Source organism: Stappia sp. ICDLI1TA098 (genome assembly GCF_054880955.1).
This window is the reverse complement of the sequence record NZ_JBTZBT010000003.1, coordinates 221,983-333,004: the sequence shown is the minus strand read 5'-3', so window position 1 is coordinate 333,004 and position 111,022 is coordinate 221,983. Positions and strand designations below refer to the sequence as shown.

Genomic DNA, 111,022 nt, shown 5'->3' with positions numbered 1-111,022 from the left:
CTGGCGCTCCAGGAGGCGGTGCGCCGCGCGCTGGGGCTCGAGGCGCGGCCGAAACCGGCCGAGCTTGCCCGCATCGCCGCGCGCTGGGCGCCGGAGCGGGGCACCGCGGCGCGGCTCTTCTGGGCCTATTACCGCGCGGCCTGCGGACGGGGAGCGGGGATCGCGGTCTAGAGACGCCAGGGGCCGGCTGTTGCGGTCAGCTTCCGCGAGACAGCGGATGGTGGTCCTCGACCAGAGCGCGAAGCCGCTCGTCGAGCACATGGGTGTAGATCTGCGTCGTCGAGATGTCGGCATGGCCGAGAAGCTGCTGGACGACGCGCAGATCCGCGCCGTTCTGGAGCAGGTGCGAGGCGAAGGCGTGGCGCATGACATGCGGCGACAACGCTCCAGGGTCGATGCCGACGGCGACGCCAAGCGCCTTGAGATCGCGGGCGAAGGCCTGCCGAGTCAGGTGGCCGCTGTCGCCATGGGAGGGAAACAGCCAGCGGCTTTCGGTCCGCGCGCCCTGGGTCTTTCGCCGGGCGACATAGGCGCGCATGGCGGCGCGCGCGGCCTGGCTCAGGGGCACCAGGCGCTCCTTGTTGCCCTTGCCGGTGACTGCGATCAGGCGTTCCTCGCGCCTGGCGGCGGAAGCGGGAAGCGCCACCAGCTCCGAGACACGCAGGCCCGTCGCGTAGATCACCTCCAGCAGCGCGTGCATGCGCAGAGCGCGGATCGCCTTCGCTGGCGTGTCGTGCTCGGCCTCGGCGGCGGCGCGCGCGGCGTCCAGCAGCGCATCGACCTGGCCGACCGTGAGCACCTTGGGCAGGGGCGCGCGGGTCTTGGGACTGGCGACGGTGCGGGTCGGGTCGTCGGTGCGCAGGCCGTCGGAATAGAGGTGGCGGAAGAACTGGCGCAACGCGGAGAGATGACGCGCCTGCGTGGTGGCCGCGAAGCCGCGCGCGGCGAGGTCGGACAGGTAGCCGGTGACGTCGTCCTTGGTCGCCTCGACGGCGGTCCGGCCGGTGCAGCCGAGAAACTCGTGAAAGCCCTCGAGATCGCGCCGGTAGCTCTCCAGCGTGTTCGCCGCCGCGCCGCGTTCGGCCGACAGCATCTCCAGAAAGCTCTCGATCAGGTATCCGTCATTCGCCATGCGCTTCTTTCGCACATCATCGTTGCACCGCGCTTGCCGCGCTCGGGAGACCTAGCGGCCGAAGCCGTCCATCTTGAGGCGGACGGTGATCTCATGCGGCTCGGGAGTGACGAACGTGCCCAGGGCATAGACGCCGGCGACCGCCAGACCCGACAGCACGACAAGGGCAATGATCAGGCGCGACAGGGTTGGCATGGCGGCTTCGGTCTTCTCGAGGGCGAAAGCTTCGTCCGATTTTTTGAACAATCCGCGCCCTCAATGCAAGGGCGACCGGTCGGCGGGCTTGACGAGGCGGGCGCGACAAGGGCAAAGCCTTGGAGGAATACGGGGAGGTTGCCAGGTTCATGTGCGCAATGACGAGAACTGTCGCTCCGGCGCGGGCGCGCCGCATCGTCGATGCGCTCGGCGACCGGCCGCTTGTGCTGGTGGGCATCATGGGGTGCGGCAAGTCGAGCGTCGGCCGACGGCTGGCGCAGGCGCTGGAATTGCCCTTCGTCGACGCGGACACCGAGATCGAGATCGCCGCGAACCTGACGATCAAGGAGATCTTCGCCCAGCACGGCGAGCCCTATTTCCGCGCCGGCGAGCAGCGTGTGATCGCCCGGCTGCTGAAGAACGGCGCTCAGATCCTGGCGACCGGCGGTGGTGCCTACATGAACGCGGAGACGCGCGCGGCCGTTGGCGAGGCGGCGCTGTCGATCTGGCTCAAGGCCGAACTCGACATCGTCTTCGACCGGGTGCGCCGCAAGCCGACGCGGCCCCTGCTCGAAAACCCGGACCCCAAGGGCGCGCTCGCCGCGTTGCTGGCCGAGCGCGAGCCGGTCTATGCCGAGGCGGACCTGATGGTGCTGTCGCGGGACGTGCCGCATGAACAGGTCGTCCTCGACATTGTCGAGGCGCTCGAAGCCCATCTCGGCATCGTCCCGGACGCGGATGCCGATTCCGATTCCGAACTCGCGAGATCCCGATGACCCCTGCCCATGATGAAGCTTCCTGCGGTGATGCGCCCGTGCGGCGGGTCGCCGTCGAACTCGGGGCGCGCGGCTACGACATCCTGATCGGCCGGGGGCTGCTCGCCTCGGCGGGCCGACATGTCGCTTCGGCGTTGCCCGGTGCGAGGGTCGCCATCGTCAGCGACGAGACGGTCGCCGCGCTTCACCTGGAGCGGCTGCAGGCGGCGCTCGACGACGCCGGCGTTCGCCACTCGGCGATCCTGCTGCCGCCCGGCGAGGCGAGCAAGCGGTTCGATGTCTATGAGACCGTCTGCGACCGGGTGCTCGAGGCCCGCCTCGAGCGCGGAGACGCAATTGTCGCGCTGGGCGGCGGTGTCGTCGGCGATCTCGCCGGCTTCGTCGCGGCGAGCGTGCGCCGCGGCATGCCCTTCGTGCAGATGCCGACGAGCCTGCTTGCCCAGGTGGATTCCTCCGTCGGCGGCAAGACCGGCATCAATACCCGGCATGGCAAGAACCTGATCGGCGCATTCCATCAGCCGGCGCTGGTCATCGCCGACACGGCGCTGCTCGACACGCTGAGCGCGCGCGAGTTTCGTGCCGGCTATGCCGAGGTGGCGAAATACGGGCTTCTGGGGGACGCCGACTTCTTCGCCTGGCTGGAGGAAAACCACGGCGCGGTCTTCTCAGGCTCGGGCGAGCGCGAAGAGGCGATCGCGCGTTCCTGCGAGGCCAAGGCCCGGGTTGTCGCCGGCGACGAGTTCGAGGCGGGCGCCCGTGCGTTGCTCAATCTCGGCCACACCTTCGGCCATGCGCTGGAGGCGATTGTCGCCTATGATGGCGCGCGCCTCGTGCACGGAGAGGGCGTGGCGATCGGCATGCGGCTCGCCTTCTCCTTGTCGGTGCGCATGGGGCTCTGCCCGGCGGCAGCGGCGGAACGGGTGAGCGCCCATCTTGCGGCCGTCGGCCTTCCGACCCATATCGCGGATGTGCCCGGACAGATGCCGCCGGCCGAAACCTTCCTCGACATCATGGCGCAGGACAAGAAGGTGAGCCGCGGCGCGCTGACGCTGATCCTCGTCAGGGGGATTGGCGAGGCCTTCGTCGAGCGTGGGGTCGATCCGGACCTGCTGCGCGACTTCCTGCGGGACGAACTGGCCGACGCCTGAGCGCGGAACCGCCGCGGGCCCGTCGTCCTTGCGAATGGAGCTGAGACATGAGTGACGCAAGCCTGTGGTTGTCGGTTTTCGCCATCCTCGTCCTGCTGGCGCTGTCTGGCTTCTTCTCCGGTTCGGAGACGGCCCTGACGGCAGCCTCGCGCGCCCGGATGCTGCAATACGAGAAGAGCGGCGACAAGCGGGCGAGCGTCGTCTCGAGGCTGATCCTTGCCCGCGAACGGCTGATCGGCGCGCTGCTTCTCGGCAACAACCTGGTCAACATCCTGGCCTCGGCGCTTGCCACCAACGTGCTGCTGAACATTTTCGGCGATGCGGGCGTGGTCTATGCGACGCTGGTCATGACCGCGCTGGTGCTGATCTTCTCCGAGGTGCTGCCCAAGACCTGGGCGATCTCCAATCCGGATCGTTTCGCGCTTGCCGTCTCTCCGGTGGTGCGCCCCGTGGTGACGCTTTTCGCGCCGGTCGTCATGGGCGTCGAGGTCATTGTGCGCGCCATCCTGCGTCTCTTCGGCGTCGACGTCTCGACCAACGGCAACTTCATTTCCGCGCATGACGAGCTGCGCGGCACCGTCGATCTCCAGCATCTCGAGGGCGGCCTGGTCAAGGCGGAGCGTGACCGCATCGGCGGCCTGCTCGACCTGGCCGAGCTCGAGGTGTCCGATGTGATGGTTCACCGCACCAAGATGATCGCCCTCAACGCCGACGATGATCCGGCCAAGTTGATCGGTGATGCTCTGGAGAGCCCGCACACCCGCCTGCCGCTGTGGCGCGGGCAGACCGACAACTACATCGGCGTGCTGCACGCCAAGGACCTGTTGCGCGCGCTCGCCAAGGCGGGCAGCGACCCGGCGATGATCGACATCGAGCAGCTTTCATCGCCGCCGTGGTTCGTGCCGGAAACCACCAGCCTGCAGGATCAGCTCAACGCCTTCCTGAAGCGAAAGGCGCATTTCGCCCTTGTCGTCGACGAGTATGGCGAGGTGATGGGGCTGGTGACGCTGGAGGACATCCTGGAAGAGATTGTCGGCGAGATCTCCGACGAACACGACGTGGAGCTTGCCGGCGTCCGTCCGCAGCCCGACGGCTCGATCATCGTCGAGGGATCCGTGCCGATCCGCGATCTCAACCGCGCCGTCGACTGGCGCCTTCCCGACGACGAGGCCACGACCATCGCCGGTCTCGTCATTCACGAGGCGCGGATGATCCCCGACGAGCGGCAGGCCTTCACCTTTCACGGCTATCGGTTCACGGTGCTGAAGCGGGAAAAGAACCGGATCACGCGGCTGCGCATCCTGCCGCTGTCGAAGAGCGTGGCCGGCACCGTGCGCCAGATCAGCGCGGCGGTGCCCGTTGCCCCGCCCGTCGCGCCGTCGGCTCCGGTAGCCTGAGCGCATCAGTCAGCGCAAGCGCCCCGGCCGTTTCCGGCCGGGGTAATCCTTCGAAAAACCGCGCTTGTGCCTTGCGCGCCTACTCCGGGGAGTTGGCGCGTCCGCCGCCGCGTGGGTCCGGCTCGCCGGGCGCGCGCGCCTCGACGGCCAGCGCGTGCATGCCCTTGTCGAAGGCCGGGACCAGGCAATCGTTGACCGCGCGGTGGCGGGCGATGCGGGTCATGCCGGCGAAGCTCGGCGCGACGATGCGAACGCGGAAGTGGGTTTCCCCACCCTCGCGCCAGCCTGCGTGACCGCGATGTTTCTCCGACTCGTCAACCACTTCGAGGAGTTCCGGCTCGAAGGCGTCGGAGAGGCTTTTCTGGATTTCGTCTCGAATGCTCATGCCTATTCATTTGGCCGAGAATTCGCCGGCGTCAAGATCTTGCCGAACCGGGTGCGGCGGGCCTATCTATGCGCTTCGCCTTTCGGCCGGCCCGTGCTCGCGTAGCGCCGCCGCGCTTCATGGGCGTTCCTCCACTTTGCGCCGCGCGGCTTGCGCGGATATCCTGTTCGGCCGCTTTGCCGAGAGCCTCGAACGGGGCGCGACGGGATCGGGAATGGGAACCTGAAACGGATGATGGACACGAAGCGGTGACTTCCGACATTTTCGACCGGATACGCATCAAACCCAAGACCTCGCCCGGCGCACGGGCCGAGACGGTCGGGCGGACATGCGAGTGGGAGGGCTGCGACGCGGCGGGAACGCACCGTGCGCCGAAGGGGCGCAGCGCGGACGGTCAGTATTATCATTTCTGCCTCGACCACGTCCGTCTCTACAACAAGTCCTACAACTACTTTTCCGGCATGGACGACGACGAGACGCGCGCCTACCAGCGCGACGCGCTGACCGGTCACCGCCCGACCTGGAAGCTGGGCGTCAACGCCAAGGCCGCCAATGCGGCGGCGTGGTCGGACATCGATCCGCGCGCGGCGGCCAAGGCCCGGGCGGAGGCCCGCTCGCGCTCGCGCACGTCTGGCGGACGCGACGGGACTTCGGGGGCACGGCGGCCGAAGCTCAAGCCGCTGGAGGCGCGCGCCCTCGATACGCTGGGACTTACCCAGACGGCGCGGGATGCGGAAATCAAGGCGCGCTACAAGGAGCTGGTGAAGCGGTTGCATCCGGACGCCAACGGCGGCGACCGGTCGCTGGAGGACCGGCTTCGCGAGATCATCCAGGCCTATGCGCTGCTGAAGAAGGCCGGTTTGTGCTGAGCCCGACGGGCCGCGCGGCGCGTGGCTGCTGTCGCGGCTCAACCATTTTCACTTGGCCGGGCCGATCTCTAGGGCTAGTGTCCCGATGCCGGAGTTCGTCAGACCCTGCGGCATTCCCCGCACGAACTTCGGTCTCGATAAGGACGCCTGCAAATACTTGGGTCTAGTGCGATTTCGGATCGAAGGTTCGCTTTCGCGCGCGGCAATGGCCGTGTGGCGAACCGGAAGCCCGGCGCACTGGCAAGCCTGCCGAACTTCGTCCGCGCCAGCGGATGTGTTGCACCTGTCCCGGACCCGTTCTCCCACGGGCCAGCGGAGGATTCATGACTGACACGACCCTTGCCGCCGACAATCTTCCCGATACCACCGTTTCGGTGCGTAAGGTGTTCGGCATCGATACCGACCTGACGGTTCCCGCCTATTCCACGCCGAGCGAGCATGTTCCGGACCGCGACGAGGATTACCTCTTCGACCGGGAAACGACGCTGGCGATCCTGGCAGGCTTCGCGCGCAACCGCCGCGTGATGGTGACCGGCTATCACGGCACCGGCAAGTCGACCCACATCGAGCAGGTCGCCGCCCGCCTCAACTGGCCCTGCGTGCGCGTCAACCTGGACAGCCACATCAGCCGTATCGATCTCGTCGGCAAGGACGCGATCGTGCTGCGCGACGGCCTGCAGGTCACGGAATTCCGCGATGGCATCCTGCCCTGGGCGCTGCAGAACAACATCGCGCTGGTGTTTGACGAATACGACGCCGGCCGCCCGGACGTGATGTTCGTGATCCAGCGCGTGCTCGAGGTTTCCGGCCGCCTGACGCTGCTCGACCAGAACCGCGTCATCCGCCCGCATCCCGCCTTCCGCCTGTTCGCCACGACCAACACGGTCGGCCTCGGCGACACCTCGGGCCTCTATCACGGCACGCAGCAGATCAACCAGGGGCAGATGGACCGCTGGTCGATCGTCACGACGCTGAACTACCTGCCGCATGACAACGAAGTCGAGATCGTGCTGGCCAAGGCCAAGCACTACCAGAACGAGGAAGGCCGGAAGGTCGTGTCGCGCATGGTCCGCCTTGCCGACATGACGCGCAATGCCTTCATCAACGGCGACCTGTCGACGGTGATGAGCCCGCGCACGGTCATCACCTGGTCGGAAAACGCCGAGATCTTCGGAGACATCGGTTTCGCCTTCCGCGTCACCTTCCTCAACAAGTGCGACGAGATGGAGCGCACGCTGGTGGCCGAGTTCTATCAGCGCTGCTTCGGCGAGGAATTGCCGGAATCCGCCGCCAACGTGGTGATGAGCTAAGCCGCCGATATGCGAAATCCGCCATCCGACAAGTCGAAGCCGACCACCGAGCCGCTGAAGCGGGCGATCGGCGAGACCATGCGCGCAATTGCCGGCGATCCGGAACTCGAGGTGCTCTACACCTCGGACCGGCCGTCGCTTGCCGGCCACACGGCGCGCCTGCCGGACCCCTCGCGGCGTCCGACGGAGGCGGAGATCGCGATCACCCGGGGCCTGGCCGATTCCATGGCGCTGAAGATTGCCTGCCACGATCCGGCGCTGCACCGGCGCATGGTGCCGCAGGGCGACACCAGCCGTGCGATCTTCGACGCGGTCGAGCAGGCGCGTTGCGAGGCCGTGGGCGCGACCCGCATGCCTGGCGTCGCCGACAATCTCTCGGCGATGCTCGAGGACCGCTGCCGAAAGGCGGCCTATTCGGATGTGGCGAGCCGCGAGGACGCCCCGCTCGAGGAGGCGGTCGCCTACATGGTGCGCGAGCGCCTGACGGGCCGGCCGGCGCCTCGCAGCGCCCAGCCGATGATCGAGCAGTGGCGCGCCTGGATCGAGGAAAAGGCGGGCGACGCGCTCGACCGTCTGGCCGAGCGCATGGAAGACCAGCAGGACTTCGGCAAGCGCTTGCGCTCCGTGCTTTCCTCCCTCGACATGGACGATGACTTCGGCGAGCCGGGCGAGGACGAGGAAAACGAGGGCGAGGAGTCCGAGGGCGGCAACGACCGCGGCGAGACCTCGGCCGAGGGTGAGGAAAACAGCGGCGAGGACGAGGGCGCCCCGCAGGAGATGGAAGTCTCTGGGGACGAGATGGAAGCCGGCGAGACCGAGGGCCTCGACGGCGATCTCGACGAACTCGCCGACGACCAGAGCGCCGACCAGGCCGAGGAGCCAGGCGACAGCCCGCGCCGGGAGATGCCCTTCTCCAATCAGCCGGCGGGACCGGACTACAAGGTCTTCACCACCCGTTTCGACGAGATGGTGACGGCGGAAGAGCTGTGCGATACGGCCGAGCTCGACCGGTTGCGCGGTCATCTCGACAAGCAGCTCACCAATCTCCAGGGCGCGGTCGCGCGACTTGCCAACCGGCTGCAGCGCAAGCTGCTGGCGCAGCAGAACCGCTCGTGGATGTTCGATCTCGAGGAAGGTCTGCTCGACACGGCGCGGCTCATGCGCGTCGTCATCGACCCGCACCAGCCGCTGGCCTTCAAGCAGGAAAGCGACATCAACTTCCGCGACACGGTGGTGACGCTGCTGCTGGACAATTCCGGCTCCATGCGCGGCCGACCGATCACGGTCGCGGCCACCTGCGCCGACATTCTGGCGCGTACGCTGGAGCGCTGCGGCGTCAAGGTCGAGATCCTCGGCTTCACCACGCGGGCGTGGAAGGGCGGACAGTCGCGCGAGGCGTGGCTCGCCGCCGGCAAGCCGGCGCAGCCCGGCCGGCTCAACGACCTTCGCCACATCGTCTACAAGTCTGCCGATGCGCCCTGGCGGCGGGCCCGGCGCAACCTCGGCCTGATGATGCGCGAGGGGCTGCTGAAGGAAAACATCGACGGAGAGGCGCTCGACTGGGCGCACAAGCGCCTGCTTGGCCGGCCCGAGCAGCGCAAGATCCTGATGATGATCTCGGACGGCGCGCCGGTGGACGACTGCACGCTGTCGGTCAATCCGGGCAACTATCTGGAAAAGCACCTGCGCTATGTGATCGACGAGATCGAGACGCGCTCGCCGGTGGAGCTGATCGCCATCGGCATCGGCCATGACGTGACCCGCTACTACAGCCGTGCGGTGACCATCGTCGACGCAGAGGAACTCGCCGGGGCGATGACCGACCAGCTCGCCGATCTCTTCGACGAGCAGACCACGCGCCCGACGGGCCGGACGCGCCGCCGTGCGATGCGCTGAGGCGAGGGGCGGCCGGGCGCGAAACGCGGTCCGGCGGCTCGCCACAGGCCTTGTTGTCGCTTCTCTGGCGGTGGCGACAGGGCTCGGCTTTCTTGCGCCCGAGGCGCGCGCCGCGCGGATCGAGCCGCAGGCGGTGTCGCTGCGGGTGACACCGATCCCGTCCTTTGCCATTGGACGCGACGACGGCCGTTTCGGGCGGTTGACCTTTCTCGGTGGCCTCGAGCTCCAGTCGGGCAACCGCAACATGGGCGGCCTGTCCGGTCTTGTGGTGACACCCGATGGCGGCCGCATGATCGCCATCGCCGACAACGGGCTCTGGTTCGAGGCCGAGATCGTCGCCGATGCCTCGGGGCGTCCGACGGATGTGCGTGACGCGCGCATCGCGCCGATCATCGGCCCCGGAGGCCGGTCGCTTGCCGACGTGGGGCGCAACGACAGCGAGGCGGTGACGCTCCGGCGCGCGCCCGAGGGCGACGAGCTTTTCGTCTCCACCGAGCGCGATCCCCGGATCTACGCCTTTCCGTGGCCGCTGGATCCGGCAGCGCCGGGCCGCGAGATCGCGACGCCCGAGGGCATCAAGCACCTGCGCCACAACAAGGGCATGGAGGCGATGGCGGCCGCCAACAGCGGTCCGCTGGAAGGCGCGCTGGTGGTTATCGCCGAGCGCGGGCCGGACAATGAGGCCGACCTGCCGGGCTTCCTGATCGGCGGGCCGCGGCCGGGCACCTTCACCGTCGAGCGCCAGAACGCCTATGATGCAACGGATGCCGCCTTCCTGGCCGATGGCGATCTGCTGCTGCTCGAGCGGCGCTTCACGCTGCGCCACGGCATCGGCATGCGTATCCGCCTGTTGCCGGCAGCCGAACTGGTCCCCGGCGGCCACGTCCGGGGCAGCGTGCTGCTGGAGGCCGGCTACACCGACCAGATCGACAACATGGAAGGTCTGGCTGTCCATCGCAACGCCGCCGGCGAGACGATCCTGACGATCATTTCCGATGACAACCGTTCGATCCTGCAGCGTACGCTGCTTCTGCGCTTTCGTCTCGACCCTGCGTAATCCGCCGTTTGTCGCGGATTCGGGATGTGCGGACGCGTGGCGCGTGCCCGGGCGGCGGTTGACAATTTCCCCCGCTGACGGCATTTAAACGCCATCCGAGCCCGAGGCGCGCTTCCTTCGATGCGCGCCCGGCGGACTCGTCCGACCCGCCAGGATCACATGACCGATCGACGCGCCCCTGCTGCCCCGTTCCGTTTCGCGACGAAAGCCGCGAAAGCGAACGTGCGCGCGCTGGACAGCGCGGGCCAGGCATCTGCTGCCGGCCTCACGACGACGACGACCCGCAAAACGACGTTCTGAAGGCCCTCCCGTTCCGTGCTCCCCCGGTTCAGGGGGACCGGAGGACCCGAAGCCATGGCACTCGCCTTGGCTCCGGAAGCGGGGAGTGGCAGAAAGGGATCTAAATCAATGGCTTATAAGATTGCAATCGTTGGCGCCACCGGCAATGTCGGCCGCGAAATGCTTGATATCCTGGATGAGCGCGGCTTTCCGGCAAGCGAAGTGGTGGCGGTTGCCTCCCGCCGCTCGCAGGGCGTGGACGTCTCCTTCGGCGACAGGACGCTGACCTGTCAGGCGATCGATCATTTCGACTTTTCCGACGTCGACATCTGCCTGATGTCGGCCGGCGGTACCGTCGCCAAGGAATGGGCGCCGAAGATCGCCGCTCAGGGCTGCGTCGTCATCGACAATTCCTCCGCCTGGCGCTACGACGCCGACGTGCCGCTGATCGTGCCGGAGGTGAACGCCGACGCCATCGTCGGGTTCACCAAGAAGAACATCATCGCCAACCCGAACTGCTCGACCGCGCAGCTCGTCGTGGCGCTGAAGCCGCTGCATGACGCGGCCACCATCAAGCGTGTCGTCGTCTCGACCTACCAGTCCGTCTCCGGCGGCGGCAAGGACGCGATGGACGAGCTGTTCAACCAGACCCGCGCCGTCTTCGTGAACGATCCGATCACTCCGGAGAAGTTCACCAAGCGCATCGCCTTCAACGTCATTCCGCACATCGACGTCTTCATGGAGGACGGCTACACCAAGGAAGAGTGGAAGGTGCTGGCCGAGACCAAGAAGATGCTCGATCCGAAGATCAAGCTCACCTGCACCGCCGTGCGCGTGCCGGTCTTCATCGGCCACGCGGAATCCGTCAACATGGAGTTCGAGAAGCCGATCTCCGCCGAGGAGGCCCGCGACATCTTGCGCGAGGCGCCGGGCGTGCTCGTCATCGACAAGCATGAAGACGGTGGCTACATGACGCCTTATGAATCCGCCGGCGAGGATGCGACCTACGTCAGCCGAATCCGTGAGGACGCCACGGTCGAGAACGGCCTCAACATGTGGGTTGTCGCCGACAATCTGCGCAAGGGTGCCGCGCTCAACACGGTGCAGATCGCCGAAGTGCTGGTCAACCGCGGCCTGATCAAGCCGAAGAAGGCCGCTGCCTGAGCAGCCTGGCGGCCGTGATCCGGGGCCACCTTTTTCGATGATTTCGCAAACGCGGCCGGAGAAATCCGGCCGCGTTTTCTCGTTGTCTTCGCGCAGGACGCGAAGAGACTTCCTTCCGCACCCGATTGCCGACAGACTGGGGAGTAAGGTCCGGTTCGATACGCGCGCCGGCGGGAAACCCAAGGGGGAGGGCGGAAATGCGCCAAGACGAGAGGCATGTCGCGACGGGCGGCGTGTTGGGGAACTGGATGAGGGGGCTGGCCCTTGGCGGCGTCGCATTGGCCATCGCTCTTGGCACGGGCGGCGGCGTGCGTGCCGAACAGGCGGTACCTGGGGCGCAGGTGGCCGAGCCGCTGCCGATCCTGTCGGGCGACGACCGGTTCCACCCGGTTCTTGCCCGCAGCGGGATGGTCTCCAGCCAGGAAGCGCTGGCGACGCGGGTCGGGCGCGAGATCCTTGCCAAGGGCGGCAATGCGGTCGACGCTGCCGTGGCGACGGGCTTTGCGCTTGCCGTGACCCTGCCGCGCGCCGGTAATCTCGGCGGTGGCGGTTTCATGATGATCCACATGGCGGAGACGGGCGAGACCCATGCGCTCGACTACCGCGAACTGGCGCCGGCCGGGGCGACGCGCGATATGTTCCTCGACGGCGAGGGCAATGCCGACAGCACCAAGTCGCGCTACACCGGTCTGGCCATCGGCGTTCCGGGCACTGTCGCTGGGATGCATGCCGCGCACGGGCGTTTCGGCAGTGGAAAGTTCACCTTCGCCGAGCTGATCGCGCCGGCCATCGTGCTGGCGCGCGAGGGCTTCGTCGTTTCCGACGATCTCGCCGGCTCGCTGGAGCAGGTGCACGCGCGTCTCTCGAAGGACGCCGAGGCGGCGGCGATCTTCTACAAGGCCGACGGCAGCTTCTATCGGCCGGGCGAAATCCTGCGTCAGCCCCAGCTTGCCGCCTCGCTGAAGCGGATCGCCAGCGAAGGGCCGGCGGGTTTCTATCGTGGTTCGATCGCCGAGGCGATCGCCGCGCGCGTCAACGGAGCGGGCGGGTCGATGTCGGTGGAGGATCTGGCCGGCTATGAGGCCAAGTGGCGCACGCCCGTCACCGGCACCTACCGCGGCTACGAGATCGCCTCGATGCCGCCACCGTCCTCCGGCGGGGTGCACATCGTCGAGATTCTGAACATGCTGGAGCCCTTCGATCTCAAGGCCTCCGGCTTCGGGTCGGCGGCGACGATGCACGTCATGGCCGAGGCGATGAAGCGGGCCTATGCGGACCGCTCGGAGTATCTCGGCGACCCGGATTTCGTCGATGTGCCGGTCGCGGGCCTCACCGACAAGGCCTATGCGAAAAAGCGGATGGCGGATTTCGACCCCGCCCGGGCGGCGCCGGCGGAGAAGATCGCGCCGGGTCGGCCTGCTCCTTACGAGAGCAACGAGACGACGCATTATTCCGTCATCGACAAGGACGGCAATGCGGCGTCCAATACCTACACGCTGAACTTCTCCTACGGTGTCGGCATGGTGGCGCCGGGTACGGGCATCCTTCTCAACAACGAGCTCGACGATTTCTCGGCCAAGCCTGGTGTTCCGAACGCCTATGGGCTGGTCGGCGGTGATGCCAATGCGGTCGAGCCGCGCAAGCGGCCGCTCTCGTCGATGAGCCCGACGCTGGTGTTTCGCGACGGCAAGCCGGTGCTGGCGACCGGGTCGCCCGGCGGCAGCCGCATCATCACCACGGTGCTACAGATCGTGCTCAATGTGGTCGATCACGGCATGAACATCGCCGAGGCGAGCGCGGCGCCGCGCATGCACCATCAGTGGCTGCCCGACGAGATCCGCATCGAGGAGGGCTTCTCGCCCGACACGCTGGCGATCCTCAAGGAGAAGGGCCACACCATCGCGGAGAAGCCGACCATGGGCTCGACCCAGTCGGTTATGGTGCTTGAAGGTGGTCTCGCGGGAGCTGCCGATCCGCGCCGCCAGGGAGCCCTTGCCGCCGGCTATTGAGCCGGCGGGGCCGTCATCGACTCGCGCTCCGCCCGGTCTTGCCCGGCGGGGCGCATCAGCGTTGCGAGGAAGAGCGCCACATAGACCGCGCCGAGCAGCAGCGGAAAGCCGTGATTGCCGATGGTGTCGATGGCGAGCCCCGAAAGCGCCGGCCCGGCGAAGCCGCCGACGCCCCACATCAGCGCGAAGCCGGCGTTGCCGGCGATCAGCATGGCGCCGCAATAGCGCCGTCCGAGTTCCATCAGCGCGATGGTGTAGACGCCGTAGGCGGCCGATCCCCAGACGAAAAGCATTGCCCAGAGCGTCCAGGTGGTGGCGATCAGCAGGGGCAGGAGCGCCGCGCCGGCAATGGCCAGCGCGCAGAGCGTTGCCATCACCCGGCGCGGGCCGTAGCGGTCGGCGGCGATGCCGATGGGTACCTGAAAGAGGATGTTGCCGACGACCATGATCGCCAGCGCCAGGGTGATGGCGCGTGTATCTAGCCCGTTGGCGAGGCCGTAGACGGGCAGGATCGCCAGAATTGCCTGGTCGAAGGCGGCGGCTGTTGCCGTCACCGCCAGCAGGAACAGGATCTTCGGCACGATGGCGCGGATCGAGCCGACCTCGCCGGCGCTGAAGCGCGGCAGGCGCGCGTCGACTGCGACAATCAGCAGCGCGCAGGCGAGAGCGATCGCGGTGCACATGGCGAAGGGGGCGAGTGACAGGGTGCCGGTCACCGAGAGTGTCGCCGGGCCGGCGGCGAAGCCGGCCGCGAGCGCGGTGGCATAGAGGCCGAGCATGCGGCCGCGGATGCGGTCGGGGGAAAGCTGGTTCACCCAGGTCTCGCTGGCGATGTAGAGCGTGTTGACGGCAATCCCCATCAGGAAGCGGGCCGGAAACCACACCCACAACGACTGGAACAGGCCGATTGTGGCGAAGAGCGCGGCCAGCGCGAGGGCGGCGACAAGGGCGAGGCGGGCCGCGCCATGGCGTCGGGCAAGTCCGGGGATCAGCGGCGCCGAGACCAGAAGGCCGATGGCCATCATCGCCGCGTTGGTGCCGATCAGCCAGGCCGGCACGCCCTGGCGTTCGAGAATGAAGGAAAGCAGCGGGTAGCTCAGCCCCTGCGCCAGGCCGAAGACGGCGACGAGCAGCAGCACCACCGCCATGGCGGCGCGATCGAGGGTGCGCGGCGCGCCGGCCGCATCGCCGGCAACATCATCCGGCGTCGCGTGCCACGCGCTCGCCGGAGCGGTGGCGGGGGCCTCGCCGAGCGCGTCCTCGTTTCGCCTCATGCGTCTCCGGTTCCCCCCGCCACGTGCCGGGTCATCGGGGTCGAGCTCGTGAAACCGAAGATCGGCTCGAACAGGCCGAGCGCGCGAGGCGCGCCGGCGACGAACCCATGCCGTTCATAGAGCGCACGGGCGCGCGGGTTGGTGTCGATCACGTCGAGCCGCACGGTCTTCCTGCCCTTGCGGCGGGCGATGGCGACGACCGCCTCCAGCAGGGCGCTGCCGATGCCTGCGCCGCGCGCGGTCTCGTCAACGGCGATGCCGTCCATCGCCAGGCAGTCCGGCTCGTCCTGCTTTTCCAGAAGCGACAGGCCGGCAACGCGGATCGCCGCGCCGAAGGCGCCGAACTTCGAGCGGAAATCCCGCCAGCGCGGCTCGAACAGGCCCTTTCCGTCGAGGTTGAAGCCGGCGATGCCGACGATCCGCCCGTTGCGAATGGCGGTCACCGCCCGGTCGCGGCGCATATGGGGGCCGAGAAAACCGGCTGCTGCCTCCGCCGTGCCAAAGAACGGTCTGAGCTTCTGGATCAGCGCGTCGACATAGATCCGCGTGGCGGCGGCCTCGTCGCCGGGACGGACATGGGGAAGGATCGAGATGGCGGATGTGGTCATCGACAAGGCATCTCTTTCTCGCGGCGGAATGCCGCCGGACGTTGCGGAGACAGGCGGAGCACGATATCCGGTTGGCGTCTTCCGCGGGCCCGCACGGATCCACGTTTGATAGTCCGCTTCGCCCGGGTTGCAAGCAGAAACAAGCGCGGACAAATGCGTGTATCGCGGCGGCAACGCCGGGCGCAATGGCCGGACCGCGAAGAATCAGTCTATGTCGGGAGGGCAGGCTGGGAAATCCGGCCGCCGCCGCGCCACGCATCGGAACCCAGCGTCATGCAGGAGATTGCGCCCTTTCTCGACTATCTGGCGGACTCCGCCCCGGCCGCATGGCTTGCCGGCTCGGCCGATCTGCGTACGGCGGTCACGGCCGTCCATGCGCTTTCCGCCACCATCCTCGTCGGCGCGGTGGTGCCCTTCGACCTGCGCCTCATCGGCTTCTGGCGGAGCGTGCCGCTTGCCGATATTTCCCGTGTGCTCGGCCGCACGGTGCTCGTCGCCTTCGCCGTGGCCTTTGTCACGGGCTTTGCGCTTTTCAGCCAGCGGCCCTTCGCGCACAGCGCCGATCCGGCCTTTGTGGCGAAGATCGCGCTGATCGCGCTGGCGGGGCTCAACGGGCTGCTGCTGCGCTTCGTCACCGCCTGGCGGCTGCTTGACCAGGTGGATTCGCGCGGCACCATCTCGCGGTTCCGCACCGCCGGCTGCATCTCGCTGGCCGCCTGGCTGCTCGTGCTCGCCGTGATGCGCTGGCCGCAGCTTCTGTAGCGGCGCGCTTTCTGTCTACTGGGCGCGGCGGTAGACGCCGGTGTTGACCACGTCGCCCTGACCGGGGACGGAGACCGTCTGCTCGATCTCCAGCGTGCCGCCATCCTCCGACAGGGTGCGCCGGGCGCTCATCAGCACGATGCCCTTGCGCGAGGCCTGCGAGGTCAGCGTCATCTCATCCTCGAAGAACAGCGTCAGCCTGTCGGCAAGGCCGCTTTCCGACAGACGCTGGCCCGGACCGCCGGGAACGCCGGACAATTCGCCCTCGATGGTCTCGCCCTCGACCGAGACGATCGACGTGCGGATCGTCACCAGTCCGAACTCCTCCTCGATCCGGCATGTCGCCGCGCGCGGAAGGTCGCTCTGGTCGAATTCGCTCTCGTCGAGATCGAGGATCCAGGTGCCGAGAAAAGGGGAAATGGAAATGCTGGTCATGTGGCCGGCCGTTCGCGACTGGAGAGGGAAGGTGGCGGGTCGTTTCGGCCCTTGTACCCGGCATTGCCGGTCTTGTCATGGCCAGTGCGCGGGCGCGCAACTTCACCTATAGACGAAGGACGTTCTGGAAACCCCGGTCGCGGCGTACCATTATCCCGGACCGGGAGGACTGCGAAAATGACCCAGACTGTGCTCATCGTCGACGACGAGACGGACCTGACGGGCTTTCTGAGGGACGTGATCGAGGACGACGGATACTCGGTGCGAATGGCGGGAACGGTCGAGGCCGCGCGCCGTGCGATCGCCGACGCCGCCCCGGACCTGCTGCTCATCGATGCCGCCCTGCCGGATGGCAAGGGCTATGCGTTGTGCCAGGAGCTGCGCGCCGCCGAGGCGACGCGGAACATGCCGATGATCCTGATGAGCGCAGCCTCGCGGCCGGTGGATGAGGAAAAGGGGCTGGCGCTGGGGGCGGACGCCTTTCTTGGCAAGCCGTTTTCCGCGGACGCGCTGACCGGCACCGTCGGGCGGCTTCTGGGTGCGTGTCCGGCGGTGGCCGCCGGCCATGCCTGAGCGCGTCGCGCGCTGGAGCCTGAGGCTTCGCGTCTTTCTGTTTTTCGCGCTCATTGCCGGAGGGGCCGTGGCGGTGCTGGTCGCCGCCGGGCTCTATCTGGCGCGCGGTCCCAATGCGCCGGCGGTTGACCGCCTTGTTCTGGCTGGACTGGTCTCGGGCTTTGCCATCGCCGGCCTCGTCACATGGGTCTGGCTGAAGTTCGACGATCATGTCGTGCGCCCGCTCGACGCGCTGGGCGCGGAGCTGCGCGCCGCCGTCCATGCGGGCGGGCGCGGGCGCATGGAGGATGCGCGCGCCCGCTATCTCGGCGCGCTCGCCCCGGCCATGCGAGAGGCGAGCGAGGCGCTTTCTTCAGCGCGCCGCGAGGTCGATGCCCAGGTGGCGCGGGCGACGGCCGAGGCGGAGCACCAGAAGGGACGTCTGGAGGCGGTCCTGCGCGACCTGCAGCAGGGCGTCGTCATCTGCACCACCGATCATCGCATCCTGCTCTACAACCGCTTTGCCCGGAAACTGCTCGACCGGGGCACCCAGCAGGCCGCCTGCGGGCTCGGGCGGGCGCTGACGGATCTCGTCGTCGCCCAGCCGTTGCGCCATTCGCTGGAGCGGCTCGGCCGCCGTTTCGCCAGCGGTCGCCACGTCGGGCACAAGGACGGGCTTTCCGCCTCCTTCGTCAGCGCCACGAAGGGCGCGCACGACTCCCTGCGTGGCCGCATGTCGCTGGTGCTCGACGCCGGCGCGACCGTACCGATAGGCTATGTGGTGAGTTTCGACCGGGTGACGGACGAACTGGCCGCCGGTATCTGGCGCGACCGTCTGCTTCACGACGTGACGCAGGACATGCGCCAGCGCGTCGCCTCCCTGGCCATGGCGGCGGAGGTGCTGCTGCGCCGTTCCGGGCCGGCCGACGGACGCCTCGCGGCCATGAAGAAGACGGTGAACGACGAGACGCGGGTGCTTGGCGAGCGGCTCGACCGGCTCGACGAGGTTGCCGGCGACCTGCTGTCGGGGGCTTGGCCGATGAGCGAGGTCTACTCGACGACGCTGGTCGATTGCATTCTCGCCCGCCGCTCGGAGGGGCGGACCATCGAGGTCGAGACCTGGGGCGATCCGCTGTGGCTCTCCTGCGACAGCGCCTCGATGGTGGAACTGGTCGACCGGGTGCTGAACCGGATCGCGGTCGATGCGGGGACGCGCAGCTTCCGCCTTGCCGTGTCGCGCCACCGCAGCGGCGCCTGCCTCGAGCTGACCTGGAGCGGGGAAACCCTGCCGGTGGCGCGGATGGAGGAGTGGCTCGACGAGCCGCTCGACGAAAGCCTCGGTCTGATGACGGGGCACGATGTTCTCAGCCGGCACAAGACCGAGATGTGGCCCGACCGGGATCCGGACGGGCGGGCCCGCCTGCGCCTGCCGCTGGCGTTGGCCGCCGAGCGGGAACAGCCGGAACCACCTGTCGCGACGCTCTCGCCGGATGATGCGCGGCCGGAGTTCTACGATTTCGACCTCTTCGCCCGGGAGACCCCGGCGGAGATCGGCGAGACGCCGCTGCGCGCGCTCGCCTGCGTGGTCTTCGATACGGAGACGACGGGGCTTGAGCCCTCGCGTGGCGACGAGCTGGTGTCGCTCGCCGGCGTGCGCATCGTCAACGGCCGGGTGCTGCGCGGCGAGATCTTCGACACGCTGATCGACCCGGGCCGGAAGATCCCGGCCGCCTCGACGCGGGTGCACGGCATCACCGATGCGATGGTCGTCGGCGCGGAAACGGCCGGTGCGGTGCTTCCGGCCTTTCACCGTTTTGTCGGCGACAGCGTGCTCGTCGCGCACAATGCAGCCTTCGACATGAGTTTCCTGACCCGCAACCGGGACAAGGCGGGGGTGGTCTTCGACCAACCGGTGCTCGACACGGTGCTGTTGGCCGGTCATGTCTTCGGCGCGGGCGAGAGCCTGACGCTCGACGCGCTTGCCGCGCGCTTCAACATCGTCATTCCCGAGAAGGACCGGCACACGGCGCTCGGCGATGCGCTGGCGACGGCGGAGGTGCTGCTGCGGCTTGTCGGCCTGCTCGAGGTGCAGGGTATCGTCACGCTCGACCAGGCGATCGCCGCTTCGAACCGGCAGGTCTCCCTGCGCCGCCGACAGAAAGGCTATTGAGGACGGCTTGACCGGCAAGGGCGCGGCGGCGCACGCTGCGCCTCCCGCGACAGCTTTCCCTCAGGAGCTTCCCCATGCCCTCGACCATCGTTCTCACCGGTGCCAACCGCGGCATCGGCCTCGCGCTCGCGCGGCTCTTTCTCGAAGCGGGCGACTGGCGGGTGATCGCCGGCTGCCGTCGCCCGGAAACGGCCGCAGCGCTTGCCGCTCTTGGCGACGCCCATGCCGGGCGGCTTGTTGTGCGGCCGCTCGATGTCGCCGATCCGGCCTCCGTCGCGGTCTTCGCCAAGCGGCTCGAGCACGAGACGGTCGACCTTCTCCTCAACAATGCCGGTGTGCTGGGCGCGCATCAGTCGCTCGACGATCTCGATTTCGATGCCTGGGAGCAGGAGTTTCGCGTCAACACGCTGGCGCCGATGCGTCTTGCGCTGGCGCTGCGGCCTTGCCTGCGCAGGGCCGAGACCCCGCGCATCGTCACGGTTTCGAGCCAGATGGGTTCGTTCGCCCGTCCGCGCGGCGGAAGCTATGCGTATCGCTCCACCAAGGCCGCGCTCAACAAGGCGATGCAGGGGCTTGCGCTCGATCTTGCCGGCGAGGGTATTGCCGTCGCCGTGCTGCATCCGGGCTGGGTGCGCTCGGACATGGGCGGGCCGGAGGCGGAGCTCTCGGTCGAGGAGAGTGCTGCCGGCATTCGCAAGGTGGCGTGCGGCCTGACGATGGCCGACACCGGCCGCTTCCTGCAGTGGAACGGCAGCGAGCATCCCTGGTAGGGACGGGGGGGGGGGAGCGCACCGCAGCCCTGCGACGGCAGAAGAGCGATATCAGGGAGCCAGGGGCGCGCGGCCGGCTTCCGCCGGGTGGCCCCGGGCCACGGCCCGGCGCGCCGCCAGATGCTCCGGCAGCCGGTCGACGATAAGGTCGGTCAGCCCGGCTGCGCCCCACATGGCGAAGAGCGTTGCCCAGGCGGTGAGCGCGAAGATCGAGCCGCCGGTGACGCCGGCGCCCACCGCGCAACCGCCGGCGAGCATCCCGCCGAAGCCCATCAACACCGCGCCAAGGATGTAGCGGCGCATGGAATGGCCGTCGCGAAAGCCCTCCAGGTGCCATTCCCGGGCAATGAGCGCGGCGAGCGCCGAGCCGATGAAGACCCCCGGCACCAGCCCGACGTCGAAGTCGATGTTGCTGCCCGGCGGAGTCAGCACCACCATCAGCGTGTCGGCCGAGGGGCCGGTGAAGGTCATGCTCTTTACACTCATCGGGGTGAAGGCCTGGGTGGCGAGCTGATAGGTGAACCACCAGCCGACGGCGACGGTGGCGCCCGCGCCGGCCGCGCCGATCCATCCCCAGGGCCCGAGCCGGGCGCGCAGGGCAAGGACGACGGTGCCGAGCACGAAGGCGAGGCCGATGGCGATCCCGGCGCCCTCGGGGAGGTGCAGCGCCTGCAGCAGATCGAGGCTGTCGCGCCCGCCGATGGTCCACAGGCCGGCGAGACGGTCGCGCAGCGGCGACAGGATGCCGTGGATCGAGGCCTCGGCGGCAACCGCGAAGATCAGGCCGGAGAGCAGCGCGCGCAGGTTTCCAGTCGCCGACAGCACAAGCAGACGGCTGGCGCAGCCGCGCGCCAGCACCATGCCGCAGCCGAACAGCGCGCCGCCGATGATGGCGCCGGACAGCGAGCCTCGGGCGGCGAATTGCCGGGCCTCCGAAACATCGAGCAGATCCCGCGCGATCAGCGCCTGCGTGAGGAACACGGCCGAAGAGAAGGTGACGAGCCAGATGGCGACGCGGATGCCGATCTCGCCCCGGGCGAATTCGACGGCGGCGGCGCGCAGGCAGAAGCGGCTGCGCTGGGCGAAGGCACCGAAGGCGGCACCGATCAGCAGGCCGCCGAGCGCGGATGTCTCCGCCTCGCCGATTGCGTCCATCAGGCCGGTCAGGTCCATTGTCCGTCTCCCAGGCATGGGGTCTTCTCAAGATATTCCATATCATGAATACAAGAACCGCGGGCGTGCGTCCTTGATCCTGCTCAATTCGCGCAAGAGCGGTGCTGCGGCGCGTGGCTGGGCGAAGGACGCTTGTTCCGCCGGGCGTTGGCGACTAACAAGGGCTGAAGGCAAACCGCAGGGAATGACAGTCGCGTGACGAAGGAAGCAACGGGCAGCAAGGAAGCGATGGGCGATGTCGCGCCGGTCTGCATGCGCGTCTGGGGCGGGCTCGGGAACCAGATGTTCCAGTATGCCGCCGGCCACGCCGCCGCCCGCCGGCTCGGTGTTCCGCTGCTGATCGATCCGCTGGAGACGGAGCCGGCCCACGCCAGGCTGGCGCTCGACGTCTTCGGCATCGCGCCGCGCATCTGGCAGCCAGCGGAGCCGGGCGGCCTGTTCGGCAGGCTTTCTTCCGGACGCTCGCGGCGCGGCAAGAAGCGGTTTCGGCTCTGGAAGGGGCCGCGGTTCTTTCAGGACGGCATGTGCCATGCCGACGGGTATTTCGACATCGCGCCGGGCACCTATGTCGCCGGTTACTTCCAGTCGGAACAGTTCTTCGCCGATTGCGCCGGGGAGGTGCGGGCGCTGTTCGATCTGGAGCGCGTCGCGCCGACCATCGCACCGGATCTGCTGGCCCTGGCCGAGCGCGAGACGAGCGTCTCCGTCCATGTGCGCCGGGGCGACTATGTCGCCAACGCGGCGACGACGGCGGTGCATGGCGTGCTGGGTGTCGAGCACTACGACCGGGCGGCGGCGCTGATGGCGCGGCTGGTGCCGGGGGCGGAGTTCCTGGTGTTTTCGGACGACATCGCGGCGGCGGCGGAGCTGACCGCGCACTGGCCGAACAGGCGGCTTGTCGAAGGTCAGACCCGCGAGCAGGATCTTCACCTGATGAGCCGTTGCGCGCATCACGTCATCGCCAATTCCAGCTTCAGCTGGTGGGGAGCGTGGCTTGGCCGCAACCCGCAGCGACAGGTGATCGCGCCGCGCCAGTGGTTTGCGCGCGACGAGTTGCGCCGGGTCTATGTCGACGAGCTGTTTCCGCGCGGCTGGATCCTGGTCTAGCCCGCGATCAGGCCGCGGACCGTCGCGGCCTCCTGGGAAAACGGACGCCGGGACGGGCGTCGGGAAAGGACATGCCGGATGAATGGCCGGATGAAGCTATGTGTCGCGATCTGCACGCGTGAACGCCCCCGTCTGCTGCGGACCTGTCTGGACTCCGTCTGCGCGCAGGCCGTTCCCGACTGGGTGTCGGCCGAGATCGTCGTCGTCGAGAACCACGACCGGGAGACCTCGCGCGGCGTGTGCGAGGAGGTCGAGCGGGAAACGGGCTGGAAAGTCCACTATGTGCTTGAGACGGAACTGGGCATTCCCTTCGCCCGCGACCGCTGCGGCGTCTTTGCCGCCGATGCGGGGTTCGACCGTGTGCTCTACATCGACGACGACGAGGTGGCGCTGCCGAACTGGCTCGCCACCATGGTCGAGGCGACGAAGACCCATCCGGGCGAGGTGCATTACGGGCGCGTGATCTACACCTATCCGCCGGGCACGCCGGACTGGATGATCCCGAAGCAGATCAACAAGCGGCCTCACGGCACGGTGCTGGGCAAGGCGGAAGGCCACAACACGCTCGTCGACACCTGCGTCTTCAAGGAAAAGTCCGATGGCGGGCTGGCGCTGCATTTCGACATGGCGCTGCGGTTCACCGGCGGCAGCGACACGGATTTCTTCACCCGTGTCCATGATGTGGGCGGCAAGATCGTCTGGATCCCCGACGCGGTCGTCGAGGAACTGGTGCCGGAAAACCGCACCCGGCTGGGGTGGCAGCTTGTGCGCACGTTCCGCGTCGCCGGCAACATCTCGCGCCTGCACGAGAAGCGCGCCGGCAGAGCGAACGCGATGATGCGCAGTCTCGTGAAGGGGCTTGGCCGGGTTGCTGGCGGGGTGCTCTTCGAGACCCCGCTGGCGCTGGCGCTGATGGTGGTTCCGGCGAAGGGCAAGCGCCAGGCCTTCAAGGCGGCGAAGCAGGTCGCTTCGGGCCTCGGGTCGCTTGCCTATCTGACAGGCTACCAGTCCCAGCCCTATCGCAAGGTCGACGGCGACTGAGCCGGCGTGTTCGCCGCGCGCTTCAGTCGACGACGAGCTTCAGCGCCGTGCCGGCGGGGATCGCCTCGCCGGGGGTGACCTGGTTCAGGATCGAGAACAACTGCAGCCGCCGCTCGGGCTCGACGCCGCTCATGCCCACGGCAAGCCGTTCCGGCGTGTCGCCGGCGTCGGCGCGGATGACCTTGATGCGCAGCGGCCGAAGCCGTGCGACCTCGGTCGGCGTGAGCTGGCGGAAGCTTTCCAGTGTTGCCTGATAGTCGCGGTCGAAGCTGCTGCCGCCGCTGCGCGAGGCAAAGATGAAGCGGTAGCCGGTGCGCCCGATCCGCACCACCGCGATGCGGAACGACCAGCCGTCGGTGATCGCCGAGGCCGTGACCGCCGGCAGTCCGTTCACCGTTTCCTCGCGCACGCTGTCGGCGATGAGCCCGTTGATCCAGCCGCTGGTCATATAGGCGCGCAGCGAGCTGAAGTCGGTCAGGTCGGCGCCGTCGAAGCGCAGTGCCGTCCCGGAGGGGTTGCTGGCCAGCACCGCCTCGGGCGAATTCTCCATGATGTAGCCCTGGGGGGCGGAGAAGGTGATGCCAAGCGCCTTGTGCAGGAAGGTGCGGCCGCGAATGTAGCCCTCCAGCGGATCGTCGCCGTAGAGCATGCCGTCGATCTTGGTGAGATAGGCGTCGCGGTCGCGCTCGCCGAGCCCCGGCGCGCCGATCTGGCGCGCCGCGCGCACCGCCGTCTGCACGCGCTCCGGGGTGGTGGGATGCGAGGACAGGAAGTCCGGGGCGCCCTTGCCCGCGCCTTGTGCGCTCTGGTAGGCGGCGAAGTTGCCCATGGCGGTGAGGAAGCGGGCGGCGGCGAAGGGATCGTAGTGGGCACGCGCCAGTGTGCGCACGCCGACGGCGTCGGCCTCCAGCTCCTGGATCTGCGAGAAGCGGGCGAAGGAGAGCTGAGAGGAGATGATCGCCGCGCGCGCCTGGTCGGGATCGCGCACCACGTTGCCGAGCACGCGTCCGGCCAGTTCCGTCGCCTCGGCGCGCTGCTGGCGCTTGATCGCGTGGCTCGCGGTGACGTGGGCCATCTCGTGGGCGAGCACGGCCGCCACTTCCGAGGTGTCGGTCGCCAGCGCCAGCAGGCCGCGTGTCACATAGAGATAGCCGCCCGGCAGGGCGAAGGCGTTGACGGCGGGCGAGTTCAGGATGGTGATGCGGTAGGTCTGCGAGGGGTCGTCGGAGGCTTCCACCAGCCGGCCGACCACCTGGGCAACGGCGCGTTCAGCGCCACGGTCCTCGTAGACGCCGCCATAGGTGGCGACGACGCGCGGGTGCTCGCGCGCGCCGACGTCTGCCAGGCCCGGGCGCAGCGTGCCGGGGGCCGGGGTGCCGATGTCGATCGGCCCGGACCCGGAAAACTGGCAGCCGGAAAGGGCCAGCGCGGCCAGCGTCGCGACAACGGCAATGCGTCGCCGGCGCGGATGCGTGCCAGCCTTCGCCCGATCGTCCCTGGCGAAAAACCTGGTCATGTCGCGAAGGGAAAGCCTTGTCACCGGCGCGTGCCATCCTTGTCGAGCCGTTCGATCTGCGCGGGGTGAGAGACCGATATCGCGGGCCCTCCCGAATTGCGAACGCTCCCGCGTATGCGAATAGCTGCCCCTTCGAGACCCGCGACGTCAAGCCCGGCGGCAGCGAATTCATTCCTTTTGCGTGCCGGGATCGTCACTGTGAAGTCCGTGCTCCAGCGCCCACCGAAGTTCAGATAGAGCGTGCTGTCCGTTTCGCCAACCGAAAGAACCCGCCCGACAACCAGCGCGAAGTGCCCGGCACGCGCGGCGATGGCTGCGGTGTCGGAGGCCCGCAGGGCCTGTTCACGCGCCCAGCCGCCGCGGGCTTCCCGCCGGGCCGTCTCCTCGGCGCGCAGCAGCGGGGCCAGGCAATCCGGCGAGAGCAGCGCCGGCATCACCGCCGCCTCGCCGCGTTCGACGAGGTCCCGGGCAAGCCAGCCCCGGCCATCGGCGTTGCTCAGGTGGCCGCTTCGGCGTTGCCAGCGGTCGGGCCGCCCGGCGACATCGACGAAGCTCAGTTTGCGGAACGCGCCGGGACCCGGCTCCCTCCCGCTTGCGGCGGCGAGCGGCACGAGGTCGGCGCTGATGTAGATCCTCCCCCCTGCATCCTGGAAGTCGCCCCGCGCATCGGGGCCACGCAGGTCAAGCATCTCGACGGGAGCCTTGCTGTCGGCAAGGCAGGCCGGCGGTGGGCCGTCTCCGTCCTTGCTTCCGTTGCCCGCGTGCGCAGGCAGGGCGGTGGCAAGGGCAAGGACCGCGAGGCCCATCCGCCCGGTCGTGCGCGCGTTCGTCTGGGTCATGTTCGCCCGATTGCTCTGTGTCCCGGTCCGGGGCGCGGATGCGTTTCCATTGTCCTAGCTTGTCGAAAAAGACGGCAAGAGCTTGGCACGGCGCGTTTCAGCCCCGACTGGTCATCAGGATCCGGACGGCAAAGCCGCCGATGACACCGGCGAAGAGCCAGTCGATGGCGCGCATGAGCCGTGGCGACCGGCGCAGGCTTTTGGAGAAACCTTCCGCCGTCAGCACCATCGCCGCACAGATGGGCAGTTCCACCACGACCATGAACAGGCCGAGGAAGATCAGCTTGGCGGCCGCGTCGGGGTCGTCGGCGGCGACGAACTGGGGCAGGAAGGTGAGGAAGAACAGCACGATCTTGGGGTTGAGCAGGTTGACCAGCAAGCCGGTTGCGAAGACGCGCGAAAGCGGGCTGGGCGTGCGGTCCTGTCCCGGAGCGATGCTGAGGGCCGAGCCATGGCGCAGACTCTGGACGGCGAGCCAGAGCAGGTAGAGCGCGCCGACCAGCTTGACCGCGAGGAAGGCTTCCGCCGAGGCGGCGATCAGCGCCGAAAGGCCGAAGGCGACAAGCAGCGTGTGCACCACATTTCCGGCGGCGGCACCGAGCATGGAGACCATGCCCGCGGCGCGGCCCTGCGAAAGCGACCTGCCGATGAAGAGCGTCATGTCGGGACCCGGCGTCAGCACCAGAATGACGCAGGCAAGCGTGAAGGTGAGCATCGTCGGCACGTCGGGAATGAAGCTCATGCAGCAGGCTCCTGAAAGCGCGCGGGGCCGGCGGGGCATCCCTGCCCGGTCAGTCCGCTTTCATAGCCGGTTTCGCGCCTGCCCGCCATCGATGCGGTGCCGCGCGGCTCCGGAGCGGCTGCGTCGCCGCGCCGCGCTGTTGGACGTGACCGCCGCCCGCGTCTATAACCGGCGCGATCCGCCGCGCCCGCACGCCCTCGCGTGGCGCAGTTGTCACCTGTCCGGGGTTCCGCCATGCCGTCCGACACACCGACCCCGCCGGCCACCGGTCCTGAAGGACGCCGCGGTTTCCGGCGCGCGCTCGCCGCTGGCGAGACCTGGTCGCTTGCCTGTGTGGCATTTGGCTGGATCGCCGGTGTCAGTCTGCTGTTCCTGCTCTTTCCAGCGCTCGACCTGGCCGCCACGCGGCTCTTCTACGATCCGACGGCCGGCTTCTGGGTTTCCGCCCATCCCTTCTTCATGCGGCTGCGTGAGCTGGGGCCGTTTCTCGTCAAGCTGATCGCCGGGGCCTGCGTTGCGCTGGTGCTTGCCGCCGCCTTCCTGCCTGATCTCGGCCGGCGGATCGCGCTGCGCCCACAGCTGTTCCTGCTCTCGACACTGGCGCTCGGGCCCGGCCTGCTCGTCAATGCGGTGCTCAAGAACAACTGGGGCCGGCCGCGGCCTGTCATGGTCGAGGCGTTCGGCGGCGATGCGCCCTATGTTCCGGTCTGGCAGATCAGCACTTACTGCGACACCAATTGCTCCTTTGTCTCCGGCGAGGGCTCGTCGAGTTTCTGGCTGGTGTCGCTTGCCTTTCTCGTGCCGGTTGCCTGGCGGGCCGGGGTTCTGGCCGCCGTCTTGCCGCTCTGCCTGGCGCTGTCGCTGAACCGGGTCGCCTTTGGCGGCCACTTCCTCTCCGATACGCTGCTTGCCTGGGGGCTGACCTTCGCCGTCATCCTGGCCGTGCGTTTCGGTCTCTACGAAATGCCGGGGGCGGAAAGCCGCGCGCGGCGTTCCCGGGAGAGCTTCGACCGGCTGGCCGCGCGCCTGCGCAAGGCGATTTTGCGTGCGGCGGGCGCGGCTGCGGCTGCGGTTCGCCGCTTCTTCGCCATGTTTGCCTGACGGTCTTCCATTTTCCCGCCGCCATCGCATGCGATGGCGGCTCAGGCTCCCCGCGTCGGCTTGTGGAAATCCGCGTGGCGCTTGCCAACCGGTTCAATTTCGGCAGGGATGGGAGAAGACGGGATGATGTAGTCGCCCCGCTTGATCTCTCCAGGCGTCCTTTTCCAGCACGAAGGCATGATGACCCAGACTGACCCCCGGACGAAGGTGACGGAAGACGGAGCATCTCCGGCTGCCGCTCCTCTTGCGTCCGGTTCCGGCAGCGCGGACCCGGCCGTCGCACCGGGATCGCGGGGGAAGCGGCGGCGGGTCTGGCCGGTCGCGCTGCTCGTCGCGCTCGCGCTGTTGATCGGGTTCTATGTGGGCAGTTTCATCCGCTTTGCCGATGCGGTGGCGCGGCTGAGCGCCATTGATGCTCCGGAAGCCGCGCCCCAGGCGGACGCCATCGTCGTGCTGACCGGGGGCAGCGAGCGGGTCAAGATCGCGCTCGACCTCCTGGCCGAGGGGCGCGCCGAGCGCCTGCTCATCTCCGGCGTCCATCCGGACACGACGCCGCGCCAGATCGTCAGCCTGACCGAGAGCGACATGGCGCTTTTCGACTGCTGCGTCGATCTTGACCGCAATGCTAACAACACGCTGGAGAACGCCTCGGAGACGGCGAAATGGGCGCATGACGGCGGCTATACGAGCTTGCTCGTCGTCACCAGCGCCTATCACATGCCGCGCGCCCTGTTGGAGCTGCGCTCGGCCGCCGACGATGTGGACCTCATCCCGGTCGCGGTGCAGGCGAACGGCATGGAGTTTCGTCGCTGGTATCTCGATCCGCAGGTTTCGCTGCTTCTTCTGCGCGAGCAATTGAAGTATATGCTCTCCTGGCTCAGGATCGTCATGTCGACCGGCAGATTGCCGGGCTGAGGGCGCGCCGCGATGCCGCGGGTCCCGGCGACGGGACCTTGCATTCCAGATCCGAACCTCTTTGCCGGCCGGACCCACCATGATCCTCCTGCGTTCCCTCGTCTTCCAGTTCCTGTTCTACGTCTCGACGCTCGTGCTGATGGTCGTCTCGCTGCCGGTCTTCGCGCTGCCTCGCAGCACCGGCTGGCCGGTGGTGCCATTCTGGGCGCGGGTCAATCTGGCGCTGCTGCGCTGGATCGTCGGGCTTGGGGTCGAGTTTCGCGGCCTGGAGAACATTCCCGAGGGCGGCTTCATCGTCGCCGCCAAGCACCAGTCGGCCTGGGAGACCTTTGCGCTGCTGCCGCATTTTCCGGCGCCGGTCTATGTGCTGAAGCGGGAGCTGCAGTACATTCCGATCTTCGGCTGGTACACGATGAAGTTCAATCAGATCCCGGTTGATCGCGGCAAGCGCTCGGTGGCGCTCGCCGCTATGACCGAGCGCGCGCGCGAGGCGGTCGAGAAGGGGCGGCAGATCCTGATCTTTCCCGAAGGAACGCGGCGCGGCGCCGGCGAGGAGCCACGCTACAAGCATGGCGTTGCCTATCTCTACCGCCAGATCGGCTGCCCGGTGCTGCCGGTGGCGGTCAACTCCGGCCTCTACTGGCCGCGCCGGGGCTGGGCGCTCTTTCCAGGCAAGGTGATCGTCGAGTTCCTGCCGCCGATCCCTCCTGGCAAGGATATCGAGACCTTCTACGGGGAGATGGTGGAAGCCGTCGAGGAGGCTTCAGACCGGCTGATCGGCGAGGCTGCGGCCTCCGGCTGCCGCTCGCCGGTGATTGAGCGCGCCGCCGCCCGCATGGCGGCGCGGGGCAAGCCGCTGGACCTCTCCTGAGCGGGCTCTCCCGCCAGGGGCTGGACCGGGCGCGGCGAGCCGAACCCGGGGCGCTGCATTTGCTCTGGCGCCTGTTCCCTGTCCGTTCTATATTGTGGCCATGACCAAGGGTTGCGCTAAGGCGCAGCCGGTGGCTGGCGATGCGCCGGCCCCGCGCGCTGTGGAAGATCTCGGTCTTGGCGACCGATACCGGTATCTCGTCGGCGCCTCCGGGCGTCGCTATCTCTTTACGCGCGTTTCCTTCGACAGCCTCGAGGACTATCGCGGCGCCGTGGTCGTGCTTGAGCGGCCCGCGCCGCGGCGCAAGCGCGGCCTGGCCCAGCCCGAGCTGGAGATCGTCTGCGGGGAGACGGCCGGTGACGCGGAGGATGCCGTGGCCGCCGTCGGTGAGGATGACCCAGACGGGGCGCCGGCCGGTCCGGTCGTGCCGGTGTGGTTCGGCGAGGTCGACCGCGACGGCCGCCGCCGGGGGGCGCCGCTGCCGCGGGCGGGGCGGCGACCTTTTGTCGCGCTGGTGCACCTTCTGGCCGGCGATGCGGCCTCGCGGCGCGATGTGCTTGACGATCTCGAGGGCGGCATCGGCCAGAACGACTGAACCGCGGTCGGGCTGGGGACGCTGCGTCCGCCCGCGCTTTGGCGGCCGGGCGTCTACGGGTTCCTCCTCAACATACGAAAGAACGAAGCGGGTGAAGTGGACGCCCGCCGTGCGCGACACCATAATGCGCTGCGAAGACCGGGGCGCCTGACGCTCCGGCGTGCCGCGACATGCATTCGGGAGGATTATATGTCCGAGACCATCTATCCGGTTCCGGCGTCGGTTGCCGCCAACGCGCTCGTCGACAAGGACAAGTACCGGGAAATGTATGAGGCGTCGGTGTCCGATCCCTCGGCGTTCTGGGGAGAGCACGGCAAGCGCATCGACTGGATCAAGCCCTACACCAAGGTCAAGAACACCAGCTACGATCCGCATGACGTGTCGATCAAGTGGTTCGAGGACGGCACGCTCAACGTTTCGGCCAATTGCGTCGACCGGCATCTGGCGACGCGCGGCGACAAGCCGGCGATCATCTGGGAGGGCGACGATCCGTCCGAGCACAAGGTGATCACCTACAAGGAGCTTGCCCACGAGGTGAACCGCTTCGCCAACGTGCTCCACGCGATGGGGGTGAAGAAGGGCGACCGGGTCACGATCTACCTGCCGATGATCCCCGAGGCGGCCTATGCCATGCTCGCCTGCGCGCGCGTCGGCGCGGTGCATTCCGTGGTTTTCGGCGGCTTTTCCCCGGACAGCCTGGCGCAGCGCATTTCCGGCTGCGAAAGCAGGGTGGTGATCACCGCCGACGAAGGTCTGCGCGGCGGCCGCAAGGTGCCGCTGAAGGCCAATGTCGACAAGGCGGTCGAGAAGCTTTCCGTCGACAAGGTGGTGGTGGTGCGCCGCACCGGCAGCGACATCGCGATGCAGGCCGGGCGCGATGTCTGGTATCACGAGGAGGTCGAGCGGGTCTCCGACCATTGCGAGCCGGTCGAGGTGAACGCCGAGGATCCGCTGTTCATCCTCTACACCTCCGGCTCGACGGGCCAGCCCAAGGGCGTGCTGCACACCTCGGGCGGATATCTCGTCTATGCCTCGATGACGCATGAATATGTCTTCGACTGCAAGGACGAGGATATCTACTGGTGCACCGCGGACGTGGGCTGGGTCACCGGCCACTCCTACATCCTCTACGGTCCGCTCGCGAATGGCGCGACAACGCTGATGTTCGAGGGCATTCCGACCTATCCCTCGCCCGCCCGCTTCTGGGAGGTGGTCGACAAGCACAAGGTCTCGATCTTCTACACCGCGCCGACGGCGATCCGCTCGCTGATGGGCGCCGGTGTCGAGCATGTCGCCAAGACCGATCGCTCGTCGCTCAGGATCCTGGGCTCGGTTGGCGAGCCGATCAACCCGGAAGCCTGGCAGTGGTATTACGACCACGTCGGCGACGGACGCTGTCCCATTGTCGACACCTGGTGGCAGACGGAAACGGGCGGCATCCTGATCACGCCGCTTCCCGGGGCGACGGACCTGAAGCCGGGGTCGGCGACGCTGCCGTTCTTCGGCGTGCAACCGGCGCTGGTCGACGCGGAAGGCTCTATTCTTGAAGGGGCTACGGAAGGTAACCTGGTGCTGCTGGACAGCTGGCCGGGGCAGATGCGGACGGTCTACGGCGACCACGAGCGCTTCGTGCAGACCTACTTCTCGACCTACAAGGGCATGTATTTCACCGGCGACGGCTGCCGGCGCGACGCGGACGGGTATTACTGGATCACCGGCCGCGTCGACGACGTGATCAATGTCTCCGGCCACCGCATGGGCACGGCCGAGGTGGAGTCGGCGCTGGTCGCCCATCCGAAGGTGTCGGAAGCGGCGGTCGTCGGCTATCCGCACAACCTCAAGGGCCAGGGCATCTACGTCTATGTGACGCTGATGGAGGGCGAGGAGCCGAGCGACGCGCTCGCCAAGGAGCTGCGCGACTGGGTGCGCAAGGAGATCGGACCGATCGCCTCGCCGGATCTGATCCAGTTCGCGCCGGGCCTGCCGAAGACCCGTTCAGGCAAGATCATGCGCCGCATCCTGCGCAAGATCGCCGAGGACAGCTTCGACAACCTTGGCGACACCTCGACGCTGGCGGATCCGGCCGTGGTCGAGGATTTGATCGAGAACCGGCAGAACCGGCCGGCCTGATCGGCCTGCTGGGTCGCAAGGCCACGCGTCGAGACGCATGTGAAAAAGGGGCGGGCCGGGAAACCGGGCCGCCCTTTTTGCAGGGTGCCCTCAACCACGCCAAAGCGCGGCGTTTCCTGCAAGTTTGCAATGAAAACAACGCAAACTTGTCGCTTTCGAAGACGAGATTGTCACGCGGCTACGGGCGTCCTGGCGCGGAGGCGCCTGCAATGCGCACCCGGCCCTGGACGGGGATAGGGGCACGTCCCGCGGGTCGGCGCGAAGGCGGATCCGTCCCTCAGTTCGAACAGATCGCCTCGACGGCGGCGACGGCGCGCGGATCATCGGTCACAGGTGCCCAGGCCGCGTCTGCGACGGCGGCGGGGTCGGCGGTCTCGCCGGGCAGCAGGTCGATGCGGCGGCGGCTCTCGCAGTCGTAGATCTGGACGATGTGGCGCACCGGCTCGTAGCGGGTGAAGAGGCTGAGGCGGATCCGGCGGAAGCGCGGGTCCTTCGCATTGGGCTCGATCGTGTCGAGATCGACGGCGGCGAAACGGTTGATCTTCGGCCGCACCAGCGTCCAGGGCTGGAGCGGGTTGCTGGTCTCGTAGCTGCCGACGACCATCATCGACGGCGGCAGGCCGCCGGAGGTCATGTCGAACCAGCCGTAGTCCATCCAGACGGTGAAGCCGAACATGCCGATGCCGGCGACCGCCGGGGCGAGCCAGCGCGGCAGGCGGCCGCCGAGAAGGCGATTGGCGATCATGACGAGGCCGGCGAGGGCCGCGCCAAGGGCGACGGTGCTCATGAGCAGAAGAAACATCGTCGGTCTGGACTTTCCTGACTGGCGGGCCGGGCCGCGAGAGGCCGGCGCGTGAACGAAAGGGCGTAAAAGGGCCGTCGGCGCGACCGGCTGTTGCGGGCCGGCCCGCCGCGAGCCTAGACCATCTGGTTGCCGTGACCGATGGCCGATTGCAAGGTCTTGATGACGCCGAAGGCGTCCTTGAGGTGGTTGCGCTCGAGCGCCGAAAGGGTGCTCGGGGCCATGAAGTTGTCGGGCTTCCCGCCCTCGCGTACCTGGCGCGCCTGATGGGCGAGACGGATGTTGCAGATCAGGTCGTAGGCGTCGATCAGGTCGCTGCCGCCGGACTGGCTGAGCACGCCGGCGTCGCGGGCGGCGAACAGGCGCTCGCGGGTGTTGACCGGGCTGAGCGCGCCGGTGAGCGCGTAAAGGCGGGCCAGATCGACGACCGGCACGACGCCGGAATGCTTCAGGTCGAGCGTGTCCTTGTGCTCGCCGCCACGGATCAGGGCGAAGCCGCGAAACAGGCCGAGCGGCGGCGTGTGCTTGAGCGAATTGGCAGCCATATGGGCGCGGAAGATCGAGTTCCTGCGCGCCGCCTCCAGTGTCGTTGCCTGCATGCCGGCGAAAAGCGCCGTATCGCCGTGGATCGGACGCAGGTCGAACATGACGCTGGCCAGCATCTGCGCCATCGGATCGGGCCGGGCGATCCAGCCGGCGAAATAGTCGCGCCACACGGAAGCCGGCTGCCGCCAGCGCGGGTTGGTCGCCATCATGTCGCCGGGACAGAAGAAATAGCCGCAGGCGTCGAGCCCTTCGGAAACGAGGCGGGCGAACTCGGCGAACCAGCCGTCATGTCGCGCCGGATCGAAGGCGTCGTCGAGGATCAGGCAATTGTCCTGGTCGGAAACACCGGTCTGCTCGCGCCGCCCCTGCGAGCCGCAGGCAAGCCAGAGATAGGGAACCGGCGCCGCACCGAGGCGGGCCTCGGCGAGCGCGATCAGCCGCCGGGTCAGCGCGTCGGTGACGGAGGTGACGAGATGGCCGATGCGGTAGGCCTCGACGCCGAGGCCGACGAGCTGGGCGAGAAGCTGCGGCACGCGGCCGACGACGGCGGCGAGCGCGTCGATGTCGGTCAGCCGGGCAATGTCGGCAACCAGCGCGGCGGCGGAAAGCGACTGGCGGCTGACCAGATTGGTGCGCGTGACGATGCCGACGGGGCGGCCATCCTCGACGACGGGCAGATGGCCGATGCCGCGTCCGCTCATGACAAGCAGCGCGTCGAACATGGTCGCGCTCGGCGGCAGGGCGGCGGGATCCGGCGTCATCACGGCAGAGACGGGCACGAGCGGATCGCGGCCGGCGGCGAGGACGCGGGCGGTGAGGTCACCGGAGGTGAGAATTCCGGCAAGCCGCTCGGCGGTGCCGACCAGAACGCAGGAAATCGACTTCTCCGCCATGATGCCGGCGGCGGCGCGGGCGCTCATGTCGGTGGGGACGATCACCGGTGTCGTGGTCATCAGTTCCCGGAGGTCGACGGAGATCTCGGCCGCCGCCCCTTCCGCCTGGGCGGCGATGCGGCGATGACCGACGTCGCGCATCCGGTCGAAATAGGCCGCGAAGGCCGGGTAGCGGGCGGCAAGATCGTGAAAGCAGGCGGCCGGGATGACGAGGACGCGGGTCGGGGTCGTCGCCGTGGCGGTGAGCTGGGCGATGCCGTTGCGCATCAGGCTGCGGGCGCCGAAGCCCTCGCCCGACAGGCAGCGCGAGATCAGTGCGCCTTCCGCCGAGGTCAGGTCGACCTCGCCGGTTTCCACGGCATAGAGCGCCGTTACCGTCTCGCCGGCGGCGAAGAGCTGCGTGCCGGGGGGGATGTCGCGCGGTGTGGCGGCGGCGGCCAGCGCTTCCAGCTCGCGCATGGGCAGGAGGTCGAACGGATGGTGGCGCTCGAAAAAGCGGCACTTGTCGGGACTGCTGAACGTGGCTGTGTCGGACGTCATGACCCGCATCTCCTCCCGGGAACGGCGGCGGTGTTCCGATGCTACGGCAGGAAAGGCCGTCTGTCCCGGGCGAAGCGGGCAAAGACGAACCCCGCCCGGTGAGGGGCGGGGTTCGGGTTCGAGCGGCCCGGATCGCGGGATCCGGGCCGGGACATCAGTGGTCGGTGGCCGCGCCGGCGCCGCGCGGAACGCGCACGGACTCGACAAGCTCCTGGATCTCCAGCGGAGGCTCCGCCGTCTGCATCGAGACGATGTAGGCCGCCGCGAAGTTGAAGATCGCGCCGATCGTGCCGAAGGAGGCCGGCGAAATGCCGAAGAGCCAGTTTGCCGGCGTGTTCGGCAGCAGGTTCGTGCCCGGAATGAAGAACATGCCGAGGTAGGTGAACACATAGCCGACGGTCACGACCAGTCCGACGAGCATGCCGGTGATCGCGCCGGCCGAGTTGATGCGCTTCGAGAAGATGCCCATCATCAGGACTGGGAAGATCGAGGCGGCGGCGAGGCCGAAGGCGAGCGCCACGGTCTGGGCCGCGAAACCGGGGGGGTTGAGACCCAGGTAGGTGGCCAGAATGATCGCGCCGGTCATCGCGATACGGGCGGCGTTGAGCTCGCCCTTCTCGGAAATGCCCGGGTTGAACACCGACTTGATCAGATCATGCGAGATCGCCGATGAAATGGCGAGCAGCAGACCGGCTGCCGTCGACAGGGCGGCGGCGAGGCCACCGGCGGCGACGAGTGCGATCACCCAGCCGGGAAGCCGTGCGATCTCCGGGTTGGCCAGCACCAGGATGTCCTGGTTCACGGACAGCTCGTTGCCCTTCCAGCCGAAGCCTTCCGCCTTCGTGGCATAGGCCGCGTTCTTGTCGTTGTAGAACTGGATGCGGCCGTCACCATTCTTGTCGTCAAACTTCAGAAGTCCGGTCTGCTCCCAGTTCTTGATCCACTGCGGACGCTCCGTATAGAGCAGGTTGCCGTCCTCCGCGCCGACAGGGCCGGTCTGGATCGTGTCCATGATGTTGAGACGCGCCATCGCACCGACCGCCGGGGCGGTGAGGTAGAGAAGGGCGATGAAGACCAGCGCCCAGCCGGCCGACCAGCGCGCATCCGCCACCTTGGGCACCGTGAAGAAGCGGATGATGACATGCGGAAGGCCCGCGGTGCCGATCATCAGCGACATGGTGAACAGGAACATGTTCAAGGTGTTGGAGTGGTGCCCGGTGTAGCTGGCGAAGCCGAGGTCGGTCACCACCTGGTCGAGCTTGGTCAGCAGCGGCACACCGCTCGCGGTGTGGTCGGAGAACAGGCCGAACGCCGGGATGGCGTTGCCGGTCAGCGCGATGGAGATGAAGATCGCCGGGATCGTGTAGGCGGTGATCAGAACCACATACTGGGCGACCTGGGTGTAGGTGATGCCCTTCATGCCGCCGAGCACCGCGTAGACGAACACCACCGCCGAGCCGATCAGAAGGCCCGTGGTCACATCCACCTCGAGGAAGCGGGCGAAGGTCACGCCGACGCCCGTCATCTGGCCGATGACGTAGGTCACGGAGATGACGATCAGGCAGATCACGGCCACGACGCGGGCCGTGGTCGAGTAGAAGCGGTCGCCGATGAACTCGGGAACCGTGTACTTGCCGAACTTGCGCAGATACGGGGCGAGCAGCATGGCGAGCAGCACGTAGCCGCCGGTCCAGCCCATCAGGAAGGTCGAGTTGTCATAGCCGGTGAAGGCGATCAGGCCGGCCATGGAGATGAAGGAGGCGGCCGACATCCAGTCGGCAGCGGTGGCCATGCCGTTCATGACCGGGTGAACGCCGCGGCCGGCGGCATAGAACTCGCCGGTCGTGCCCGCGCGGGCCCAGATGGCGATGCCGAAGTAGAGCGCGAAAGACAGCCCCACGACGATGTAGTTGAGGGTTGTTTGATCCATCACTGATGTCTCCCGCTTATTCTTCTTCGACGCCGAACTGGCGATCGATGGCGTTCATGCGCCAGGCGTAGAAGAAGATCAGAACCAGGAATACGAGGATCGATCCCTGCTGGGCGAACCAGAAACCAAGGTCGGTGCCGCCGACCTTGATGCCTGAAAGGACGGGACGAAGCAGGATGCCCATCCCGAAGGAGACGACAAACCAGACGATCAGAGAATTCCGGATCAGGGCCAGATTGGCTTTCCAATAGGCCCGGCCGGACTCATTGCCAGTGCTCATAGAAGTTCCTCCACTCACGACTTCTTGCTCGCACGGGACAAGGGTCTTTCGGATTGCCGCGCCGATCGGCCCCATGGGGCCATGCCGCTGCGTCTTTCCGTATCGTGGCTTCGCGGGTGCTCCTCCAGCACCGCGGGCCGCCCCCGTCCCGGCTGCCGGAGCACCGCCTGAAGGCGGTCAGCCGGCCAACGAAGCACGCCGCAAGGTTGCGCGCGCACCGTCTCGATCCCGACCTTAACCGCAAGCGGAAAGCGGGCGAACCGCGACATTGGGATAATACGGGCCACCGCCGCGCGGGTGACGGTGGTCGCGCCGAGAGGGGGAGAGCTTCAGGAAAAAGTGTTTCTCAGCAGTCGCTTGCCGGTTTCGCAGAGGCCTTTTCGACGACGCGGGCGAGGGCGATGCGAAGCGCCTCCGCCTCGTCCTCGCCGATGGTCTCGACAAGACGCGCCTGATGCACCTCGGCCCTGGCAATGAGCGTGTCGACGCGGCTTTCGCCCTCGTCGCTCAGCCGCACCCAGACCCGGCGGCGGTCGTTCTCGTCGGCGATCCGGGTGACGAGCCCGCCGGCGACGAGCTTCTCGACGGTCTTCGACATGGCCGGCTGGTTGGCCAGGCAGCGGCGGGCGAGCTCGCCGATGGTGAGCCCGGGCGTGCCCTTGAGCGAGGCGAGCACCCGCCACACGGGCACCGGCACGCCGAGGCCGCGCAGCTCCTCGTGAAACTCGGCGCTGGCGATGCTGGAGGCGCGCGCCAGAAGGTAGAGCAGGTAGCCGTCGACGAAGCGGCCCGGTGCCGGACTTGCGGGGTCCCCCACCTCAGCGGCCCCGTGCGGAGGCAAGGCCGGGCACGGCGTAGTGCGGCCGGGCGTAGCGGCCGGAATGGAAGATCAGCGGCACGCGATCGGCCTCCTCGAAGGCCTCGACGCGGCCGAGGAAGACGATGTGGTCGCCACCCTCGACGCGGGTTTCGTTGCGGCACTCGAAGACGGCGGTGACACCGGCGATTACCGGCATGCCGCAGACGCCCGGGGTCCAGTCGACATCTGCGAAACGGTCCTCTGCCGGGCGCGCGAAGCGGTCGGACAGGCCGTGCTGGTCGGCGGCGAGAATGTTGATGGCGTAGTGGCGCGCCTCCTCGAACAGGGCGAGGTTGCGCGAGCGTCGCGCCAGGCTCCACAGCACCATCGGCGGATCGAGGGAGACCGAATTGAAGGAATTGGCGGTGAGGCCGATCGGCTGGCCGGCGTCGTCCAGCGTGGTGACGATGGTCACCCCGGTGACGAAGCGCCCGAGCGCGGCGCGAAACCGGCGGGCATCCTCCGGCGCCAGCCCCGGCCCCGGTTCGGCGTCCTTCCCGGTGTCGGCGCGCGCGTCGTCGGTCATGGCGTTTCCTCCCCGCGTGCCCGCCGGATGGGCGGGTTACAAAGTTCATGCCTAAAAATATTCCTTTTCATATAATAACTCTGTTGCTACGATCCTCCAAGTTCTTTTCGCTTGCTGCGTGAAACGGGAGGTTCGCGCAAGATCAGACCGGGTCCATCCGGCGCGGGCGAGGGGGACGCGAAGCGGGGGCCGGGCGGGATGCGCCCCGGCGTCGTCCGCGTGGCGCGAAAAGGGGGAGGTCGCTGATGCTGGCCGACAGGATCGAGGGCAAATGGATCGACGCCTTCGAGCGGGTGTTCGCCTTGTGCAAGGTCACCCGTGGCGAACAGGTCGCGATCCTCTCGGAAACCCAGTCGCGGACGCTCAACGTCCATATCGCGGAACTTGCCCTGCAGCGCCTCGGCGCGAAGGTGTTCCACGTGGTGGTGCCGACGCCGCGCCAGGACGCGCCGGTGCCGGTGCGCTCGACTGGTGCCTCGACGGCGCTGGCCGGTCACGACGCGGCGCTCGCGGCGCTCGCCGCCAGCGGCCTTGTCGTCGACCTCACCGTGGAAGGGCTGCTGCATGCGCCCGAACTGCCCCGGGTGATCGCCAACGGCGCGCGCGTGTTGATGATTTCCAACGAACACCCCGAGGCGCTGGAGCGGCTGGTGCCGGCCGAGCGCGACAAGGACCGGGTGCGCCAGGCGGTGAAGCTGATCCGCGAGGCCCGGGAGATGCGCGTCACCTCGGCGGCGGGCACCGATCTCACGGTGGCGATGACCGGGGCCTCGACCGTCGGCGTATGGGGCTGGTGCGACCGGCCGGGTTCGGTTGCCCACTGGCCGGCCGGGCTGGTCGTTTCGTTCCCCGCGGCGCACAGCGTCAACGGCACGCTGGTGCTGGACGCCGGCGACATCAACCTCACCTTCAAGCGCTACCTGGAACGCCCGGTACGCCTGACCATCGTCGATGACTACGTGACGCGGATCGAGGGCGAGGGGACGGATGCGGAGCTGACGCGGCGCTATCTGGCCGCCTGGGGTGAGCGCGAGGCCTATGCGGTGGCCCATGTCGGCTTCGGCATGAGCGAGGCGGCGCGCTACGAGGCGCTGACCATGTACGACCAGCGCGAGACCAATGGCACGGAAGTGCGCGCCTATGCCGGCAACTTCCTGTTCTCCACCGGCGCCAACGAGTTCGCCGGCCGCTACACCAAGGGCCATTTCGACATCCCCGTGCGCGGTTGCACGATCTCGCTGGACGGGGTGCCGGCGGTTGTCGACGGCGAGCTGATCGAGGCGCTGCGATGAGCGGGGTGGGCGATCACATCCGCGCGGCGCGCGGAGACCGGGCCGTCGTCTTCCTGCACGGAATCGGCGCGGGTGCGGAAATGTTCCAGCCGCAGATCGAGGGGCTGGGCGCGGGCTTCGACGCCATCGGCTGGAACCTGCCGGGATACGGCGGCACGCCGCTGGTCGACCCGATGACCTTCGAGGCGCTTTCGGCGGCGCTGCTGGGGTTTCTCGACCGGCTGGACCTGCGGCGCGTGACGCTGCTCGGCCATTCCATCGGCGGCATGGTGGCGCAGGATTTCATCGCCCGGCACCCGGAGCGGGTCGAGGCGCTGGTGCTGTCGGCGACCGTGCCCGCGTTCGGCAGCCGCGACGGCTCGTTCCAGACCCGTTTCGTCGCCGAACGACTTGCCCCCCTCGACGAGGGGCGCACGATCCCCGAGCTTGCGCGGGCCTTTGTGCCTGATCTCGTCGGCTCGGCCAGCGATCCGGCCGCGGTGCCGCTTGCAACGCAGGCGATGGCCCGCGTGCCGGAGGCGACCTATCGGGCCGCGATCCGCTGTCTCGCCACCTTCGACGGGCGCGAGACGCTTGCCCGCATTGCGGTGCCGACGCTGGTCGTCGCCGGGTCTCAGGACCGCAACGGGCCGGCGCCGACCATGCGCAAGATGGCGGAAAAGATCGCCGGCGCCCGCTATGCGGAACTCGAGGGCATCGGCCACCTGGCGCCGCTGGAGTGCCCGCAAGCCTATACGGCGCTGCTGCGCGACTTTCTTTCCGGCACCGCCCATTCCGCCCCCGCCCATCCCGCCAACGACAGGCAAGGAGCCTCTTCATGACGCTGCACGAGACAAAGCTCGGCGATGCCGCCGTCGAGGACCAGGACAAGCCGATCTTCGATCCCGACGCCTTTCGCCTGACCGGGCAGGAGGCCGAACTCACGGCTCTGGCGCGCAAGGTGGCGAAGGCGAAATTCGCGCCGCGGGCGGAGACATACGACCGCGAGGCGACCTTTCCGGTCGAGAACTACCGCGACATGCACGAGGCCGGGCTTCTCGGCATCTGCGTGCCGAAGGAAGACGGCGGCCACGGCGCGCCGTTCCGCGCCTACATGATGACGGCGGCCGAGATCGGCCGCTACTGCGGCGCGACGGCGCTGACCTGGAACATGCACGTCTGCTCCTGCCTGTGGACCGGCGCGCTCACCGACGACCTGGAGATGAGCGCGCAGGATCGCGAGCTGCACCGCCGGCGGCGCGCCGTGCACTACGAACGCATCCTCAAGGATGGCGCGATCTACTCGCAGCCGTTCTCGGAAGGCGGCGCGGCGGCGGCGGGCGCGGCCCCGTTCTCGACCTCGGCGAAGCGCGTCGACGGCGGCTGGATCATCAACGGCAAGAAGATCTTCGCCTCGCTCTCGGGCCATGCCGACTATTACGGCGTGCTGTGCGGCGAGATGAAGGAGGGCGAGAAACCCTCGCGCCGGGACACGATGTATATCGCCGTGCCGGCCAGCGCCGAGGGCGTCTCCGTCGTCGGCGACTGGGATCCGCTCGGCATGCGCGGCACGGTCTCGCGCACGCTTCTGTTCAAGGACGTCTTCGTCTCCGACGAAGAGCAGCTGATGCCGCGCGGCGTCTACTATCAGGCCGCCAACCGCTGGCCGCATATGTTCATGACGCTGTCGCCGACCTACATGGGCATCGCCCAGGCCGCATACGACTTCACGGTGAAATACCTGCGCGGCGAATGGCCGGGCCTGCCGCCGGTGAAGCGGCGGATGTTCCCGACCAAGCAGATCGGCGTCGCCCAGATGCAGATCATGCTGGAACAGACCAAGGCGCTGTGGTTCCAGGCGATCTCCGACGCACGCCCCGACCCCTCCCGCGAGCAGATGCTCAGGGCCTGGGCGGCGCACTACACGGTGATGGAGAACGCCAACGAGATCTGCCAGCTCGCGGTCAGGACCTGCGGCGGCCAGTCAATGCTGAAGTCGCTGCCGCTGGAGCGGCTCTATCGCGACAGCCGCTGCGGATCGCTGATGCTGCCGTGGACGGCGGAGATCTGCCTCGACCGGATCGGCCGCGAGAGCCTCTATCTGCCGGGGGAGAGCGACGCGTGACGACCCTCGACCGCTGGATCGAGGCGCATGCGGCGGAACGGCCCGACAAATGCGCCATCCTCTTCGCCGGCGAGCGTCTCGGTTACGGGGATCTCGGTCGGGCGGTCGGTCGCATCGCCCGCCATCTGCGCGATGCGGAAGGCATCGCCCACGGTGAGCGGGTCGCCTATCTGGGCACCAACGCGCCGGACATGCTGGCGCTGCTCTTCGCCTGCGCCAGGATCGGCGCCATCCTGGTGCCGCTCAACTGGCGGCTGGCGCCGCCGGAGCTTGCTCATGCGCTCGCCGACAGCGGCGCGCGGCTTCTCTATCACCATCCGGATTTCGCGGCGACTGTCGCCGAGATTGCCGGCGGCATCGCCACGCGCCTGGTCGATCCGGCGCGCGGCGGGCTGATCGCGCAAACCGCTGGCGGCGCGTCGCTGGCGGCGGGCGCGGGCCGCGCCGAGGATCCGCTCCTCATCGTCTACACGTCCGGCACCACCGGGCGGCCGAAGGGCGCGGTACTGACCCAGGCGGCGCTCGAGGCCAACGCCGACAACGCCTGCCACATGCAGGAGATCACCAGCGAGGATACGATCCTGACGGTGCTGCCGATGTTCCACGTCGGCGGGCTCAACATCCAGACGACCCCGGCGCTGCGCCAGGGGGCGACGGTGATCCTGCACGACCGGTTCCATCCGGCGGCGACGTTGCAGGCCTTCGCCGACCACCGGCCGACAATGACGGTGCTGGTTCCGGCGACGCTGGTCGCCACCCTGTCGCATCCCGACTGGCCTGAGGCCGATCTTTCGTCGCTGCGGCTCGTCGCCACCGGCTCCTCCGACGTGCCGCTGGTGCTGATGCGCGCCGTCATGGAGCGCGGCGTGCCGGTGCTGCAGGTCTATGGCGCGACGGAGACGGGGCCGGTCGCGATCTACCAGCGCCGCGCCGACCCGCGCACCGAATTCGGCGCCATTGGCCGCGCCGGGCCAATGACCGAGGCGCGGGTGGTGGTCGACGGCCGTCTGGCCGCACCTGGCGAGATCGGCGAGATCCAGCTGCGCGGCGGCAACATCACCACGGGCTACTGGGGGCGCGAGGACGCGACGCGCGAGAGTTTCGACGACGGCTGGTTCCGCACCGGCGATCTGGCGTTGCAGGACGAGAATGGTGTCTTCTGGTTCAAGGACCGGATCAAGAACGTGATCATCTCGGGTGGCGAGAACATCTATCCAGCGGAGCTGGAGCGGGTTCTTGGCGAGATCGCCGGGTTGAGCGAGGCGGCGGTGGTCGGGGTCGCCGACGCACGCTGGGGCGAAAGTCCTGTCGCCGTGGTGGTGCCGCGCTCCGGCACGGCCGTGACGCCCGAGGCGGTGCTTGCCGGCTTCGATGGTCGGCTGGCCCGCTACAAACACCCGAAATCCGTCGTTCTGGTGGAGGAGTTGCCGCGCAACGCGCTCGGCAAGATCAAACTGGATATGCTCCGTAAAATCGCCGAGGATGCACTCGGTGGGCGGAGCGGCAGTGTTCGCGACACGGTCAAGGACCCAAAGAAGGCCTGACCCGCACCGCGTTCTTTTGTCAATGAGGGGAACAACATGCGGAAATTTCTTGCGATGCTGGCCGGCGTTGCCGCGCTCGGCCTTGCCACCTCCGCCTCGGCGGAAACCACCCTGCGCGTCTCCAACTGGCTGCCGCCGTCGCACCCGATCGTGAAGGACATTCTCGCGCCCTGGGGCGAGCAGGTGGCGGAGGCGACCAACGGCCGGGTCAAGGTGGAGATCATGGCCTCGCCGATCGGCAAGCCGCCGGCGCAGTTCGACCTGATCCGCTCCGGCGTCGCCGACGTCGGCTACAGCGTGCACGGCTATACGCCCGGCCGCTTCAAGCTGACGCCGCTGGTCGAGGGGCCGTTCCTCTCCGACAGCGCCGAGGCGCTGTCCGTTGCCTACTGGCGCGTGCAGGAGGCGATGCTGTCCAAGGCCAACGAGCATGACGGCGTCAAGCTGCTGACCGTCTTCACCCATGGCCCGGGCATGATCTACACGACCAAGAAGGAAGTCGCCTCGCTCGACGACCTTTCGGGGCTGAAGATGCGCATCGGCGGCGGCATCGTCTCCGAGGTCGCCTCGCGGCTCGGCATGATCGGCGTGCAGGCGCCGTCGCCGCAGGTCTACGAGATCCTGTCGAACGGCGTGGCCGACGGCATTCTCTTCCCGGCTGAATCCGTGCCCTTCTTCCGCATCGACGAGGTTATCCGTCATGGCATTTCGGTGCCCGGGGGCCTCTACAACACGTCCTTCTTCGTCATCATGAACCGGGATAGCTGGAACCGGCTGTCGGACGAGGACAAGGCGGCGATCGACAAGGTGTCGGGCGAGGCGATGGCCCGGCTCGCGGGCAAGGCCTGGGACGCGGCCGACGCGGCCGGAACCAAGACCATGCTCGACAAGGGCGTGACGCTGGCCGCCGCCGACGACGCCATGACGGCGGCGATCGTCGAAAAGCTGGAAGGCATCAACGACGGCTTTCTCGCGGCGGCGAAGGCCGCCGGCATCGACGGCAAGGCCGCCCTCGACATGCTGAGGGCCGAGGTCGCCGCGGCGAAATGACCGATGCGACCTCCGGTCCGGCGAAGCGTCCGGAGCCTGACGGCTCCGGACGCGCCGTCGCCATCGCCGGGCGCGTGCTGCATGTGCTCGCGGCGCTGATCCTGCTGGCAATGATGCTCGTCACCTTCGTCGACGTCATCGGCCGCTATCTCTTCAACGCCCCGCTGCCCGGCGCCTTCGAGCTGACGGAAGTGCTGCTGGCGCTCGTCATCTTCGTCGGCCTGCCGATCGTCACCGCGCGCCGCGATCATGTCACCGTCGATCTCGTCACGGCACGGCTGCCGCGGCTGCCGCGCGCCGTGCTCGCACGGCTCGCGCTGGCGGCGACGGCGGTCATACTGGCGATCCTCGCCTGGCGGCTTGGCATCAGCGCCCGCGACTTCTCGGCCTATGGCGACGCCACGGTCTACCTGGGCATCCCGCTCGGACCCGTCGCCGGGGTGATGGCCGGTTTCACCGGTATCTCCGCGCTGGTGGCGTTCGTCCTCGTCTTCCGGCGCGACTGACGCCGCGCCGGCCGTCCCGATCCCGGCGCGGGACCCTGGGGCCCCGCGCCCTGGACCCACCAAAGCGTTGCCGCGCCTGACGGGGCATTCCCAAGGATTTCAGCATGGAAACCTGGCTTCCCGGCCTTCTTCTCCTTCTCGTCGTGATGTTCGCCGGCGTTCCCATCGCTTTTGCCATGGCGGCGGTGGGCGGCGTCGGCCTGACCATGATCCTCGGCTTTACCCCGGCCATGGCGATCATCGGGCAGACGACCTTCGACACGGGCCTTTCCTACTCGCTCTCGGTGGTGCCGCTCTTCGTTCTGATGGGCAACCTGGTGACGCGGGCGGGGCTTTCCGATGAACTCTATGCCGCCTGCCACGCCTGGCTCGGGCACCGGCGCGGCGGCCTCGCGATGGCGACCGCCGTCGCCTGCGGCGGCTTTTCCGCCGTCTGCGGCTCGTCGCTGGCGACGGCTGCCACGATGGGCAAGGTGGCGCTGCCGCAGATGCGGCGCTACCGCTACGACGACGGACTGGCGAGCGGGGTCATCGCCGCCGGCGGCACGCTCGGCATCCTCATCCCGCCGAGCGTGATCCTGGTGATCTACGGCGTCACCGCCCAGCAGGACATCGCCCGGCTGTTCATCGCCGGCATCGTGCCGGGGGTGCTCGGCATGCTCGGCTACATGGCTGCGGTTCGCGTCGTGTGCTGGGTGAACCCGCTGGCCGGGCCGCCGGCGGAGCGCATGGGCTACGCCGAGCGCTTCGCCGCCCTGCGCGGCGTGACCGGCATCCTGGCGCTTTTCGCGCTCGTCATCGGCGGCATTTACGCCGGCGCCTTCACCGCGACGGAGGCCGCCGGCATCGGTGCCAGCGGCGCCTTCCTCATTGCCCTTTTCCGGGGACGGCTGACCTGGTCGAACCTGCTGGAAACGCTCGCCGACACGGCGGCGACCACGACCATGATGTTCATGGTGCTGATCGGGGCGCTGGTGTTCTCCAACTTCGTCAACATCGCCGGTCTGCCGACGGCGCTGGCCGACATGGCGCGGGCCTCCGACCTGCCGGCGCCGGCGATCCTGGCGCTGGTGCTGCTGGTCTATCTCTGCCTCGGCATGGTGCTCGAAAGCCTGTCCATGGTTCTGCTGACGGTGCCGATCTTCGCGCCGCTGATGGGCGGCCTGGGCTACGACCTCGTGTGGTTCGGCATCGTCGTCGTGGTGGTGACCGAGATCAGCCTGATCACGCCGCCCGTCGGGCTCAACGTCTTCGTCCTGAAGACGGTCATGCCCGATGTGCCGATGGGCAAGATCTTTCGCGGCATCGTTCCCTTCGTCATCGCCGACGTGGTGCGGCTGGCGCTGATCGCGAGCGTTCCCGCGCTGGTGTTGTTCCTGCCGAACATGATGCGCTGAGGCGGCGGCGCGGCGCGGGCGCGCAATCGCGCCTTGACCCGCATCGCCGTTTTGCGCCATTGAAGAGGCTTGGGCACGGCAAGGCCTCCGCGGGACCGCGGCGGGGGAGCCTTGGCGACATGCGGACAGCGCGGTATCGAGGGACAGGGTGAGCGACCGACAGGTGGACGCCCGGGCAGACTACCGGGGGACCGGGATCGACGGCGCGCCGACCGGCGCCGGCCGCATCCTTGCGCCCGTGCCCGCCTGTTCCACGCGCCGCCTGTGCCGCATCGTCATGCAGGACCGCCGCCGTCTGCCCGCACGCTTCCACGCCAGGCTGAGCGCCACGTTCGACGCCGGCCCGCTTGCGCCCGCGCCGAAGCTGTCAGCCTGAGCGGACCCGACGCGCCTTTCGCGCGGTCCGGCGGGACCGACCCGACCCGGCGCCCCTTTCCGTTTCGCGAAATTCTCCGACGCCCTTTTCCGAGGAGCCAGCCATGAGCACGCCACGCAGCCTTTACGACAAGATCTGGGACGACCATGTCGTCAACACGCAGGAGGACGGCACGTCGCTCCTCTACATCGACCGCCACCTGGTGCATGAGGTGACGAGCCCGCAGGCCTTCGAGGGTCTGCGCATGACCGGCCGCAAGGTGCGCCAGCCCGGCAAGACGCTCGCGGTTGTCGACCACAACGTGCCGACCACCGACCGCAGTCACGGCATCGACGATCCGGAATCGGCGCTGCAGGTGGAGACGCTGGCGAAGAACTCGGCCGAGTTCGGCGTCGAGTACTACAGCGAGACCGACGACCGCCAGGGCATCGTCCACATCGTCGGTCCCGAGCAGGGCTTCACCCTGCCGGGCATGACCATCGTGTGCGGCGACAGCCACACCTCGACGCATGGCGCCTTCGGCGCGCTCGCCCACGGCATCGGCACCTCGGAGGTCGAGCATGTGCTCGCCACCCAGACGCTGATCCAGAACAAGGCGAAGAACATGCGCGTGACCGTCGACGGCATTCTGCCCGACGGCGTCACCGCCAAGGACATCATCCTGGCGATCATCGGCGAGATCGGCACGGCCGGCGGCACCGGCCATGTCATCGAATACGCCGGCGAGGCGATCCGTGCGCTGTCCATGGAAGGGCGCATGACGATCTGCAACATGTCGATCGAGGGCGGCGCGCGCGCCGGCCTGATCGCACCCGACGAGAAGACCTTCGACTACATCAAGGGCCGGCCGAAGGCGCCGACGGGTGCCGACTGGGACAAGGCGGTGGCCTACTGGAAGACGCTCTTCACCGACGAGAACGCCCACTTCGACAAGGAGATCCGGCTCGACGCGGCGAACCTGCCGCCGATCGTCACCTGGGGCTCCAGCCCGGAGGACGTGATCTCGGTGACCGGCCGGGTGCCGGATCCCGAGCAGATCGCCGATGAGAACCGGCGCGATTCCAAGCGTCGCGCGCTCCAGTACATGGGCCTTGCCGCCGGCACGCCGATCACCGACATCGCCGTCGACCGGGTGTTCATCGGCTCATGCACCAACGGGCGCATCGAGGATCTGCGGGCCGCCGCCGCCGTCATCGGTGGGCGCAAGGTCAAGGAGAGCGTCAGCGCCATGGTCGTTCCGGGCTCCGGCCTGGTGAAGGTCCAGGCGGAGGCCGAGGGCCTCGACAAGGTGTTCAAGGACGCCGGCTTCGAGTGGCGCGAGCCGGGCTGCTCCATGTGTCTTGCCATGAATGCCGACAAGCTCGCCCCCGGCGAGCGCTGTGCCTCGACCTCGAACCGCAACTTCGAGGGACGCCAGGGCTTCAAGGGCCGCACCCATCTGGTGTCGCCGGCGATGGCGGCGGCGGCGGCTCTTGCCGGGCATTTCGTCGACATTCGCGAGTGGCCGAAGGGCTGAACGCGGCCGCGCGCCGCATCGGCGCGGACGACTGACACGACCGCGCGCGGGGAGAGCCTTCCCGCGCGCGTTTTCGCATGACGTCGCGTCCGAAGCGACTTCACAAGACTGTCACTCTCGCTCTACACTATGCGGGCATCCGGGATCGTCACGAGGCGGTTCCGAGGCATCGGCATGAGGAGCGAAGGTGTGAACGTCGCCATCTCTCCAGGTGCTCATCCGGCCCTGGTGCTTAACGCGGACTACCGTCCGCTGGCTTACTACCCGTTGTCGCTATGGTCGTGGCAAGACGCCCTCAAGGCGGTTTTCCTCGACCGGGTCAATATTGTCTCCGAGTACGACGTGCTGGTTCGAAGTCCGAGCAGCGAGTTCAGGCTTCCCAGCGTCGTTTCCCTCAAGAGCTACATCAAGCCCAGCCGGCACCCCGCCTTTACCCGCTTCAATGTTTTCCTGCGCGACCGTTTCCAGTGCCAGTACTGCGGCTCCCGCGAGGAGCTGACCTTCGATCACCTGATCCCGCGCTCCAAGGGCGGCCAGACGACCTGGGACAATGTGATCACCGCCTGCTCTCCCTGCAACCTGCGCAAGGCCAACAAGTCCTGCCGCGACATCAACATGTGGCCGATGCACATGCCTTTCGCCCCGCATGTCCAGGACCTTCACAACAACGGCCGCCTGTTCCCGCCGAACTACCTGCACGAGAGCTGGCTCGATTTCCTCTACTGGGATACCGAACTGGAGCCGTGAGCGGGTGGTCCCGCCGCCGCGTTAAGTCTGCGTCAACCGAGGCGCGCGAATCACCGCATGCCGGCGCGTGCCTTAACCTTCCGGCATGACCGCCATGGGATGATCGGACCTGTCAAAGGCGCCGGCGAGCCGGCGTGGAGGGGTCCACATGCCGTCTCGTCTGTTTCGCCGGTTCAATGTCCAGGCGCGGGCGCTCGTCGTCGAGCGTCGTGGCGCGATCGTTCCCATGCTCGCCATCGTGCTGGTGCTGATCATCGTCATCGCCGGGGCGGGGATCGACTTTGCCCGCGCCATCAACCAGCGCCAGGCGATTGCCCGCGGTCTCGACGCGGCGATGCTGGCGGTGGCGCGCGAACTGTCGACGCGCAACATGAGCGAAACGGAAATCCAGGACTACCTGAAGAAGAACTATGAGGCCTACTTCGGCGCCAACGCGGAAGGGTCGGCGATCCCCGGCGTCGAGATCGTGGTGGACATGCCCTCCATCGACACCAAGGCGCGGCGGATCGCTGTCTCGGCCCGCTCGGAGGTTCCGACCTATTTCATCCGCCTTGCCGGCATGGGGCCGAAGACGATCCCGGTCAGCAGCGGTGCGCAGGCGATCTACCCGAAGAGCGTCGAGGCGGCACTGGTCGTCGACGTGACCGGCTCGATGGCCGGCACGAAGATAGCCGGGCTGCGCGAGGCGGCGGCCGGCTTCGTCAACACGCTGATCCCGCCGGCGAGCGTCTCCACCAACGAGAAGGTGCGCGTCGCGCTGGTGCCTTACAGCGCCGGCGTCAACATCGGTGCGACGCTGGCTGCGGAGGCAACCGGAGGCGCCAGCAAGAGCCGCACCAGCTATCCTTATTGCGTGAGCGAGCGCGACGGGGCGCAGGCCTATACGGATGCCTCCCATATGGTGGCGCCGATCGGCCCGGGCGCGCAGCAGGCCGGGTACATGACCGCCTTCTACCGCCAGGGCAGCAAGATACGGTCCTCCTCGGGCTATGTCTGTCCGACGGCGGTGGCGGTGCCGCTGACGCTCGATCCCGGCTCGACGAAGAAGCCGGGCACGCTGCTCTACGAGGTCGCGCGGCTGGGCGCAGGCGGCAACACCGCCGGTCAGACGGGCATTGCCTGGGGCTGGTACATGCTGTCCTCGAACTGGTCGTCGCTGTGGCCGTCGAAGAGTGCGCCGGCGCCGGCAAGCGACGAGCGCGTGGTGAAATATCTCGTCGTCATGACCGACGGCGATTTCAACACCTGGTTTTCGCCCGACCGGGTCGGGCGGGTGAATTACGACTGGATCGCCCAACAAGGCAGCGAGAGCGCGACGCGCGCCCGGGCGCTGTGCACGGCGATCAAGGCGAAGGGCATCACCATCATCACGGTCGGCTTCCAGATCGCCAAGGGATCGGCCGCGGACAAGGTGATGAGCGACTGCGCGTCGGGCTCCGACAACTACTACCGCGCCGACAGCGACGAGGACCTGATCGCCGAATTCGCCAGGATCGCCAACCAGATCAAGTCGACGTACCTGTCGAGGTGAGGGGGGCTACCGGCAGGCAGCCGATGGCGCGGGCAGGGGGCGGTGGTAGAGCGTCGCGTCAATGCGCCTGAGACCCGGGACCAGCTTGTCGCCGAGCATGCCGGCGTCGATGTCGCAGGCGACGAAATCCGTGCAACCGGCGTCCATCGCCGCGACCCTGCCAGATGGCCCGAGCGGCTGGCCGTTTCGGAAAGGCACGAGATGGGGGCTCCGGACAGCCGTCGGCTCGGCCGGGTCGGCCGTGTCCGTGCGGCGCGAGCCGTCGACACACAGCCTTACGAATTGCGGCCTGTCGAAGCGCGCGACGATGCTCGTCGGCATGTAGCTGTTGGCGTTGCGAGGGCTTCCCTCGACCGCGAACCGGACCGGACGGAAGTCGCCCTCGCCGTAGCCAAGAAGCGTGAAGCTGCCAAGGGCCGGAAGGCCCTCCAGCCGCAGGTTTGCGGTTTCGAGGGCAAGGCCGCCGCCTTCGTGGAGCTGCGCATCGGGCGTTCCGCCGGTGCTCGAAACCTCGAGGTTTGCAGGCACGCCATCGAAGTCGTCATCCATGGTCAGCAGGTAGCGCTCGGGCTCCGGCAGGTCGGAGGCGATCACCGATTGCCGAAGGGTCGAGCTCCATGTGGCGGTGAAGCTGCGGCCGGTCGGTGGCCGATGCGGAAATGGCGTGTTCGCCAGGTCCGTTTCGGCCCGCACCTCGGCAAGCGGGGCGAAAAAGACCTTCCCGCTTACGCGATGGAGGCCCTGGGGAGGCGGCAGGTCCGTGTCCGGCCTTGCGATCGCGACAAGGGTGACGTCGACCTTGCGACCAACCGTGTCGACGCAGCCCCGCCGCCAGAGCGCCGGCTCCGGCGGCGCTCCCGGGGCGGAACGCAGGATGAGCTTGCCGTCGACGGAAATGGCAACGAGCGGGTCTGGCGTGCCTGCGGGAGCGGCGTTCGCAACCACCCCGTCGATGCAGACCCGCAGGAACTGCTCCGTCTTGAAGCGCAGGACCGGAAGATCCGCCGGCGCCGTGGTGCTGTCGTGGTGGATAAGCCTGACACCGAGTGTTCCGCCCCATTGGTTGAAGGCAAGGCGTCCCTTGTCGAGCCCTTGCAGGGTGTAGGTGCCAAGAGGCACGTTCGGCGGCAGTGCGGTGGCGGGAGCGAACAGGGCGATGTCGCGTCCCGCGACGAGGGCGGTTGCCTCTTCCTCGATCACCAGCGCCGATCCGCCGTAGGAGAGGCGGCGCATGTCGCGCAGGATCTCGACCCGATGGGTAAAGTCGTTGGCCCCGGCAAGGTGGATCACATAGCGGGTGTCGAAGGGAAGCCGGGAAATGACGGCCACATTTGGCGAGGCGTACCAGAGGTTGTCGTTTCCCGCGTCATAGGCTTGAGCGCGGACATCTTGGCCGGCTGCGGCGCAAAGCCCCGGAAACATCGCCAGCGCAGCCGAAAGCGCCACTCTTCCACATGCCTTTTTCAACATGACCCCCTCCCCAGGTTCAACTCTGAAGAGAGCCTCCGTCGGAATGCCGGATGGGTCAAGCTCGCGCCGCGCGCACAGGCGATACGCGCGGTTCGGATGTGTTCGGGAGAAAAAGAGTGGTGCCGGTGAACGGACTCGAACCGCCGACCCCATCATTACGAATGACGTGCTCTACCAACTGAGCTACACCGGCGCACCAAACGCGGGTCCAGACGGCCCGCTATGTCGTGGCGATGCGGAAGACCGTATCGCCGGGCGGATCTTGCATCCGCCGCCCCGATCCTGCCCGCTCCGCGGCGGCATAAGCCGAACCGCCCTGACCGGGAACCGTGCCGAGGTGGCCGCTTGATAGCGGACAAGGAGGCGGTGCGCAAGAGGGATTGAACGTGTCCGCCCCGGGTTTTCGACAGCCGTCCCGATTCCGTCGCCGGTCAGCGGCTTGGCGCCTCACGCAAACGTGACCGGCGCGCCGCCCGGCGCCGCCGGCGGCGGGCGACGGAAAATTAAAAGTCGCCCGCTAGGCTTGCAGCCTTGAGGAGGCCCGCCGACGGGCCCGCCCGCACGGGCGCGAAGCACGGTTGGGACCACGCCGCCATGCCGTTTGCCGCCAGGGACTTTGCCCGGCGGCAGAATGGTGGCACATGGTTGTTGTCGCAAGGGACAAGGGACGGGGAACAAGGTGACGAACCGCCGGGGCCATCGGATCGGGGCAGAAACGCGCGAACCGGCGCGGGTCTGTTTGCGCCCGCGCTCCGCGCCGCAGGTATGCGCCCTGCGATGCGCGCCGCTGTCCAGCGCCTGCCCATGCTGACACGGATTCTGGCCGGGGGGCTTGCCCTGACCGAGCGGATGGCGGCATGGGTGCTGCCGGAGGCGGCTTCGCGTCGCGTGCTGCCGATGCTCGACCGCCTGCGCGGAATCGTTTCCGGCGAGCCCGACACGGCGCGGGCGCAGCGCATGGCGCTTGTCGTCTTCGCCACCCGGGTGCTCGGCGCAGCGCTTGCCTATGTCATGCAGGTGGTGCTGGCGCGGCTGATGGGCGGGCACGAATACGGCATCTACGCGGTCGTGTGGACGCTGGTCGTCATTCTCGGCATCTTCACGCCGCTCGGTTTTTCCTCCTCCGTTCTCAGGCTGATTCCCGAATACCGCGCGCGCGGCGAGCAGGGGCGGCTTGCCGCGCTGCTGATCGGCAGCCGCGCGGCGGGCGGGCTCGCGGCGACGGCGGTGGCGCTCGCGGGCATCGCTGTCGTGGTTCTGGCGGGCGAGCGGATCTCCTCCCATTACGTGCTGCCGCTGGTGCTCGGCGCGGTCTGCCTGCCGATGTTCACCATCGGCAGCATCCAGGACGGCATCGCGCGCGCCCACGACTGGACGCTGACCGCCATGCTGCCGACCTTCATCTGGCGGCCGCTGGCGATCCTCGCCGGCATGGCGGCGGCGGTGGCCGCGGGCGTGCCGGCAACCGCGAGTTCGGCGGTGATCGTGACCATCGTCGCCACTTGGACGGTGACGCTGCTGCAGGGGCTGGCGCTGGCGCGCATGCTCGCGCCGCAGCGGCTGGCGCGACCGCCGCGCGAGGCCTGGACCATCGGCGAGTGGCTGCGGCTGTCGGTGCCGATCCTGCTTGTCGAGGGCTTCTTCCAGCTCATCACCAGCGCCGACGTGGTGATGGTGAGCTTCTGGTGCCCGCCGGACCAGGTGGCGATCTATTTCGCTGCCTCGAAGACGCCGGCGCTGGCCCATTTCGTCTATTTCGCGGTGCGCTCGGCCACCGCGCACCGCTATTCCAGGCTCTATCACGCGGGCGAGCATGCCGAGCTGGCCCGGCTCGTCGACGAAAGCGCCCGCTGGACCTTCTGGCCGACGCTGTTGCTCGCCGGCCTGCTGGCGGCGGTCGGGCCGCTGCTGCTGGCGCTGTTCGGAGACGGCTTCACCAGCGGCTATCCGGTGATCCTGGTGTTGCTTGCCGGGGTGCTGGCGCGCGCCGCCGTCGGGCCGGTCGACGCGCTGCTGACCATGGCCGACCAGCAGAAGGCCTGTGCGGGCGTCTATGCGGCGGCCTTCGCCGTTAACATCGGGCTCAACATCGTGTTGATCCCGCTGCTCGGCATTCTCGGCGCGGCGGTCGCCACGGCGGGCGCGATGGTGTTCGAGGCGGCGGCGCTGGCCTGGCAGGCGCGCCGGCGGCTGGGGATCGATCCTCTCGTCTGGCGCTCCAACACGGGGCGCGCGCAGGGTTAACCAAATGCTAACGCCGCGAAGGCGCAAGGCACGCGGTTGTGGCACACTTGCGTTCGCACCCGCGCCTGGCCGCGCGGGCGGGCGGAGGACGTGCGTATGGCAATTGCCGGCAAAAGGGCGACGGTGCGGGACGCGGGGAGGCAAGACGCCGACCGTGGCGCCGCACGAGGGGGAGAGCGGGTGCGCACGGTGAGCGGGACGAGCAGCCTGATCTTCGCGGTGGATGCCGCCGACGCGCCTCTGGCCGCGTGGAACAGGCTCGCCGACCGCGCCATCGAACCGAACCCGTTTTTTCGCCCCGAGTTCCTGCGGCCGCTGGCGGCACGGCTCGACCGCAGGGAGATACGCGTCGTCGCGATCCGACGCGAGGCGGACGGCGCCTTCCTGGCGCTTGCTCCCTTCAGCCGTCGGCGCGTCGGCCTGCTGACGCCGGCGGCCGTCGCCCATGCCGGCGACTACGGCCCGCTCGGCACGCCGCTGTTCGCGCCCGAGGCCGATGCCGAGACGGCGGCAAGCCTGTGCGCGGCGGCGGCGGAGGCGCTGGGAACGGGGCTCGTCGCCTTTCCGTATCTGCGTACCGACGGCCCCGTGGCGGCACTGCTTTCGGGCATGGCGGCGACGCGCGACGGCAATGGCCCGCGACTGGCGCTCTGCGGCGCACGCCTGCGCGCCGGGCATGCAACGGGCATCGAAGGTGCTGCCCAGCAGCGGGCGGTGAGCCGCCACCGGGTCAAGGAGCTTGACCGGCAGATGCGCCGGCTTGCCGATCTTGGCGCGGTCTCCGCCACCCGTGCCGACACGGTGGAAACGCTGCCCGATGCGATCGAGGCGTTTCTCGAGCTGGAGGCGGCAGGCTGGAAGGGGCGGGCCGGCACGGCGCTGGTCGCCGATCCCGGACGGGCGGCCTTTGCTCGCGATTTCCTAGAGGCAAGCGCGCGGGCCGGGCGGCTGCGCATCGACGCGCTCAGGCTCGACGGCCGGCCGGTGGCGATGATGGCTGTGCTGCGCGACGGGGCGCGGGCGTGGTCGTGGAAGATCGCCTTCGACGAGGATCATGGACGTCTGTCGCCGGGATCGCAGATCGCGCGGATCGCCATGCGCCACACGCTTGCATCCGATGGCATCGTGGATGCCGATTCCCTGGCCATACCAGGACATTCTATGATCGAGCCGCTGTGGCCGGGCCGGGTCGCCTATGCGACGGGGCTTGTCGCGGGCGGGCGGTTCGCCGACCTGCGCCTGTGGCTCGGGGGGGCCGATCTAGCGCTGGAGCACCGGGCGCGGGCCGTGGTCAAGGCGCTGCTACGCCGGCGCTGAGACGTCTGGCCCCGGTCAGGAACAGCCGATGGCGGCGGGGGCGGTGTCCTCGTCGCGCAGCAGGCGGCGGATGACCTTGCCGGTCGTGGTCATCGGCAGCGCGTCGACGAAGGCGATCTCGCGCGGATACTCATGGGCCGAAAGCCGTGTGCGCACATAGGCGCGGATCTCGGCGGCAAGCGCGTCGTCGGGCGTGACGCCGGCGGCCGGCACGATGAAGGCCTTGACGATTTCCGTGCGCAGCGCGTCGGGCTTGCCGACGGCGGCGGCCAGCGCCACCGCAGGATGGGCCAGCAGGCAATCCTCGATCTCGCTCGGCCCGATGCGGTAGCCGGCGGAGGTGATGATGTCGTCGTCGCGGCCGACGAAATGGACGTAGCCGTCGTCATCGATGAGGCCCTGGTCGCCGGTGGTCATCCAGTCGCCGACGAACTTTGCCGCCGTCGCCTCGGGATCGTTCCAATAGCCGAGGAACATCACCGGATCGGGGCGGCGCACGGCGATCTGCCCCTGCACGCCGGCGGCGAGCGGCACGCCCTCGGCGGAAAGCACCGCGATCTCGTGGCCGGGCACGGCGCGGCCGATGGCGCCGGCGCGCGACACGCCGATTTCGGCGCAGGAGGCGATGACGGCGTTGCATTCGGTCTGGCCGTAGAACTCGTTGACCGGCAGCCCGAGCGTTTCGCGTGCCCAGTCGTAGGTCTCGCGGCCGAGCGCCTCGCCGGCCGAGCCGAGGCTGCGCAGGCGCAGGTCGTAGCGCGCGCGCGGATTGGCGACGGCGCGCATCATCTTCAGCGCCGTCGGCGGAATGAAGGCATTGCGCACGCCATGATCGCGCATCAGCGCAAAGGCCTGCTCGGGATCGAACTTGCCCAGGTGGCACGAGACCACCGGCACGCCGAGGCTGAGAGCGGGGAAGAGCGCGTTGAGCAGCCCGCCCGCCCAGGCCCAGTCGGCCGGCGTCCAGAGGATGTCGCCGGGTTGCGGCATGAAGTTCTGTGACATCTGGATGCCCGGCATGTGACCGGCGAGCACCCGGTGGCCGTGCAGCGCGCCCTTGGGCTGGCCTGTGGTGCCGGAGGTGTAGATCATCAGCGCCGGGTCATCGGGACCCGTTGCGAGGCTGGCGAACCCGTCCCGGGCCCGCGAGAGCAGCGCGTCGAAGCCGTGGACACCCTCGGCCAGCGCGCCCGTTACCGGGCCGGTGAGGATGCGCAGGCGCAGCGCCGGCAGGGCATCGGCGAGCGCCTCGACCTTGGCCAGGCCGGGCGCGTCGGTGATGATCGCGGCGGCGCCCGAGTGCTCGAGACGGTAGCGCAACGCCTCGACGCCGAAGAGGCTGGCGAGGGGGACGGCGATGGCGCCCATGCGGTAGATGGCAAGATGGGCGATCAGGGTTTCCGGCGTCTGCGGAAGCAGCAGCGCCACCCGGTCGCCGGGGACGATCCCCAGGGCCGCAAGCGCGTTGGCCAGGCGGCCCGAGGCGGCATGAAGCGCGCCATAGCTCCAGCGCTGGGTGCTGCCGTCGGCGCATTGGTGCAGCAGCGCGATCCGCTCCGGCTGCGAGGTGGCGAAACGGCCGCAGGCCGCTTCCGTGATGTTGTAGGCAGACGGGATCTGCCAGCGGAAGCGGTCTGTCAGTTCGGCGAGAGAGGTTGCGGGCGAAAGCATATGGCGGGCGTTCCGTTCAATCGCCCGTGTCGCGGGCGGTGTTGTGCGGTGCGGCAGGTTTACTCCGCCGGGCCCGCCAGCACCAGAGACCAGAACACCTTGTACTTCGATCCGGACGCGTAGGCGGTGGCGATGCCCATGCGGGTGGCCTTGCCGTCGAGCAGGACCTCGTTGTGGCGCGGGGACTCGCGCCACCCGGAAAAGGCCTCGGCGAGGGTGCGGTAGCCGGCGCTGACGTTCTCGACGGCGTAGGTTTTGGTCTCGCCGGTACTGGCCAGGCGGGCCTTCAGCGTGTTGCCGGGCAGCAGCGAGGCGCGCACGTCGTTGGCGGCGGCCATCGCCTCGGCCTGGCGACGCGCCACCTGCATGAGCACGGGATCGACCGTGAGCGCGCCCTTGCCGTTTTTCTCGCGGTAGGTCGAGATCATCTGCGCCGCCGTGGCGCTGTCGATCCGCGCGTCGACGCGGGCGAGATCGGCGTAATAGGGCGGAACGGAGACCCGGTCGGGGGTGCAGGCGACCAGGAGGCCGGCGACAAGGGCAAGTGCGGCGGCGGAGGCCGGGAGGCGAAGCGAGCGGAAGGAAGGCATGCGGTCCTCGCGAAAACGGGTCGAATGGCCGGTCGGCCGGGATGCGGCACGCGGATTCGGCCGGCGGCAAGCGCGCAGACTGACCCGTTCTCGTGTCGGAACGGCGGCGACGCGGGCCGGCGGTGAGGAGATCTATCACCGACGGGATTGAAAATCCGTTTCCGCCGGATGGCGGAGTGACGGGACCATTCACGAGAACGCAAGGTTTTCCGGGCTATCTGCTGCAGAACGCAGCAAAAAACGGACTGCTCGTGGCCGATACATCCGAAGACCGGATCAGGATCCTGATCGCCGACGACAGTTCCGTCGTTTGCAAGTTTATCGCCCGCGCCATCACTGGAACGGGCCGAGAAGTCGACATCGTCGCCACCGCCGACGGCAAGGAAGCGGTCCGGTTGCTCGGCAGCGAAAAATTCGACGTTGCCTTCCTCGACATCAACATGCCGCAGCTTTCCGGCATCGAGGTGATGGCGGCGATTCATGTGCTCGGATCGCGGACCTTCGCGGTGGCCATGTCCAACCGGCTGAGCGAGGCGGCGGAAAAGCAGCTCAAGGCCTTCGGGGCCTATGACTTCCTGCCCAAACCCTTCACCGCGTCGCAGGTGGCCCATGTCCTCGACGTTCACGAGACGATCAACACGCGCTTCGACGTTCTGGTGGTGGACGATTCCTCGACCGTGAGGCGCATCGTGCGCAAGGTCCTGGACCGGTCGATCTTCCGCCTCAACGTGGTCGAGGCGGAGGACGGCAAGGCGGCGCTGGAGAAGATCCGCGAGCGGCCGTACCGGGTGATCTTCTCGGACTTCAACATGCCGAACATGACCGGGATCGAGCTCGCCGACAGGCTGGCGGAACTCGCGCGCGGCTCCGATGTCATCCTGATGTCGACGGAATACAACGACACGCTCGACCAGTCGGCGCAGAAGGTCAACGCCCGCGCCTTCCTGCGCAAGCCCTTCTACCCGGATGACGTGGACAGCATCCTGCATCACCTCTTCAGCCTGCGGCACTCGCATTTTTCCAAGCAGGTCCGCATCTTCGCCATGAGCGAGTAGGGCCCGCCGGGGAACGCCGCGGCACACCGTCATCCGCTTCCGGGTCCGAAACGAACGGCCCGGCGCGAGGGCGGGGAGCCCTCGCGCCGGGCCTGGTCCTTGCGCGTCAGCCGCGGCCGGCGGCAAGCACGTCCTCGAAGGAGCGCAGGCCCGTCACCGGGGCATTGACGAGAACGGCCATGTTTCCAGGCGCATGCTGGTTCTTCCACATCTTGGTGTGGGCGCGCGGAATGTCCTCCCAGGGGAAGACCTCGCTCATGCAGGGGTCGATGCGCCGCTCGATGACCGCCTTGTTGGCCTCGGAGGCCTGCTTCAGGTGGGCGAAATGCGAGCCCTGGATGCGCTTCTGCCGCATCCAGACATAGCGGGCGTCGAAGGTGAGATTGAAGCCCGTGGTTCCGGCGCAGAAGACGACCATGCCGCCGCGCTTCGCCACCAGACAGGAGACCGGAAAGGTCGCCTCGCCCGGGTGCTCGAACACCATGTCGACGTCATTGCCCTTGCCGGTGATCTCCCAGATCGCCTTGCCGAAGCGCCGGGCCTCCTTGAGCCAGGTGTTGTACTCGGGCGAATTGACCGTGGGCATCTGGCCCCAGCAGTCGAAATCCTTGCGGTTGACGACGCCGCGCGCGCCGAGCGAGAGCACGTAATCGCGCTTGTCCTCGTCGGAGATCACGCCGATGGCGTTGGCGCCGGCAGCCGCCGCAAGCTGCACGCCGAAGACGCCGAGGCCACCGGAAGCGCCCCAGATCAGCACGTTCTGGCCGGGGCGGAGCTGGTGCGGCGCATGGCCGAAGAGCATGCGGTAGGCGGTGGCGAGCGTCAGCGTGTAGCAGGCGCTCTCCTCCCAGGTGAGGTGCTGCGGGCGCGGCATGAGCTGCTGCGACTGGACGCGGGCGTACTGGGCGAAGGAGCCGTCGGGCGTCTCGTAGCCCCAGATGCGCTGGGTGGGCGAGAACATCGGGTCGCCGCCGTTGCACTCCTCGTCGTCGCCGTCATCCTGGTTGCAGTGGATGACGACCTCGTCGCCGACCTTCCAGCGCTTCACCTTGGAGCCGACGGCCCAGACGATGCCGGCGGCGTCCGAGCCGGCGATGTGATAGGGCAGATCATGCACCTTGAAGACCGAGATCGGCTCGCCGAGGCCGGCCCAGATGCCGTTGTAGTTGACGCCGGCGGCCATCACGAGGACAAGCACCTCGTTGCTGTCGAGCTCCCAGGTGGGAACCACCTCCAGCTTCATCGCCTCTTCCGGCGGTCCGTGCCGGTCCGGCCTGATCGCCCAGGCGTACATGTTCTTCGGCACATGACCGAGCGGCGGGATCTCGCCGATCTCGTAAAGGTCCTTCATCGGACGCTCTCCCATCTCCCGATTGTCGTTCGCCTGCTCCGCATTACCCATTTCCCGAAGTCCTCCCGTCCTTCTCTTCAACCGCTGTCGCACGATGGCGTGCCCCCTCCCGGGCTCTGGCCGCGATGTGTTTCATGTTGCGACGCATTATCGATTCCGGTGCTTTGCCGGGCGCTTCGTCGCCTTCACGAAACTATCGTGCCAAAAACACGTGCCCCGCTATTGGACTATTGCTTAATTCTCGCAATTGCCCAAGAGTGTTTTTTGCATTGCACCTAGAATGACCGTCGGGGAAGGCGGTGTGCAGGGCGCGCGGGAGGGCGGCTTGCGGGCGGTTGCGACCGCTGCGGCAGGCCGGCGAAAAAAGGGAGACGTCCGCGCGCGCGATCCGGCGGCGGACGGGCAAAGACGTTCGAGGAGACGATCCATGAGCCAGAGCCACAAGGGCGAAGCCGCAAAGACGGGCGCGCAGGCGGGAGGGCCGGCACGGGACCGGCCCTGGATCTTCCGCACCTATGCGGGCCACTCGACGGCCAGCGCCTCCAATGCGCTCTACCGCAACAATCTCGCCAAGGGTCAGACGGGCCTGTCCGTCGCCTTCGACCTGCCGACGCAGACGGGCTATGACCCGGACCACGCGCTGGCGCGCGGCGAGGTCGGCAAGGTCGGCGTCCCGGTCGCCCATCTCGGCGACATGCGCGCGCTCTTCTCGCAGATCCCGCTGGAGAAGATGAACACCTCGATGACGATCAACGCGACGGCACCCTGGCTGCTGGCGCTGTATGTGGCCGCCGCCGACGAACAGGGCGCCGACCGGGCGCTGCTGGCGGGCACCACGCAGAACGACATCATCAAGGAATACCTGTCGCGCGGGACGTATGTCTTCCCGCCCGCGCCGTCGCTGAGGCTCACCCGCGACGTCATCGCCTGGACCTATCGGGCGATGCCCAAGTGGAACCCGATGAACGTCTGCTCCTATCACCTGCAGGAGGCCGGGGCGACGCCGGTGCAGGAGCTTTCATTCGCTCTGGCGACCGCGATTGCCATCCTCGACGAGGTCAAGCAGGCGGGCGTCATTGCCGAGGCGGACTTTCCCGAAGCGGTCGGGCGCATTTCCTTCTTCGTCAACGCCGGCATGCGCTTCCTCACCGAGATCTGCAAGATGCGCGCCTTCGCCGAACTGTGGGACGAGATCTGTCTCACCCGCTACGGCGTCACGGACGCGCGCTTCCGCCGGTTCCGCTACGGGGTGCAGGTCAATTCGCTGGGCCTGACCGAGCAGCAGCCGGAGAACAACGTCTACCGCATCCTGATCGAGGCGCTGGCCGTGGTGCTGTCGAAAAACGCCAGGGCGCGCGCCGTGCAGCTTCCCGCCTGGAACGAGGCGCTGGGCCTGCCGCGACCGTTCGACCAGCAATGGTCGCTGAGGATGCAGCAGATCCTTGCCTATGAGACCGACCTGCTGGAGTTCGGCGACATTTTCGACGGGTCGGAGGCGATCACGGCGAAGGTCGAGGAGTTGAAGGGCGCGGCGCGCGAGGAACTGGCCCGCATCGCCGAGATGGGGGGGGCCGTCGCGGCGGTCGAAACGAGCTACATGAAGCAGGCGCTGGTCGCCGCCAACGCCGACCGGCTCGCCGCCATCGAGGCGGGAGATCAAGTGGTCGTCGGCGTCAACCGCTTCACCGAGAGCGAGCCGTCGCCGCTTTCCGCCGGCGAGGATGGCGGCATCCTGACCGTGCCGGAGCACGTCGAGGAAGAGGCGGTCGAGAACCTGAAGACCTGGCGCGCGGAGCGCGATGCCGGCGCCGTGGAGGCGGCGATCGCCGCGCTCCGGCAGGCCGCCTCGGAGGGGAGCAACATCATGGAGCCCTCCATCGCCGCGGCGAAGGCGGGGGTCACCACCGGCGAATGGGGCGCGGCGCTGCGCGAGGTGTTCGGCGAATACCGGGCACCGACCGGTGTCGGCAAGGCGGCGCGCGCCGATGCGGGCGAGCTCGAGCCGGTGCGCGCGGCGGTCGCGGCGGTGTCGCGCAAGCTTGGACGCCGGCTCAAGTTCCTGGTCGGCAAGCCGGGGCTCGACGGCCATTCCAACGGCGCGGAGCAGATCGCCGTGCGCGCGCGCGACTGCGGCATGGAGGTCGTCTACGAGGGCATCCGCCTGACACCGGCCCAGATCGCCAACGCGGCGCTCGAGGAGGACGTTCACGTCATCGGCCTGTCGATCCTCTCCGGCTCGCATCTGGCGCTGGTGCGCGAGGTGATGGAGCGGTTGAGGGCCGAGGGGCTCGACGACGTGCCCGTCGTCGTCGGCGGCATCATCCCGGACGAGGATGCTGTCCGGCTGAAGGCGATGGGGGTCGCGGCCGTCTACACGCCGAAGAACTTCCAGCTCACCGACATCATGCGCGAGGTCGTGGAGATCGTCGGCGCACGGGCGGAGGCGGCCGCCTGAGGCGGCGGCGCATCCTTTGATGAGGCGTCACCAGGCTTTGAAGAGGCGTCACCGGGGCCGGGCGGAGACATCCGCGCCGGTCCTTTTTTCGTTGTCATCCCGGGGCGCGCTGCGCGACGTCACGGCACCAGCTTGTAACCGCCGGCCTCCGTCAACAGCAGTTCGGCATTCGAGGGATCGCGCTCGACCTTCTGGCGCAGGCGGTAGATGTGGGTTTCCAGCGTGTGGGTGGTGACGCCGGAATTGTAGCCCCAGACCTTTGTCAGCAGCACGTCGCGGGTGACCGGCTTCTCGCCCGCCCGATACAGGAACTTCAGGATCGAGGTTTCCTTCTCGGTGAGACGGATCTTGCCGCCCTTCTCGTCGGTCATCAGCTTCTGCGCCGGGCGGAAGGAGAAACGGCCGATGGTGAAGACGGCGTCCTCGCTCTGCTCGTGGGAGCGCAGGTGGGCGCGGATGCGCGCCAGGAGCACCGCGAACTTGAAGGGCTTGGCGACATAGTCGTTGGCGCCCGCCTCGAGCCCCAGAATGGTGTCGCTGTCGGTGTCGTGGCCGGTGAGCATGATCACGGGCGCCTTGAACCCCTTCTTGCGCAGGAGCTTCACCGCCTCGCGACCGTCAATGTCGGGCAGACCCACGTCCATGAGCAGGAGGTCGACATGGCCGGCCTCGGCCGCCTGGATGCCGGCGGAGGCGGTGGCCGCCTCCTGGGTCTCGAATTCGTCGTAGAGCGACAGCTGCTCAACCAGCGCGTCCCTCAGATCGTTGTCGTCGTCGACGATCAGGATCTTGCGTGCGCTCATGGTCGGTCCTCTCTCAGGGGCATGGTGTCATTCAAATCCGCTTTCCCTCACTTAGGCAAGTCGACACGCTTGCGCGAGCACGCATTGACGCCGCGCCCGGGTTTCGGCAACAAATCTCGTTCACGCGTCCTTGACCGCAAGGTGATCCAGCCGCCGATGACAACCGTTCCGCTCAAAAGCATCCGGCTTCTTTCGCGCCGTCGATCCCGCGCCGCCGACGCAGCGGCGGGAGGGGAGGGCCGCGCGGTCGTGCGGGCGCTGTCGCCGCGCGCGACACGCGGGCGGCTGACGCTTGGCGCGATCACGGTCCCGTGCGCGCTCGGCCGCGCCGGGCTCACGGTCGCCAAGCGGGAGGGCGACGGCAAGACCGTTGTCGGTCGTTTCCCGCTGCTTTTCGCCTTCTACCGCGCCGACCGGATGGCGCGACCGCGCACGCGCCTGCCGCTGGTCGCGATCGAGCCGGGGCTTGGATGGTGCGATGATCCGCGCGACGCCGCCTACAACCGGCCCGTGGCGCTGCCTTTCGCCGGCTCGCACGAGGCGATGTGGCGCGACGATGGGCTCTATGACGTCGTCGTCGTTCCGCAGATCAATCTCGCCCCCGCCATTCCCGGCCGGGGCAGCGCCTTGTTCTTTCACCTGGCGCGCCCCGGCTACACGCCAACCGAAGGCTGCGTGGCGGTGAGCCGGCGCGACATGCTCAACCTGCTTGCCCGCATCGGCCCGGAGACGGTGCTTTCGGTCGAAGCGTGAGCGAACGTCGCGAAACGATTGGTCACGTCATCGTGAACGGTGCGTCCAGCAGGCGGGACGATGGCGGGCCGGCTTTCATGGCCTATCTGTGTAGCGGGATACCCGCCCTGCCGCGCGGGCGCCACCGCAAGGGGTGAGAGACCATGTCCGTCAGACCGATCACGCAATTGACGTCCGCAAAGCCGACCCTCGAGGGCGCGGGCGTGAAGCTGCACCGGGCGTTCGGCTTCGGCGATCCGACCGCCTTCGACCCGTTCCTGCTGTTCGACGACTTCCGCAACGAGCGCCCCGAGGACTACCGCGCCGGCTTCCCCTGGCATCCGCACCGGGGCATCGAGACGATCACCTATGTGCTGTCCGGCACGGTCGACCACGGCGACAGCCTCGGCAACCGTGGCACGCTGGGGGCGGGCGATATCCAGTGGATGACGGCGGGCAGCGGCATCATGCACCAGGAGATGCCGAAGGGCGATCCGAACGGGCGGATGCACGGCTTCCAGCTCTGGGCGAACCTGCCGTCCTCGCTGAAGATGACCAGTCCGCGCTACCAGGACGTGCCCTCCGCCGAGGTGCCGGAGATCATCGACGACGACGGCACGGCGGTGCGGGTGCTCTGCGGCAGCTTCTGGGGCCGGAGCGGCCCGGTCGACGGCATCGCCGCCGATCCGTGCTATCTCGACATCTCGGTGCCGCCCGGACGCACCCGGCGCTTTGCCATCGACACCTATCGGCAGGCGTTTGCCTATATCTTCGCCGGTTCGGGCTCGTTCCGCGATGCCTCGGCACCACGCGGCGTGCTGCTGGAAAAGGAAGTCGACGGGCAGGAGGTGCATGTGCGCGACGAAAGCGGCGACCGCACGCTGGTGCGCTTCGGAACCGGCGACGAGGTGACGGTGACCGCTGGCGAACACGGTATCCGCTTCCTGCTGGTGTCCGGTGCGCCGATCCGCGAACCCGTCGCCTGGCACGGTCCCATCGTCATGAACACCCGTCAGGAGTTGATCCAGGCGGTGAGCGACCTGCAGAACGGCACCTTCATCCGCGAGGGCGCGACGTTCTGACGGCGCGAGACAGGCGCGAAGCACGGAGCCGCCTGCGGCCGCTGATCCGCGATACGCGCGCGCAGCACTGGAACCGCGCGCGCTTTTCAGCCATATAGGCGGTGTAAACGAACGGGATGGCAGGGTGCCGGCAAGGTGCCGCTGCCGGCGGGTGCGGCGACGGCCCGCGCGACCGGTCGGGCGCGATGCGCGCGAAAGCAGCGCAAACACCTGGCAGACTCTCTGGGCGACATGGATCCGGTGCGGCGATGAGCGGCGACAGCATACCCTTTCTGAAGATGAACGGGCTCGGCAACGACTTCGTCGTGTGGGACGCGCGGGTGCAAGCCGTGCGTCTGACCGACGACGAGATCCGCCGGATCGGCACCCGCGACGGCGGCATCGGCTTCGACCAGATGATCACCGTCGAACCGGCACGCGCGGGGGCTGACGCCTTCATGCGCATTCACAACCGCGACGGCGGCGAGGTCGACGCCTGCGGCAATGCCACGCGCTGCATCGGCCGGTTGCTGCTGGCGGAATGCGGGCGCGACAGCGTCACCATCGAGACCAACGCGGGGCTGCTGGTCGCCAGCTCGACAGGCGAGGAGCGCAAGGTCACCGTCGACATGGGCGTGCCGCGCTTCGCCTGGAACGAGATTCCGCTCGCCGAGGAATTTCACGACACACGGGCCATCGAGCTTCAGATCGGCCCCATCGACGCGCCGATCCTGCACACGCCGTCGGTGGTCAATGTCGGCAATCCGCACGCGATCTTCTGGGTGAACGACATCGATGCCTTTGACATGGAGCGCATCGGGCCGATGCTGGAGAACCATCCGATGTTCCCGGAGCGGGCCAATATCTCGCTCGCGCATGTGCTTTCCGATCACGAGATCGACGTCAAGGTGTGGGAGCGTGGCGTCGGGCTGACGCGCGCCTGCGGGACGGCGGCCTGCGCCGTCGGCGTCGCGGCGGCGCGCGACAGGCGCACCGGGCGGCGCGTGACCGTCAACCTGCCCGGCGGTCCTCTCGCCATCGAATGGCGCGAGAGCGACGATCACATCCTGATGACCGGCGACACCGAAATCGAGTACGAGGGCGCTCTCGACCGGCAGACGCTTACTTTCGAGAAGACCGCGCCGGGCGACCGTCCGATCCTCGAGGTGGTCCGTTGAGCGTCGACGTCGTCACATTCGGCTGCCGCCTCAATTCCTATGAATCCGAGGTGATGAAGCGCGAGGCGGAAGCGGCCGGCCTCAAGGACGCGATCCTGATCAACACCTGTGCGGTGACGGCGGAGGCGGTGCGCCAGGCGCGCCAGTCGATCCGCAAGGCGCGGCGCGACAACCCGGGTGCGCGGATCATCGTCACCGGCTGCGCCGCACAGACCGAGGCGGAAACCTTCGCGGGCATGGACGAGGTCGATCTCGTGCTCGGCAACACCGAGAAGCTGGAGCGCGCCTCCTACGGGCGGGTGGCGCAATTCGGCATCGAGGAAACCGAGAAGGTCCGCGTCAACGACATCATGAGCGTCCGCGAAACCGCCAGCCACCTGATCGACGGGCTGGAGGGGCGTGCAAGGGCTTTCGTGCAGGTGCAGAACGGCTGCGATCACCGCTGCACCTTCTGCATCATTCCCTATGGCCGGGGCAATTCACGCTCCGTGCCCATGGGCGCGGTCGTCGACCAGATCGGCCGGCTTGTCGACAACGGCTACCGCGAAGTGGTGCTGACCGGCGTCGACATCACCAGTTTCGGGGCCGATCTTCCGGGTAGCCCCAAGCTCGGCGATCTCGTCGCCAAGATCCTGAAGTATGTTCCCGCGCTTGACCGGCTTAGGCTGTCGTCGATCGATTCCATCGAGGCGGATCCGGCGCTGATGCGCGCCATCGCGGACGAAGAGCGGCTGATGCCGCATCTGCATCTTTCTCTTCAGGCGGGCGACGACATGATCCTGAAGCGGATGAAGCGGCGACACCTGCGCGGCGACACGATCCGCTTCTGCCAGGAGGTGCGGGCGATGCGCCCGGACGTGGTTTTCGGCGCCGACATCATCGCCGGCTTCCCGACCGAGACCGAGGAGATGTTCGAGAACACGCTCGCCATCGTCGACGATTGCGGTCTGACGCATCTGCATGTCTTCCCCTTCTCGCCGCGCAAGGGCACGCCGGCGGCGCGCATGCCGCAGGTCGGTCGGGCGCTGGTCAAGGAGCGCGCGGCGCGGCTGCGCGAAAAGGGCGAGCAGGCGCTGAAGGCGCATCTCGACGCCGAGGTCGGCCGGACGCGGCAAGTGCTCGTGGAGCGCGAGGGGCTCGGCCGCAGCGAGCAGTTCACCCAGGTGGAGTTCAGCCCCCTCGATCTGCCGCAGGGGCACTCCGGCCTGGAGCCGGGCGGTCTTGTCAGCCTGGAGATCACCGGGCATACCGGGCGTCATCTCATCGGAAAACCGGCGAACCGACAGGCGGCATGACGGCATGAGCGAAGAAAAGCGCGGATTTCTCGGACGCCTGTTCGGCGGACGCGGGGCGCCGCGACCGGAAGAGAGCGTTCGCGAGACACCGGAGGAGCATCCGGCGGAAGCCGGCGAGGATCTCGGGGAAGAGGCCGCCCGTCGCGAACATGACGCCGCCGACGACACGCGGGATGACGCCGCGCGCGACCTGCCGCCGGCAAGCGCGGACGGGGCGGCGGAGCCCGGAGCGGACGTCGCCGATGAGGCGCAAGATGGCGTCGACAGCCTTACACCTCTCGCCGACGATGTGACGGCCGTGTCCGTCGTGGAGGCCGAGGAACCGTTGGCCGCTGCGCCGCAGACTGATGTTGTTTCCGAGCCCGAGCCCGAGCCCGAGCCCGAGCCCGAGCCCGAGCCCGAGCCCGAGGCGCAACCGCGCCGCTCGTGGCTGTCGCGGCTGACTGCGGGCCTGTCGCGCTCCTCCGCCTCGCTGACCGGCGGCATCTCCTCGCTCTTCACCAAGCGCAAGCTCGACGCGGCGACGCTGGAAGAGCTTGAGGATCTGCTGCTTCAGTCCGATCTCGGCATCGAGACGGCGATGGCGATCACCGAGCGCATCGCGGATGGCCGGTTCGACAAGCAGGTTTCGCCCGACGAGGTGAGGAAGATCCTCTCCGAGGAAGTGGCCCGGGTGCTCGAGCCGGTGGCGCGACCGCTGGAGGTTTCCGGCGCGCACAGGCCGCAGGTGATCCTCTTCGTTGGCGTCAACGGCACCGGCAAGACGACGACCATCGGCAAGCTGACGGCCAAGCTCGCGGCGGAGGGCAAGACGGTGATGCTCGCCGCCGGCGACACCTTCCGCGCGGCGGCGGTGGAGCAGCTCAGGATCTGGGGCGGGCGCACCGGCGTCGAGGTCGTTTCCCGCGACACCGGCGCGGACGCCGCCGGCCTGGTCTTCGACGCCATGAAGATGGCCAACGAGAAGCAGGTGGATGTGCTTCTGATCGACACCGCCGGCCGGCTGCAGAACCGCGCCGAGCTGATGGCCGAGCTGGAAAAGGTCGTGCGCGTCATCCGCAAGCACGATGCGACGGCGCCGCACGACGTGATCCTGACACTCGACGCCACGACCGGGCAGAACGCGATGAGCCAGGTCGAGATCTTTGGCCGCGTCGCCGGGGTCACCGGGCTGGTGATGACCAAGCTCGACGGCACCGCCCGCGGCGGCATCCTCGTCGCCATTGCCGCCAAATACGGATTGCCGGTGCATTTCATCGGCGTCGGCGAAGGCATCGAGGATCTCGAGCCGTTCCGGGCCGAGGACTTCGCCAATGCGATCGCCGGACGGGAGACACGCTAGATGGAATTCGAGCACGGCCCCAATGCCGCGGACCGCAAGGACCTGTCGCCGCTCCTCAAGCTCGTGCTCGAGCTGGGGCCGCTGGTGCTGTTCTTTTTCGCCAACGCGCGCGGTGAGGATCTGGCAGCCAGCTTCCCGGCGCTGAAGGCGCTGGGCGATCCGATCTTCCTGGCGACCGCCGTCTTCATGGTCGCCATCGCCCTGTCGCTCGCTGTGTCCTATGCGCTGACCCGGCGGTTGCCGATCATGCCGGTGGTATCCGGCGTCGTCGTGCTCGTCTTCGGCGCGCTGACGCTGTGGTTGCACGACGACCTCTTCATCAAGCTGAAGCCGACCATCGTCAACGTGCTGTTCGGCTCGATCCTGCTTGGCGGCCTTTTCTTCGGAAAGTCGCTGCTCGGCTATGTGTTCGACAGCGTCTTCCACCTCGACGACGAGGGGTGGCGCAAACTGACCTTCCGGTGGGGCGTGTTCTTCTTTTTCCTCGCCGTGCTCAACGAGGTCGTCTGGCGCGGCTTCGGGACCGACTTCTGGGTGTCGTTCAAGCTGTTCGGGGTGATGCCGATCACCATTGTCTTCACGCTTGCGCAAATGCCGCTCATCAACCGGCACACGCTGGAGCGCGAGAGCGAATAGGTCCGCCGTCCGCTGCCTGAAAACAGGGCAGGCGGAACGGGCCAGGCCTGCTATCCTTTCCATACACCTTCCGTATCGGCGTCACCCTGGAGGCCTGGAGCCCCTTGGGGGCGGGCCTTGACCGTTCTCGCCTGGGCGCCAGATTCAAGGCGCGTGCACCCGGTCTTCCCGCGTCCGGGATCCACTCGCGCAAACCCGAAGTCGATGGAACCGGTTGAACAGAGACGATTGAACGGAGACGATTGAACCCGGGCATGCCACTTCAGCGGCGGGCGCTTCGGCGCATCGACCTTCGACGCGGGCCGCCGCCCTGGCGGTCGCGCGCCCTTTCATCCGGTCCCCATGCGCGCGCCAGGCCTTTCACCGGCCTCGACGTTCCGGAGCCGCGCCTCACACTTTGATCGAGTGCCGCCGCCCTGTTCGGCCGTCGTGCCGGGGCAGGGCCGTGGCGCGTATCCTGGTTGGAGGGGACTGACGTCATGAACACGTTGCTACGGCGCCTGATGGCGCGTCTGATCCAGGTTGGCTCGCTGACGGTTTCCGGCCCGGACGGTCGGCCGGAAACCTTTGGCGATGGAACCGGACAGCCGGTGCACATCCACATTCGCTCCGCCCGCGCGGCACGGGCGATCGCGCTTGATCCAATGCTCGCGGCGCCCGAGGCCTACATGGAGGGCGATCTGGAGATCCTCGAGGGCGATGTCCTCGATTTCCTGCGTTTGGCGTTCGTGAACCTGGGCGACGACAGCGCGCCGGGCTTCTGGAGCCGGCTCATCGACCGGCTGCGGATCCTCGGGCGGCGGCTCCACCAGCTCAACGGCGCCGGCCGGTCGAAGCGGAACGTTCAGCGCCACTACGACCTCTCTGGCGAGCTGTACCGGCTCTTTCTCGACGGCGACATGCAATATTCCTGCGCCTATTTCGAGCATCCGGGGCAGACGCTGGAGGAGGCGCAGGCCGCCAAGAAGCGCCATATCGCGGCGAAGCTTGCCATGCGGCCGGGGCTGAGCGTGCTCGACATCGGCTCCGGCTGGGGCGGGCTCGGGCTCTATCTTGGCCGAAGCTTCGACGCGCAGGTGCTGGGCGTCACCCTGTCGGGAGAGCAGCACGCGGTCGCGCGGGCGCGGGCGGAGGCGGATGGCCTGTCGGAGCGGGTCCGTTTCGAGATCCGCGACTACCGCAACCTCGACACGCGCTTCGACCGGATCGTGTCGGTGGGCATGTTCGAGCATGTGGGCGTCAACCACTACCGCGGTTACTTCGAGACCTGCGCGCGGCTGCTCGCCGACGACGGGGTGATGGTGCTGCATGCGATCGGCCGCAGCGGCGTGCCGGGCGCGACCAATCCCTTCATTCGCAAGCACATCTTTCCCGGAGGCTACATGCCGGCGCTGTCCGAGGTGCTGCCGGCGATCGAGCGTTCGGGGCTGGTGGTCACCGACGTGGAGATCCTGCGTCTCCATTATGCGGAGACCCTGCGCCACTGGCGCGCGCGTTTCCACGCCAACCGGGAGAGGGCGGAAGCGCTCTACGACGCGCGTTTCTGCCGGATGTGGGACTTCTATCTGGCCGGGTCGGAAGCGGCGTTCCGCTGGCAGGACCTGATGGTTTTCCAGATCCAGATCGCCAAGGCGAACGATACGCTGCCGCTGACCCGCGACTATATCGGCGAGGCGGAGCGCATGCTTGCCCGGCGCGAGGGCGCCGCCGGTGACGCGTCGGACGGGCCGATGCGCCCGGAAAAGGTCGCCCGCGCCGGCGACTAGCCGCCGCGCCGGCCTATGCTTGGCAAGGGAGACCTGCCCGATGCGGCCGGGTCAGCCGTTTCCCTGGCCAAGCAGGGGAGCGGATCCGACGAGTTCCAGCGCCCTGGCGGCCAGGTCCAGCATCGCCGGCTGGGGCTGATCCGTGCCGAGACCGCGCCTGGCGCGGACATGGTTGATCGCCGCCTCGAAGGAGGGGAAGGCCTCGCCATGGGCAAGGGTCAGATAGAGCGCCAGAACGGTTGCCGAGCGCGAGCGCCCGCCGCGACAGTGAACCAGCAGGTTGCCGGGCCGGTGCGGCGGATAATGGGCTTTTCCCGGGCTCGCCTGACCGAGGATGCCGGCAACGGTCAGCACCGCGCCGAGAAGATGCGTCGGTGTGTTGCCGGGCCCGTCGATGAGCCCGATGTGGGTGCGCCGGACGGCGGTGCCGTCGGCAAGCGTCAGCGGCCGCATCTCGATGTTGACGGCAAGGTTCATGGTCGAGGTGACCTCCCCGGCAAGCAGCAGGTCGGGAGACTCGGCGGCGACCTTGTTGCCGATGAAAAGCCGGGCGGCCTTCGTGTCGAAAACGGGCATCAGGACCGGAAGACGGTCCTCCTCGGCCTCGGTGAGCGGGGCGGTGCGTGGCGTCGGCTCGGTCATTTTGCTGTTTCTTTTTCTGAAGCTGAGGACTGGTGCGTGGCGGACGAGGGGCCGAAGTCGAGGGTGCGCGCGAGCGTCATGCGCGCTCCCAGGCCCGCGCGCAAGGCGGTCATCGCCTCGGGGCGGGCGAAGGCGGGCAGGACATGGATCGCACGGGTCGCCTCGGCGAGCGCCAGCGTGTCGGCAAGGCGGGGGTGGACGTTCCAGCCGAGCCAGCGCGCGCTGCCCGCGGCAAGCAGGGCGGCGGCCGGCGTGCCGTCGGGCACATGGCTGGAAAAGAGGAAGCGGAACCCTTCGTCGCTGCGGGCGAGAAGCGTTGCGGCAAGACCGGCCTCGCCATTCGCCTCCGTCGCAATGATGACGTCACGCGCCTGCCAGTTCCCGGTCGGCTGGGCGGCAAGCAATGCGGCGGCCTGGGCCCTCTGGCGGGGCGTTCCGACCTCGTCCGCGCCGCTTGCGATGCCGGCGAGTTCGGCATGGATCACCGGGCAGAGACGCGGCAGCAGGCCGTGTCCGACAAGCGCGAGGGCGACCTCCGGTCCGCGTCCGCCGGCTGGCACCGGAAGCACCGCGCCCGCCCGGGCGGCCTCGGCGACGGCTGCGATCTGGCCGGCAAGCGGCTCCGACCGGTCGCCATAGGAGGCATCGGTGAGAAGGCAGCCGGCCGGCGGCGGCGGGTCGAAGGGCAGCAGCGCGGATTCACACGACCAGTCGCCGGTATAGAGAAACCCGCCGTCCACATCGACATGGATCCAGATGCCGCCGGGGGCATGGCCCGACCGGCCGAGGGTGACGGGAAGCCCGGCGATGCGCGCCTGGCCCGCGTCGGGCAGCAGGCGGCGGCGGGGGGCGGCGAGGCGTGCCTCGTCGATCTGGCGGAAGGTTGCCGCTGTCGCATAGACCGGCGGATCGCCGACGCATGGCGACAGGGGCAGTCCGCCGCAGTGATCCTGATGGGCGTGCGACAACACCAGCGCATCGACCGGACCGACGCCGGAGAGATCGGGAAAGACGCCGGGCTCCGGCCCCTCGCCGAGGTCGAGCAGGATGCGCCGGCTCGCGATCTCGAGCAGGAAGGCGGCCGGCAGTTTCCCGCCAAGGCCGCTGAGACTGGTCAGTCTTGCCAAGGCAGCGCCCCCCGGGGCAGGCGCGCGGAGAGCGCCGAGGCTCCCAGCATGAACAGCAGGACGATGACCACCATCAGACAGCCGACGGCGGCGGCAAGGGTCGAGGAGCCGCCTTCCTCGAGGAAGATGATCATCGGCCCGATGGTGCGGGTGGAGGAGGAGACGAGCAGGATCGAGACCTGGATTTCGTTGAGGATCGTCATGAACAGGAGGATGCCGCTGGCGAAGACGGCGGGTGCCACCAGCGGGGTGACAATGTCGCGCATCCGGGTCAGGAAACCGGCTCCGCACACCCGCGCCGCATCCTCCAGCGCGCGGTCGACCTGGGCAAAGCCGCCGAGTATCGGCCTGAGCGCCAGCGCCAGGAAGTTGGACAGATAGGCGGCGAGAATGATCCAGGGCGTTCCATAGAGGCTGATCCCGAGGACGGGCAAAGGCTTCAGGAAGAACAGGATCATGGCGACACCGAGAATGATGCCGGGCAGGGCATAGGAGAGTTCGGCCGCCATGTGGACGGCACGCACCTCCGGTCCCTTCCGCCATGTCAGGAAGTAGGCGAGGAACAGGGAGACGACGATGAGCACGGCGACAGCGGCGGCGGTCAGCGTGAAGCTGGTGGCGAAGGCCTCGCGGATCGCCGCGTGCGCGAAGAGGGCGTTGGCGTAGTTCTCGAGGGTGAGCGTGGCGGCGGTGAGTTCCTGCCCGTAGCCGGTGACGAGCGAGGTGGCCGCGAGCGCGCTGAGCGGCAGCGCCAGGGTCGCGAGAAGGAAGGCCCAGGCGCCGATCTCGACGACGGGGCGCGCCCGTCCGAGCGGCAGGCGGATGGTGCCGCCGGTGGCATCGACGCGCAGATCACCGCGCCGGTTGGCCCAGCCGGCAAGGGCAAGCGCGGCAACCGTGATGGTCGACAGCAGCAGCGCCAGCGAGGCCATGTCGGACAGTGCCGCCGGGCCGTAGCTGTTGAGCTTGCGGTAGATCAGCGTGACCAGCGTCGGATAGCGGGCGGGAATGCCGAGCATCGCCTGGATGCCGAAGTTGCCGATGGCGGAGACGAAGGCAAGGGCGGCGCCGGCGAGGATGCCGGCGCGGGCGAGCGGCAGGAGCACGGTGAAGAGAAGGCGCAGGCTGCCTGCCCCGGAGGCGCGTGCCGCCTCGGCGAGATTGGCCGGCAGGCGGTTGAGCGCGGCGCGGACGGTGAGAAACACCAGCGGGGCGTTGTAGAGGCCGAGCAGGAAGACGATTCCGGAGGACGAGAACAGCGGATGCCGCACGCCCGGCGGCAGCGACAGGCCGAGGGCGCCGAGCACCGGACTGGAGGGCGAGAAGGCCTGCACCCAGGCAAGCGCGGTCACCTGCGGCGGGATCATCAGCGGCAACACGAAGCCGAAGACCCAGGCGCTTCGCGCGCGCATGTCGGTGTGGGCGGCGAGCACCGCGGCGCTGGTGCCGACGGCGACGGCAAGCAGCGTCGAGGCGGCGGCGACATAAAGCGAATTGCCTGTCGCGGCGATCACCCGCCGGTTCAGGTAGAGATCGGCGAGACGGTCGAGATCGAGCGTGCCCTCGGGTGCCAGTCCGGTGACGGCGAGCCGCACCAGCGGCGCCAGCGAGAGAACGCCGACGAAGCCGATGATCAGCGCCAGCACGATCCCTTGCGTGGAAACGGTGAGGGCCGGCAGGCGCCGGCCCTCCCGCGACAGAGCGGATGCCATGTCGGTCATGCGATCAGCCGCCGAAGATCTCGGTGAACTGCTCGCGCACCGCACCGTCGGTCTCCACGGCCTTGTCGGCGTCGAGCGGCAGCAGCTTGATCTCGGAAAGCCTGGGGAAGCCGGCCGGCGGCGTCACGTCCGGATCGATCGGCAGGTTGCCCTGACGGGCGGCGAGCTCCTGGCCCTCGCGCGAGAGCAGGAAGTCGACGAAGACCTTGGCGGCCTGCGGGGCCTTGGCCGTGGACATGATTGCGACCGGCTCGGTGATGAAAGAGACGCCCTCCTTCGGGAAGACGAAGTCGACCGGCGACCCCTGGGCCTTGGCGCGCAGCGCGTTGGCGTCGACGACGATGGCGTATTTTGCCAGTCCGCTCGCCACCGCCTTGATCGCCGGGCCATTGCCGCCCTGCGGAGCGATGTCGAGGTCGGCGAGCTTCTCGTAGAACGACCAGCCGATCGACGGGTCGGCGATGACCGAGTGCAGGTGGTTCAGCGCCGCGCCCGAATAAAGCGGGCTGGGAACGGCGACCTGGCCGCGGTTGCCCTCGTCGAGGAGCTCAGACCAGCTCGTCACCGGCTTGGCGGTCTTGGTGTTGTAGGCGATGCCGGTGGAGATGATCTTCGTGCCGAAGAAGGTCATGTCCTTGTCGTAGGTGCCCTTGTCGTAGCCTTTGACCGGGGCTTCGGGATAGGCCATCAGGCGGCCTTCGGCCTTGAGCTGGCCGAGGTTGATGGTGTCGGCGACCAGGAGGACGTCCGGCTTGACCGCGCCGGCCTCGATCTCGGCGCGCAGCACGTTCATGAGCTGACTGGTGCCGTTGCGGGTCCACTCGACCTCGATGTCGGGGTGCTTTGCCTGGAAGGCATCGACCGTTTCCTGTGCGATTTCGGGCGACTGGGAGGTGTAGAGAACGAGCTTCTCGGCATGGGCGGTGCCGGCGAGGAGCACGAGGGCAAGGGCAGTTGCGGAAGCAAGGCGCATGGGATTTTCCTCGGATTGCAAGGCTTGGAGGAGGGTCAGGCTGCGGCGGGGATCACCCAGCCGTCTTCGATGCGCACGGAGATCGGGGCTCCGGGGGCAAGCGAACGGTCGATCGGCGCGTTCAGCGTCAGCGCCAGGTCGGGAGAGGCATCGGGATGAAAGTCGATCTGGTAGTGGCCACCGCGGTAGATGACGCGCTCGACGGTGGCGGGAAATCCCTCGCCGGGCGTCTCGGCGAGGCGCAGGTCGTCCGGATGGACGCTGAGCGCGGCGCGGGCGAAGGAGGGCTGCCTGGCGCTCGCGCGCAGGGTCTGCGGCGTGCCGAAGACGCGTGCCATGGCGCGGCCCGTGCCCGGCGACAGCAGGGAGACATCCTCGCCGGGAAGCACCAGTCCGTTGCCGATGAAACGCGCGACCATCTCGTTTTCAGGCTCGCGGTAGAGATCGCGGGGCCGGGCGAATTGCATCAGGCGGCCGTGATCGATCACGGCGATGCGGTCGGCAAGCGCCATCGCCTCGGCCTGGTCATGGGTGATGTAGATCATTGTCGCGCCGGTGCGCTCGTGGAACTCGACGAACTCGCGCTCCATGGAGGCGCGCAGGTGGACGTCGAGATTGGCGAGCGGCTCGTCGAGGAGCATCACGCTCGGATCGGCGGCGAGGCAGCGGGCGAGGGCGACACGCTGGCGCTGGCCGCCGGACAGCTCGGCCGGAGCCTTGTCCGCGTGCTCGACCATGCCGACTGTTTCAAGCGCCACGGCGACGCGGCGCTTGCGCTCGGCGCTGGGAAGGCGGGCGACCTTGAGCGCGTAGCCGACGTTGCCGGCGACGCTCATGTGCGGCCATAGCGCGTAGTTCTGGAAGACGATGCCGACGTTGCGCTTCTCGGGCGGCAGGCTGAAGCGGGGCGTGGAGACCTCCCGCTCGCCAAGCCGGATCGCGCCATCGTCGAGCGTCTCGAAGCCGGCGATCAGGCGCAGAAGCGTGGTCTTGCCACACCCGGAGGGGCCGAGAATGGCGACAAACTCACCCTGTCGAACATCGAGCGAGACGGCGCCGAGGACCTCCGTCCCGCCATAGCGCTTGGTGACCTTATCAAGGGCAATGCCAACCACGGATTTCTTCCTAACCTATTGTCATCTATCGAGAAAAATATTTTTCGGCCGATTTCTCGCTTGACTGCACTCGTGTGCAAACTAGGCTATGCGTGCTTCAGTTTTGTGACGATGCGGGGCGGGGAGTTGGACGTAATTAGCCGGCTTTTCAATGGGGACGAAAGGGCGTCATGAGTGAGGATGGGGTGTCGGGAAAGGGCGGCTTCGTGACATCCGCCGACGTGGCACGCCATGCCGGCGTCTCGCGGTCGGCCGTGTCACGGACCTTCACGCCGGGGGCGAGCGTGTCGGCGGCGGTGCGCGAAAAAGTGACCAAGGCGGCCGAGGAGCTCGGCTACAGCGTCAACCGACTGGCGCGGGGGCTGCATGCAAACCGGTCGGATCTCATTGCCATCGTCGCTTCGAACCTGGCCGAGCCCTTCATCGCCAGCCAGCTCGATGCGCTGAGTGCCGCGCTGATGGAGCGGGGGCAGCCGACACTGCTGCTCAACGCCGGCGCGCGCGACATGAGCGCGCTGATGACGCTGGTGCTTGAATACCGGGTGCGCGCGGTGATCGTTCTGTCCGGCGCACCGCCGACGGAGATCGTCGAACAGTGCCTGAAGGGCCGGCAGCGGATGATCCTCGTCAACCGCGAGGCGCAGGGCGCGACCGTCGACATCGTGCGCACGCAGGATATCGCGGGCAGCCGGCTTGCGGCCGAACATCTGATGTCGGGGGGGCGCCGCCGTCTTGCCGTCATTCGCAGCGGATCCGAGACGCCAACGCGCCTGAGGCGGGCGGCGGGCTTTTGCGACAGGCTGGCGGAGGCGGGTCTTACGGCCCTCGAATGGGCGCAGGGGCGCGAGGACTACGACGCCGGCGCCATGGCGGCCCGTGCGCTGCTTGGCCCGGACGGAGTGGCGCCGGATCTGGAGGCGGCGTTCTGCGTCACCGACCGAACGGCGCTCGGCTTTCTCAACACGGCGCGCCACGAACTCGGTGTCAGCGTGCCCGACCGTCTCGCCGTCGTCGGCTTCGACGGCATCGCGGAAGCGGCCTGGGCGTCGCACGGGCTTTCGACCGTCGCCCAGTCGATCCCGGACTTCGTGGCTGCCGTGGTCTCCATTCTGGACGCGCCGCGGGGCGAGGACGCGAGGGGGCAGGAACGCCTGGTGCCGGTCGAGCTTCTGCGGCGCGGGTCGAGCTGACAACTGGCGCAGCGAGGTCGAGCGTATACCCGCAGCTGTCCGAAGCCTGGCCCTGCGTTCGGCCCGCGGGCTTCGTTTCATGCAACTCGCTCCCCTTTGTCCGTCCCGGCCGCTTTTGCCTGCGACATTTTATCCCGCCACCCTATCAGGGAGGGTATTTTTCAATTCCCGAGTTGTATTTCCTCTGCGTAGTTTTACTTGTAGCTTTCAAAATTTACGCTGGGTAAATCAATTGACATCAGATTTGCCGAGGAATTTCCGCCTGTTTCTCTTAAATGCCGAACCGGAATTAGGAGTATTTCAGTGAACATTCACTCGGTGAAGTTTAAAATAGTCTCGATGTCAGCGGCTTGTGTTATTGCTGCCACGGGAGCACTTGTCGGATATGGTGTCTATTCGGCGAGTGAAACGGCAACTTTCGTGACCAACAACGTGGAGGGTTTGCTTGAAGCCTCCGCGAGGGAATCCTTGAGCCGCCTCGCCTCCACGCAGGCAGGCATCATCCGCACGGAGGTCGACAGCGCTTTCGACGCGGCACGCGCAATGGCGCACAGCCTGGCGGTCGTTGCGGCGGAAGAGAGCGATGGCGGATCGCCGAAGGGACTGCGCCGCGACCAGCTCAACGGCATCCTGCTTGGCGTTCTCAAGGACAATGACCGGTTCAACGGCACCTACAGCGCCTGGATGCCCAATGCGCTCGACGGCGCCGACGCCGATTTCGTCAACAAGGTTTCGGTCGGCGCGGACGCGACCGGTCGCGCCTTGCCCTACTGGACGCGCGACGCAGCCGGCAAGATCGCCGTGCAGCCGCTGGTCGAGTACGACAGCCGTGAGCTTCATCCCAACGGTGTAATGAAGGGCGGCTGGTTCATCGGGCCGCAGACCACCGGGCAGGAAAGCATTCTCGCGCCGCTGCCCTATGTGGTCCAGGGCAAGCATGTCTCCCTTGCCACAATGTCCGTCCCGGTTCTCGTGGGTGGCACGTTCAAGGGCGTCGCGGGCGCGGATTTCGATCTCTCCTTCGTCCAGACCCTGGCGAACAAGGTGAAGGGCACCGTCTACAACGGCGCCGGCAATGTCTCCATTGTCTCCAATGACGGCCTGGTGGTCGCCTCTTCCGAGTATCCCGCGGCGATTGGCGGGCCGCTTACCGCCATCGACGCCGAGGCGTCGCGCGATGAGGCTATTCTTGCCAAGGGCGAGGCCGTGATCCGCTTCGACGAGGCGGCCGGCGTCCTGCACGTCTTCTCGCCGATCCCGCTGGGGCGTACCGGCAAGACATGGTCGGTGATCATCTCCGTGCCACGTTCCGTGGTGATGACGGAAGCCGACAAGCTGTCGAAGGCGCTGGGCGATCGCAGGGCAACGGACGTCATCTGGCAGATGGTCGCCGCGCTCGTCGTCGCGGTTGTTGCGGTCATCGGCATGGGGCTTCTCGCCCATGGCATCGCCGGACCCATTGCCAAGCTGACGGACGCGCTGCGTCGGCTCGCCAGTGGCGAGAGACTGAAGGAGATCACTGGGGCGGAACGCCGCGACGAGATCGGCGATATCGCCCGTGCCGTCGATCGGATCCGGGTCGGTGCCGAGGAAGAGGCAGGGCGCAAGGCCGCCGCCGACGCCGCGGCCCGTGCGGAGCAGGAGACGGAGCGTCGCAGCACGATGATGCGGCTGGCGGACGAGTTCGAGAGCTCCATGAGCAATGTCGTCACCGGCGTGGTGGGCGCGTCCGGCCAGCTCAAGGCCGCGTCCTCCACCATGGCGTCGGCGACGCAGAAGGTGGCTGGACGGTCCAACGCCGCCGCCAATGCCTCCAACGAGGCGGCGGCCAACGTGCAGACGGTCGCCTCGGCCGCCGAGGAACTTGCCTCTTCGATCGGCGAGATCAAGCGCCAGGTCGACGAGTCGGCGCGGGTTGCCGGCCAGGCCGTCGGCGATGCCGAAATGACCGCGACCAAGGTTCGCGAACTGTCGAACGCCGCAAACCGCATCGGCGACGTCGTCGACCTGATCGACAACATCGCCAACCAGACCAATCTTCTCGCCCTCAACGCCACCATCGAGGCAGCCCGGGCGGGAGAGGCGGGCAAGGGGTTCGCCGTCGTCGCGGCGGAGGTCAAGCAGCTCGCCGAGCAGACGACAAAGGCGACATCCGAGATCGCGACCCAGATCGGCGAGATCCAGGAATCGACCAAGGCCTCCGTGTCGGCCATCGTTGGCATCACGGATGTGATCGAGCGGATCAACGCGGTTGCCGCCGCCATTGCGGCTTCCGTCGACGAGCAGGGGGCCGCGACCCAGGAGATCGCCCACAACGTCAACCAGGCGTCCGCTGGCACGCAGCAGGTGTCGGAAAACATCGTCGGGATCAACGCCGCCGCCGCGGACTCGACCTCCGCCGCAAGCCAGGTGGAATCCGCGGCGGAAGAACTGGCGGCGCAATCGGCGACCCTGCGTCAGGTCATGGACCGTTTCCTGGAGACGGTTCGGGCCGCCTGAGACAGGCGTCACGCATCTCCCGCCGGGGCGCGCAAGCGTGCTCCGGCGGGGTGTTGTCGACCGGCCATTCTTCCTCTCAGTCCCTTCCCCCTCGGTCTCCCGATTTTCTTCAGGCGAGCGGGCCAGAGAACATGTCTCCTCCTTCCGATGACTGCGGGCGGCACACCTGGATCACCTGCGAGCGGAACCAGACGTGAGCGGGGGAAAGGTGGGTGCTCTTGTGCCACATCATCTGGATGTCGAGCGGCGGCAGGTCGAGGGGCGGCGAGAAGGTGACGAGATCGAAGCGGGCGGTGAAGAGCTTGGCGAGACGCTCCGGCATGGTCGCGACCAGGTCGGAGCGCTCGAGCAGGAAGGGGACGCCGACGAAATCCGGCTTGGAAATGGCAACCTGGCGGACCAGGTTCATCCTGGCCAGCGCCTCATCGAGGACGGCACGGTACATCGTCGCCTCGGCGGGTTCGATCGCCACATGCTCAAGCTCGCAGAAGCGGGCAAGCGACAGCGGCTCGGCGATTGCCGGATTGCCCCGGCGCGCCAGACAGACCATGCGATCCGAAAACATGCGCCTGGAAATGAGGTCTCCCGGCGCATCTGGAAAGTAGGAGACCGTCAGGTCGACGCTGCCCTCGCCGAAGACGCGGGCGAGGCGGAACGGGTCCGGTCCGACGATGCGCAGCCTGATGTGCGGCGCAAGCTCGCGGAAACGGCGCTGCAGCGAGGGAATGAGGATGGCGTCGATATAGTCGGTCAGGATCAGCGTGAAGGTGCGCCGGGAGCGTGCCGGGTCGAAGCCGCCGCTGTCGTCGACGAGGCCTTCCATCTCGCGAATGAGGATCTGCACGCGCTCGTGCAGGCCACGCGCCACGTCGGTCAGGACATGGCGGTTTCCCTGGCGGATCAGCAGCGGATCGTCGAACACCTCGCGCAGGCGCTTGAGCGTCATGCTCATTGCCGGCTGGCTGACGCCGAGGCGCGCGGCGGCCTGGCTTACGTGCCGGTCGCGCAGCAGGGCGTCCAGCGCCCGCAGGTCCTTCAGGCTGTAATCGAAGCCAGCCATTTCATACTCTTGAATTATTCGATTTCCTGATAGTCCATATCAAGCGCAGCCGATTGCTGCAAACATTCCACAGCCTTCATTGTTCTTCCTGATAGCTCTCCGCATTTGTCCGGAGGGGAATTCCGGCAATTGACCGGAGTGAGCAGACTGCCAAGGGAGGACATAATGGCTCTGAAGACCATCCGCGTAACCCGGGACGAGATGCGCAAGCGCGTGGCTCTGTTTTCGGAACTGAAGGGATTTGACGGCGGCCTGCCGGACAGCGATCATCCCGACTGCAAGCGCACGCTCTACAACGTCGTCGGCTTCCAGCCGCCCGAGGGATCGGACGTGGCGACGACCTCGCCGGTCGGTGCGCAGGCGGCGGAGAATGCCTCCATCAAGATCTCCGAGGGGTTCAACCTGGGCTACTGCCATGCGAAGCCCGGCAAGGGACCGATGATGCACAATCACGACACCAACGAGACCTTCATTCCGATGACCGGGCGCTGGCGGTGTTCGTGGGAGGTCGACGGTGCGGTCGAGGCTTTCGAGCTCGGTCCGCATGATGTCGTCTCCTTCCCGCCGGGCGTCCAGCGCCGGTTCGAGAACATCACCTTCGACGAGCCGGACAAGGAGCATCTGCTCATGTTCGTGATCAGCGGCAATCAGCCGAAGGCGGAGTTCTCGCCCGACTCCATGGACGAGCTGCGCGAGCGCGGTCTGCTGGAAAGCTGATGGCCGACGCGACCACGCAACCGACGGGCGCGCCGCTTGCCGAGCTGGATGCGGCTTTTCCCAAGTCGCACAGCCGGAGCGGGCGCCTGTCCTATCGCCACGGTGTCGCCCCGGCGGGGCGACCCGTCCTGCTGTTGCCGGGGGCAAGCGGCACCTCCGAGTTCTTCTGCCATGTCGCCCCGCTCCTGCGGGACGGGGGGTGCGATCCGATCCTGGTCGACTATCCAGGCACGCTCGCGCCGCGGGAGCTGGCACGCGAAACGGAGAGCCTTGCCGGCGAACTCGGGCTCGTGTCGCCGGTCGGGCTCGGCTGTTCCTACAGCGCCTGGTGGCTGCAATATGCCCTCGCCACGGGGCCGTTCTCCAGGCTCGTCCTGTGCAACGGCTTTGTCGAGGCGGAGGACCTGAAGCCGAACCCGCTTTTCGATCATGCGGCGATCGAGGCGACGCCGGCGGAGGATCTGCGCGGTCAATGGCGTGACCGCGCCGCGGCAGGGCCGAAGACCGCTTTGTCCGGCCTGTTGCTCTCGGCGATGACCGGATGGCTGGCGGCGGAAGACCTGAAGGGGCGCCTGCTGGAGGTCACGTCCTCCTCGCCGGTGCCGCTGGCGGAGCGCTATCGGGGGCCGGTGACGGTCATCGATTGCGACGACGATCCGATCGTCAGGGCCCCGGCGAGGACCCGCTTTCGGGAAACCTGGAGCAGTGCCGACCACCGGCGGACGGGCGGTGGTCACTATCCCTATGTCAATGCACCGGAGGAATTCGCGCAAGCCGTGCTGGCGTCGATCTGACGAACCGAACTACCTGGGAGGGAAAAAACATGAAACTGGGCACGTGGATCAAGGGTTTGTGCGGGGTGGCGCTGCTGGCGGCCTCCGCAGTGGAGGCGCAGGCGGACAGCTTTCTGCTGCGCATGGGAGGCGGTCACACGACGGGTCTCACCTATATCGCGACCTATGACGGCTTCTTCGCCGATGAGGTTCAAAAGCGCGTCAAGGAGCGGACTGGACACGACATCCGCTTCATCAAGGCCTGGGGCGGCAGCGTCGCCAAGGTCGACGGCGCCATCGAGGCGGTGCAGCGCGGGACGCTCGACATCGGGCTTTCGCCCATTGGCTTCGAGCAATCGCGCGCGGCGCTGCTGAACTACAGCGCCATGGTGCCCTTCACCACCGCAGATCCGGTGCTGCAGGGGCGTGTCGCCACACGGATGCTCAAGGAGGTGCCGAGCCTTCAGGATAGCATGAAGCCCTACAACGCGCATGTGCTGGCGATGATGGTGACGGAAGCCTACGGGCTTGCCACCAATTTCGACTGGACGTCCATCGACGATCTGAAGGGGCGGCGCATCGCCATGGCCGGCACCAACGCGCCGCTGTTCGTGCCGATTGGAGCGGTGCCGGTCAATCTCGGCATTGGCGAGCACTATCAGGCGATGCAGACCGGCCTTGCCGAGGGCAGCCTGTTCTTCATCTCCGGCATGGAGGCCTTCCGGCTGAAGGAAGTGGCCTCGACCTTCACCCGCACCGGCTTCGGATCGCTGTCGACCTTCGTCGCCTTCATGAACGAGGACACCCGCGCGCGGCTGCCCGAGGACGTGGTGCGGATCATCGACGAGGTGGCGGCCGAGGCCACGGTCATCGTGGCCGAACGCAGCGCCGAGCGCGACAAGGCTGTGGCCGAACGCCTCGAGGCCGAGGGCATCACCGTGCGCGATCTCTCCAACGAGGAGCGGGCGCGCTGGGCCAAGGCGGTGGCGGAGATCCCGGCCACTTCGGTAGCCGGTCTCGCCGACCGGGACTATCCGACGGCGGATGTGCTCAAGGCCTACATCCGCATTCTCGCAGAAGAAGGCTACACCTTCCCCACGGACTATCATTTCTGAGCCGTTGGATGGCCGGTCGGGCGGTGCCCGGTCGGCCATCCGCTGGTGCAGTCCGTTCAACGGGGGAGAGACATGGAACGTTTCATCAAACGGGCGGCCGGCCTGCTGGCGGATATCGGCAGCCTCGTCGTCTACCTTTCGGCGGCGCTGATCGTCTATGACGTCGTCGCGCGGATCGCCTTCGGGAAACCATTTGCCGGCACCGCCGATCTGGTGGCGATCGCCCTGGTGCTCGTCACCTTCCTGCAAGCGATGAAGGCTCTGCTGCAGGACAGGCTGCTGCAAATGACGCTGCTTCTGGAAAAGCTGCCGGAACGGCTCCTGTCACTTGCCATGGGGGCGGCCAATCTCGTCGGCGCGGCCCTGTTCCTGTGCCTTGCCGCCATCGCCGTCGAGCCGACGATGCAAGCCTATCGCACCCATGAATTCTTCGGGACGGACGCCTTCCGCGTGACGGCATGGCCGGTACGGCTCGCGGTTGCCGTGCTGTGGTGCCTGCTCGCCATCGCCTTCCTGACCAAGGCCCGCATGTCGCTGCAAAGGACCTCCCGATGATCGAACAAACCGCGGTGATCGCGCTCGGCCTGATCTTCATCCTGTCGCTGGCCGGCGTCCATATCGCGCTCTCCTTCCTGATCGGCTCGACCGTGGGTCTCTACCTGCTGTTCCAGGACTGGTGGATGACGCTCGGCCTGCTGGAGCAAACGGCCTTCGACGGCCTTCGCGACTACAACCTGATGGTCATCCCGCTGTTTGCGGTGATGGGTCTGCTGATCGCCCGGTCGGGAGCGGCAAGCGATCTCTTTTCCGCCGCGAACCGCAGCTTCAGCCGGGTGCCGGCGCGGCTGGCGGTGGCCACCGTCGCCGGCAATGCGCTCTTTGCCGCGGTCACCGGCGTCGGGGTCGCCGCGGCAGCAACCTTCAGCCACATCGCCTATCCCTCGATGCAGGCGGCCGGCTACAAACGCAGCTTCGCCGCCGGCTGCATTGCCGGGTCGTCGGTGCTCGGCCTGTTGATCCCGCCCTCGGTCTTCATGATCGTCTGGGCGATCCTGACGGAACAGTCGATCGGCCGCCTCTTCGCCGCCGGCGTCCTGCCGGGGATCGCGCTGGCCACGCTCTTTGGTCTCTATTGCATGGTGAGGGCGATCCGAAGTCCGGAAGTGACCGGCGGTGAGACGGCGACGCTGCCGGACAGCGCGCCTCGGCCCGACCCGGTTGGCATCGGCGGCATGCTGGCGATCATCGTGGTCACGCTGGGAGGCATCTGGGGTGGCTATTTCACGCCGACGGAAGGCAGCGCTGTCGGGCTGTGCGGCGCGCTCCTGCTGGCGCTGGCCAAGGGCATGAGCCGGGCGGCGATCATCGATGCGACCCGCGAGGCGGGCATGGTCGTGACACCGATCATGCTGCTCCTGCTCGGTGCGGCGATGTACTCCAAGCTGCTGGCGCTCGCCGGCATTCCCCAGGTGGTGGGCGTGCTGTTCGAAACGCTGGAGCTGGGGCCGACCGGCACGATCCTTGTCATGGCGGCGATCTGGCTGGTGCTTGGGTGTTTTGTCGACAGCATCTCCATCATGTTGCTGACGGTGCCGCTGTTCTGGCCGATCGCGCAGGCGATGGGGATCGACGCGGTGGTCTTCGCCATCGTCGGCATCCTGGTCATCGAGGCGGGCGTGCTGACGCCGCCCTTCGGTATCGGCGCCTTCGTCGTGCTGGCGGCGATACCCGACAAGGAGCTGAGGCTATCCGAGGTGTTCCGCGGGCTTGCGCCCTACTGGACGATGATCCTCGCCATCGCGGCTCTGGTCTATATCTTCCCGGCGCTCGCGACCCTGGTTCCCTCGCTTCTCTGAATGCCGGGAAGAACGATCTGCGACGCACGGGCGCGCGGGTAACCGCGTGCCCGTTGTCGTGTCGAGGGTGGTCGCGAAGGGGGGGGCTGTGCGGACGAATGCCAAACGCAAAAAAGGCTGCCTTTCGGCAGCCTGTCCCGCTATTTCCTCTGTGACTGGAGCGGGCGATGGGATTCGAACCCACGACCCCAACCTTGGCAAGGTTGTGCTCTACCCCTGAGCTACGCCCGCATCAGTCAGTGGCGCCAGCCGTGGCCGGCGCCTGAGGTGGGCTGTATATGAACCAACGCGCGACGGATTGCAACAGTGTTTTTTCAACTCCCCCGCAAGGGTCGCCTGCTGTGGATGACCGGTGGATTTCTTGCGTCTTTTCAAGCCGGAGCGGCCGTGACCCGGCCTCCTGGGAGGCCCCTTTCGGCCAGGAAGGCGGTCATCCGGAGGGCGGGACGTCGCGGGCGGGGCGATCGTTGCCGCAGGTCGCATCGCGTCTTGTGCGCGGCGTCCCGCGCCGCTAGACCGGAGGGGAAAGGGCGTGTCCCGATCCTTCATTGTCAGCCCGGCCGGCTCGCCCGGTCCAGTCCGGAGATGCTCCATGCCGGCAAGCCGCGCCGATCTTCTCGCCTTTCTCGACAGCCTCGGCATCGAGACGACGACACATGACCATGAGGCGGTGTTCACGGTCAGCGAGTCCACCGAGATCCACCACCGGATGCCCGGCGGGCATACGAAGAATCTCTTCTTGAAGGACAAGAAGGGCCGCATCTTTCTTGTCGTCGCGTTGCAGGACGCGGAGATCGATCTCAAGTCTCTGCATCGCAGGATCGGCGCGCAGGGGCGGCTGTCCTTCGGCAAGCCGGAGCTGCTGATGGAGACGCTGGGCGTGCGGCCGGGGTCGGTGACGCCCTTCGCGCTCTACAACGACCGCGACGCACAGCAGGTGACGCCGATCTTCGACGCGGCGATGATGGCGGTGGATCCGCTCAATTTTCATCCACTGGAAAACATCGCGACCACGACCATTTGCCGGGATGACCTGCTGGTCTTCGCCCGCGCCTGCGGCCACGATCCGCAGGTGATCGCGGTGAGCGGGGAAGAGGCCGCCGCGGAGGCGGGGAACGACGTTTGAATTTGGGCCGTACGGTGCCCATGTTAGGGCCACGAAAACGACGCGCGTCTTCTCCGCCCCGGCCCCGTGTTGCCGGCCCCGGAGCGGACCGGGGACATGGGGATGCTTTAGATGAGCAATGACGGATATTCGGTTGGCGGCAGCTTTGGCGGCGCGTTCGGTGGCGGCATGGGCGGTGGCATGGGAGGCGGCGCCCCGACGCCCACGGCTTCTGCCCGGCCTGCCGCCAGCGGCGACGTCATCCGTGACGTGACCACCCAGGACTTTCGCGCCAGCGTCATCGATGCCTCCAGCGAGCGCCCGGTTCTGGTCGATTTCTGGGCCCCCTGGTGCGGGCCGTGCCGCCAGCTGACCCCGGCGCTGGAAAAGGCGGTGACCGAGGCGCGTGGCGCGGTGGTGCTTGCCAAGATGAACATCGACGAGCACCCCGAGGTGGCCGGCCAGCTCGGTATCCAGTCGATCCCGGCGGTCATCGCCTTCAAGAATGGCCAGCCGGTCGACGGCTTCATGGGTGCGCAGCCCGAAAGCGAGATCAAGTCGTTCATCGAGCGTCTCACCGGCCCCGCGGGCCCGAGCGAGGCAGAGACCTATATCGCCGAAGCCGAGACGGCGCGCGAGGCGGGCGACCTCGGCCGCGCCGCCCAGCTTTACGGCGCGGCGCTGACGCAGGAGCCGGAAAACGGCGCTGCGCTCGGCGGACTTGCCCAGTGCTACGTCGCCGCCGATGCACTCGATCAGGCACGTCAGGTGCTTGAGGCCGCGCCGGAGACTGTTGCCAAGGACCACCCGGCGATCCTGGCCGCGCGGGCGGCCATCGAGCTTGCCGAGCAGGCCGCCAGTCTTGGCGACCTCGCCGAGTTGGAGGCGCGCATCGAGGCCGATCCGGGCGATCACCAGGCCCGTTTCGACCTCGCGGTGGCGCTGTCCGCGCGGCCCGACAAGAAGCTCGCCGTCGATCACCTGATCGAGATCGTGCGCCGCGACCGGGAATGGAACGAGGACGGTGCGCGCAAGCAGCTTCTCCAGTTCTTCGAGGCCTGGGGCGCGAAAGAGCCGGCGACGGGCTATGGCCGGCGGAAGCTGTCATCCGTTCTGTTCAGCTGAGACGTATACCCTGACGCGAGAGCGGGCGGGCGCAGGCGCCTTCGTCCTGTCGGCCACCGCCCTTCGGGGCGGCGTGGACTGGCAGGATGTGGTGCCCGTGTCCATATGTCCGGTATGACGCCGCGCGCTGGACGCGCGGAGAAACGGAGGGCCATGTCATGCGCGCAGGAAACAAGAGCTACTCGGGCCCGGCCGACATTCCCTCGACCTTGCCCCTTTTTCCGCTGTCGGGCACCGTGCTGCTGCCACAGGCGCAGATGCCGCTCAACATCTTCGAGCCCCGCTATGTGGCGATGATCGACGCGGCGATGCGCGGCGACCGGATGATCGGCATGATCCAGCCGGACTTCGAGGAAGGCGGCGCATCGGCGCAGGAAACCCCGCCTCTGGTTTCGGTCGGCTGCGCCGGGCGCATCGTCGCGCTGCAGGAGACCGGCGACGGGCGCTATCTGGTGTCGCTCACCGGCGTAGCCCGCTTCACGCTGGAAGAGGAGCTGGAAACGGTGACGCCCTTCCGCATCGGCCGGATTTCAAGCGAGGCCTTTCCCGGCGACTTCGAGGCTGGCCGGGGCGAGGGTGAGGTCGACCGCGACGGGTTGATCCGCACGCTCAAGACTTATCTCGACGCCAATGACCTCGAAGCCGACTGGAGCAGCATAGAGCGTGCTTCGACGGAGGTGCTGGTCAATGCGCTGTCGATCATGAGCCCCTACGGTCCGGCGGAGAAGCAGGCGCTGCTCGAGGCGCCGGACCTGCGCACCCGCGCCGAGACGCTGGTGGCGTTGACGGAGGTGGATATGGCGCGCAAACAGGGCGACGATGGGGTGATCCTGCAATAGGATCGCCCGACCGTCGAAAAAAGGGCGCGGCAGGGGCCGCGCCGGCCGCGAGGACCGCCGACATGACCACCGAACCCGCCCGCCCCGCGCACGAACTCGACCGCAAGCTGCTGGAGCTTCTGGTCTGCCCGCTGACCAAGACGACGCTGGAGTATGACGCGGCGGCGCAGGAACTGATCTCGCGTGTTGCCCGGCTCGCCTATCCGATCCGCGACGGCATCCCGATCATGCTGCCGGACGAGGCGCGCAAGCTCACGGAAGACGAAGCCGCGCGAAGCTGATCCCCGCGCTGCCTCGATACAGGCACGAAATGCGAAACGCCCCGCCCGGAAGACCGGGCGGGGCGTCTTTGTTTCAAGCTCCGGCCTGGGCCAGGATCAGGCGTTGAGCGCTTCCAGCTCGGCGACGATGGCATCGCCCATGGCCTTGGTGCCGATGGTCTCGGCGCCCTTGGCGGCGATGTCGGCGGTGCGCAGGCCCTTGTCGAGCGCGGCCGAGATCGCCTTCTCCAGCAGGTCGGCCTGTTCGACGAGGCCGAAGGAGTAGCGCAGGCACATGCCGAAGCTGGCGATCATGGCGATCGGGTTGGCGATGCCCTTGCCGGCGATGTCGGGAGCGGAGCCGTGCACCGGCTCGTAGAGGGCGCGGCGCTTGCCGGTGTCGGGATCCGGCGCACCGAGCGAGGCGGACGGCAGCATGCCGAGCGAGCCGGTCAGCATGGCGGCGACGTCGGAGAGCATGTCACCGAAGAGGTTGTCGGTGACGATCACGTCAAACTGCTTGGGCCAGCGCACCAGCTGCATGCCGCCGGCATCGGCCAGCATGTGCTCGAGTTCGACGTCCTGGAAGCCGTCGGAATGGGTCTGGGTGACGACTTCGTTCCAGAGCACGCCCGACTTCATGACGTTGCGCTTTTCCATCGATGTGACCTTGCCGCGACGGGTGCGGGCCAGCTCGAAGGCGGCGCGGGCGATGCGGTCGATCTCGTAGGTCTCGTAGATCTGCGTGTCGATGCCGCGCTTCTGGCCGTTGCCGAGGTCGATGATCTCCTTCGGCTCGCCGAAATAGACGCCGCCGGTCAGCTCGCGCAGGATGAGGATGTCGAGACCCTCGACCACGTCGCTCTTCAGCGAGGAGGCATCGGCGAGTGCGGGGTAGCAGATCGCCGGGCGCAGGTTGGCGAAGAGCTCCATGTCTTTGCGCAGGCGCAGCAGGCCGGCCTCGGGGCGCACCTCATAGGCAACGCCATCCCACTTCGGTCCGCCGACCGCGCCGAAGATGACCGCATCCGCCGCCATCGCCTTTTCCATGGTCGCGTCGGAGATTGCCTGGCCGTGGGCATCGTAGGCGCATCCGCCAACGAGGTCGGTCTCGGTCTCGAACGTCGCGGGGCCATGCGCGCCGAACCAGGAGACAACCTTCTTCACCTCCTCCATGATTTCCGGGCCGATGCCGTCGCCGGGCAGGAGAAGGAGCTTGTGCGTGGTCATGGGAAACGTTTCCTCGGGGTTGTTCTGAAGGCGAAACTCGGAGTTTTTTGCTAATCGCTCGCGCGTCCGTTGGCAAGCGTCGGGCGGCCCCGGCTCACGCGGCGATGGTGTCGAGCGCGACGTTGCCGCCGCAGACCAGAACGCCGACGCGCTCGCCGGGAGCGGGCCTGTAGACGCCGCTCGTCAAGGCGGCGAGGGCGGTTGCCGCACCCGGTTCGACGGCCTGCTGCAACTCGCGCCACAGGCGGGTCTGGGCCTCGGCGATCGCCGCATCGGCGACGAGCAGGCTTTCCGCGACATGGGTGGAGCAGATCGTGTGAACCAGATCGCCGCAGCGCCTGGCGCCGAGGCTGTCGGCGGCCAGGCTTTCGACCGGCACATCCACCGGGGTTCCGGCCTCGAGCGCGGCATGCAGCGCGCAGGAGCCTTCCGGCTCGACGGCGACGACCTTGACCTTGCCCGACAGCCAGAGCGCACAGCCGGAGATCAGCCCGCCGCCACCGACGGCGATCAGCACCGTGTCGAGGTCGGGCGTCTGCTCCAGCCACTCCAGCGCCACCGTGCCCTGTCCGGCGATGGTGCCGGGCGCGTCATAGGCGTGAATATCCATCGCGCCGGTCTCGGCCCGGTGGCGGGCGCAGGCCTCGGCGGCATCCGCATAGCGCGCGCCGCCGATGTGGAGCGTCGCGCCATAGGAGCGGATGCGGGCGATCTTCGCGGGGGAGGAGGTTTCGGGCACGAAAATATCGGCGGGGATGCCGAGGGCGCGTGCCGCATAGGCGACAGCCGCGCCGTGGTTGCCGCCCGAGGCCGCGGCGACGCCGGCGGTGGGAACGCCGCCGGAGAGCAGTGTGTTGAAGGCCCCGCGGGCCTTGAACGATCCCGAGTGCTGGAGCTGTTCCAGCTTGAGGTAGATCGAGGCGTCAAGGCCGAAGGAGCCCGCGCCGCTTTCGATCACCGGCGTGCGGCGGACATGATCGGTGATGCGGGCTGCGGCCTTGGCGACGTCGTCGCGGGTCGGGGGAAGGGACATGGGCAAACTCCGGGTCGTGGTGAGGGGCGTTCGGGGGCGGCGCGCGTGTTCACGACAGCAGCGCCTCGGCCCCGCGCCAGATGAGGGTCAGGGCCAGCGCCGACATGATGACGCGAAAGCCCGTGCGGAACGCCTTTTCAGGCATGTCGGACAGCAGCCTCGTGCCGGCGAGCGTGCCCAGGAAGCCGCTCGCGATCATCAGCACGATGAGACCCGCCCATGGTGCGAAGGCGAAGCCGAGCGCACCGAAGACGGCGATCTTGAGCACATGCATGCAGAGCGCGGTGACCGCCTGGGTGGCGACGAAGCTCTTGCGTGTCAGGCCGAGTGCGGCCAGCACGGCGCCGCCGATGGGCCCGGTGGCGCCGAAGATCATGCTGAGCGCGGTGGCGATGAAGCCTGCGCCGGCCATGGCCCGCTTCGGCGTATTGGCGAAGCGTGGCGGGCGTCCCCAGACCATCCACAGTATGAAAAGTCCGAGGGCGAGGCGAATGACCGCGCCTGGCAGGTTGATCGCGACCGCGCCGCCGGCGATGGCGCCGAGGACGGCTCCAGCGAGGAACCACAGCGCCGCCGTCCAGTTCACATGACCAAGGAGCACCGCCGCGCGCCCGGCGTTGGAACCGAGCTGGACCATCCCGTGGACGGGCACAAGCGCTGCGATCGGCATCACCAGCGCCATGATGCCGATCAGCATCACGCCGCCGCCGAGCCCGAAGGCTGCCGAGACCGCCGATGTGAGGAAGCTGACCAGAACAAGCCCGAGCTGCACCAGAGGGGAAACATCCGGTGCAAGGAGCGCCTGGGTCAAGGCGGCTAGGAAAGCGTCCATCGGTGCCAGTCCAGGGGAAGAGCGCGGCCGCGCCCGGATCGTGCGAGGCGATGAAGAAACGGAACGGCGGGCCGCGATGGCGGCCCGCCGCGATTGGCTGGTCGGGGTCGGCTCAGTCGGCCGGCAGCGCCGTCTCGACGAGCTTTACCCAGTAGGAACAGCCCACCGGGATCAGATCGTCGTTGAAGTCATAGGCCGGGTGGTGAAGCTTCGCCGTGTCGCCGTTGCCGGCGAAGATGAAGGCCCCCGGACGCTCCTCGAGCATGAAGGAGAAGTCCTCACCGCCCATGGTCGGCGCGACATCCGTGTCGACATTCTCCGCGCCGACGATCGAGGCCGCCACGGAGGCTGCGAAGTCGGTCTGCTCGGCGTGGTTGGAGGTGATCGGGTAGTCGCGGCTGTAGTTCACGACCGCCTTGGCGCCATAGGCCTCCGCGATGGTCGGGACCAGCTCCTTCAGACGCTTCTCGGCCAGGTCGCGCACATCCGGGTCGAGGGTGCGCACGGTGCCGCGCAGGACCGCGGTCTGCGGGATCACATTGTCGGAGAAGCCGGCATTGAAGGCCGTGATCGACACGACGACCGACTTCAGCGGGTCCACGTTGCGGCTGGCGATCGACTGGATGGCCTGGATGATGTTCGAACCGACCAGGATGGTGTCGACGACCTCGTTCGGCTTGGCCGCATGGCCGCCAACGCCCTCGATCTCGATGCGCAGGTGATCGGCGGCGGCCATCATGCCACCCTTGCGGATGTGGAACGTGCCGACCGGAGCGCCCGGCATGTTGTGCATGCCGTAGACTTCCTGGATGCCGAAACGGTCCATCAGGCCGTCGTCGATCATCGCCTTGGCACCGGCACCGCCTTCTTCGGCCGGCTGGAAGATGACGATCACCGTGCCGTCGAAATTGCGGGTCTCGGCGAGATACTTGGCCGCACCGAGCAGCATGGCGGTGTGACCGTCATGGCCACAGGCGTGCATCTTGCCGGGAACGGTCGAGGCGTAGGGCTTGCCGGTGATCTCTTCCAGCGGCAGCGCATCCATGTCAGCGCGCAGGCCGACAACCTTGCCGGAGGCGTTGGTCTTGCCGCGGATCACGCCAACGACGCCGGTCTTGCCGAGCCCGGTCACGACCTCGTCGACGCCGAAGGAACGGAGCTTCTCCGCCGCCAGTTCCGAGGTGCGATGGGTGTCGTAGAGAAGCTCCGGGTTGGCGTGAATGTCACGGCGCCACTCGGTGATTTCCTCCGCGAAATCGGCGAATCGATTGATGATCGGCATGTTCGTCCTCTGACCGTCGTTCTTGAGATAACGCGTGATCCGCGTGTCGTTCGGTGCACGCGATCACGCCACAGGAGAGGGGCGTATCTGACGCCGAAAAGCGGTGATGGCGCAAGCCCTATCGCCGAATTGTCTCGCCGATTCCCCATGCACGCGGGTCACGGCCGACCTTCCGCTAAGGGAGCTTTCAGGCTTCCGCGCGCAGGCGAAAGACGCTGGTGCGCTTGACGGAGAAGTCTTCCAGCGAGCGGTTCACCTCGATGTCATAGGTGGCGAGGCGCTCCAGCCTGTCCATCGGCAGGTAGCTGCGGCCGGGGTCTCCGACAAGCACGGTCGTGCCGGCCTTTCGCGCCGCATCGAGCCACGGCAACACCCGCTCGGCCATCGGTTTCTCGTAGAACACGTCACCGCTCAGCAGCACGTCGACGGCGGGAGGCGGAGCGTGAAGAAGATCGTCGGCGAGGATCGCCAGGCTGACGCCGTTCAGCGCCGCGTTGAGTGCCGCCGCCGCATTGGCGAAGGGGTCGATGTCGCAGGCGGTGACCGAGGCGGCGCCGGCACGCGCGGCGGCGATGGCGACCAGCCCGGAGCCGGTGGCGAAATCCAGCACGGCGCGCCCGGCGAAGATCTGAGGATTGTCCAGGACATAGCGAGCAAGCGCCTGGCCGCCGGCCCAGGCAAAGGCCCAGAACGGCGGCGGCAGGTTCATTTTCTCCAGTTCCGCTTCGGTCTTCTGCCACAGGTCCATCGCCTCGTCGGCGAGGTAGAGCCGGATCTCCGGCGCATGTGGCACCGGGTGCACGCGGGTGTTGGCGCGGATGAAGGCGGACGGATCCGCGCGGGGCGTCATCAGCGTTTCGAGACCGCCGGGTCGAGGCCGCCCATGCGGCAGACGATATCCCATTCCTCCTCGCTCACCGGCTGCACCGACAGGCGCATGGAGGTGACGAGCGCCATCTGCGATAGCGTCGGCTCGGCCTTGACGTCGGCCAGCGTCACCGGCCTCGGCATGTCGCAGACGGCCTTGACGTCGACACACTCCCAGCGCGGATCGTCGGTGGTGGTATCGGGGTGTATCTCCTTGCACACCTCGACGATGCCGACGACTTCCTTGCCGATGTTGGAGTGATAGAAGAAGCCACGGTCGCCGAGCTTCATCTCGCGCATGTTGTTGCGGGCGAGATAATTGCGGATGCCGTCCCACTGCTCGCCGGCATCGGCCTTCGCCTTCTGCTGGTCCCAGGACCATTTGTCCGGCTCGGACTTGAACAGCCAGTAACGCATCTCAGGCCTCGGGGTTCTTCAGGACCCAGTTCCACGGGCGGATCTCGACGCTCGTGAAGAGGCCGGCACGGGCGTAGGGGTCCTCTCCGGCGATGGCGAGTGCCTCGTCGCGGTTCGTCGCCTCGATCACAACCAGCGAGCCGGTCATGCCGCCGTCGTCGTCCATGAAGGGGCCGGCGGCCTTCAGCCGGTCGCCCATCGCCTTGAGATAGGCGAGGTGCTCGGAGCGGGTGTCGAGGCGGATCTGTTGCGCGCCCGGCTTGTCGGTGCAGATCAGCGCATAGAGCATGAGCGGGTCCTCCTGGTCTGGATGGGCCGGCTCCCGACGGGGAGCGGCCGATGGTCGTTCCGGCAATAGATACAGGCTTGTCCGGCTCCCGCAAGAGCCCGGCGGCGCCGGGCGATCAGGCCTCGCGGCGCAGCGGGCGGCCCATCAGGCTTGCCAGCGCGCCGTCGAGCGAGATCCGCTGTGCGAGCACGTCGGCGACGGCGGCGGAAATCGGCACCTCGACCCCGTGGCGGGCGGCGAAGGCCACCGCGACGGAGGCGGTGTGGACACCTTCGGCAAGCTTGCCGCCGGCCGCTGCTGGACCCTCGCCCGCGCCAAGCGCCATGCCGAAGGCGAAGTTGCGAGACTGGGCGGACGAGCAGGTGAGCACCAGGTCGCCGAGGCCGGAAAGGCCGGTCAGTGTTTCCGGGCGCGCGCCGAGCGCTTCGCCGAGACGGGCAAGTTCGGCGAAGCCGCGCGCGGTAAGAGCGGCGAGCGCGCTTGCCCCCCAGCCCTTGCCGGCGACCGCGCCGCAGGCGATCGCCAGCACGTTCTTCAGAGCGCCGCCGATCTGCACGCCGACGAGATCCGTCGCCGCGTAGGGGCGGAACTGGCTGCTGGCAAGGGTCGCGGAGAGCCGGTCGGCGAGTTCGCCGTCTTCCGCAGCGAGGGTGACCGCGGTCGGCAGGCCGCGCGCCACGTCGGCGGCGAAACTCGGTCCCGAGAGAACGGCCGGGACACAGGCGGGGGCGGCCTCGCCGACGACCTCCGACAGGAGCAGGCCGCTGTCGCGCTCCAGCCCCTTGGCGCACAGGACGAGCGGCGTTCCAGGCGCGACATGGGCGGCGATGAGCCCGGCCATGGCACGGGTGGTCTGGGCCGGGGTGACGAGCAGCACCGCGTCGGCATCGCGCAGCGCCTCGGCCGGATCCGTGGTGGCGGCAAGCGGACCGCCGAGCGCGATCCCCGGCAGATAGGCCGGGTTCTCGCCGCGTAGGGAGAGCGCCTCGACGCTTTCCGCATCGCGCGCGAGAAGCCGCACCTCGCGTCCGGCGCGGCGCGCGACCAGGGCGAGGGCGGTTCCCCAGGAGCCGCCGCCGACGACGGCGACGCGCTCGAAGGGCCGGGCCTGGCCGGCGGCGCTCACGGGGCCATCCCGAGGCGCTGCGCCACGGCCGTGAGCGGAGCGTGGAAGCCGGTGAAGAAATTGGCGGGAGCCATCGCCAGCGCCTCGCCGAGGTCGAGCCAGAAAAGCTCGAAGCGGATCGGGTCGCCGCCGCCCGAGGGGCTCATCTCGAAGTGCTCCCAGCTCTGGCGCCGTCGCGCCGCGCCGCTCACCGGGGTGCGGGCATGGTAGAGCCTGCGGTCGTGGATGTCGCGGCCGAGCGAATTGTCGAAAAGAAGCACCTGCGCGCCGATCATCTCGAGGGCATGGGGCAGGTGGAGACCGGTTTCCTCGGCGAATTCCCGCAGGGCCGCCGTCAGGTGGCTTTCGCCCGGATCGACGGTGCCGCCGGGAACCTGCAGGCCGACATAGGGCTGGTCCGGCTGGCGGAAGACCAGAAGGTCGCGCCCGGCGGTCAGGTAGACATAGGCCTTGTGCTTGAGCCTGTCGTAGTCGACGGGGCGTTCGGCGCAGACGACGCCTTCCTCGAAACGCGGATCTGTCACGCCTTGGCTCCCTTGCGGCCCGAGCCGAAGACGGGTTCGGCCTCCCTGTCGAGCGGCCAGCGCGGGCGTGGCGGCACGGCGCTGTCGTCGACTGTTTCCCCGGCGGCGCGGGCCGCGACCATCCGCTCGATGCCGGCCCAGGCGATCATCGCGGCGTTGTCGGTGCAAAGCCTGTGCGGCGGGGCGACGAGACGGGCACCGGCGGCTTGCGCGACCTCGCCCAGACGGCGACGGATCCCGCTGTTGGCGGCCACGCCGCCGGCGACGACAAGGACAGGCTCGGCATCGGGGTGATGCTCGCGGAAGACCGCGAGCGCGCGGCGGCTCTTCTCGCCGACCACATCTCCGACGGCGGCCTGGAAGCCGGCGCACAGGTCCGAAACATCCTGCGGCGACAGCGGCGCCGCCGCATGGGCGGCGGTGCGCAGGGCCGTTTTGAGGCCGGCGAAGGAGAACTCGATGCCGGGCCGGTCGAGCATCGGTCGCGGCAGCCGGAAGCGGGTCGGATCGCCGGACGCGGCGGCTTTTTCCACCGCCGGACCGCCGGGAAAGCCAAGCGACAGCAGCTTGGCGGTCTTGTCGAAGGCCTCGCCGAGCGCGTCGTCGATGGTCGAGCCGAGACGGCGGTAGGCGCCGACGCCCTCCACCATGAGAAACTGGGTGTGGCCGCCGGAGACGAGCAGCAGCAGGTAGGGGAAGGCGAGCCTGTCGGCGAGGCGCGCGGTCAGGGCGTGGCCTTCCAGGTGGTTGACCGCGACGAGCGGCTTGCCGGATGCGGCGGCGATGGCCTTCGCCGTCATCAGCCCGACAATGACGCCGCCGATCAGGCCGGGGCCGGCGGTGGCGGCGACCGCGTCGATGTCGTCGAAGGAAACACAGGCCTCTTCCATGGCGGACTTGACCAGACGGTCGAGCAGGGAGATATGGGCACGCGCCGCGATTTCCGGAACGACGCCGCCGAACGCCGCGTGTTCGTCGGTCTGGGAGCGGATGACGTTCGACAGGATCGTCGCGCTGCCGTCCACGGCACGTCGGACGACCGCCGCCGCCGTCTCGTCGCAGCTCGTCTCGATGCCGAGCACGGTCAGTTCCCCGGCCGGCTTTTCGCCGTCCGGTGTGTATCCGGTGCCGGCCGCATTGGCCGTTGCGCTCTCAGGGACTATCATTCAGCTTCGCCTACCGATTTGCATCCGCCTAGCACCGGGACCGATCTTCTTGCAAACAAAACCAACCGCAGACTTCGACGAGACCCGCCCGCTCCTTCGCATCGGCACGCGCGGCAGCCTTCTGGCGCTTGCCCAGGCACATGAGACCAGGGACCGCCTGATGGCGGCGCATGGCCTGCCCGAGCGCGCCTTCGAGATCGTCGTGATCAAGACCTCCGGCGACCGCATCCAGGACCGCCCGCTATCCGAGGTGGGGGGCAAGGGGCTCTTTACCAAGGAAATCGAGGCGGCGATGATGGCGGGAGAGATCGACATCGCCGTTCATTCCTCCAAGGATATGCCGACCGTGCTGCCGGAGGGGCTGGAGATCGTCACCTTCCTGCCGCGCGAGGATGTGCGCGACGCCTTCATCTCGCCGAAGGCGAAGACGCTTGCCGAATTGCCCCATGGTGCGGTGGTGGGGTCTTCCAGCCTGCGCCGCCAGGCGATGATCAAGCGGATGCGTCCCGACATCGAGGTGGTGACCTATCGCGGCAACGTGCAGACGCGGCTGCAGAAGCTCGCCGACGGCGTGGTGGATGCGACGCTGCTCGCCTATTCGGGTCTGAAGCGTCTCGACCTTGCCCATGTGGTGACCTCGGTGATCGACACGCGCGACTTCCTTCCCGCCGTCGGACAGGGTGCGATCTGCATCGAGGCGCGGGCCGACGACCTGAAGGCGCGCAAGCTTCTGGAGGCGATTCACGACCGCGAAACGCAGATCTGCCTCGATGCGGAACGGGCTTTCCTGCGGGTTCTCGACGGTTCCTGCCGAACACCCATCGGCGGGCTGGCGACGCTCTCGGCGGACGGTCTGGACTTTCGAGGGCTGATCCTGACACCGGACGGCCAGACCGTGCACGAGACGACGCGCTCCGGTTCGATCGCGGATGCGGTCGAGATGGGGCGCGACGCCGGGCTGGAGCTCAAGGAGCGCGGCGGCCCTGGCTTCTTCGGGGACTAGCGGCTTGGCCCGCGTTCTCGTCACCCGTCCGCGAGAAGCGGCGGCACGCACTGCCCGGCGCCTCGAGGCGCTGGGCCACGAGGTGATCGTCGCGCCTCTCATGGAAACCCGTGCGCTGCCTCCGGCGGACTGGCCGGAGACGGCGCGCATATCGGCCGTGGCACTGACCAGCGAGCGCGCCGTCGAGGCGGTGTGCGACGATCCCCGCTGGAGCCGATTGCGCGGGCTGACGGTCTTCGCCGTCGGCGAGCGGACGGCCGAGGTCGCGCGGGCCGCTGGGGCAGGCGATGTGCGTGCGGCCGGCGGCACGCTGGGAACGCTTGTCGACCTGATCGCCAGCGAACCACCCGAAGGGCCGGTTCTCTATCTCGCGGGGCGCAAGCGCTCGGGCGATCTTGTCGCGGAACTCGCGGGCCGTGGAATTCGTTCTGTCATGGTCGAGGTCTACGACGCGGTGCCCCTGCCGGCTCTCGATGCGGCGGCGCGGATGGCTCTGCTCGCACCTCCGGATCCGGGGCCGATCGTCGCGCCTTCATACTCGCGCCGGTCGGCCGAGGCGCTGGCGGCGGCCTTGCGTGCCTGGCCGGAGCGGCCGAATTTCGTCTTCCTGGCGTTGTCGGAGCAGGTCGCCGGCGCGCTTGCGGGTCTTGGGCCGTGTCATGTGGCCGAAGCTCCGGATGAGGACGCGCTCGTCGCGCTTCTTGGCGAGACGTGCTAATCGAAGGCCCAATTTGTTTTGCAGCGCAAAACCGGCCACCATGGGCAGGCCGGGATCGCGCCAGGAAATCGGGTGCCGGGGAAATCCTCCCGGGGCCGAACGGTTGACCACCGGGCCGGGACGGCCCGTGGCCCGGCGAAACCCGCCGGGCGCGTGCAAGGGAGAGCGACGATGGCTGCCGACGACAAGAAGCCGGACCCGAAGGGCCAGGCAGAGAAGCCGGGTGCCCGTGGCGCGGGCGGCACCGCGCGCAAGCCCGTGACGATCGATCTGGAAGCCCGCGAGGTGAAGGGCGCGGCCGGTCCGGGACCGGCGGCAAGCGCCGGCGCGAAGGCCGACGAGGCGAAAAAGCCGGGACCCGCGCCCGCCGCTTCGGCGACCTCTGGCGCGACGGCCGCACAGGCCGGGGCGGGTGCTTCCGGCGCGAAGACCGGTGCGGATGCCGCGTCGGCGAGCGCCGGCAAGGCCGCCGATTCCGGCTCCGGCGAAGCGAAAGCCGACGGCATGAAGCCGACGGCAGCGAAGGCTTCCGATCCGAAAAAGGCTGACGCGGGGATTTCTGAAACCAAGGCTCCTGAAACCAAGGCGACTGAAACCAAGACGCCTGATGCGAAGGCATCGGAGACGAAGGCCGGAGTGACGGCTGGTGCCGGGTCCTCGGCGTCGGCGGCTTCTTCCGCAGGTGCCACGAGCGCGGCACATGCCTCCGGTCCGGCACCGACCAAGCCGTCCCCGGAAGAGGGGCGTGGTGGTTCCGCCGGCTTTGGCAGCCTGCTCGCGGCCTCTCTCGTTGGCGCGGTCGTGGCGCTGGGCGGAGCCTTTGGCGCGCAGCAGGCCGGATTCCTTGGCGGCACGGATGCGAGCGGGGAGGCGCGGGCGGCGCTTCAGGCGGCGCAGAGCCGGATTGCCGGCCTTGAGGAGCGGATCGCAAGCCTTGCCGACCGGCAGGACGCCAGCGCGGGCGTCGCGCCCGAGCTTGGCAGCCTGAAGAACCGGCTCGACTCGCTGGAAGGCGACATCAAGGCGGCGGCCAGTTCGGGTGCGGACCAACTCTCCGAGGCGGCAGCGGCACGCCTTGGCGACGTCGAGAAGGGGCTTTCCGATCTTCGCGGTTTCGTCGCTTCGGGCGGAGCGGGCGAGACCGCCGGTCTTGCCAGCCTGCAGCAAAGCGTGAGCGGGCTTGAGAGCCGGATTGCGGATCTCGGGTCAAAGGTGGAGGCGCTTGGCGAGCCCGCGCCGGCGCCGGACCTGTCCGGCATCGAGACGCGGCTCGATGCCCTTGAGACGGCAAGCCAGACGCTTTCGAGCCTGCCGGAAGCCATCGACGGCCTGCGCCGGGAGGTCACGACGACGCGTGAGGAGACCGGCAAGCTCGACGCCCGCTTCGGCTCTCTGGAGACGGCGCTGACGCAGAAGACGGATGAACTGTCATCGTCTCTCGCCGCGCTGACCACCCGTGTCGAGCCGATCGAGGCGCAGATGGGGGATGCAGGCGCACGCGAACTGGCCTCGCGCGCCATCGCGGTGACGCAGCTCAAGGCGGCCATGGACCGTGGCGCGCCGTTCGAGACCGAGCTTGCCGCCGTGGCCGGCCTGGTTGCCGAGGGGACGGACCTTGCGCCGCTTGCGGCAAAGGCGGCGACCGGCGTTCCCACACGCACCGAGTTGCGCGCCCGCTTTGGCGCGGCTGCCCGGGCGATGAGCGCAACGCTCGACCGGCCGGCGGATGGCGACATGGTCGACACGCTCCTGTCCAACGCACGCTCGCTGGTTTCGATCCGCACGCCGGGCGAGTCGGGTTCGGCGACCCCGGATGCGGCGCTCGGGCGGATGGAAGCCCGCGTCGACGCCGGCGATCTCGCCGGCGCGCTTGAGGCCTATCAGGGCCTTCCGGAGCCGGCGAAGGCGGCCGGTGCGGACTGGGTCGCCGACGCGAAGGCGCGCCTTGCCGCCGATGCGCTTGTGGACGGGGTCACCCGCGACGTGCTGAAATCGCTTGGCGACGCCGCCAGGTAATGCCCGAGGGCCCGCCATGTCGGTCGGGCCGCCAAGACCATGACTTGAGCCTGCGGGAGACGTCCCGAGGGGAGTGAGACACGATGATCCGCCTCTTGATCTTCATCGCCCTGGTTTTTGTCGCCGCGCTGGGCTCCGCCTGGGTGGCGGATCGGCCCGGCCTGGTGACGCTGGACTGGCAGGGCTACCGCATCGAGGTCGGCCTGATGACCGCCGTGGTGGCGCTGGCGGCCATCGTTGCCGTGTGCATCCTTGTGTGGAACCTGGCGCTCTTTGTGCTGCGATCGCCGGATCTCGTCGGCCGCTTCTTCCGCCGCCGGCGAAAGGACCGGGGTTATGACGCCCTGTCGAAGGCGCTGCTGGCGCTTGGTATCGGTGACGCGGCGACGGCGGCGCGCTACGGCAAGGATGCCGACAAGCTGCTCGAGGATGAGCCCGCCGCCCGACTGCTGCTGGCCCAGAGCGCCCAGCTTGCCGGCCGCCACGAGGAGGCGCGCGGTCGCTACGAGGAGATGCTCGACGACGCGCGGCTGAAGGCTGTCGGCCTGCACGGCCTCTACGTCGAGGCGGAACGTCTCGGCGAGCCGGTCGCCGCCCGCCATTACGCCGAAGAGGCGGCCGCACTGGTGCCTGGCCTGCCCTGGGCCGGGCGCGCCGTGCTCAGCTACCAGGCGGTTGCGGGCGACTGGGAGAAGGCGATCGCAACGCTGGAAAAGAATTACGCCTCCAAGCTCGTCGACAAGAAGACCTTCCGCCGCCACAAAGCGGTGCTGCTGACCGCACGGGCCATCGAGACCGAGGACCGGGATCCCGACACGGCGCGCGCGCTCGCCGGCGAGGCGCACGGACTTGCCCCGGCGCTGGTGCCCGCGGCGGTGATCGCCGCGCGGCTCGCGACCCGGCGCGGCGATATCCGCAAGGCGCTGAAGATCGTCGAGGCGACGTGGAAGCTCTCGCCGCATCCCGATCTTGCCGATGCCTATGCCCACGCCCGTACCGGCGATTCCGCATTGGACCGGCTGAAGCGGGTGAAGGCGCTCGCCGCGCTCCGCGCGCACAATGTCGAAGGCGCGCTGGCACTGGCGCGCGCCGCTCTCGATGCGGGCGATCACGCGCTTGCGCGCGAGCAGCTGCGCGCCGCGCTGCGGCTTGCGCCGACCCGCCGGGTGTTTCTGCTGATGGCGGATCTGGAAGAGCTGGAGAACGGCGACCGGGGCCGGGTGCGCGAGTGGCTGTCGCGAGCGGTGCGCGCGCCGGGCGATCCGGCCTGGGTGGCCGACGGCACGGTCAGCGAGACGTGGTCACCGGTGTCGCCGGTCGACGGTCGTCTCGACGCCTTTGCCTGGACGATGCCGCCTGTCGCCCGTGATACGGAGCGCGACGCTGTCGAGACCATCGACGATGCGCTGCTGGAGGCGCTTCCCGCGATGCCGCCGGCCGTGGTGCCGCGTGCGGAGGTCGAAGTGGTCGCGCCTGAAACCGAGGCCGAAACCGGCGTTTCGGTGCTTGAGGCCGAAGCCGTGCAGCCGGCGGATGCGCATGAACCGGAGAAGCCTGAGCCGGATAAGCCCGAGGCGGAGAAGCCTGCCGCGGCGACCGGGGAGCCGCCGGAGAAGCCCGCGGCGGAGCCCGCTGTGGGCGCTCCGGTCAACGGCGCGGCGAAGGCCGGGCCGGCGGCGGAAGCTCCGGCGAAGCAGGAGACCGGGAAACCCGCCGGGTCGGCGGGAACCGCAAGCGGCGAGAAGCCGGCGCGCGATCTGTCCCGCCCGATCGAGTTTCCGTTGAAGCACATGCCGGACGATCCGGGGCCCGATGGCGACGATGAGGAGCCGCCGACGAAGCCCGGCTATCGGTTCTTCAACTGATTGGACCGCATGGGTCATAAACAACAACGGCGCGCCAAATGGGCGCGCCGTTTGCGTTTGGGAAAAGCAGGATGAGGAATTCAGGCGCGGTCGAGCCCCTCGGCGAGCGAGCTTGCGGACCTGAAAGCGCCGGACTTCTCGTCAAGCAGGCGCAACTCGCCGGAGCCGATGTCGAACCAGGCGCCGTGCAGCGTCAGGCGGCCGCGTTCCTCGAGGATGCTCACGCAGGGAAAGCTGCGCAGGTTGACGAGTGACTGGCGCACACCGGCGTATTCCATCGCGGTCTGCGCGTCGGCGCCGCGCTCGGCCGGGTCGCAGCGAAACTGGGAGGCGGGCTCGAGCAGCGTCATCCACTTGCCGATGAAGTCGCCCGGCGACAGCGGGACCTTGTCCTGCTCCAGGAAGGCCTTGACGCCGCCGCACTGGCAGTGACCCATGACGACGATATGGCGCACCTTCAGCGCCTGGACGGCGAATTCCAGCGCCGCGCTGGTGGAATGGAAGTCGTTGTCCGGCTCATAGGGCGGGACCAGGTTCGCGACATTGCGCACGACGAACAGCTCGCCCGGCCCGGCGCCGAAGATGCCTTCCGGCGTGACCCGGCTGTCGCAGCACGAGACGACCATCACCTTTGGCTCCTGGCCGTAGACCGCGAGGCGCTCGTACTCCGGCCGTTGCGGGCGGTGCGCGTCCTCGCGATAGCGCAGGTATCCCGCGAGCAGGGCCTGAGGGAACACGCTGCCCTTCGGATCGTTTTCGGATTCGTTGCGGGACATGGCGTCTGGATCTCCAAAAGGCGCCTCGTGGCGAGGGGCTGGCACGCGTTACGTAAAATCAACTAGACGCCAGGGCAACCCTCAGATGTTGCAGCGCTGCCATCTCTTCAATCTACCGCTTGCACGGGGTCAGCCGCCACGGTCTTATGCCGGGACGGGGCGGCGGGTGCGAAGGCTTCCGCCCCGGGAGCTGCAAGCGAACGGGAAGGAGACAGGGTGAGCAAGACCAATCCGGGCAATTTCTTCGAGGACTTCCGCGTCGGGCAGGTGCTGCGGCACGCCACGCCGCGCACGGTGACGGCCGGGGATGTGGCGCTTTACACCGCGCTCTACGGATCGCGCTTTGCCGTCCAGTCGTCGGACAGTTTCGCCGAGGCGCTGCGCTACCCGCGCGCGCCCGTCGACGACCTGCTGGTCTTCCACCTGGTCTTCGGCAAGACCGTGCCCGACATCTCGCTCAACGCGGTCGCCAATCTGGGCTACGCGGGGGGGCGCTTCCTGAGCCCGGTCTATCCGGGCGACACGCTGTCGGCGGTGTCCGAGGTGATCGGCCTCAAGGAGAATTCCAACGGCACGACCGGCGTTGTCTACGTGCGGTCCACCGGGTACCGGCAGGACGGCACCGAGGTGCTCGACTACGTGCGCTGGGTGATGGTGAAGAAGCGCGATCCCGCGTCGCCCGCGCCGGAGCCCGTGGTGCCGGACCTGCCGGAGGCGATCGAGCCGGACGGGCTCGGCGATGCCTGCCCGCTGATCGACCAGGCTGGCTGGGACGGCGTGCTCGCCGGCACGCCCTATCGCTTCGACGACTACAAGGTGGGCGAGCGGATCGACCATGTCGACGGCATGACCGTGGAGGAGAGCGAGCACCAGCTCGCGACGCGCCTTTACCAGAACACGGCGCGGGTGCATTTCAACCAGTTCACCGAGGGACAGGGCCGTTTCGGCCGGCGGCTCGTCTATGGCGGCCACGTCATCTCGCTGGCTCGGGCGCTGAGCTTCAACGGTCTGGGAGCGGCGTTCCACGTCGCCGGCATCAACGGCGGCCGCCATGTGGCACCGCTGTTTGCGGGCGATACCGTCTTTGCCTGGTCCGAAGTGCTCGAGGCGGCGACGATCTCGGGGCGCGAGGATGTTGGCGCTCTGCGCCTGCGCACCATCGCGACCAGGGATCGGCCGTGCACCGATTTCCCGCTCGTCGACGCGGCAGGCGCCTATGATCCGGCCGTGATCCTCGACTTGGACTACTGGGTGCTGATGCCGCGCTAGCCGCTTCGGCCCGGACGCGCAAGCCTGCCGCCGAGCCGCTCGGAGACAGGCTTGCCGCCGTCCAACAGGGACGGCGGGTGCGCGTCAGTGCTCGCCGAGCTTGATGTCGGGCGTGTAGTCGATGCCGTCGACCTCCTTCACGACCGCCTGGCCGCAGGTGACCACGCCCTTCGTTGCGTCGAAGGCCAGCGACGGCGAGCCGTGCAGTGTCCAGCCCTTGTTGAGCGCCGCGGTCACCCGGTGGCAAAAGGCGCTGTCGTCGGGACCGGTGATGAAGCGATAGAGTTTCATGCGTCGTTTCCTTGGGTCGTGCCCGTCCTGGCGGTGCTCTGCGGGCACCTTGGGCATTGCGTGTTCGTGTCCTTCAGCTCCGGCGGGCGGTGATCGCGTCTGCGATGGCCACCAGCCGGGCACCCATTTCCGCGTGCAGGCGCTCGACCATGCGGCCCTCGACCTGGATCGCGCCCTTCGCGGCATTCTCCGGCTTTTCGAATTCGGCGATGATGCGGCGCGCCCAGGCGATGTCGGCGTCGGCGGGCGTGAAGGCGGCGTTGCATGCCTCGATCTGCCTGGGGTGGATGAGCGTCTTGCCGTCCATGCCCATCTCCGCACCCTCGCGGCATTCGGCGGCAAGGCCCTCGAGGTCGTCGAGGTGGTTCCAGACGCCGTCCAGGATGTCGATGCCATGGGCGCGGGCGGCGGCAAGGCAAGTCGCAAGCCAGGGGCGCATCGGCGCACGGCCGGGCACCAGGGCGGCGCGGGTCTCCTTGGCGAGATCATTGGTGCCCATGACGAAACAGGCGAGCCGGGTCTCGGGGTTGCCGGCGGCGGCGGCGATGGCGCCGGCGTTGAGCATGGCAAGCGGCGTTTCCATCATCGCCCAGATGCGCGTCGAGGCGGGAACGCGGGCCGCGTTCAGGCTGTGCGCGGCGCGGTCGAGATCGGCGGGCGAGGAGACCTTGGGCAGGAGGATCGCATCGGGCCGTGCGGCGATTGCCATCTCCAGATCGCCGGCACCCCACGGCGTGGCCAGTCCGTTGACCCGAATGACCAGCTCGCGGTGCCCGTAGCCGCCGGCGGCTACCGCCGCGCGCACCTGATCGCGCGCCATCTCCTTGGCGTCGGGGGCAACCGCGTCCTCCAGATCGAGGATCAGAGCGTCGACGTCGAGGGAACGCGCCTTGTCGAGGGCGCGGGCGTTGGAGCCGGGCATGTAGAGAGCGCTGCGGCGAGGGCGAATGGTGGTCGTCTTGGTCATCGTGGAGTGCGTCCCTTGCTAGGCTGTCCTGCTTCGGCGGGTCGGGCCCGTCTGTTGTGCGAGCGGGCGAAGATCATGTCCTTTGCCGCGACCAGCGCGCCAAGGGTGACGAGCGCGCAGGCCAGCGTCACCTTGAGTGTGAAGTCGCCGTAGCCGAAGGCGATCAGAAGAAGGGTCGAGAGCACCGGAGCGGCATAGGCCCCGGCGCCAAGGACCTGGATGTCGCCCTTCTTCACGCCGAAGTCCCAGACGAAGAAGGCAAGGCCGACGGGAAAGGCGGCCAGCGCCAGCACCGCGCCCCATTCACCGGCACCTTGCGGCCACACCGTCGTCTCGAACAGGGCGTGGGAGAGAAACGAAAGCGCCGAGGTGGCAAGGCAAAAGCTCGCGACGGCTTCCGTCGGCACCTTGCCGAGCCTGCGCGACAGCACCGAATACCCGGACCAGAAGAGGGCGGAGGCGACCGCCGCGAGATAGCCTGGCAGATGGGCCGGGTCGAGGTCGAGCCCTTTGTCTCCGGCAACGAGAAGGGCCGCGCCCAGCAGTCCGATCACCGTTCCGGCAATGTGGTGGGCCTTCAGCCGCTCGCCCGGCAGGAGCGCCGAAAAGACCACGATCAGCAGAGGCCAGGTGTAGTTGATGAGATTGGCGTCGACCGGCGGCGCGTTGCGGATCGCGGTGAAATAGAAGAAGTGGAAGCCGAAAAGGCCCGTCGTGCCAAAGGCAAGAACACCGACCGACTGGCGCATCAGGCGCAGCCGGCCGCGGGCGGCGAGCCAGATGACGGCGGCGACGCCGGAGAGCCCGAAGCAGAGCCCGTTCAGCAGGAAGGGCGGCACGCTGCCGGAGGCGGCGCCAAAGAGGCCGAGCGTCGACCACATCAGCACGGCGGACAGTCCGACGAGCGTGGCGCGCAAGCGCAGTGCCGAGGCCGTGGCGGTGTCGGGAGCGGCCTGCGAAACGGCTTCTGTCATGGTGGCGAGGAGCTCTTCGGGCAGGGGTGGAGACGGGGAGCGGCCGGCTTGCCTGCGCGAACCCGGGAGAACTATGCGGCGCGCGTCAGGTCCGCGTCAATCGGTCGCCGGCAGGGCTTGCCTCGGGGCGGAGCTATCGGCGGTTGAAATGGCGCGCGAGTTCGGGGCAATGTGACGGCCAATGCCGGCGAGAGACCGGCATCGAGACTGTTCGCGGAGAATTCATGAGCAAGATCACCATCAAGACGCTCGGACCGGACGATGCCCTCGTCCTCGCGCCGCTGATTGCCGAATACGCGCAGGCGCTGAAGCGCGGCGCGCCACGTCGCCCGGACCAGTTCTACGCCGAGCGCATCCTTGGCGACCGTACGGGGGAAGTGATCGGGGCAGAGCTCGACGGCCGGCTGGTCGGCTTCGCGATCTTCTTCGACCTGCCGGAAATCATCACCGGCCTGCGGGTCGGGCAGCTCGACGAGATCTACGTGCATCCGGACGCGCGCAACAACGGCGTCGGCCGGCGCATGGTCGAATGGCTGATCGGCGAGGGCGGCAGGCGCCACTGGGCCGAGCTGCGCTGGATCGTGCCGGGCAAGAACGCGCCGGCGATGGCGCTCTACGACAAGATCGCCGAGCCGGCCGACTGGAAAGGCTACGTCCTGCCGATCGACCGGGGCGCGTCCGCCTGACGGCGCGCCCCGGCGCAACACGATGACACGCCGCCGCTCACGCCCCTTCAGAAAAGGGGCGTGAGCGGCGCGATGGGAATGAAGCCGACGCGGGCGACACCGTCGCGGAATGCCAGCGGCACGATCACCGCGGGCGCGCCGTCGAGGGTGGTCGGCTTGCCGAAGGCGACGATTGCGCCGGCCAGCGACATCGGCACGTTCGATCCTTCCGGAAACAGCGGCGCGAGCAGGGCCGGCAACCGGTCGGAGCCCGATACCGTCAGCGGCAACTCACCCTCGAGCCGGCCGCGCGCGTCGAGGTGCAACGTGCCTTGCGCCGACAGGTTCAGCCCTTCTCCCGCGACCGTCAGCGATGCGATGCGGATCGCCCCGTCCGGGGAGAGCAGCGCCTTCGGGTCGATCGGGCCGCCGTTGCCCAGGAGCGCCGCGCCTCCCGCGATGGTCGCGGTCGCGGTCAGCTCCACGGGGGCCGCGAGGCCGGGGACGGCGAGTTGGGCCACCGACAGCGCGACATCGGCCGCGTCATCGCTGTCCGGCGAGTGACGAACGTGAAAGCTCGCCGTTTCCGCTGCAAGCGCCAGGCCGGGGGCGACATCCTCCGGGGCGGCGTTCAGGAGAAGCTGCGGCGCGGTGAGCTCGATGTCGCCGCGCGCCAGGCCGGCATCGCCGACGCGCAGGCTGGCCTGGGCAATGCGCCAGTTGGCGACCAGGCTCTGGTCGAGGCCCGGCAGCAGGCCGCCCAGGGCAAGCGGCGCGTCGGCCTCGAGAATGACGTGATAGGGATTATAGGCAAGAGCCACAGCGCGGAATCCGGCTGTCGTTGCCGTGCGCCCGTCCGTCGTGCGCAGCCGCAGCGGCGCGCAGGTGAGCTCGAACTGGAAGGGATAGCCGCCGAGCCATTCCTCGCCGCAGAAGATTTCGCCGCCCTCGGCGCTGGCGATGGCGGTGGCATTGCGCAGCACATCGCCGACCATGCCGCGTGCGGTTGCCCAATAGGCGCTCCACAGGCCCACGACCAGCAGCACCAGAACGATCAGGAGAATGAACCGGCGGCGCGTCGAGCGCCTGGGCTGCGGGCGTGCTGTCTCGGCCTTCGCCTCGCGTGGCGTTTCCGGTGACGTCTCGGGCATGGGATCCTCTTGTCTTGACGCGGGCGGGCGGACAGGCCCGCCGGGAGGCGCGGTTGCGTGAAAAGCATGGTCGGGGGGCGGTTTCAAGGCGAATTCTTGCCCTTCGGCTCGCCGGTTGCTAAATGCGGGGCCGGTCAGCACGAGGGGCGACATGCGGGATTTGTGGGTGTTCGGCTACGGGTCGTTGATCTGGCGGCCCGGATTTCGGTTCCAGGAAGCGGTTCCCGGCCTGTTGCACGGGGTGCACCGCTCGCTCTGCATCTACTCATGGGTCCATCGCGGCACACAGGAGCGCCCGGGTCTGGTGCTCGGCCTCGACCGGGGTGGCGCGTGCCGGGGCATGGCGTTTCGCGTCGCCGCCAGCGACCGGGAGGAGGTCGTTGCCTATCTGCGCGAGCGCGAGCAGGCGACGATGGTCTATGTGGAGGCCGAGCGTCGGGTGCGTCTCGACGGGCGCGGCGGCGAGACGATCGACGCGCTGACCTATCTGGTCGACCGTCGCCATCCCCAATATGCGGGCGTGCTGTCGCTGGAGCGGCAGGTGGAGATCGTGCGCGACGCCGCCGGCCAGTCCGGCCCCAACCCCGAGTATGTTCTCAACACGCTCGATCACCTGCGCCAGCTCGGCATCCGCGATGCCGGGCTCGAGGCGCTGGGGCGGAACCTCGCGCCGCGCTAGGCTGACGGTGCCAGATCAGGCGGCGGCCTTCCTCAGCCCGCCCCGCGAGATGATGAACTCGAGCACATCCTCGACCCCGGTTCCTTCCTTGACGTTGGTGAAGACGAAGGGCCGCTCCTTGCGCATCAGGCGCGAGTCCCGG

At 68.1% G+C, this 111,022-nt stretch carries 105 protein-coding genes and 2 tRNA genes (2 of these 107 running past the window's edge); 62 read left to right on the top strand and 45 right to left on the bottom strand.

Annotated features, from left to right (window positions below; translation table 11 throughout):
* On the top strand, positions 1–171 hold the end of the coding sequence (locus ACSLUQ_RS16595; protein WP_461809153.1) for a DNA-3-methyladenine glycosylase family protein. It extends 474 nt beyond the left edge of the window; the window shows 171 of its 645 coding nt (coding positions 475–645); the start codon falls outside the window, past its left edge; its stop codon occupies positions 169–171.
* A 25-nt stretch (positions 172–196) separates the two neighbouring features.
* Here ACSLUQ_RS16595 and xerD read toward each other — a convergent pair whose 3' ends face one another.
* Both xerD and ACSLUQ_RS16585 read right to left on the bottom strand, forming a co-directional pair.
* Positions 197–1,132, bottom strand: a complete 936-nt coding sequence (gene xerD, locus ACSLUQ_RS16590; RefSeq protein WP_461809152.1) for a site-specific tyrosine recombinase XerD — start codon at positions 1,130–1,132, stop codon at positions 197–199.
* Positions 1,133–1,183: 51 nt separating this feature from the next.
* Positions 1,184–1,327 carry a hypothetical protein gene (locus ACSLUQ_RS16585; protein WP_417771402.1) on the bottom strand — a complete coding sequence of 48 codons (144 nt, stop codon included), beginning with the start codon at positions 1,325–1,327 and terminating at the stop codon, positions 1,184–1,186.
* Positions 1,328–1,476: 149 nt separating this feature from the next.
* On the opposite strand from ACSLUQ_RS16585, the gene ACSLUQ_RS16580 reads away from it, so the two are divergent.
* Genes ACSLUQ_RS16580 through ACSLUQ_RS16570 form a run of 3 tightly spaced genes read left to right on the top strand, consistent with a single transcriptional unit; the run spans position 1,477 to position 4,648 of the window.
* Positions 1,477–2,103, top strand: coding sequence for a shikimate kinase (locus ACSLUQ_RS16580; RefSeq protein ID WP_461809151.1), 627 nt, complete (start codon positions 1,477–1,479; stop codon positions 2,101–2,103).
* The gene (gene aroB, locus ACSLUQ_RS16575) at positions 2,100–3,251 is read left to right on the top strand and encodes a 3-dehydroquinate synthase (protein ID WP_417771404.1); all 1,152 of its coding nucleotides are present in this window, start codon (positions 2,100–2,102) and stop codon (positions 3,249–3,251) included. The genes ACSLUQ_RS16580 and aroB overlap by 4 nt, the downstream gene beginning before the upstream one ends.
* A gap of 47 nt (positions 3,252–3,298) precedes the next feature.
* The gene (locus ACSLUQ_RS16570; RefSeq protein WP_417771405.1) at positions 3,299–4,648 is read left to right on the top strand and encodes an HlyC/CorC family transporter; all 1,350 of its coding nucleotides are present in this window, start codon (positions 3,299–3,301) and stop codon (positions 4,646–4,648) included.
* A gap of 79 nt (positions 4,649–4,727) precedes the next feature.
* Here ACSLUQ_RS16570 and ACSLUQ_RS16565 read toward each other — a convergent pair whose 3' ends face one another.
* Entirely contained in the window at positions 4,728–5,033 is a 306-nt protein-coding gene (locus ACSLUQ_RS16565) for a BolA family protein (protein WP_417771406.1), read from the bottom strand.
* A 248-nt stretch (positions 5,034–5,281) separates the two neighbouring features.
* Here ACSLUQ_RS16565 and ACSLUQ_RS16560 point away from each other — a divergent pair, with 248 nt between their 5' ends.
* From ACSLUQ_RS16560 to ggt, 7 genes are all read left to right on the top strand, one after another.
* On the top strand, positions 5,282–5,902 hold the full coding sequence (locus tag ACSLUQ_RS16560; RefSeq protein WP_417771407.1) for a J domain-containing protein: 621 nt from the start codon (positions 5,282–5,284) through the stop codon (positions 5,900–5,902).
* 323 nt (positions 5,903–6,225) lie between these two features.
* Positions 6,226–7,212, top strand: a complete 987-nt coding sequence (cobS, locus tag ACSLUQ_RS16555) for a cobaltochelatase subunit CobS (protein ID WP_417771408.1) — start codon at positions 6,226–6,228, stop codon at positions 7,210–7,212.
* Positions 7,213–7,221: 9 nt separating this feature from the next.
* The gene (gene cobT, locus ACSLUQ_RS16550) at positions 7,222–9,108 is read left to right on the top strand and encodes a cobaltochelatase subunit CobT (RefSeq protein ID WP_417771409.1); all 1,887 of its coding nucleotides are present in this window, start codon (positions 7,222–7,224) and stop codon (positions 9,106–9,108) included.
* A complete protein-coding gene (locus ACSLUQ_RS16545) occupies positions 9,095–10,165 on the top strand; it encodes an esterase-like activity of phytase family protein (protein WP_461809150.1) in 1,071 nt (356 codons plus the stop codon). The genes cobT and ACSLUQ_RS16545 overlap by 14 nt, the downstream gene beginning before the upstream one ends.
* Positions 10,166–10,324: 159 nt before the next feature.
* Positions 10,325–10,465, top strand: coding sequence for a hypothetical protein (locus ACSLUQ_RS16540; RefSeq protein ID WP_417771411.1), 141 nt, complete (start codon positions 10,325–10,327; stop codon positions 10,463–10,465).
* Positions 10,466–10,573: 108 nt separating this feature from the next.
* Positions 10,574–11,608, top strand: a complete 1,035-nt coding sequence (locus ACSLUQ_RS16535) for an aspartate-semialdehyde dehydrogenase (protein ID WP_417771412.1) — start codon at positions 10,574–10,576, stop codon at positions 11,606–11,608.
* 197 nt (positions 11,609–11,805) lie between these two features.
* A complete protein-coding gene (gene ggt, locus ACSLUQ_RS16530) occupies positions 11,806–13,617 on the top strand; it encodes a gamma-glutamyltransferase (RefSeq protein ID WP_461809149.1) in 1,812 nt (603 codons plus the stop codon).
* On the opposite strand, the gene ACSLUQ_RS16525 is transcribed toward ggt, so the two are convergent.
* Together ACSLUQ_RS16525 and ACSLUQ_RS16520 are read right to left on the bottom strand one after the other, a co-directional pair.
* Positions 13,611–14,891 carry an MFS transporter gene (locus tag ACSLUQ_RS16525; RefSeq protein WP_461809148.1) on the bottom strand — a complete coding sequence of 427 codons (1,281 nt, stop codon included), beginning with the start codon at positions 14,889–14,891 and terminating at the stop codon, positions 13,611–13,613. The genes ggt and ACSLUQ_RS16525 overlap by 7 nt on opposite strands.
* On the bottom strand, positions 14,888–15,499 hold the full coding sequence (locus ACSLUQ_RS16520) for a GNAT family N-acetyltransferase (protein ID WP_461809147.1): 612 nt from the start codon (positions 15,497–15,499) through the stop codon (positions 14,888–14,890). The genes ACSLUQ_RS16525 and ACSLUQ_RS16520 overlap by 4 nt, the downstream gene beginning before the upstream one ends.
* A gap of 273 nt (positions 15,500–15,772) precedes the next feature.
* On the opposite strand from ACSLUQ_RS16520, the gene ACSLUQ_RS16515 reads away from it, so the two are divergent.
* On the top strand, positions 15,773–16,261 hold the full coding sequence (locus ACSLUQ_RS16515) for a hypothetical protein (RefSeq protein WP_461809146.1): 489 nt from the start codon (positions 15,773–15,775) through the stop codon (positions 16,259–16,261).
* Positions 16,262–16,276: 15 nt separating this feature from the next.
* Here ACSLUQ_RS16515 and ACSLUQ_RS16510 read toward each other — a convergent pair whose 3' ends face one another.
* Complete coding sequence (locus ACSLUQ_RS16510) at positions 16,277–16,696, bottom strand: hypothetical protein (RefSeq protein WP_417771417.1); 420 nt, start codon at positions 16,694–16,696, stop codon at positions 16,277–16,279.
* Between the two features lie 177 nt (positions 16,697–16,873).
* On the opposite strand from ACSLUQ_RS16510, the gene ACSLUQ_RS16505 reads away from it, so the two are divergent.
* From ACSLUQ_RS16505 to ACSLUQ_RS16495, 3 genes are all read left to right on the top strand, one after another.
* Positions 16,874–17,269 (top strand): response regulator transcription factor, encoded by a 396-nt coding sequence (locus ACSLUQ_RS16505; protein ID WP_417771418.1) that lies wholly within the window; start codon positions 16,874–16,876, stop codon positions 17,267–17,269.
* Positions 17,262–19,418: a 3'-5' exonuclease gene (locus ACSLUQ_RS16500; RefSeq protein ID WP_461809145.1), complete on the top strand. Its 2,157-nt coding sequence runs from the start codon at positions 17,262–17,264 to the stop codon at positions 19,416–19,418. Before ACSLUQ_RS16505 ends, ACSLUQ_RS16500 begins: the two co-directional genes overlap by 8 nt.
* Positions 19,419–19,492: 74 nt before the next feature.
* A complete protein-coding gene (locus ACSLUQ_RS16495; RefSeq protein WP_417771420.1) occupies positions 19,493–20,188 on the top strand; it encodes an SDR family oxidoreductase in 696 nt (231 codons plus the stop codon).
* A 51-nt stretch (positions 20,189–20,239) separates the two neighbouring features.
* Here ACSLUQ_RS16495 and ACSLUQ_RS16490 read toward each other — a convergent pair whose 3' ends face one another.
* On the bottom strand, positions 20,240–21,361 hold the full coding sequence (locus ACSLUQ_RS16490) for a YeeE/YedE family protein (protein WP_461809144.1): 1,122 nt from the start codon (positions 21,359–21,361) through the stop codon (positions 20,240–20,242).
* Positions 21,362–21,556: 195 nt separating this feature from the next.
* On the opposite strand from ACSLUQ_RS16490, the gene ACSLUQ_RS16485 reads away from it, so the two are divergent.
* Positions 21,557–22,468 carry an alpha-1,2-fucosyltransferase gene (locus tag ACSLUQ_RS16485; protein ID WP_461809143.1) on the top strand — a complete coding sequence of 304 codons (912 nt, stop codon included), beginning with the start codon at positions 21,557–21,559 and terminating at the stop codon, positions 22,466–22,468.
* Positions 22,469–22,558: 90 nt separating this feature from the next.
* Complete coding sequence (locus tag ACSLUQ_RS16480) at positions 22,559–23,509, top strand: glycosyltransferase family 2 protein (protein ID WP_461809142.1); 951 nt, start codon at positions 22,559–22,561, stop codon at positions 23,507–23,509.
* Between the two features lie 22 nt (positions 23,510–23,531).
* On the opposite strand, the gene ACSLUQ_RS16475 is transcribed toward ACSLUQ_RS16480, so the two are convergent.
* The 3 genes from ACSLUQ_RS16475 to ACSLUQ_RS16465 form a co-directional block, all read right to left on the bottom strand.
* Positions 23,532–25,049: a M48 family metalloprotease gene (locus ACSLUQ_RS16475; RefSeq protein ID WP_461809141.1), complete on the bottom strand. Its 1,518-nt coding sequence runs from the start codon at positions 25,047–25,049 to the stop codon at positions 23,532–23,534.
* Entirely contained in the window at positions 25,046–25,864 is an 819-nt protein-coding gene (locus ACSLUQ_RS16470) for a hypothetical protein (protein WP_417771424.1), read from the bottom strand. Before ACSLUQ_RS16470 ends, ACSLUQ_RS16475 begins: the two co-directional genes overlap by 4 nt.
* 97 nt (positions 25,865–25,961) lie before the next feature.
* Positions 25,962–26,606, bottom strand: a complete 645-nt coding sequence (locus ACSLUQ_RS16465; RefSeq protein ID WP_417771425.1) for a LysE family translocator — start codon at positions 26,604–26,606, stop codon at positions 25,962–25,964.
* Between the two features lie 234 nt (positions 26,607–26,840).
* On the opposite strand from ACSLUQ_RS16465, the gene ACSLUQ_RS16460 reads away from it, so the two are divergent.
* The 5 genes from ACSLUQ_RS16460 (at position 26,841) to acs (ending at position 32,218) form a co-directional block, all read left to right on the top strand.
* The gene (locus ACSLUQ_RS16460) at positions 26,841–27,707 is read left to right on the top strand and encodes a phosphatase PAP2 family protein (RefSeq protein ID WP_461809140.1); all 867 of its coding nucleotides are present in this window, start codon (positions 26,841–26,843) and stop codon (positions 27,705–27,707) included.
* A 180-nt stretch (positions 27,708–27,887) separates the two neighbouring features.
* On the top strand, positions 27,888–28,622 hold the full coding sequence (locus ACSLUQ_RS16455; RefSeq protein ID WP_417771427.1) for a YdcF family protein: 735 nt from the start codon (positions 27,888–27,890) through the stop codon (positions 28,620–28,622).
* Positions 28,623–28,701: 79 nt separating this feature from the next.
* Positions 28,702–29,493 carry a lysophospholipid acyltransferase family protein gene (locus ACSLUQ_RS16450; protein WP_461809139.1) on the top strand — a complete coding sequence of 264 codons (792 nt, stop codon included), beginning with the start codon at positions 28,702–28,704 and terminating at the stop codon, positions 29,491–29,493.
* A gap of 100 nt (positions 29,494–29,593) precedes the next feature.
* Positions 29,594–30,088 (top strand): hypothetical protein, encoded by a 495-nt coding sequence (locus tag ACSLUQ_RS16445; RefSeq protein WP_417771429.1) that lies wholly within the window; start codon positions 29,594–29,596, stop codon positions 30,086–30,088.
* 189 nt (positions 30,089–30,277) lie between these two features.
* Entirely contained in the window at positions 30,278–32,218 is a 1,941-nt protein-coding gene (gene acs, locus ACSLUQ_RS16440; RefSeq protein ID WP_461809138.1) for an acetate--CoA ligase, read from the top strand.
* Between the two features lie 277 nt (positions 32,219–32,495).
* Here acs and ACSLUQ_RS16435 read toward each other — a convergent pair whose 3' ends face one another.
* The 6 genes from ACSLUQ_RS16435 to ACSLUQ_RS16410 all read right to left on the bottom strand — a co-directional run bounded on the left by ACSLUQ_RS16435 (position 32,496) and on the right by ACSLUQ_RS16410 (position 38,594).
* Entirely contained in the window at positions 32,496–33,020 is a 525-nt protein-coding gene (locus ACSLUQ_RS16435) for a hypothetical protein (RefSeq protein ID WP_461809137.1), read from the bottom strand.
* Between the two features lie 116 nt (positions 33,021–33,136).
* Positions 33,137–34,999 (bottom strand): DUF294 nucleotidyltransferase-like domain-containing protein, encoded by a 1,863-nt coding sequence (locus ACSLUQ_RS16430; RefSeq protein WP_417771432.1) that lies wholly within the window; start codon positions 34,997–34,999, stop codon positions 33,137–33,139.
* A 154-nt stretch (positions 35,000–35,153) separates the two neighbouring features.
* A complete protein-coding gene (locus ACSLUQ_RS16425) occupies positions 35,154–36,929 on the bottom strand; it encodes a sodium:solute symporter family protein (protein WP_417771433.1) in 1,776 nt (591 codons plus the stop codon).
* 16 nt (positions 36,930–36,945) lie between these two features.
* The gene (locus ACSLUQ_RS16420; RefSeq protein ID WP_417771434.1) at positions 36,946–37,209 is read right to left on the bottom strand and encodes a DUF4212 domain-containing protein; all 264 of its coding nucleotides are present in this window, start codon (positions 37,207–37,209) and stop codon (positions 36,946–36,948) included.
* 346 nt (positions 37,210–37,555) lie between these two features.
* Positions 37,556–38,026 (bottom strand): MarR family winged helix-turn-helix transcriptional regulator, encoded by a 471-nt coding sequence (locus tag ACSLUQ_RS16415; RefSeq protein WP_461809136.1) that lies wholly within the window; start codon positions 38,024–38,026, stop codon positions 37,556–37,558.
* Position 38,027: 1 nt separating this feature from the next.
* A complete protein-coding gene (locus tag ACSLUQ_RS16410; protein ID WP_461809135.1) occupies positions 38,028–38,594 on the bottom strand; it encodes a flavin reductase family protein in 567 nt (188 codons plus the stop codon).
* Between the two features lie 245 nt (positions 38,595–38,839).
* Between ACSLUQ_RS16410 and ACSLUQ_RS16405 the strand changes: the two genes are divergently transcribed.
* The 11 genes from ACSLUQ_RS16405 to ACSLUQ_RS16355 all read left to right on the top strand — a co-directional run bounded on the left by ACSLUQ_RS16405 (position 38,840) and on the right by ACSLUQ_RS16355 (position 50,657).
* Positions 38,840–39,886 carry a M29 family metallopeptidase gene (locus tag ACSLUQ_RS16405; protein WP_417771437.1) on the top strand — a complete coding sequence of 349 codons (1,047 nt, stop codon included), beginning with the start codon at positions 38,840–38,842 and terminating at the stop codon, positions 39,884–39,886.
* The gene (locus ACSLUQ_RS16400; protein WP_461809134.1) at positions 39,883–40,707 is read left to right on the top strand and encodes an alpha/beta fold hydrolase; all 825 of its coding nucleotides are present in this window, start codon (positions 39,883–39,885) and stop codon (positions 40,705–40,707) included. Before ACSLUQ_RS16405 ends, ACSLUQ_RS16400 begins: the two co-directional genes overlap by 4 nt.
* The gene (locus ACSLUQ_RS16395; RefSeq protein WP_461809133.1) at positions 40,704–41,990 is read left to right on the top strand and encodes an acyl-CoA dehydrogenase family protein; all 1,287 of its coding nucleotides are present in this window, start codon (positions 40,704–40,706) and stop codon (positions 41,988–41,990) included. The genes ACSLUQ_RS16400 and ACSLUQ_RS16395 overlap by 4 nt, the downstream gene beginning before the upstream one ends.
* Entirely contained in the window at positions 41,987–43,534 is a 1,548-nt protein-coding gene (locus tag ACSLUQ_RS16390) for a class I adenylate-forming enzyme family protein (RefSeq protein ID WP_461809132.1), read from the top strand. Before ACSLUQ_RS16395 ends, ACSLUQ_RS16390 begins: the two co-directional genes overlap by 4 nt.
* Before the next feature lie 36 nt (positions 43,535–43,570).
* Positions 43,571–44,584 carry a TRAP transporter substrate-binding protein gene (locus ACSLUQ_RS16385; RefSeq protein ID WP_461809131.1) on the top strand — a complete coding sequence of 338 codons (1,014 nt, stop codon included), beginning with the start codon at positions 43,571–43,573 and terminating at the stop codon, positions 44,582–44,584.
* Positions 44,581–45,090 (top strand): TRAP transporter small permease, encoded by a 510-nt coding sequence (locus ACSLUQ_RS16380; RefSeq protein WP_461809130.1) that lies wholly within the window; start codon positions 44,581–44,583, stop codon positions 45,088–45,090. Before ACSLUQ_RS16385 ends, ACSLUQ_RS16380 begins: the two co-directional genes overlap by 4 nt.
* Positions 45,091–45,194: 104 nt before the next feature.
* Positions 45,195–46,487, top strand: a complete 1,293-nt coding sequence (locus tag ACSLUQ_RS16375; protein WP_461809129.1) for a TRAP transporter large permease — start codon at positions 45,195–45,197, stop codon at positions 46,485–46,487.
* 148 nt (positions 46,488–46,635) lie between these two features.
* Complete coding sequence (locus ACSLUQ_RS16370; protein ID WP_417771444.1) at positions 46,636–46,863, top strand: hypothetical protein; 228 nt, start codon at positions 46,636–46,638, stop codon at positions 46,861–46,863.
* A gap of 103 nt (positions 46,864–46,966) precedes the next feature.
* Positions 46,967–48,379, top strand: a complete 1,413-nt coding sequence (gene leuC / locus ACSLUQ_RS16365) for a 3-isopropylmalate dehydratase large subunit (RefSeq protein WP_417771445.1) — start codon at positions 46,967–46,969, stop codon at positions 48,377–48,379.
* Between the two features lie 174 nt (positions 48,380–48,553).
* On the top strand, positions 48,554–49,126 hold the full coding sequence (locus ACSLUQ_RS16360) for an HNH endonuclease (RefSeq protein ID WP_417771446.1): 573 nt from the start codon (positions 48,554–48,556) through the stop codon (positions 49,124–49,126).
* Positions 49,127–49,274: 148 nt separating this feature from the next.
* Positions 49,275–50,657 carry a pilus assembly protein TadG-related protein gene (locus tag ACSLUQ_RS16355; protein WP_417771447.1) on the top strand — a complete coding sequence of 461 codons (1,383 nt, stop codon included), beginning with the start codon at positions 49,275–49,277 and terminating at the stop codon, positions 50,655–50,657.
* A gap of 6 nt (positions 50,658–50,663) precedes the next feature.
* On the opposite strand, the gene ACSLUQ_RS16350 is transcribed toward ACSLUQ_RS16355, so the two are convergent.
* A complete protein-coding gene (locus tag ACSLUQ_RS16350; protein ID WP_461809128.1) occupies positions 50,664–52,127 on the bottom strand; it encodes a hypothetical protein in 1,464 nt (487 codons plus the stop codon).
* Positions 52,128–52,244: 117 nt separating this feature from the next.
* Positions 52,245–52,320, bottom strand: a tRNA-Thr gene (locus ACSLUQ_RS16345).
* A gap of 584 nt (positions 52,321–52,904) precedes the next feature.
* Here ACSLUQ_RS16345 and ACSLUQ_RS16340 point away from each other — a divergent pair.
* Entirely contained in the window at positions 52,905–54,371 is a 1,467-nt protein-coding gene (locus ACSLUQ_RS16340; RefSeq protein WP_461809127.1) for a lipopolysaccharide biosynthesis protein, read from the top strand.
* A gap of 189 nt (positions 54,372–54,560) precedes the next feature.
* Complete coding sequence (locus ACSLUQ_RS16335) at positions 54,561–55,688, top strand: GNAT family N-acetyltransferase (RefSeq protein ID WP_461809126.1); 1,128 nt, start codon at positions 54,561–54,563, stop codon at positions 55,686–55,688.
* Between the two features lie 15 nt (positions 55,689–55,703).
* Here the strand turns inward: ACSLUQ_RS16335 and ACSLUQ_RS16330 are convergent, their stop codons facing one another.
* Positions 55,704–57,359 carry an AMP-binding protein gene (locus tag ACSLUQ_RS16330; protein ID WP_461809125.1) on the bottom strand — a complete coding sequence of 552 codons (1,656 nt, stop codon included), beginning with the start codon at positions 57,357–57,359 and terminating at the stop codon, positions 55,704–55,706.
* Between the two features lie 59 nt (positions 57,360–57,418).
* A complete protein-coding gene (locus tag ACSLUQ_RS16325) occupies positions 57,419–57,949 on the bottom strand; it encodes a CAP domain-containing protein (protein WP_461809124.1) in 531 nt (176 codons plus the stop codon).
* Positions 57,950–58,200: 251 nt separating this feature from the next.
* Here ACSLUQ_RS16325 and ACSLUQ_RS16320 point away from each other — a divergent pair, with 251 nt between their 5' ends.
* Entirely contained in the window at positions 58,201–59,004 is an 804-nt protein-coding gene (locus ACSLUQ_RS16320; RefSeq protein WP_417771453.1) for a response regulator, read from the top strand.
* Positions 59,005–59,110: 106 nt separating this feature from the next.
* Here ACSLUQ_RS16320 and ccrA read toward each other — a convergent pair whose 3' ends face one another.
* Complete coding sequence (gene ccrA, locus ACSLUQ_RS16315; RefSeq protein ID WP_417771454.1) at positions 59,111–60,406, bottom strand: crotonyl-CoA carboxylase/reductase; 1,296 nt, start codon at positions 60,404–60,406, stop codon at positions 59,111–59,113.
* Between the two features lie 376 nt (positions 60,407–60,782).
* Between ccrA and ACSLUQ_RS16310 the strand changes: the two genes are divergently transcribed.
* Positions 60,783–62,810, top strand: coding sequence for a protein meaA (locus ACSLUQ_RS16310; protein WP_417771455.1), 2,028 nt, complete (start codon positions 60,783–60,785; stop codon positions 62,808–62,810).
* A gap of 119 nt (positions 62,811–62,929) precedes the next feature.
* On the opposite strand, the gene ACSLUQ_RS16305 is transcribed toward ACSLUQ_RS16310, so the two are convergent.
* Entirely contained in the window at positions 62,930–63,613 is a 684-nt protein-coding gene (locus ACSLUQ_RS16305; RefSeq protein ID WP_417771456.1) for a response regulator transcription factor, read from the bottom strand.
* Between the two features lie 249 nt (positions 63,614–63,862).
* Between ACSLUQ_RS16305 and ACSLUQ_RS16300 the strand changes: the two genes are divergently transcribed.
* From ACSLUQ_RS16300 to ACSLUQ_RS16270, 7 genes are all read left to right on the top strand, one after another.
* Positions 63,863–64,366 (top strand): L,D-transpeptidase family protein, encoded by a 504-nt coding sequence (locus ACSLUQ_RS16300; protein WP_461809123.1) that lies wholly within the window; start codon positions 63,863–63,865, stop codon positions 64,364–64,366.
* Between the two features lie 143 nt (positions 64,367–64,509).
* Positions 64,510–65,427: a pirin family protein gene (locus ACSLUQ_RS16295; RefSeq protein WP_461809122.1), complete on the top strand. Its 918-nt coding sequence runs from the start codon at positions 64,510–64,512 to the stop codon at positions 65,425–65,427.
* Between the two features lie 248 nt (positions 65,428–65,675).
* Positions 65,676–66,584, top strand: coding sequence for a diaminopimelate epimerase (gene dapF, locus ACSLUQ_RS16290; protein ID WP_417771459.1), 909 nt, complete (start codon positions 65,676–65,678; stop codon positions 66,582–66,584).
* A complete protein-coding gene (mtaB, locus tag ACSLUQ_RS16285; RefSeq protein WP_461809121.1) occupies positions 66,581–67,879 on the top strand; it encodes a tRNA (N(6)-L-threonylcarbamoyladenosine(37)-C(2))-methylthiotransferase MtaB in 1,299 nt (432 codons plus the stop codon). Before dapF ends, mtaB begins: the two co-directional genes overlap by 4 nt.
* Positions 67,880–67,883: 4 nt before the next feature.
* The gene (gene ftsY, locus ACSLUQ_RS16280) at positions 67,884–69,221 is read left to right on the top strand and encodes a signal recognition particle-docking protein FtsY (RefSeq protein ID WP_461809120.1); all 1,338 of its coding nucleotides are present in this window, start codon (positions 67,884–67,886) and stop codon (positions 69,219–69,221) included.
* The gene (locus ACSLUQ_RS16275) at positions 69,222–69,857 is read left to right on the top strand and encodes a septation protein A (protein ID WP_417771462.1); all 636 of its coding nucleotides are present in this window, start codon (positions 69,222–69,224) and stop codon (positions 69,855–69,857) included.
* A 479-nt stretch (positions 69,858–70,336) separates the two neighbouring features.
* A complete protein-coding gene (locus tag ACSLUQ_RS16270; protein WP_461809119.1) occupies positions 70,337–71,623 on the top strand; it encodes a class I SAM-dependent methyltransferase in 1,287 nt (428 codons plus the stop codon).
* Positions 71,624–71,674: 51 nt separating this feature from the next.
* On the opposite strand, the gene ACSLUQ_RS16265 is transcribed toward ACSLUQ_RS16270, so the two are convergent.
* From ACSLUQ_RS16265 to ACSLUQ_RS16245, 5 genes are read right to left on the bottom strand one after another with little or no spacing between them, the layout of a single operon-like run.
* Positions 71,675–72,265: a dual specificity protein phosphatase family protein gene (locus ACSLUQ_RS16265; protein ID WP_461809118.1), complete on the bottom strand. Its 591-nt coding sequence runs from the start codon at positions 72,263–72,265 to the stop codon at positions 71,675–71,677.
* Positions 72,262–73,392: an MBL fold metallo-hydrolase gene (locus tag ACSLUQ_RS16260; RefSeq protein WP_461809117.1), complete on the bottom strand. Its 1,131-nt coding sequence runs from the start codon at positions 73,390–73,392 to the stop codon at positions 72,262–72,264. The genes ACSLUQ_RS16265 and ACSLUQ_RS16260 overlap by 4 nt, the downstream gene beginning before the upstream one ends.
* Positions 73,380–75,113, bottom strand: coding sequence for an ABC transporter permease (locus ACSLUQ_RS16255; protein ID WP_461809116.1), 1,734 nt, complete (start codon positions 75,111–75,113; stop codon positions 73,380–73,382). Before ACSLUQ_RS16255 ends, ACSLUQ_RS16260 begins: the two co-directional genes overlap by 13 nt.
* Before the next feature lie 4 nt (positions 75,114–75,117).
* Positions 75,118–76,086 (bottom strand): ABC transporter substrate-binding protein, encoded by a 969-nt coding sequence (locus ACSLUQ_RS16250; RefSeq protein ID WP_461809115.1) that lies wholly within the window; start codon positions 76,084–76,086, stop codon positions 75,118–75,120.
* A 35-nt stretch (positions 76,087–76,121) separates the two neighbouring features.
* On the bottom strand, positions 76,122–77,201 hold the full coding sequence (locus ACSLUQ_RS16245; protein WP_461809114.1) for an ABC transporter ATP-binding protein: 1,080 nt from the start codon (positions 77,199–77,201) through the stop codon (positions 76,122–76,124).
* Between the two features lie 170 nt (positions 77,202–77,371).
* Between ACSLUQ_RS16245 and ACSLUQ_RS16240 the strand changes: the two genes are divergently transcribed.
* The gene (locus tag ACSLUQ_RS16240; protein WP_461809113.1) at positions 77,372–78,391 is read left to right on the top strand and encodes a LacI family DNA-binding transcriptional regulator; all 1,020 of its coding nucleotides are present in this window, start codon (positions 77,372–77,374) and stop codon (positions 78,389–78,391) included.
* A gap of 468 nt (positions 78,392–78,859) precedes the next feature.
* A complete protein-coding gene (locus ACSLUQ_RS16235; RefSeq protein WP_461809112.1) occupies positions 78,860–80,890 on the top strand; it encodes a methyl-accepting chemotaxis protein in 2,031 nt (676 codons plus the stop codon).
* Positions 80,891–80,999: 109 nt separating this feature from the next.
* Here ACSLUQ_RS16235 and ACSLUQ_RS16230 read toward each other — a convergent pair whose 3' ends face one another.
* Positions 81,000–81,950: a LysR family transcriptional regulator gene (locus ACSLUQ_RS16230; RefSeq protein ID WP_417771471.1), complete on the bottom strand. Its 951-nt coding sequence runs from the start codon at positions 81,948–81,950 to the stop codon at positions 81,000–81,002.
* Positions 81,951–82,115: 165 nt separating this feature from the next.
* Here ACSLUQ_RS16230 and ACSLUQ_RS16225 point away from each other — a divergent pair, with 165 nt between their 5' ends.
* From ACSLUQ_RS16225 to ACSLUQ_RS16205, 5 genes are all read left to right on the top strand, one after another.
* Positions 82,116–82,667: a cupin domain-containing protein gene (locus tag ACSLUQ_RS16225; protein WP_417771472.1), complete on the top strand. Its 552-nt coding sequence runs from the start codon at positions 82,116–82,118 to the stop codon at positions 82,665–82,667.
* Complete coding sequence (locus tag ACSLUQ_RS16220; RefSeq protein ID WP_417771473.1) at positions 82,667–83,461, top strand: alpha/beta fold hydrolase; 795 nt, start codon at positions 82,667–82,669, stop codon at positions 83,459–83,461. Before ACSLUQ_RS16225 ends, ACSLUQ_RS16220 begins: the two co-directional genes overlap by 1 nt.
* A 29-nt stretch (positions 83,462–83,490) precedes the next feature.
* On the top strand, positions 83,491–84,555 hold the full coding sequence (dctP, locus tag ACSLUQ_RS16215; RefSeq protein ID WP_417771474.1) for a TRAP transporter substrate-binding protein DctP: 1,065 nt from the start codon (positions 83,491–83,493) through the stop codon (positions 84,553–84,555).
* A gap of 72 nt (positions 84,556–84,627) precedes the next feature.
* Complete coding sequence (locus ACSLUQ_RS16210; RefSeq protein ID WP_417771475.1) at positions 84,628–85,110, top strand: TRAP transporter small permease; 483 nt, start codon at positions 84,628–84,630, stop codon at positions 85,108–85,110.
* Positions 85,107–86,411, top strand: a complete 1,305-nt coding sequence (locus ACSLUQ_RS16205) for a TRAP transporter large permease (protein WP_461809111.1) — start codon at positions 85,107–85,109, stop codon at positions 86,409–86,411. The genes ACSLUQ_RS16210 and ACSLUQ_RS16205 overlap by 4 nt, the downstream gene beginning before the upstream one ends.
* A gap of 156 nt (positions 86,412–86,567) precedes the next feature.
* Here ACSLUQ_RS16205 and ACSLUQ_RS16200 read toward each other — a convergent pair.
* Positions 86,568–86,642 (bottom strand) — tRNA-Gly (locus ACSLUQ_RS16200).
* Between the two features lie 361 nt (positions 86,643–87,003).
* Between ACSLUQ_RS16200 and ACSLUQ_RS16195 the strand changes: the two genes are divergently transcribed.
* From ACSLUQ_RS16195 to ACSLUQ_RS16180, 4 genes are all read left to right on the top strand, one after another.
* The gene (locus ACSLUQ_RS16195; RefSeq protein WP_461809110.1) at positions 87,004–87,537 is read left to right on the top strand and encodes a prolyl-tRNA synthetase associated domain-containing protein; all 534 of its coding nucleotides are present in this window, start codon (positions 87,004–87,006) and stop codon (positions 87,535–87,537) included.
* 111 nt (positions 87,538–87,648) lie between these two features.
* On the top strand, positions 87,649–88,641 hold the full coding sequence (trxA, locus tag ACSLUQ_RS16190; RefSeq protein WP_461809109.1) for a thioredoxin: 993 nt from the start codon (positions 87,649–87,651) through the stop codon (positions 88,639–88,641).
* Between the two features lie 158 nt (positions 88,642–88,799).
* Positions 88,800–89,480, top strand: a complete 681-nt coding sequence (locus ACSLUQ_RS16185) for an LON peptidase substrate-binding domain-containing protein (RefSeq protein WP_461809108.1) — start codon at positions 88,800–88,802, stop codon at positions 89,478–89,480.
* 62 nt (positions 89,481–89,542) lie between these two features.
* Positions 89,543–89,761: a Trm112 family protein gene (locus ACSLUQ_RS16180; RefSeq protein WP_417771480.1), complete on the top strand. Its 219-nt coding sequence runs from the start codon at positions 89,543–89,545 to the stop codon at positions 89,759–89,761.
* Positions 89,762–89,857: 96 nt separating this feature from the next.
* On the opposite strand, the gene leuB is transcribed toward ACSLUQ_RS16180, so the two are convergent.
* The 10 genes from leuB to tsaD all read right to left on the bottom strand — a co-directional run bounded on the left by leuB (position 89,858) and on the right by tsaD (position 98,506).
* Positions 89,858–90,970: a 3-isopropylmalate dehydrogenase gene (gene leuB / locus ACSLUQ_RS16175; RefSeq protein ID WP_417771481.1), complete on the bottom strand. Its 1,113-nt coding sequence runs from the start codon at positions 90,968–90,970 to the stop codon at positions 89,858–89,860.
* Between the two features lie 94 nt (positions 90,971–91,064).
* On the bottom strand, positions 91,065–92,003 hold the full coding sequence (locus ACSLUQ_RS16170; RefSeq protein ID WP_461809107.1) for a threonine/serine dehydratase: 939 nt from the start codon (positions 92,001–92,003) through the stop codon (positions 91,065–91,067).
* A gap of 49 nt (positions 92,004–92,052) precedes the next feature.
* A complete protein-coding gene (locus ACSLUQ_RS16165) occupies positions 92,053–92,835 on the bottom strand; it encodes a sulfite exporter TauE/SafE family protein (RefSeq protein WP_417771483.1) in 783 nt (260 codons plus the stop codon).
* 112 nt (positions 92,836–92,947) lie between these two features.
* The gene (locus ACSLUQ_RS16160; RefSeq protein WP_417771484.1) at positions 92,948–94,117 is read right to left on the bottom strand and encodes a M20 aminoacylase family protein; all 1,170 of its coding nucleotides are present in this window, start codon (positions 94,115–94,117) and stop codon (positions 92,948–92,950) included.
* 187 nt (positions 94,118–94,304) lie between these two features.
* Complete coding sequence (locus ACSLUQ_RS16155; RefSeq protein WP_461809106.1) at positions 94,305–94,967, bottom strand: class I SAM-dependent methyltransferase; 663 nt, start codon at positions 94,965–94,967, stop codon at positions 94,305–94,307.
* Positions 94,967–95,401 (bottom strand): EVE domain-containing protein, encoded by a 435-nt coding sequence (locus ACSLUQ_RS16150; protein ID WP_417771486.1) that lies wholly within the window; start codon positions 95,399–95,401, stop codon positions 94,967–94,969. The genes ACSLUQ_RS16155 and ACSLUQ_RS16150 overlap by 1 nt, the downstream gene beginning before the upstream one ends.
* Before the next feature lies 1 nt (position 95,402).
* The gene (locus ACSLUQ_RS16145; protein ID WP_461809105.1) at positions 95,403–95,690 is read right to left on the bottom strand and encodes a YciI-like protein; all 288 of its coding nucleotides are present in this window, start codon (positions 95,688–95,690) and stop codon (positions 95,403–95,405) included.
* Positions 95,691–95,805: 115 nt separating this feature from the next.
* Complete coding sequence (locus ACSLUQ_RS16140) at positions 95,806–96,816, bottom strand: NAD(P)H-dependent glycerol-3-phosphate dehydrogenase (RefSeq protein WP_461809104.1); 1,011 nt, start codon at positions 96,814–96,816, stop codon at positions 95,806–95,808.
* Entirely contained in the window at positions 96,813–97,340 is a 528-nt protein-coding gene (locus ACSLUQ_RS16135) for an NUDIX hydrolase (RefSeq protein WP_461809103.1), read from the bottom strand. Before ACSLUQ_RS16135 ends, ACSLUQ_RS16140 begins: the two co-directional genes overlap by 4 nt.
* On the bottom strand, positions 97,337–98,506 hold the full coding sequence (tsaD, locus tag ACSLUQ_RS16130) for a tRNA (adenosine(37)-N6)-threonylcarbamoyltransferase complex transferase subunit TsaD (RefSeq protein WP_461809102.1): 1,170 nt from the start codon (positions 98,504–98,506) through the stop codon (positions 97,337–97,339). Before tsaD ends, ACSLUQ_RS16135 begins: the two co-directional genes overlap by 4 nt.
* 49 nt (positions 98,507–98,555) lie before the next feature.
* Between tsaD and hemC the strand changes: the two genes are divergently transcribed.
* The 4 genes from hemC to ACSLUQ_RS16110 all read left to right on the top strand — a co-directional run bounded on the left by hemC (position 98,556) and on the right by ACSLUQ_RS16110 (position 104,108).
* Complete coding sequence (gene hemC / locus ACSLUQ_RS16125; RefSeq protein ID WP_417771491.1) at positions 98,556–99,509, top strand: hydroxymethylbilane synthase; 954 nt, start codon at positions 98,556–98,558, stop codon at positions 99,507–99,509.
* Positions 99,510–99,513: 4 nt separating this feature from the next.
* Positions 99,514–100,227: a uroporphyrinogen-III synthase gene (locus ACSLUQ_RS16120; RefSeq protein WP_461809101.1), complete on the top strand. Its 714-nt coding sequence runs from the start codon at positions 99,514–99,516 to the stop codon at positions 100,225–100,227.
* Positions 100,228–100,398: 171 nt separating this feature from the next.
* Positions 100,399–102,243: a mitofilin family membrane protein gene (locus ACSLUQ_RS16115; RefSeq protein WP_461809100.1), complete on the top strand. Its 1,845-nt coding sequence runs from the start codon at positions 100,399–100,401 to the stop codon at positions 102,241–102,243.
* Between the two features lie 83 nt (positions 102,244–102,326).
* Positions 102,327–104,108: a heme biosynthesis HemY N-terminal domain-containing protein gene (locus ACSLUQ_RS16110; RefSeq protein ID WP_461809099.1), complete on the top strand. Its 1,782-nt coding sequence runs from the start codon at positions 102,327–102,329 to the stop codon at positions 104,106–104,108.
* Positions 104,109–104,188: 80 nt separating this feature from the next.
* On the opposite strand, the gene ACSLUQ_RS16105 is transcribed toward ACSLUQ_RS16110, so the two are convergent.
* Positions 104,189–104,884, bottom strand: a complete 696-nt coding sequence (locus ACSLUQ_RS16105; protein WP_417771495.1) for a carbonic anhydrase — start codon at positions 104,882–104,884, stop codon at positions 104,189–104,191.
* A 216-nt stretch (positions 104,885–105,100) separates the two neighbouring features.
* Here ACSLUQ_RS16105 and ACSLUQ_RS16100 point away from each other — a divergent pair, with 216 nt between their 5' ends.
* Entirely contained in the window at positions 105,101–106,153 is a 1,053-nt protein-coding gene (locus ACSLUQ_RS16100) for a MaoC family dehydratase (RefSeq protein WP_417771496.1), read from the top strand.
* 84 nt (positions 106,154–106,237) lie between these two features.
* Here the strand turns inward: ACSLUQ_RS16100 and ACSLUQ_RS16095 are convergent, their stop codons facing one another.
* From ACSLUQ_RS16095 to yddG, 3 genes are all read right to left on the bottom strand, one after another.
* Positions 106,238–106,444 (bottom strand): DUF1737 domain-containing protein, encoded by a 207-nt coding sequence (locus tag ACSLUQ_RS16095; protein WP_461809098.1) that lies wholly within the window; start codon positions 106,442–106,444, stop codon positions 106,238–106,240.
* A gap of 73 nt (positions 106,445–106,517) precedes the next feature.
* The gene (locus ACSLUQ_RS16090; RefSeq protein ID WP_461809097.1) at positions 106,518–107,411 is read right to left on the bottom strand and encodes an HpcH/HpaI aldolase/citrate lyase family protein; all 894 of its coding nucleotides are present in this window, start codon (positions 107,409–107,411) and stop codon (positions 106,518–106,520) included.
* The gene (yddG, locus tag ACSLUQ_RS16085) at positions 107,408–108,334 is read right to left on the bottom strand and encodes an aromatic amino acid exporter YddG (RefSeq protein ID WP_461809262.1); all 927 of its coding nucleotides are present in this window, start codon (positions 108,332–108,334) and stop codon (positions 107,408–107,410) included. The genes ACSLUQ_RS16090 and yddG overlap by 4 nt, the downstream gene beginning before the upstream one ends.
* Positions 108,335–108,609: 275 nt before the next feature.
* Between yddG and ACSLUQ_RS16080 the strand changes: the two genes are divergently transcribed.
* Positions 108,610–109,071 carry a GNAT family N-acetyltransferase gene (locus ACSLUQ_RS16080; protein WP_417771499.1) on the top strand — a complete coding sequence of 154 codons (462 nt, stop codon included), beginning with the start codon at positions 108,610–108,612 and terminating at the stop codon, positions 109,069–109,071.
* Between the two features lie 47 nt (positions 109,072–109,118).
* On the opposite strand, the gene ACSLUQ_RS16075 is transcribed toward ACSLUQ_RS16080, so the two are convergent.
* On the bottom strand, positions 109,119–110,201 hold the full coding sequence (locus ACSLUQ_RS16075) for a DUF2125 domain-containing protein (RefSeq protein WP_461809096.1): 1,083 nt from the start codon (positions 110,199–110,201) through the stop codon (positions 109,119–109,121).
* Positions 110,202–110,352: 151 nt separating this feature from the next.
* On the opposite strand from ACSLUQ_RS16075, the gene ACSLUQ_RS16070 reads away from it, so the two are divergent.
* On the top strand, positions 110,353–110,880 hold the full coding sequence (locus tag ACSLUQ_RS16070; RefSeq protein WP_461809095.1) for a gamma-glutamylcyclotransferase: 528 nt from the start codon (positions 110,353–110,355) through the stop codon (positions 110,878–110,880).
* Between the two features lie 15 nt (positions 110,881–110,895).
* Here ACSLUQ_RS16070 and ureG read toward each other — a convergent pair whose 3' ends face one another.
* Positions 110,896–111,022, bottom strand: the end of a protein-coding gene (gene ureG, locus ACSLUQ_RS16065; RefSeq protein ID WP_417771502.1) for an urease accessory protein UreG. Its footprint extends 500 nt past the window's final position; the window shows 127 of its 627 coding nt (coding positions 501–627); the start codon falls outside the window, past its right edge; it ends in the stop codon at positions 110,896–110,898.

Bases quoted from the DNA above. Each gene is read 5' to 3' on its own strand.
- ACSLUQ_RS16230 (WP_417771471.1), bottom strand. From the start codon at position 81,950: ATGGCTGGCTTCGATTACAGCCTGAAGGACCTGCGGGCGCTGGACGCC.
- ACSLUQ_RS16095 (WP_461809098.1), bottom strand. From the start codon at position 106,444: ATGAAACTCTATCGCTTCATCACCGGTCCCGACGACAGCGCCTTTTGC.
- ACSLUQ_RS16070 (WP_461809095.1), top strand. From the start codon at position 110,353: ATGCGGGATTTGTGGGTGTTCGGCTACGGGTCGTTGATCTGGCGGCCC.
- ACSLUQ_RS16520 (WP_461809147.1), bottom strand. From the start codon at position 15,499: ATGACCACATCCGCCATCTCGATCCTTCCCCATGTCCGTCCCGGCGAC.
- ACSLUQ_RS16240 (WP_461809113.1), top strand. From the start codon at position 77,372: ATGAGTGAGGATGGGGTGTCGGGAAAGGGCGGCTTCGTGACATCCGCC.
- ACSLUQ_RS16430 (WP_417771432.1), bottom strand. From the start codon at position 34,999: ATGACGTCCGACACAGCCACGTTCAGCAGTCCCGACAAGTGCCGCTTT.
- ACSLUQ_RS16090 (WP_461809097.1), bottom strand. From the start codon at position 107,411: ATGACCAAGACGACCACCATTCGCCCTCGCCGCAGCGCTCTCTACATG.
- ACSLUQ_RS16110 (WP_461809099.1), top strand. From the start codon at position 102,327: ATGATCCGCCTCTTGATCTTCATCGCCCTGGTTTTTGTCGCCGCGCTG.
- leuC (WP_417771445.1), top strand. From the start codon at position 46,967: ATGAGCACGCCACGCAGCCTTTACGACAAGATCTGGGACGACCATGTC.
- dapF (WP_417771459.1), top strand. From the start codon at position 65,676: ATGAGCGGCGACAGCATACCCTTTCTGAAGATGAACGGGCTCGGCAAC.
- ACSLUQ_RS16220 (WP_417771473.1), top strand. From the start codon at position 82,667: ATGGCCGACGCGACCACGCAACCGACGGGCGCGCCGCTTGCCGAGCTG.
- ACSLUQ_RS16250 (WP_461809115.1), bottom strand. From the start codon at position 76,086: ATGCGCCTTGCTTCCGCAACTGCCCTTGCCCTCGTGCTCCTCGCCGGC.
- ggt (WP_461809149.1), top strand. From the start codon at position 11,806: ATGCGCCAAGACGAGAGGCATGTCGCGACGGGCGGCGTGTTGGGGAAC.
- ACSLUQ_RS16105 (WP_417771495.1), bottom strand. From the start codon at position 104,884: ATGTCCCGCAACGAATCCGAAAACGATCCGAAGGGCAGCGTGTTCCCT.
- ACSLUQ_RS16155 (WP_461809106.1), bottom strand. From the start codon at position 94,967: ATGACGCCCCGCGCGGATCCGTCCGCCTTCATCCGCGCCAACACCCGC.
- ACSLUQ_RS16435 (WP_461809137.1), bottom strand. From the start codon at position 33,020: ATGTTTCTTCTGCTCATGAGCACCGTCGCCCTTGGCGCGGCCCTCGCC.
- ACSLUQ_RS16565 (WP_417771406.1), bottom strand. From the start codon at position 5,033: ATGAGCATTCGAGACGAAATCCAGAAAAGCCTCTCCGACGCCTTCGAG.
- ACSLUQ_RS16490 (WP_461809144.1), bottom strand. From the start codon at position 21,361: ATGGACCTGACCGGCCTGATGGACGCAATCGGCGAGGCGGAGACATCC.
- ACSLUQ_RS16305 (WP_417771456.1), bottom strand. From the start codon at position 63,613: ATGAGCGCACGCAAGATCCTGATCGTCGACGACGACAACGATCTGAGG.
- ACSLUQ_RS16195 (WP_461809110.1), top strand. From the start codon at position 87,004: ATGCCGGCAAGCCGCGCCGATCTTCTCGCCTTTCTCGACAGCCTCGGC.
- ACSLUQ_RS16325 (WP_461809124.1), bottom strand. From the start codon at position 57,949: ATGCCTTCCTTCCGCTCGCTTCGCCTCCCGGCCTCCGCCGCCGCACTT.
- ACSLUQ_RS16275 (WP_417771462.1), top strand. From the start codon at position 69,222: ATGGAATTCGAGCACGGCCCCAATGCCGCGGACCGCAAGGACCTGTCG.
- cobS (WP_417771408.1), top strand. From the start codon at position 6,226: ATGACTGACACGACCCTTGCCGCCGACAATCTTCCCGATACCACCGTT.
- ACSLUQ_RS16405 (WP_417771437.1), top strand. From the start codon at position 38,840: ATGCTGGCCGACAGGATCGAGGGCAAATGGATCGACGCCTTCGAGCGG.
- ACSLUQ_RS16185 (WP_461809108.1), top strand. From the start codon at position 88,800: ATGCGCGCAGGAAACAAGAGCTACTCGGGCCCGGCCGACATTCCCTCG.
- ACSLUQ_RS16515 (WP_461809146.1), top strand. From the start codon at position 15,773: ATGCAGGAGATTGCGCCCTTTCTCGACTATCTGGCGGACTCCGCCCCG.
- ACSLUQ_RS16330 (WP_461809125.1), bottom strand. From the start codon at position 57,359: ATGCTTTCGCCCGCAACCTCTCTCGCCGAACTGACAGACCGCTTCCGC.
- ACSLUQ_RS16420 (WP_417771434.1), bottom strand. From the start codon at position 37,209: ATGAGCACTGGCAATGAGTCCGGCCGGGCCTATTGGAAAGCCAATCTG.
- ACSLUQ_RS16450 (WP_461809139.1), top strand. From the start codon at position 28,702: ATGATCCTCCTGCGTTCCCTCGTCTTCCAGTTCCTGTTCTACGTCTCG.
- ACSLUQ_RS16380 (WP_461809130.1), top strand. From the start codon at position 44,581: ATGACCGATGCGACCTCCGGTCCGGCGAAGCGTCCGGAGCCTGACGGC.
- ACSLUQ_RS16360 (WP_417771446.1), top strand. From the start codon at position 48,554: ATGAGGAGCGAAGGTGTGAACGTCGCCATCTCTCCAGGTGCTCATCCG.
- ACSLUQ_RS16170 (WP_461809107.1), bottom strand. From the start codon at position 92,003: ATGTCCCTTCCCCCGACCCGCGACGACGTCGCCAAGGCCGCAGCCCGC.
- ACSLUQ_RS16270 (WP_461809119.1), top strand. From the start codon at position 70,337: ATGAACACGTTGCTACGGCGCCTGATGGCGCGTCTGATCCAGGTTGGC.
- ACSLUQ_RS16355 (WP_417771447.1), top strand. From the start codon at position 49,275: ATGCCGTCTCGTCTGTTTCGCCGGTTCAATGTCCAGGCGCGGGCGCTC.
- ACSLUQ_RS16455 (WP_417771427.1), top strand. From the start codon at position 27,888: ATGACCCAGACTGACCCCCGGACGAAGGTGACGGAAGACGGAGCATCT.
- ACSLUQ_RS16540 (WP_417771411.1), top strand. From the start codon at position 10,325: ATGACCGATCGACGCGCCCCTGCTGCCCCGTTCCGTTTCGCGACGAAA.
- ACSLUQ_RS16180 (WP_417771480.1), top strand. From the start codon at position 89,543: ATGACCACCGAACCCGCCCGCCCCGCGCACGAACTCGACCGCAAGCTG.
- ACSLUQ_RS16165 (WP_417771483.1), bottom strand. From the start codon at position 92,835: ATGGACGCTTTCCTAGCCGCCTTGACCCAGGCGCTCCTTGCACCGGAT.
- acs (WP_461809138.1), top strand. From the start codon at position 30,278: ATGTCCGAGACCATCTATCCGGTTCCGGCGTCGGTTGCCGCCAACGCG.
- ACSLUQ_RS16505 (WP_417771418.1), top strand. From the start codon at position 16,874: ATGACCCAGACTGTGCTCATCGTCGACGACGAGACGGACCTGACGGGC.
- ACSLUQ_RS16445 (WP_417771429.1), top strand. From the start codon at position 29,594: ATGACCAAGGGTTGCGCTAAGGCGCAGCCGGTGGCTGGCGATGCGCCG.
- ACSLUQ_RS16585 (WP_417771402.1), bottom strand. From the start codon at position 1,327: ATGCCAACCCTGTCGCGCCTGATCATTGCCCTTGTCGTGCTGTCGGGT.
- ACSLUQ_RS16295 (WP_461809122.1), top strand. From the start codon at position 64,510: ATGTCCGTCAGACCGATCACGCAATTGACGTCCGCAAAGCCGACCCTC.
- ACSLUQ_RS16210 (WP_417771475.1), top strand. From the start codon at position 84,628: ATGGAACGTTTCATCAAACGGGCGGCCGGCCTGCTGGCGGATATCGGC.
- ACSLUQ_RS16425 (WP_417771433.1), bottom strand. From the start codon at position 36,929: ATGGATCAAACAACCCTCAACTACATCGTCGTGGGGCTGTCTTTCGCG.
- ACSLUQ_RS16465 (WP_417771425.1), bottom strand. From the start codon at position 26,606: ATGAGCTTCATTCCCGACGTGCCGACGATGCTCACCTTCACGCTTGCC.
- ACSLUQ_RS16080 (WP_417771499.1), top strand. From the start codon at position 108,610: ATGAGCAAGATCACCATCAAGACGCTCGGACCGGACGATGCCCTCGTC.
- ACSLUQ_RS16580 (WP_461809151.1), top strand. From the start codon at position 1,477: ATGTGCGCAATGACGAGAACTGTCGCTCCGGCGCGGGCGCGCCGCATC.
- aroB (WP_417771404.1), top strand. From the start codon at position 2,100: ATGACCCCTGCCCATGATGAAGCTTCCTGCGGTGATGCGCCCGTGCGG.
- dctP (WP_417771474.1), top strand. From the start codon at position 83,491: ATGAAACTGGGCACGTGGATCAAGGGTTTGTGCGGGGTGGCGCTGCTG.
- ACSLUQ_RS16395 (WP_461809133.1), top strand. From the start codon at position 40,704: ATGACGCTGCACGAGACAAAGCTCGGCGATGCCGCCGTCGAGGACCAG.
- ACSLUQ_RS16385 (WP_461809131.1), top strand. From the start codon at position 43,571: ATGCGGAAATTTCTTGCGATGCTGGCCGGCGTTGCCGCGCTCGGCCTT.
- ACSLUQ_RS16495 (WP_417771420.1), top strand. From the start codon at position 19,493: ATGCCCTCGACCATCGTTCTCACCGGTGCCAACCGCGGCATCGGCCTC.
- ACSLUQ_RS16225 (WP_417771472.1), top strand. From the start codon at position 82,116: ATGGCTCTGAAGACCATCCGCGTAACCCGGGACGAGATGCGCAAGCGC.
- ACSLUQ_RS16480 (WP_461809142.1), top strand. From the start codon at position 22,559: ATGAAGCTATGTGTCGCGATCTGCACGCGTGAACGCCCCCGTCTGCTG.
- ACSLUQ_RS16510 (WP_417771417.1), bottom strand. From the start codon at position 16,696: ATGACCAGCATTTCCATTTCCCCTTTTCTCGGCACCTGGATCCTCGAT.
- ACSLUQ_RS16255 (WP_461809116.1), bottom strand. From the start codon at position 75,113: ATGACCGACATGGCATCCGCTCTGTCGCGGGAGGGCCGGCGCCTGCCG.
- ACSLUQ_RS16570 (WP_417771405.1), top strand. From the start codon at position 3,299: ATGAGTGACGCAAGCCTGTGGTTGTCGGTTTTCGCCATCCTCGTCCTG.
- ACSLUQ_RS16400 (WP_461809134.1), top strand. From the start codon at position 39,883: ATGAGCGGGGTGGGCGATCACATCCGCGCGGCGCGCGGAGACCGGGCC.
- ACSLUQ_RS16145 (WP_461809105.1), bottom strand. From the start codon at position 95,690: ATGCTCTATGCGCTGATCTGCACCGACAAGCCGGGCGCGCAACAGATC.
- leuB (WP_417771481.1), bottom strand. From the start codon at position 90,970: ATGACCACGCACAAGCTCCTTCTCCTGCCCGGCGACGGCATCGGCCCG.
- ccrA (WP_417771454.1), bottom strand. From the start codon at position 60,406: ATGGGTAATGCGGAGCAGGCGAACGACAATCGGGAGATGGGAGAGCGT.
- ACSLUQ_RS16115 (WP_461809100.1), top strand. From the start codon at position 100,399: ATGGCTGCCGACGACAAGAAGCCGGACCCGAAGGGCCAGGCAGAGAAG.
- ACSLUQ_RS16375 (WP_461809129.1), top strand. From the start codon at position 45,195: ATGGAAACCTGGCTTCCCGGCCTTCTTCTCCTTCTCGTCGTGATGTTC.
- cobT (WP_417771409.1), top strand. From the start codon at position 7,222: ATGCGAAATCCGCCATCCGACAAGTCGAAGCCGACCACCGAGCCGCTG.
- ACSLUQ_RS16265 (WP_461809118.1), bottom strand. From the start codon at position 72,265: ATGACCGAGCCGACGCCACGCACCGCCCCGCTCACCGAGGCCGAGGAG.
- ACSLUQ_RS16160 (WP_417771484.1), bottom strand. From the start codon at position 94,117: ATGCCGATCATCAATCGATTCGCCGATTTCGCGGAGGAAATCACCGAG.
- tsaD (WP_461809102.1), bottom strand. From the start codon at position 98,506: ATGATAGTCCCTGAGAGCGCAACGGCCAATGCGGCCGGCACCGGATAC.
- xerD (WP_461809152.1), bottom strand. From the start codon at position 1,132: ATGGCGAATGACGGATACCTGATCGAGAGCTTTCTGGAGATGCTGTCG.
- ACSLUQ_RS16205 (WP_461809111.1), top strand. From the start codon at position 85,107: ATGATCGAACAAACCGCGGTGATCGCGCTCGGCCTGATCTTCATCCTG.
- ftsY (WP_461809120.1), top strand. From the start codon at position 67,884: ATGAGCGAAGAAAAGCGCGGATTTCTCGGACGCCTGTTCGGCGGACGC.
- ACSLUQ_RS16075 (WP_461809096.1), bottom strand. From the start codon at position 110,201: ATGCCCGAGACGTCACCGGAAACGCCACGCGAGGCGAAGGCCGAGACA.
- ACSLUQ_RS16470 (WP_417771424.1), bottom strand. From the start codon at position 25,864: ATGACCCAGACGAACGCGCGCACGACCGGGCGGATGGGCCTCGCGGTC.
- ACSLUQ_RS16310 (WP_417771455.1), top strand. From the start codon at position 60,783: ATGAGCCAGAGCCACAAGGGCGAAGCCGCAAAGACGGGCGCGCAGGCG.
- ACSLUQ_RS16525 (WP_461809148.1), bottom strand. From the start codon at position 14,891: ATGAGGCGAAACGAGGACGCGCTCGGCGAGGCCCCCGCCACCGCTCCG.
- ACSLUQ_RS16535 (WP_417771412.1), top strand. From the start codon at position 10,574: ATGGCTTATAAGATTGCAATCGTTGGCGCCACCGGCAATGTCGGCCGC.
- ACSLUQ_RS16410 (WP_461809135.1), bottom strand. From the start codon at position 38,594: ATGACCGACGACGCGCGCGCCGACACCGGGAAGGACGCCGAACCGGGG.
- ACSLUQ_RS16150 (WP_417771486.1), bottom strand. From the start codon at position 95,401: ATGCGTTACTGGCTGTTCAAGTCCGAGCCGGACAAATGGTCCTGGGAC.
- trxA (WP_461809109.1), top strand. From the start codon at position 87,649: ATGAGCAATGACGGATATTCGGTTGGCGGCAGCTTTGGCGGCGCGTTC.
- ACSLUQ_RS16500 (WP_461809145.1), top strand. From the start codon at position 17,262: ATGCCTGAGCGCGTCGCGCGCTGGAGCCTGAGGCTTCGCGTCTTTCTG.
- ACSLUQ_RS16350 (WP_461809128.1), bottom strand. From the start codon at position 52,127: ATGTTGAAAAAGGCATGTGGAAGAGTGGCGCTTTCGGCTGCGCTGGCG.
- ACSLUQ_RS16340 (WP_461809127.1), top strand. From the start codon at position 52,905: ATGCGCGCCGCTGTCCAGCGCCTGCCCATGCTGACACGGATTCTGGCC.
- ACSLUQ_RS16460 (WP_461809140.1), top strand. From the start codon at position 26,841: ATGCCGTCCGACACACCGACCCCGCCGGCCACCGGTCCTGAAGGACGC.